The 104543-nt window shown below is 60.0% G+C and carries 88 protein-coding genes and 2 tRNA genes; 58 read left to right on the top strand and 32 right to left on the bottom strand.

The window, feature by feature from the left end:
- Window positions 1-557: 557 nt before the first annotated feature.
- Window positions 558-3518: a type I DNA topoisomerase gene (gene topA / locus QP978_RS07320; protein WP_284857015.1), complete on the top strand. Its 2961-nt coding sequence runs from the start codon at window positions 558-560 to the stop codon at window positions 3516-3518.
- 12 nt (window positions 3519-3530) lie between these two features.
- On the opposite strand, the gene QP978_RS07315 is transcribed toward topA, so the two are convergent.
- Window positions 3531-4862, bottom strand: a complete 1332-nt coding sequence (locus tag QP978_RS07315; RefSeq protein ID WP_502870677.1) for a DUF418 domain-containing protein — start codon at window positions 4860-4862, stop codon at window positions 3531-3533.
- 65 nt (window positions 4863-4927) lie between these two features.
- The gene (locus QP978_RS07310) at window positions 4928-6454 is read right to left on the bottom strand and encodes an adenylate/guanylate cyclase domain-containing protein (protein ID WP_180950665.1); all 1527 of its coding nucleotides are present in this window, start codon (window positions 6452-6454) and stop codon (window positions 4928-4930) included.
- A gap of 82 nt (window positions 6455-6536) precedes the next feature.
- Between QP978_RS07310 and QP978_RS07305 the strand changes: the two genes are divergently transcribed.
- Both QP978_RS07305 and QP978_RS07300 read left to right on the top strand, forming a co-directional pair.
- The gene (locus QP978_RS07305) at window positions 6537-7892 is read left to right on the top strand and encodes a DNA polymerase III subunit delta' (protein ID WP_070652851.1); all 1356 of its coding nucleotides are present in this window, start codon (window positions 6537-6539) and stop codon (window positions 7890-7892) included.
- Between the two features lie 134 nt (window positions 7893-8026).
- Window positions 8027-8099 (top strand) — tRNA-Thr (locus QP978_RS07300).
- Window positions 8100-8137: 38 nt separating this feature from the next.
- On the opposite strand, the gene QP978_RS07295 is transcribed toward QP978_RS07300, so the two are convergent.
- Entirely contained in the window at window positions 8138-9106 is a 969-nt protein-coding gene (locus QP978_RS07295; RefSeq protein WP_049180733.1) for a hypothetical protein, read from the bottom strand.
- A 75-nt stretch (window positions 9107-9181) separates the two neighbouring features.
- Between QP978_RS07295 and QP978_RS07290 the strand changes: the two genes are divergently transcribed.
- The gene (locus QP978_RS07290) at window positions 9182-9781 is read left to right on the top strand and encodes a TetR/AcrR family transcriptional regulator (protein WP_180802992.1); all 600 of its coding nucleotides are present in this window, start codon (window positions 9182-9184) and stop codon (window positions 9779-9781) included.
- A gap of 161 nt (window positions 9782-9942) precedes the next feature.
- Complete coding sequence (locus tag QP978_RS07285; protein WP_083300222.1) at window positions 9943-10914, top strand: N-acetylmuramoyl-L-alanine amidase; 972 nt, start codon at window positions 9943-9945, stop codon at window positions 10912-10914.
- Window positions 10915-10995: 81 nt separating this feature from the next.
- Here QP978_RS07285 and QP978_RS07280 read toward each other — a convergent pair whose 3' ends face one another.
- Together QP978_RS07280 and QP978_RS07275 are read right to left on the bottom strand one after the other, a co-directional pair.
- A complete protein-coding gene (locus QP978_RS07280) occupies window positions 10996-13047 on the bottom strand; it encodes an acyl-CoA dehydrogenase family protein (protein WP_284857014.1) in 2052 nt (683 codons plus the stop codon).
- A gap of 213 nt (window positions 13048-13260) precedes the next feature.
- Window positions 13261-14604, bottom strand: a complete 1344-nt coding sequence (locus QP978_RS07275) for an MFS transporter (RefSeq protein ID WP_048732297.1) — start codon at window positions 14602-14604, stop codon at window positions 13261-13263.
- 834 nt (window positions 14605-15438) lie between these two features.
- Here QP978_RS07275 and QP978_RS07270 point away from each other — a divergent pair.
- Both QP978_RS07270 and QP978_RS07265 read left to right on the top strand, forming a co-directional pair.
- Window positions 15439-16728, top strand: a complete 1290-nt coding sequence (locus QP978_RS07270) for an MFS transporter (protein WP_048732299.1) — start codon at window positions 15439-15441, stop codon at window positions 16726-16728.
- Window positions 16729-16857: 129 nt separating this feature from the next.
- Window positions 16858-17823 (top strand): GDP-mannose 4,6-dehydratase, encoded by a 966-nt coding sequence (locus QP978_RS07265; protein WP_070595114.1) that lies wholly within the window; start codon window positions 16858-16860, stop codon window positions 17821-17823.
- A 62-nt stretch (window positions 17824-17885) separates the two neighbouring features.
- Here the strand turns inward: QP978_RS07265 and QP978_RS07260 are convergent, their stop codons facing one another.
- From QP978_RS07260 to QP978_RS07230, 7 genes are all read right to left on the bottom strand, one after another.
- A complete protein-coding gene (locus tag QP978_RS07260; protein WP_070767435.1) occupies window positions 17886-18881 on the bottom strand; it encodes a DsbA family protein in 996 nt (331 codons plus the stop codon).
- 49 nt (window positions 18882-18930) lie between these two features.
- A complete protein-coding gene (locus QP978_RS07255) occupies window positions 18931-19353 on the bottom strand; it encodes a DUF2304 domain-containing protein (protein WP_048732304.1) in 423 nt (140 codons plus the stop codon).
- The gene (gene ppgS, locus QP978_RS07250) at window positions 19350-20042 is read right to left on the bottom strand and encodes a polyprenyl-phospho-N-acetylgalactosaminyl synthase PpgS (protein WP_070767457.1); all 693 of its coding nucleotides are present in this window, start codon (window positions 20040-20042) and stop codon (window positions 19350-19352) included. The genes QP978_RS07255 and ppgS overlap by 4 nt, the downstream gene beginning before the upstream one ends.
- Before the next feature lie 23 nt (window positions 20043-20065).
- Complete coding sequence (locus QP978_RS07245) at window positions 20066-20887, bottom strand: glycosyltransferase (protein WP_049192969.1); 822 nt, start codon at window positions 20885-20887, stop codon at window positions 20066-20068.
- 82 nt (window positions 20888-20969) lie between these two features.
- Window positions 20970-22325: a lipopolysaccharide biosynthesis protein gene (locus QP978_RS07240; RefSeq protein WP_070549778.1), complete on the bottom strand. Its 1356-nt coding sequence runs from the start codon at window positions 22323-22325 to the stop codon at window positions 20970-20972.
- An 18-nt stretch (window positions 22326-22343) separates the two neighbouring features.
- A complete protein-coding gene (locus QP978_RS07235) occupies window positions 22344-23804 on the bottom strand; it encodes a M1 family metallopeptidase (protein ID WP_016421956.1) in 1461 nt (486 codons plus the stop codon).
- A gap of 10 nt (window positions 23805-23814) precedes the next feature.
- Window positions 23815-25989 (bottom strand): prolyl oligopeptidase family serine peptidase, encoded by a 2175-nt coding sequence (locus QP978_RS07230; protein ID WP_284857013.1) that lies wholly within the window; start codon window positions 25987-25989, stop codon window positions 23815-23817.
- 82 nt (window positions 25990-26071) lie between these two features.
- On the opposite strand from QP978_RS07230, the gene lpdA reads away from it, so the two are divergent.
- Complete coding sequence (lpdA, locus tag QP978_RS07225) at window positions 26072-27487, top strand: dihydrolipoyl dehydrogenase (RefSeq protein WP_284857012.1); 1416 nt, start codon at window positions 26072-26074, stop codon at window positions 27485-27487.
- A gap of 212 nt (window positions 27488-27699) precedes the next feature.
- Here the strand turns inward: lpdA and ramB are convergent, their stop codons facing one another.
- Entirely contained in the window at window positions 27700-29124 is a 1425-nt protein-coding gene (gene ramB / locus QP978_RS07220; RefSeq protein WP_038629316.1) for an acetate metabolism transcriptional regulator RamB, read from the bottom strand.
- 214 nt (window positions 29125-29338) lie between these two features.
- Window positions 29339-30631 (bottom strand): isocitrate lyase, encoded by a 1293-nt coding sequence (aceA, locus tag QP978_RS07215; protein ID WP_016421960.1) that lies wholly within the window; start codon window positions 30629-30631, stop codon window positions 29339-29341.
- Window positions 30632-31648: 1017 nt separating this feature from the next.
- Between aceA and QP978_RS07210 the strand changes: the two genes are divergently transcribed.
- The 9 genes from QP978_RS07210 (at window position 31649) to QP978_RS07170 (ending at window position 43979) form a co-directional block, all read left to right on the top strand.
- The gene (locus tag QP978_RS07210; protein ID WP_016421961.1) at window positions 31649-33859 is read left to right on the top strand and encodes a malate synthase G; all 2211 of its coding nucleotides are present in this window, start codon (window positions 31649-31651) and stop codon (window positions 33857-33859) included.
- Window positions 33860-34216: 357 nt separating this feature from the next.
- Window positions 34217-34990 (top strand): HAD family hydrolase, encoded by a 774-nt coding sequence (locus QP978_RS07205; RefSeq protein WP_187402734.1) that lies wholly within the window; start codon window positions 34217-34219, stop codon window positions 34988-34990.
- A gap of 15 nt (window positions 34991-35005) precedes the next feature.
- A complete protein-coding gene (locus QP978_RS07200; RefSeq protein ID WP_284857011.1) occupies window positions 35006-37621 on the top strand; it encodes a glycoside hydrolase family 65 protein in 2616 nt (871 codons plus the stop codon).
- Between the two features lie 415 nt (window positions 37622-38036).
- Window positions 38037-38777, top strand: coding sequence for a succinate dehydrogenase cytochrome b subunit (locus QP978_RS07195; RefSeq protein WP_284857010.1), 741 nt, complete (start codon window positions 38037-38039; stop codon window positions 38775-38777).
- 19 nt (window positions 38778-38796) lie between these two features.
- Entirely contained in the window at window positions 38797-40815 is a 2019-nt protein-coding gene (locus tag QP978_RS07190) for a fumarate reductase/succinate dehydrogenase flavoprotein subunit (RefSeq protein WP_016421965.1), read from the top strand.
- Window positions 40815-41564: a succinate dehydrogenase/fumarate reductase iron-sulfur subunit gene (locus QP978_RS07185; protein WP_016421966.1), complete on the top strand. Its 750-nt coding sequence runs from the start codon at window positions 40815-40817 to the stop codon at window positions 41562-41564. The genes QP978_RS07190 and QP978_RS07185 overlap by 1 nt, the downstream gene beginning before the upstream one ends.
- A 40-nt stretch (window positions 41565-41604) precedes the next feature.
- Window positions 41605-42003: a hypothetical protein gene (locus QP978_RS07180; protein ID WP_038627515.1), complete on the top strand. Its 399-nt coding sequence runs from the start codon at window positions 41605-41607 to the stop codon at window positions 42001-42003.
- 190 nt (window positions 42004-42193) lie between these two features.
- Complete coding sequence (locus tag QP978_RS07175; protein WP_070549781.1) at window positions 42194-43543, top strand: DUF445 domain-containing protein; 1350 nt, start codon at window positions 42194-42196, stop codon at window positions 43541-43543.
- Window positions 43544-43622: 79 nt separating this feature from the next.
- On the top strand, window positions 43623-43979 hold the full coding sequence (locus QP978_RS07170; RefSeq protein ID WP_016421969.1) for a DUF2516 family protein: 357 nt from the start codon (window positions 43623-43625) through the stop codon (window positions 43977-43979).
- A 182-nt stretch (window positions 43980-44161) separates the two neighbouring features.
- Here the strand turns inward: QP978_RS07170 and purU are convergent, their stop codons facing one another.
- The 3 genes from purU to QP978_RS07155 form a co-directional block, all read right to left on the bottom strand.
- Window positions 44162-45067 (bottom strand): formyltetrahydrofolate deformylase, encoded by a 906-nt coding sequence (purU, locus tag QP978_RS07165; RefSeq protein ID WP_016421970.1) that lies wholly within the window; start codon window positions 45065-45067, stop codon window positions 44162-44164.
- Window positions 45068-45084: 17 nt separating this feature from the next.
- A complete protein-coding gene (locus QP978_RS07160) occupies window positions 45085-45855 on the bottom strand; it encodes an LmeA family phospholipid-binding protein (protein ID WP_016421971.1) in 771 nt (256 codons plus the stop codon).
- 102 nt (window positions 45856-45957) lie between these two features.
- Complete coding sequence (locus tag QP978_RS07155) at window positions 45958-46455, bottom strand: DUF2505 domain-containing protein (protein ID WP_048732343.1); 498 nt, start codon at window positions 46453-46455, stop codon at window positions 45958-45960.
- Between the two features lie 85 nt (window positions 46456-46540).
- Between QP978_RS07155 and QP978_RS07150 the strand changes: the two genes are divergently transcribed.
- On the top strand, window positions 46541-47716 hold the full coding sequence (locus QP978_RS07150; protein ID WP_284857016.1) for a UDP-N-acetylmuramate dehydrogenase: 1176 nt from the start codon (window positions 46541-46543) through the stop codon (window positions 47714-47716).
- 303 nt (window positions 47717-48019) lie between these two features.
- Here QP978_RS07150 and QP978_RS07145 read toward each other — a convergent pair whose 3' ends face one another.
- Window positions 48020-49855 (bottom strand): long-chain-fatty-acid--CoA ligase, encoded by a 1836-nt coding sequence (locus tag QP978_RS07145; protein ID WP_224433409.1) that lies wholly within the window; start codon window positions 49853-49855, stop codon window positions 48020-48022.
- A 271-nt stretch (window positions 49856-50126) separates the two neighbouring features.
- On the opposite strand from QP978_RS07145, the gene mshA reads away from it, so the two are divergent.
- The 5 genes from mshA to QP978_RS07120 all read left to right on the top strand — a co-directional run bounded on the left by mshA (window position 50127) and on the right by QP978_RS07120 (window position 54889).
- Window positions 50127-51389, top strand: a complete 1263-nt coding sequence (mshA, locus tag QP978_RS07140) for a D-inositol-3-phosphate glycosyltransferase (protein WP_210386753.1) — start codon at window positions 50127-50129, stop codon at window positions 51387-51389.
- 59 nt (window positions 51390-51448) lie between these two features.
- A complete protein-coding gene (locus QP978_RS07135; protein WP_038627527.1) occupies window positions 51449-51934 on the top strand; it encodes a type III secretion system chaperone family protein in 486 nt (161 codons plus the stop codon).
- Window positions 51935-52004: 70 nt separating this feature from the next.
- A complete protein-coding gene (locus tag QP978_RS07130; protein ID WP_038627529.1) occupies window positions 52005-52751 on the top strand; it encodes a phosphoglyceromutase in 747 nt (248 codons plus the stop codon).
- Window positions 52752-52882: 131 nt separating this feature from the next.
- Window positions 52883-54190, top strand: coding sequence for a sensor histidine kinase (locus tag QP978_RS07125; protein WP_038627531.1), 1308 nt, complete (start codon window positions 52883-52885; stop codon window positions 54188-54190).
- 3 nt (window positions 54191-54193) lie between these two features.
- The gene (locus tag QP978_RS07120) at window positions 54194-54889 is read left to right on the top strand and encodes a response regulator transcription factor (RefSeq protein WP_284857009.1); all 696 of its coding nucleotides are present in this window, start codon (window positions 54194-54196) and stop codon (window positions 54887-54889) included.
- 53 nt (window positions 54890-54942) lie between these two features.
- Here QP978_RS07120 and QP978_RS07115 read toward each other — a convergent pair whose 3' ends face one another.
- Complete coding sequence (locus QP978_RS07115) at window positions 54943-55875, bottom strand: DUF3109 family protein (protein WP_016421980.1); 933 nt, start codon at window positions 55873-55875, stop codon at window positions 54943-54945.
- Between the two features lie 34 nt (window positions 55876-55909).
- On the opposite strand from QP978_RS07115, the gene QP978_RS07110 reads away from it, so the two are divergent.
- The 5 genes from QP978_RS07110 (at window position 55910) to QP978_RS07090 (ending at window position 59979) form a co-directional block, all read left to right on the top strand.
- The gene (locus tag QP978_RS07110) at window positions 55910-56848 is read left to right on the top strand and encodes a Ppx/GppA family phosphatase (RefSeq protein WP_161798518.1); all 939 of its coding nucleotides are present in this window, start codon (window positions 55910-55912) and stop codon (window positions 56846-56848) included.
- 1 nt (window position 56849) lies between these two features.
- A complete protein-coding gene (locus QP978_RS07105; RefSeq protein ID WP_284857008.1) occupies window positions 56850-58268 on the top strand; it encodes an Rv0497 family membrane protein in 1419 nt (472 codons plus the stop codon).
- 102 nt (window positions 58269-58370) lie between these two features.
- Window positions 58371-59180, top strand: coding sequence for a pyrroline-5-carboxylate reductase (gene proC / locus QP978_RS07100; protein WP_016421983.1), 810 nt, complete (start codon window positions 58371-58373; stop codon window positions 59178-59180).
- A 263-nt stretch (window positions 59181-59443) separates the two neighbouring features.
- Window positions 59444-59635, top strand: coding sequence for a helix-turn-helix domain-containing protein (locus QP978_RS07095; protein ID WP_005509751.1), 192 nt, complete (start codon window positions 59444-59446; stop codon window positions 59633-59635).
- A gap of 242 nt (window positions 59636-59877) precedes the next feature.
- On the top strand, window positions 59878-59979 hold the full coding sequence (locus tag QP978_RS07090; RefSeq protein ID WP_003855542.1) for a 30S ribosomal protein bS22: 102 nt from the start codon (window positions 59878-59880) through the stop codon (window positions 59977-59979).
- Between the two features lie 238 nt (window positions 59980-60217).
- Here QP978_RS07090 and QP978_RS07085 read toward each other — a convergent pair whose 3' ends face one another.
- Window positions 60218-61342 carry an HAD family hydrolase gene (locus tag QP978_RS07085; protein WP_088611899.1) on the bottom strand — a complete coding sequence of 375 codons (1125 nt, stop codon included), beginning with the start codon at window positions 61340-61342 and terminating at the stop codon, window positions 60218-60220.
- Window positions 61343-61506: 164 nt separating this feature from the next.
- Here QP978_RS07085 and QP978_RS07080 point away from each other — a divergent pair, with 164 nt between their 5' ends.
- The 17 genes from QP978_RS07080 to rfbA all read left to right on the top strand — a co-directional run bounded on the left by QP978_RS07080 (window position 61507) and on the right by rfbA (window position 80271).
- Window positions 61507-61749, top strand: a complete 243-nt coding sequence (locus QP978_RS07080; RefSeq protein WP_070560756.1) for a glutaredoxin family protein — start codon at window positions 61507-61509, stop codon at window positions 61747-61749.
- Between the two features lie 213 nt (window positions 61750-61962).
- Window positions 61963-63405 (top strand): glutamyl-tRNA reductase, encoded by a 1443-nt coding sequence (locus QP978_RS07075; protein WP_042388369.1) that lies wholly within the window; start codon window positions 61963-61965, stop codon window positions 63403-63405.
- Between the two features lie 15 nt (window positions 63406-63420).
- A complete protein-coding gene (hemC, locus tag QP978_RS07070; protein WP_049190547.1) occupies window positions 63421-64353 on the top strand; it encodes a hydroxymethylbilane synthase in 933 nt (310 codons plus the stop codon).
- Between the two features lie 204 nt (window positions 64354-64557).
- A complete protein-coding gene (locus QP978_RS07065) occupies window positions 64558-66225 on the top strand; it encodes a bifunctional uroporphyrinogen-III C-methyltransferase/uroporphyrinogen-III synthase (protein ID WP_070603565.1) in 1668 nt (555 codons plus the stop codon).
- Between the two features lie 47 nt (window positions 66226-66272).
- A complete protein-coding gene (hemB, locus tag QP978_RS07060; protein ID WP_070438168.1) occupies window positions 66273-67331 on the top strand; it encodes a porphobilinogen synthase in 1059 nt (352 codons plus the stop codon).
- A gap of 45 nt (window positions 67332-67376) precedes the next feature.
- A complete protein-coding gene (locus QP978_RS07055) occupies window positions 67377-68021 on the top strand; it encodes a hypothetical protein (protein WP_016421990.1) in 645 nt (214 codons plus the stop codon).
- Window positions 68018-68398 (top strand): hypothetical protein, encoded by a 381-nt coding sequence (locus tag QP978_RS07050; protein WP_016421991.1) that lies wholly within the window; start codon window positions 68018-68020, stop codon window positions 68396-68398. The genes QP978_RS07055 and QP978_RS07050 overlap by 4 nt, the downstream gene beginning before the upstream one ends.
- 19 nt (window positions 68399-68417) lie before the next feature.
- A complete protein-coding gene (locus QP978_RS07045) occupies window positions 68418-71009 on the top strand; it encodes a heavy metal translocating P-type ATPase (protein WP_016421992.1) in 2592 nt (863 codons plus the stop codon).
- A 35-nt stretch (window positions 71010-71044) separates the two neighbouring features.
- Window positions 71045-72391 carry a glutamate-1-semialdehyde 2,1-aminomutase gene (gene hemL / locus QP978_RS07040; RefSeq protein ID WP_049190552.1) on the top strand — a complete coding sequence of 449 codons (1347 nt, stop codon included), beginning with the start codon at window positions 71045-71047 and terminating at the stop codon, window positions 72389-72391.
- A gap of 7 nt (window positions 72392-72398) precedes the next feature.
- Window positions 72399-73097, top strand: coding sequence for a histidine phosphatase family protein (locus QP978_RS07035; protein WP_076772585.1), 699 nt, complete (start codon window positions 72399-72401; stop codon window positions 73095-73097).
- Window positions 73098-73152: 55 nt separating this feature from the next.
- Entirely contained in the window at window positions 73153-73767 is a 615-nt protein-coding gene (locus QP978_RS07030; RefSeq protein WP_016421995.1) for a TlpA disulfide reductase family protein, read from the top strand.
- A 23-nt stretch (window positions 73768-73790) separates the two neighbouring features.
- Window positions 73791-74651, top strand: a complete 861-nt coding sequence (locus tag QP978_RS07025) for a cytochrome c biogenesis CcdA family protein (RefSeq protein WP_070862499.1) — start codon at window positions 73791-73793, stop codon at window positions 74649-74651.
- A gap of 15 nt (window positions 74652-74666) precedes the next feature.
- Window positions 74667-76355, top strand: coding sequence for a cytochrome c biogenesis protein ResB (gene resB, locus QP978_RS07020; RefSeq protein WP_088611902.1), 1689 nt, complete (start codon window positions 74667-74669; stop codon window positions 76353-76355).
- A gap of 172 nt (window positions 76356-76527) precedes the next feature.
- The gene (gene ccsB / locus QP978_RS07015; RefSeq protein WP_016421998.1) at window positions 76528-77538 is read left to right on the top strand and encodes a c-type cytochrome biogenesis protein CcsB; all 1011 of its coding nucleotides are present in this window, start codon (window positions 76528-76530) and stop codon (window positions 77536-77538) included.
- A gap of 52 nt (window positions 77539-77590) precedes the next feature.
- Window positions 77591-78583 carry a dTDP-glucose 4,6-dehydratase gene (rfbB, locus tag QP978_RS07010; protein ID WP_016421999.1) on the top strand — a complete coding sequence of 331 codons (993 nt, stop codon included), beginning with the start codon at window positions 77591-77593 and terminating at the stop codon, window positions 78581-78583.
- Window positions 78584-78685: 102 nt separating this feature from the next.
- Window positions 78686-79375 (top strand): dTDP-4-dehydrorhamnose 3,5-epimerase family protein, encoded by a 690-nt coding sequence (locus QP978_RS07005; protein WP_088611904.1) that lies wholly within the window; start codon window positions 78686-78688, stop codon window positions 79373-79375.
- Between the two features lie 20 nt (window positions 79376-79395).
- The gene (rfbA, locus tag QP978_RS07000) at window positions 79396-80271 is read left to right on the top strand and encodes a glucose-1-phosphate thymidylyltransferase RfbA (protein WP_016422001.1); all 876 of its coding nucleotides are present in this window, start codon (window positions 79396-79398) and stop codon (window positions 80269-80271) included.
- Here rfbA and QP978_RS06995 read toward each other — a convergent pair.
- Window positions 80268-80534 (bottom strand): hypothetical protein, encoded by a 267-nt coding sequence (locus QP978_RS06995; protein ID WP_070429274.1) that lies wholly within the window; start codon window positions 80532-80534, stop codon window positions 80268-80270. The two genes, rfbA and QP978_RS06995, sit on opposite strands and share 4 nt — an antisense overlap.
- A gap of 176 nt (window positions 80535-80710) precedes the next feature.
- Here QP978_RS06995 and QP978_RS06990 point away from each other — a divergent pair, with 176 nt between their 5' ends.
- Both QP978_RS06990 and QP978_RS06985 read left to right on the top strand, forming a co-directional pair.
- Window positions 80711-81070: a DUF4229 domain-containing protein gene (locus QP978_RS06990; RefSeq protein WP_070429275.1), complete on the top strand. Its 360-nt coding sequence runs from the start codon at window positions 80711-80713 to the stop codon at window positions 81068-81070.
- Between the two features lie 106 nt (window positions 81071-81176).
- Window positions 81177-82418, top strand: a complete 1242-nt coding sequence (locus QP978_RS06985) for a TM2 domain-containing protein (RefSeq protein WP_070429276.1) — start codon at window positions 81177-81179, stop codon at window positions 82416-82418.
- On the opposite strand, the gene QP978_RS06980 is transcribed toward QP978_RS06985, so the two are convergent.
- From QP978_RS06980 to menE, 3 genes are read right to left on the bottom strand one after another with little or no spacing between them, the layout of a single operon-like run.
- Window positions 82415-83578, bottom strand: coding sequence for an alpha/beta fold hydrolase (locus QP978_RS06980; RefSeq protein WP_083276326.1), 1164 nt, complete (start codon window positions 83576-83578; stop codon window positions 82415-82417). The genes QP978_RS06985 and QP978_RS06980 overlap by 4 nt on opposite strands.
- 9 nt (window positions 83579-83587) lie before the next feature.
- A complete protein-coding gene (locus tag QP978_RS06975; protein WP_016422005.1) occupies window positions 83588-84484 on the bottom strand; it encodes a 1,4-dihydroxy-2-naphthoate polyprenyltransferase in 897 nt (298 codons plus the stop codon).
- Window positions 84485-84540: 56 nt separating this feature from the next.
- Window positions 84541-85701: an o-succinylbenzoate--CoA ligase gene (menE, locus tag QP978_RS06970; protein WP_224433400.1), complete on the bottom strand. Its 1161-nt coding sequence runs from the start codon at window positions 85699-85701 to the stop codon at window positions 84541-84543.
- 102 nt (window positions 85702-85803) lie between these two features.
- Between menE and msrA the strand changes: the two genes are divergently transcribed.
- Together msrA and QP978_RS06960 are read left to right on the top strand one after the other, a co-directional pair.
- On the top strand, window positions 85804-86460 hold the full coding sequence (gene msrA, locus QP978_RS06965) for a peptide-methionine (S)-S-oxide reductase MsrA (RefSeq protein ID WP_284857007.1): 657 nt from the start codon (window positions 85804-85806) through the stop codon (window positions 86458-86460).
- Between the two features lie 99 nt (window positions 86461-86559).
- Entirely contained in the window at window positions 86560-87741 is a 1182-nt protein-coding gene (locus tag QP978_RS06960; protein WP_016422008.1) for a YkvI family membrane protein, read from the top strand.
- Between the two features lie 23 nt (window positions 87742-87764).
- Here QP978_RS06960 and QP978_RS06955 read toward each other — a convergent pair whose 3' ends face one another.
- The 6 genes from QP978_RS06955 to QP978_RS06930 all read right to left on the bottom strand — a co-directional run bounded on the left by QP978_RS06955 (window position 87765) and on the right by QP978_RS06930 (window position 93557).
- Window positions 87765-89198, bottom strand: coding sequence for an ABC-2 family transporter permease (locus QP978_RS06955; RefSeq protein WP_126107859.1), 1434 nt, complete (start codon window positions 89196-89198; stop codon window positions 87765-87767).
- Window positions 89195-89938 (bottom strand): ABC transporter ATP-binding protein, encoded by a 744-nt coding sequence (locus tag QP978_RS06950; RefSeq protein WP_049172353.1) that lies wholly within the window; start codon window positions 89936-89938, stop codon window positions 89195-89197. The genes QP978_RS06955 and QP978_RS06950 overlap by 4 nt, the downstream gene beginning before the upstream one ends.
- Window positions 89939-90054: 116 nt before the next feature.
- Entirely contained in the window at window positions 90055-90762 is a 708-nt protein-coding gene (locus tag QP978_RS06945) for a response regulator (RefSeq protein ID WP_070546369.1), read from the bottom strand.
- A 52-nt stretch (window positions 90763-90814) separates the two neighbouring features.
- Entirely contained in the window at window positions 90815-92044 is a 1230-nt protein-coding gene (locus QP978_RS06940) for a sensor histidine kinase (RefSeq protein ID WP_049192988.1), read from the bottom strand.
- A 33-nt stretch (window positions 92045-92077) separates the two neighbouring features.
- Window positions 92078-92758 carry an alpha-ketoglutarate-dependent dioxygenase AlkB family protein gene (locus tag QP978_RS06935; RefSeq protein ID WP_070546371.1) on the bottom strand — a complete coding sequence of 227 codons (681 nt, stop codon included), beginning with the start codon at window positions 92756-92758 and terminating at the stop codon, window positions 92078-92080.
- Window positions 92759-92774: 16 nt separating this feature from the next.
- The gene (locus QP978_RS06930; RefSeq protein ID WP_070546372.1) at window positions 92775-93557 is read right to left on the bottom strand and encodes an SDR family oxidoreductase; all 783 of its coding nucleotides are present in this window, start codon (window positions 93555-93557) and stop codon (window positions 92775-92777) included.
- Between the two features lie 139 nt (window positions 93558-93696).
- Here QP978_RS06930 and arfB point away from each other — a divergent pair, with 139 nt between their 5' ends.
- Together arfB and pdxY are read left to right on the top strand one after the other, a co-directional pair.
- Window positions 93697-94140, top strand: a complete 444-nt coding sequence (arfB, locus tag QP978_RS06925; protein ID WP_070429282.1) for an alternative ribosome rescue aminoacyl-tRNA hydrolase ArfB — start codon at window positions 93697-93699, stop codon at window positions 94138-94140.
- A 41-nt stretch (window positions 94141-94181) separates the two neighbouring features.
- Window positions 94182-95108 (top strand): pyridoxal kinase PdxY, encoded by a 927-nt coding sequence (gene pdxY, locus QP978_RS06920; RefSeq protein WP_284857006.1) that lies wholly within the window; start codon window positions 94182-94184, stop codon window positions 95106-95108.
- Window positions 95109-95173: 65 nt separating this feature from the next.
- Here pdxY and QP978_RS06915 read toward each other — a convergent pair whose 3' ends face one another.
- Window positions 95174-96154: a 1,4-dihydroxy-2-naphthoyl-CoA synthase gene (locus tag QP978_RS06915; RefSeq protein WP_502870678.1), complete on the bottom strand. Its 981-nt coding sequence runs from the start codon at window positions 96152-96154 to the stop codon at window positions 95174-95176.
- A 13-nt stretch (window positions 96155-96167) separates the two neighbouring features.
- On the opposite strand from QP978_RS06915, the gene QP978_RS06910 reads away from it, so the two are divergent.
- The 5 genes from QP978_RS06910 to QP978_RS06890 all read left to right on the top strand — a co-directional run bounded on the left by QP978_RS06910 (window position 96168) and on the right by QP978_RS06890 (window position 101602).
- Window positions 96168-97193 carry an o-succinylbenzoate synthase gene (locus tag QP978_RS06910; protein ID WP_284857004.1) on the top strand — a complete coding sequence of 342 codons (1026 nt, stop codon included), beginning with the start codon at window positions 96168-96170 and terminating at the stop codon, window positions 97191-97193.
- A gap of 101 nt (window positions 97194-97294) precedes the next feature.
- Window positions 97295-99127 carry a 2-succinyl-5-enolpyruvyl-6-hydroxy-3-cyclohexene-1-carboxylic-acid synthase gene (gene menD / locus QP978_RS06905; protein WP_049172342.1) on the top strand — a complete coding sequence of 611 codons (1833 nt, stop codon included), beginning with the start codon at window positions 97295-97297 and terminating at the stop codon, window positions 99125-99127.
- Between the two features lie 67 nt (window positions 99128-99194).
- Window positions 99195-99686, top strand: a complete 492-nt coding sequence (locus QP978_RS06900; protein WP_049172339.1) for a DUF3592 domain-containing protein — start codon at window positions 99195-99197, stop codon at window positions 99684-99686.
- Window positions 99687-99690: 4 nt separating this feature from the next.
- Window positions 99691-100899 carry a glycosyltransferase family 4 protein gene (locus QP978_RS06895; protein ID WP_049190593.1) on the top strand — a complete coding sequence of 403 codons (1209 nt, stop codon included), beginning with the start codon at window positions 99691-99693 and terminating at the stop codon, window positions 100897-100899.
- Between the two features lie 10 nt (window positions 100900-100909).
- The gene (locus tag QP978_RS06890) at window positions 100910-101602 is read left to right on the top strand and encodes a demethylmenaquinone methyltransferase (RefSeq protein ID WP_049172335.1); all 693 of its coding nucleotides are present in this window, start codon (window positions 100910-100912) and stop codon (window positions 101600-101602) included.
- A 51-nt stretch (window positions 101603-101653) separates the two neighbouring features.
- On the opposite strand, the gene QP978_RS06885 is transcribed toward QP978_RS06890, so the two are convergent.
- Window positions 101654-103006 carry a geranylgeranyl reductase family protein gene (locus tag QP978_RS06885; RefSeq protein WP_168163113.1) on the bottom strand — a complete coding sequence of 451 codons (1353 nt, stop codon included), beginning with the start codon at window positions 103004-103006 and terminating at the stop codon, window positions 101654-101656.
- 118 nt (window positions 103007-103124) lie between these two features.
- Here QP978_RS06885 and QP978_RS06880 point away from each other — a divergent pair, with 118 nt between their 5' ends.
- The gene (locus tag QP978_RS06880; RefSeq protein WP_049172333.1) at window positions 103125-104180 is read left to right on the top strand and encodes a polyprenyl synthetase family protein; all 1056 of its coding nucleotides are present in this window, start codon (window positions 103125-103127) and stop codon (window positions 104178-104180) included.
- A 180-nt stretch (window positions 104181-104360) separates the two neighbouring features.
- A tRNA-Tyr gene (locus QP978_RS06875) sits at window positions 104361-104442 on the top strand.
- Window positions 104443-104543 lie beyond the last annotated feature (101 nt).

Genomic DNA, 104543 nt, shown 5'->3' with positions numbered 1-104543 from the left:
CTGTATTTCGTTCGGCGGGTTTGCTTCACTACTTCTCCTGGTCGAAAGTGGTGATGCATTCACCGCCTGAACCTACCGGCTTGAAAGTGTCATAAACTTGCACAGTTTCACATTTGCAGCCCGCAATCACGCGCCCGCTGCGCCTGCTGCGCCTGTTGTGACCAGCCGCTGACAGTCACTGGGATGGTCATGGCCAGCCGCAGAGCAGTCGTCGGGCCGGCCACCGGGTATCTCTCTCAGCAGCCCCCACAGCAGCCCCTTCAGTCACACCCACAATCCGCCCGATACTTGAGGATTCCACGCGACAAACTAGATTGTGTGTACGGTATTCCTTATATTCTTCATATTCTTTCCAGATAATCTTCCGGGAGAACGCGGCCGGGAACTGATTTGAACTGATCGGAACCGGTTGGAACTGATTGGAACCGATTGGAACCGATCGCGGGCTTCTCACAGCTGAAGCCCAGCCAGAGTCCGGCCAAGAACCCCAAGATTTAAACGAACACAAGAACCTAAACAGTCAAAAACATTCAACGTTGCAGGATAGAAAAACTTCTATGGCGAATTCAGACGGCCTCAAGCGCCTTGTAATTGTCGAGTCGGCGACGAAAGCTCGCAAGATTCAGCCGTATCTCGGCGATGATTACATCGTGGAGGCGTCGGTGGGCCACATTCGTGACTTGCCCCGTGGCGCAGCCGACGTTCCGGCTCGTTACAAGAAGGAGCCCTGGGCTCGTCTGGGCGTGAATGTCGACAACGGATTCGCTCCGTTGTATGTCGTCAGCGCTGATAAGAAGAAGAAAGTCGCCGACCTGAAGGCCAAGCTCAAGGAAGTCGACGAACTCTATCTCGCAACTGACCCCGACCGTGAGGGTGAGGCTATTGCCTGGCACTTGCTGGAGGTCCTGAAGCCCAAGGTGCCGGTGCGCCGCATGGTGTTCCATGAGATCACCAAGCAAGCCATCTTGGAGGCCGCCGCCAACACCCGTGAGCTGGACCAGAACCTGGTCGATGCCCAGGAAGGTCGCCGTATCCTCGACCGTCTCTACGGCTACGAGGTCTCCCCGGTGCTGTGGAAGAAGGTCATGCCGCGCCTGTCGGCAGGCCGTGTGCAGTCGGTGGCAACGCGCGTCATCGTCGAGCGTGAGCGCGAGCGCATGGCGTTTATTTCCGCTGAGTACTGGGATGTCGCCGCAACTTTGGACACCGGTTCGGCTTCTGCTGATGCCAACCAGCCGAAGGAATTCGTCGCAACCCTGACCAGCGTTGATGGTCAGCGCGTAGCGCAGGGCCGCGACTTCGATGACCGTGGCCAGCTGAAGAAGTCTGAGGGCATTCGGGTCGTCGATAAGCAGCTCGCCGAAACTCTGGCGGCGGACCTCGTGGGCTCTGAGCTCAAGGTCGCGTCGGTGGAGGAGAAGCCGTACACGCGCCGCCCGTACCCGCCGTTCATGACGTCTACGCTGCAGCAGGAGGCGGGCCGCAAGCTGCATTACACCTCTGAGCGCACGATGCGTGTGGCGCAGCGTCTGTACGAAAACGGTCACATTACCTACATGCGTACCGACTCCACGACGCTGTCCAAGGCCGGCATCGACGCCGCGCGTAAGCAGGCGTTGGAGCTTTACGGCTCGGAATACGTCGCCGATGCGCCGCGCCAGTACTCGCGCAAGGTGAAGAACTCGCAGGAGGCGCACGAGGCGATTCGTCCGGCTGGCGAGACGTTCGCAACGCCAGGTCAGCTGGCTGGCTCACTGGATGCCGAGGAGTTCAAACTCTACGAACTGATCTGGCAGCGCACCGTCGCCTCGCAGATGGCCGACGCACGCGGCACGTCCATGAAGGTCACTATCGCCGGTGCCACCGACACGCACGCCGTCGAGTTCGCCTCCACCGGACGCACGATTCGTTTCCCGGGCTTCCTCAAGGCATACGTCGAGGTCTCCGCGCTTTCCGACGGTCGCAAGGTCGCCGACAACGCCGAGAAGCGTCTGCCACAGTTGACGGAAGGCCAGGGCCTGACGGCCACGGACTTCAGTGCCGACAGCCACTCCACCAACCCGCCTGCGCGCTTCACCGAGGCCAGCTTGGTGAAGAAGATGGAGGACCTGGGAATTGGTCGTCCGTCGACCTACGCGTCGATTATCAAGACCATTCAGGATCGCGGCTACGTCTACTCCCGCGGTAACGCTCTGGTGCCCTCGTGGGTGGCCTTTGCCGTGGTGGGGCTGATGGAGGAAGCGTTCTCCGATTTGGTCAACTACGACTTCACCTCCGAGCTGGAGGATGAGCTCGACGGCATTGCTGCGGGCAATAAGGATCGCACGACCTGGCTGACCGGTTTCTACTTCGGCGATGACAAGGATCACCGCCACAAGGGAGCCGACGCTATTGCGACCCACGGTGGTCTGAAGAACATCATCGATGTGAACTTGGAATCGATTGATGCTCGGAAGGTCAATTCGCTCCACCTCTTCGACGATGCCGAGGGCAACCCGATCATCGTTCGCGTTGGCCGCTATGGGCCGTACCTGGAGCGTACGCGCCCGGGGGCCGGTGAAAACGGTGCCGACGAGGTGCAGCGTGCCAACATCCCGGAGGCCATGACTCCGGACGAGCTGGATCTGGCTGCCGCTGAGAAGCTGCTGGCCATGCCGCAGGGCGGTCGTGAACTGGGCATTAACCCGGCTAATGGTCGCATGATCGTTGCTCGCGATGGCCGCTACGGCCCCTACGTCACCGAGCTGGTCACCGATGAAGAACGCGAGAGTGTCGTAGCCAAGGCTGAGGAGATCATCGCAGCTGAGCGCGCCGAAGAGGACGCTCAGCGCGCTGCCGAGGGCAAGCGGAAGAAGAACTGGGAAACCAAGACCGCCGCCAAGCAGAAGGAAAAGCGCACCGCGGAAATCATCGAGGAAACTCTGAAGCCGAAGACGGCCTCGCTGTTTTCCTCCATGGAACCGTCGACCGTGACGCTGGAAGAGGCTCTGAAGCTGATGAGCCTGCCGCGCGAGGTCGGTGTCGATCCGGTCGATAACGAGGTTATTACTGCTCAGAATGGCCGTTACGGTCCGTACCTGAAGAAGGGCACGGACTCGCGTTCGTTGGCCAACGAAGAGCAGGTTTTCACCGTGACTTTGGACGAGGCGCGTCGTATCTACGCTGAGCCGAAGCGCCGAGGTCGTGCTGCTGCGAAGCCGCCGCTGAAGCAGCTGGGCGACAACGATGTCTCCGGTCGTCCGATGTCGGTGAAGGATGGCCGTTTCGGCCCGTACGTCACCGATGGCGTCACCAATGCTTCGTTGCGCAAGGGGGATACCCCTGAGACGCTGACTGATGCCCGCGCCTGCGAACTGCTGTCTGAGCGTCGTGCGAAGGAAGCCGCCGATGGTGGCACAAAGAAGGCTGCCAAGAAATCGACTCGCAAGACCACGAAGAAGGCTGCGAAGAAGACCACCAGGAAAGCAGTCAAGCGCACTACCAAGCGAGTGGTGAAGGCGACCCGCCGGGGCAAGTAGGGCAAGTAGGTCTTAAGCGCCCGCCGCGCCTGGCGTGCCCGCCGAACCCGCAGCACCCGGCGCATCCGGCGCATCCTGCGGAGCCGGTTTGGGGCCACCGACCCCGGCCAACTCCGCCCGCATTGTCGGCCCGTACGACAGCCGGCGATGCACTTTCTCGAACGGCCCCTGCATGCCACGACGCTCCATCGCCCACGCGGCGAACAATGTCACCAACCAGACGCCCACAGCAATGAGAGTTTGCACAAATGCACCCATATCGCGCGGGATGTTCAGAGTAAACGGGTACACCAGCGCAAAGAAGATCACCGACTGCATCAGGTAGCCCGTCATCGAACGCTTGCCGAGCGCCACAATCGGTACCAGCCAACCAGGCACAGCGGCGCCCTCGTTCAGGCGTCGCTGGAGCGGCTGCAGCGCCAACGCCAGCCCGGCTAGGATGCCAGGACCGGCGAACACTCCGGCAAAGTTATTAATTACCAAGAAGGCCATGTGCTGTCCGGCTGGAAGAACTCCAATCGCTGCCAACCCCATAGGGATTCCGACACCGAAGGCGACAATCACGGCCACCACGAGCCACCGAATAAGCAGGGGGCGGTGCGCGTCAACGTCGTCAAGCACGCCCTTGCGAGCCCATACGAAGCCGATCATCATCACCGGCAGGTAGAGGAACAGCTGCAGCGGCAGGGTAGTGATGCTCATTGTCAGGACCTGGAGGTTCGCGGCGAGCATATCCAGGTAACTCGTTTCAATTGCACCGCCGTTGACGAACTCGCTCATGTCGGAGCCGACGAACTCGGCGTCGGGCATCGCAATTACGAATCCCAAAAACAGCAGGCTCAATACCGCATTAATTGTCAACGCAATCCACGCGAGAATCGTCAGCACTTTGTTGCTAAGCCCCATAAGCAGCCCCAGGATGATGCCGCAGATGCCATAGAGAAACATGATGTCGCCAAAGAACAGAAACAGCATGTGCGCGATGCCGAACAGCCCCAGGAACGCATAACGCTTTACGACGACCACTCGCGCCCGCGACCGTGGAAAGTTTCTCCTGGCCAAACTGCGGACGATGAGTCCCACACCGAAGCCGAGCAGCGTTGCGAACATCGGCAGCCCGCGATTGTGTGCGGTCACAGCGGTAAAAAGCACGGTGGCTTTGTCGGCGATGCTGTCGTTTATGACGCCGCCGAAGAATGCTCCGGGCAGCTCGGGGCTTGCAACCAGCCAGGCAGTGGCAATGTTCGCGATAGCGATGCCGAGAAGAGCGAATCCGCGCGCAGCGTCGGGGACGAGCATGCGAGGTCTGGGGTTGGTGCTAGAGCTGGAGCGGCTGTCAGTCATTCCTCCAACGTAAAGGATTTGTGGGAGGGTACGCAGGTTGGCGAGACCGACGAGTCCGCTGCCCCCTAGGCCTCGTCGGCAAGCGTCGGGCGCACCGGGCGCGCAAGCTGCGTCATGTGCGTACGGCCGCGCAGCTCCACAGACTTCAGAGTGGTCCAGCGAGCCTGCTCGTCCTCGTTGGCCAGGCGGATAGTGGAAGCTGTAGCGAGCACGCGGCCCGGGGTGTCCTTAGCCAACTCAGTCAGACGGGCAGCCTGGTTAACCGCGTCACCAATAACCGTGTATTCAAAACGGTCACGAGCACCGATGTGGCCGGCGACGACATGACCGGCGGAGACGCCAATGCCAGCGCTGAGTTGGAGATCGAGCAGTTCCTCGCGCAGTTCACGGGCTGCGGTGAGGGCGTGACCAGCCGTGTCGTCGAGGGGCAGGGGAGCGCCAAAGACAGCCAGAGCCGCGTCACCCTGGAACTTGTTGATAATGCCCTTATTGCGGTGCACACAGTCAACAACGTGGTCGAAGAAGGCATTGAGTTCGCGGACAACGACCTCTGGCGAGTTCTTCTCCGCGAAGTTGGTTGAACCAATCACGTCCACGAATAGCACTGCGACGAGGCGATTCTCGCCGCCTAGAGTCGGCTTTTCTTCCAGGGCCTTACGAGCGACTTCAGAGCCGACGTAGCGGCCGAAGAGGTCACGCACCCGCTGACGCTCCTGCAGGCCGCGCATCATTTCATTGAAGCCTGCCTGGAGAACGCCCATCTCGGAGCCGTCGTAAATAGGCACGCGCGTATCCACCTGGCCCTGGCGGACCTTGTTAATTGCGCCCGTGAGATCCCGAATCGGGTCAACGATGGACATGCTGGCCAGCATCGTGCCGAAATAGCCGGTAATCAGAGCCAGAATTGCCAGCGCGGTGATGGTGGGCAGCAAATCTGCCGCATCATCTGTGAATAGGCCACGGCGCTGACCAATCAGCACAAGCAGGATTGCCACCACTGGAACACCACTGGTCAACACCCATGTCTGGCGCAGGCGGTGACCAATCGGTGGCTCCAGCGAGGAATCCGGAGCCCTACGCGCCAGCGCCTCCACAGCAACCGGACGCACCATGCGCTCCGCAATCAGATAGGTCAACAGCGCCACCATTGCGCCACCGAGTACCGAGGTGAGCAGCACCATCATGCCAATCTTGCTGTCATAGGCGAACGCGACTCCGCTGAAGACAATCACGCCCAAAGACCAGATGACGGTACCCAAAAGTGCCTGGTAGACGGGCACGCGCATGACCAGATATCGCACCCGCCGCGGATCGTGCATATCCGGATGACGCTGCCACTTCACCAGCGGTTTGAACAGGATCCAGGTAGTGCCGATACCCGCGATAATCGCCAGAACCAGGTACCCAGCCAGGGCATAAATGACACCATTAGCCAACCGTGGCAAGTGAGTTTCTTGGTTCAGTGGCAACAGCATGCCGAGGAACAAGCCGACAATCATGGCTCCGACAAGGTTGCAGACGAAGATAAATGAGGCATAAGCAGGCCACATTGTCCCGCTTAGCCATTTCAGATTTCGCCAGAGCCGTTGCATGACTACTACCTTAGTGGCAACCCCGGATTGCAGGGAGTAGTTACCTCACAAGAGTCTTGTGGGGCGCGCTAGAGTTGTGGCCATGACAGAGCCCATGACAGAGCGCAGCGTGTTTTCTCGTATGCCCGAAACCGGTGGGGTTCGCCAGCGACTGCAGGCTGCTGTGCGCGCTGCGCATTATCGCTTTGCCAATGGTCAACCGCTGGCAGGCGATGGGGCGGAGGTTTCGCCGGAAGGTGGGGACGCGGGGTCGTCGTTAAGCGATGTGCCACGCGACTCGGACATGACGCACGCCTGGCTGTTCACTGGCCCTGCGGGGTCGGGGCGGTCGGTGACGGCGACGGCGTTTGCGGCGGCACTGCTGTGCACGCGGCATGACAACCCCGGATGCGGCGAGTGCGAGGGCTGCCGGACGGCGCTGGCGGGAACGCATGGCGACATCAAAATCGTGCGCCCGGAGGGAACCATTATCTCGGTGGCGACGGTGAGGGACGAGCTGCGGCCCTGGGCTTACAAGATGCCCACGACGGCGGATTGCCGCGTGCTGATCATCGAAGACGCCGACCGGCTCAACGAATCCGCCTCAAATGCGCTGCTCAAGGTGGTGGAAGAGCCGCCTCTGCGCACCGTCATCATCATGTGCGCACCAACGACGAACGCGGAGGATTTCTCCGTTACGCTCCGTTCGCGCTGCCGCCATGTCTATGTGCCGACGCCGCATATCGACGACGTCACAAACCTCCTGCGCGCCGAGCGGCCAGAGCTTACCGACGAGCAAGCGATCTGGGCCGCGACAGTGTCCAATGGTCACATTGGGCGTGCGCGTGGCTTTGTCTCCGATGAGGGCTCGCGTGCTTGGCGGGGTAAGGCCCTGGATTTCGTGGAGGCTGTGTTCGATCCGGCGAAGTCGTACGTGGCGGCGCGTGAGCTGGCCAACGAAGTAGCAGGCGAGGTCAAGCGGCGGATGGAGCCACTAGAGGCTGAGGAGCTGGAGAACCTCGAGCGCTCACTGGGCGTAGGTGCGTCCGGCAAGGGTGCGCAGGCGGCACTGCGCGGCTCTAAGGGGGTTATCAAGGAGCTGGAGGAAAATCAGAAGCGGCGGCGCAGGCGCGCGGAGTCAGATCTGATCGACCTGTCGTTGACCGACATTATGGGGCTTTACCGTGACGCCCTGGTGCTGGCGTTTGGGGCGGAACGTTCTGGGCCGGCTTCTGGCGCTGATTCCGAGTTTGGGGATGGCTCCGTCTACCTCATAAATCCAGACCGTCGTCGGACAGCCACGGAGCTAGCCCGACGCCTTCCGCCAGAGGCGATATTGGCCTCCATTGATGCTGTCACCGAGGTGCGCGGCATGCTCGTGACTGCAGTGAAGTTGACGGTCTTGATGGATGAATTGATGGCTAAATTGCAGATTGCAGGGCAGGTTGGCCGCAGGTAATCCGGGAGAAGCTCCCAATTTAGCGGCCTGTAGGCTCCATTTTGGTAGCGATGGGGGCAGTGCAGTAGTATTACCGCTTGTACATTTTGTGCAGGGTTATTTCTGCTTGCTTGAAAGCTCGGCGCAATGTGCGTGCCGCCTTAGCTCAGTCGGTAGAGCGTCTCACTCGTAATGAGAAGGTCGCGAGTTCGATTCTCGCAGGCGGCTCGGTGTGAAACGGGATCCTTTTAAAGGGGTCCCGTTTTTTATTTTTTGGAACGATCAAACATGAGTAGAGCAAATCCAGCGGCAACCCAGACGATGAGAACCCACCACGCTGCCCCAGCACCGTTGCCATCGAAAAATGACAGTGACCTGACTAGGTAGCCAGTCGCCCCAATGGGCATCCACTGGCCAAGGGTGGACCAACCGGCCGGAAGCAGCCAGGGGCCGGTGGACAGTCCAGAGAGCGGGTTCGCCAAGAAAATCGTCAAAATGGCGCCGATGCCCACACCGGGAGTGCCAATAATGGCCGCGAGCCCGGCGGTAAGCATTGAGGTAGCCAGGATTCCCAGAGAAATTGCCAGCCATTCCATGCCGAAGCTGCCCGAAAGCGTGCCGTAGACAGAGTGGAGCATCCACGTTGCCACGAGAGCCCCGAAGACTGCGATGCCAGTGAGGACGCTCAGTTTCGTCCACTTCTTACCGCGGAAAAGGAAGGTGGCTATAACTGCTGAAATGATACCGCCGAAAGCCAGCGGCAAGCCGAGGAGCGCGACACCGGAAGCTTGTGGGTCATCCTGGGTGGTTGGAGCCAAATCCTCCCGCTCTACAGGGATGTTTTGAGACTCGAGGGTCGTCGCAATGCCGTCGATAAGCTGCGAGTAAGGTGCGCCGTTGCCTGAAGCGGTGTAGGCGGTAGCGCCCGTCGGGGAAATGACGATGCCGCCAACAGTTTCGCGATTGAGGATTGACTCGCGTACGGCATCAGGAGTGTCCATCACCTGGATGTCAGGAGCATTGTCGCCAGCTTTGTGCTCGATGGCTTGGGTGATTTGTTCGGACATTGGGGCGGGGGCAGTCAGCGCAATGGGGACATCCTTCGGGCCGGAGGCAAATGTCGGTGCCAGGAACGCGAAGAGCATGAGCCCGATGACGAGCGGAATACCGAAGATCACGGCTACTGCTTTGGGGGCGGGTGAGGCTTTTTTCGTCTCAGTCGTAGCTGTTGACATGGCCTATCTCCTAACTAGAGCAGAGTGTTTCACTTACAAAGTGGAGTATAGTGTTCCGTTTGTTAGTATGCAAGTGTGAGACAAGATGCAGTGATGAACAGTGATGCCATCGTGGAAGCAGCGCGAAAACTCTTGATAGAGCAAGGAGCCGGTGTATCCATGCGTGCGATTGCCAGGGAGGCCGGTGTCGGTGTAGCTACGGCAAGCAGGCACTTTCCCAGCAGGATTGAGCTTCTCGGCGCAGTCAGTGCTCGTGTTGCAGCTGATATCGACAGGATTACTGAGGCAGCCGTAGCTCAGTTTGACGACGATCCGGACGGCGCTTGGCACGAAGCAGTCCACGCGATCGCGGAATTAAGTGTTGCGGCACTTGCCCAGGCATTATTCAGCGATTTCAGTACCAGTTTGGGGAGCGAGGCGAAAAAGATTGATGGCATTATCGAAAAGCGAATGACGGAGTTGCGTCAGAGCTATACGCGACTGCTGGATAAGGCAAAAGCAGCTGGGCTATGCCCGGAGGGCGTTGCACCGATTGATTTCCACCTTGGGCTCGCTGTGGTGTCGCGTCCCCTTCCTAACTCTGCAGCGGTCGAGCAGTACTTTCCCGGTGTGCAAGAAAAGCTTGTGGACTTAATGCTTACGGGTTTGGCAGCACAGGCGAAGGGGAATCACTAAACCCCTCGGTGATAAGTGCTGAAAAATCCTGCACACGTCCCGACGTGCGGTGATTCCCCGAAACGAAGGGGGAGGAAATCTCGGAGCCGGCGACTCTCAATCGAGTGTTTGCTACTGTTATTCAACACATGGCAGGTATGCGGAAACTAGGAGAACGCACTATGCGGCAGCCCGGACACCAGGGACTAGCAGTGCAGCGATCAGCAAGACGACTAGCTGTGGCTTTGGTGGCTGCGGCAATCTTGCCAGCCGGTCTTGTAGCTTGCACCATCGACACGGAGGCTTCCAACGCAGGAAGCGCTCAGCAGGCTGCGTCTACGGAAACGCAAACGTCGTTGGCAGCTGAAGAAGAGGCCATGCAGATGCCGAATCCCACTCCGCCGAATGAGGAGTCTGCAATGTCTGATTCTGCTAACCCCGACGCGGTCGCTCCGGGCGATGCACCACAACAGCAAGCTAATCGCGCTACTTCGCGTGCCGACGGTTCCAGCGCTGTAGCTGGCAAGGTCATCTACCTCGATCCGGGACACGCCGGCACCCCACCACCTGCCGACTTGATGGTCACTGACGGCCGCGGTGGCCAGAAGCCATGTAATACCTCCGGTACCGCTTCCAACGACGGCTTCCCGGAGCACGAGTTCAATTGGCTGATGGCGCAGGAAATCAAGCAGCTGCTCGAACAGCGCGGTGCTCAGGTGCTGCTCAGCCGCGAGGATGACACCGGTCGTGCAGATTGCATCGATGCCCGTGCAGAGAAGGAAAATGCCTCCAACGCCGATGCCGTGGTGAGTCTTCACGCTGACGGCGCTGGAGAGGGCAACCGTGGATTCCATGTGTCTGCGATTTCGCAGCCGCTCGCCAATAATGACGAGCAGGGATCTACCGCGCTGGCAACCGCCCTGCGCGATGCTTTCGTCGCAGCCGGTTTTGCTCCATCCAACTATCTCGGCAGCGAAGGACTGAATCCACGCGCAGACCTCACCGGACTCAACCTATCGACGAAGCCAAAGGCACTGGTCGAATACGGCAACATGCGTGATAGCAGCGACATTGCCCTCTTGACCTCCAACGAAGGCCGTCAGCGCTTGGCAGAGGCCACTGTGGCTGGGCTGGAAGGTTTCTTGGCGCAGTAGCCAACCTGCTCATCCAGGCCGTAGCTACCTCACACCAGTCACCGCCACAGCAGCCACCACAGCGGCCAACCGGCCAACCCGCTAACTAGCCGGGTTTGCCTTAGCTTTCGGTGTCATCGCGTCGTAAGGCTCCATCATTGGGATATCCAGCATCGTGCTGGGGGTGCCAAAGGCGTCGACAAGCACCTCAGACCAGGGGCCAAGAGAATCAACAAGATCGGCCAAGCCCGCCCGCGCGCCCTTGGTGCGAGTACCGGTGAGCAGTGACTGCTCCAAGAACCAGCCGGCGTTATCGCAGACCACCGACAGGAAGAACACATCGCGAACCTGCTCGAGCACTTCTTGAGAGCGCTCATCTGTGAGTGTGGATTCAGCTTCAAAAAACGCTTCCAAAATCATGCGATCGATATGCGCCCACGCGCAGGAAATCATGTGGTCCTGGACCTTGTCCACCAGCCTCGCGGCCTTTTCAACAGGCAGTTTCCGCGCCGGGCGCAGCCTGCGAGCAAGGGACTTGAGAAGTCGGTTCTCGCGCTCGATAAGTAGCTGCATCTGGCTGGCGGGGTCAAAGAGCGAGGACTCATCAGCGTCAGTCAGCGCATCCAAGAGGTTCTGGACGACGGCATCTGCACCGGTGCGACGGCGCAATATGCCACTGAAATTGTCGAGGCCGAAGCGCACCATCTCCAGGTTGGAAAAACTCTGCACCTCCCGGGCAAAACCGCCCAAGAGTTCCTTGGTGACCAGCTGCAACATCACCACGTTGTCGCCCTCAAAAGTGGTGAATACGTCAGAGTCTTCTTTGAGAATGGTCAACAGGTTCTCTGTCATGTAGCCGGCTCCACCGGTGGCCTCACGCATCTCCTGGATGGCGTCGGTGGCATGTGCGGTGTTGGCGACCTTCAATGCGGCGGCATGCGCCTCCACTTCACGCAAATCGCGAGCCTGCTCCGGGGTGAGATTCGCACGGTCCAGCCCCTCCGCTTCGAGGTCGTGAATCCGCTTGATTAGCAGGTTGGTGGCAAATTGCAGACCGTACGAACGCGCAATGCGGGGGAGTAGTCGGATTCGGTGTTGGCGGTGCTCAATGAGCTTCTTTTCCGGCAGCGAATCGTCGGGAGCAAATTGGCGCCGCAAGTGTGCGTACTTGGTGCCGATGGTCAATGCGGTGCGGGTTGCCGCACCAGCGGCCGCACCGACTGTCACGCGGCCGCGCACGAGGGCACCGAGCATTGTGAAAAACCGTGCATTGGGGCTGTCAATATCGCTGCTGTACTCGCCAGTGGCCGAGACATCTGCAAAACGGTTAAGCAGGTTCTCCCGCGGCACGCGGTAGTGATCGAACATGAGAGTGCCGTTGTCCACGCCCAAGAGGCCGCCCTTGGTGCCGTGGTCGCCGATAGCAACTCCGTCGACAGGCGAACCATCATCATTGCGGATTCGAGCGACAATGCAGTGCACACCATGGGATTCTTCCTGCCCTGGTGTGTAGAGCTGGCAAAAGACCGCAGCCCAGCGCCCATCGCGCGCGGCATTGCCCAAAAACCACTTCTCAGAGGAAGCCGTAGGGGAATTGAGGATGAATTCTTCCGTCTCGGGGTCGTAGTGCGCCGTGGTCTCGAGTGATTGGACGTCCGAGCCGTGGCCGCGCTCGGTCATCGCAAAGCAGCCGAGAGCCCGCAGCTCAATGAGGTCACGCACCAACTCGCCGTGACGCTCAGTTCCCAAGTTGCTGACAGCGCCGCCGAAAAGGCCCCACTGCACTCCGGACTTCACCATCAACGACAAGTCGGTGTGGCCAAGCATTTCAATCCCGGTGAGAGTGCCACCGGTATCTCCTGTGCCGCCCTGGTCAGTGCGGAAAGCCCCATAGGGCATGCCGGTCTTAAGCACCTTGGACAGTGACTCGGTGGTGTGCTGCCTGGCCTCCTCCACGGTCAGCCCAGAGGTGGGCCGCAGGGAGGGGTCTTCTAGAAGGACGCGGACATCAGCGCGCGCCTCGGGGAAATAGCCGTCCAGGGCCTTTTGCAGTGCACCTGCCACTTCCGGTTCAGGACGGGAGGGGAGCGTCTTCGGACCATCGGTCGAGCGACGGCGGGGGATTCGCGTGGAGCTGGAAGAAGTCTGTGCCATAACCCAACGTTAATGGGATATCTGGGGCTTGTCAGCCGCTTTCGACTGAGAAACTCATGAGGAAATCGGGGCCACGGGTCGGAAACAAGCTACCGGGATAGAACGAAGGCGGAAACGCAAAAGCCGTCGTCAAGCAAATACTGCGTTGTGCAGTGCTTGACGACGGCTCGCGTAATCAGACCCTCGGTGGGGCAGACCCCCTAGCTGTGGGAACTAGACGCGCGACTTAACTTCGTCGAGGTTAGTTTCCGGGTGCTCGATGAGGTCTCGGTCTTCAAGACCCTTCGGCAGCAGGAACAGGGCAATCAGTGCCGGGATAGCCATGGCCATCAGGTAGATGGAGATGTAGAACGGGTTACCGGTGGCGTCCATGATCATCTGGGCAATCATCGGTGCGAATGCACCACCCAGGACAGCGCCGATGGCGTAAGCGATGGAAGCGCCGGAGTAGCGAACCTCAGCCGGGAACATCTCGGAGTACATGGCCGGCTGCGGGCCGAAGGTCAGTGCCAGCGGCAGAGTGAGGACTGCGACGGTCATGACGTAGAGGAACGGGCCCTTATCCAGGAGGCTCCACATGACGGCTTCCCAAATCATGATTAGGACGTAGCCGATGATGAAGGTCTTTGCGCGGCCGATACGGTCGGACCAAGCGCCGGCCATGAACATGAAGATGGTCCAGCAGATACCGGCGACGAGAGTGCCTGTCCAAGCGACGGTTGCGGGGTAGCCCAGTGTCTTCTGTGCGTAAGCGCCGAAGAATGCGATCACGAGGTAACCGGTGGCCTGCTGAGCAGCGAAGATCAGGGCGCCCTGGATAACCTTGCCCCAGTGGTTGCGGAAGAGCTCCGGCAGCGGAGCGGAGCGCTCAGCAGACTCAGCCTGCATAGCCTGGAAGACCGGGGACTCATCGACGGTGCGACGAATCATGTAACCAATCAGAACCAGGATGAAGGACAGCAGGAATGGCACACGCCAACCCCAGTCCATGTAGGCTTCCTCGCCGATGATAGCCATAACAATCAGCATGGTGCCGGTAGCCAGGGTCAGACCCAGCGGAACACCGGCCTGCGGGAATGCGCCGTAGATACCGCGCTTTTCCTTCGGTGCGTACTCCACAGACATCAGGGCCGCACCGCCCCATTCGCCACCCGCGGAAAGGCCCTGGAAGATACGGAGCAGAACCAGCAGGATAGGTGCAGCGATGCCGATTGACTCATAAGTCGGCAGCAGACCGATACAGAAAGTAGCTGCACCCATGCCGATGAGGGTGAAGACCAGAATCATCTTGCGGCCGTAGCGGTCACCGATATGGCCGGCGACGATAGCGCCAAGCGGGCGGAAGAGGAAGGAAATACCCAGGGTTGCCCAGGCGAGCACCTGAGCGACCTGTGGGTTCGACTTCGCAGCCGGCTCGATGAAGTGCGGAGCGAGCACGATAGCTGCGGCCTGAGCGTAAATCAGGAAGTCATAAAACTCGATGGTCGTACCCACGAGAGTTCCCGTGAGCACCTTGCGGCGCTGCTTGGGATCATTCGCGATGATCGAAGTAGTCATAAAACAACAAGACTTTCTTTACATACCCGTCCGCACGGCCGTCGAGGACCTTGGCGATCTCAGCGGTCGTGCAGAAATCGCCCCAGGTTTTTCTCAGCCAGCGTTTGGGGAATGGACAGATTGTTTGACGGTGTCGAATTCTTACACAGCCAGACCGGTAGCGACCAGCGTTTGAACTTCAGCGAGCGACGACAAAAAGTGGGCAACGGGGGTAATGGGGGTTGGTGAATGGCGGTAGATTTCCTTTGTTTGTGACCGAATTCATTTTCTAGATGTCTGAAAAAGGTGGAATCGGGGGTATGTAAAGGGTGTGGAATGGATGCTGCTTAACGACGGGCCGTTTCCGGCCTGATGTGCGCGAGCTGATGGCCGTTTGTGCGTGAGACTGTCTTAAATAGGGGAAATCTGCGTTTTATGGCTGTTCGGCTACCCCCACATTGAACTAATCTGTAATTATATAATCAGAAGTTGTGTGAATAGTGCGGCGAAAGTGGCGCAAGATACGAAAGAAGTAACGGAACAATAACGATGTAGTGTCGAAAAGGTCATTGCCCCCGGATGGGGCAGGGATGCAAGGTCGGCAACATGCCACCCCGAGACGGGGGTGTGAGCCCCAGGTTTCAGGGGCATTTGTGCCGAGACCAACCCGAGGTGACCAAACTGGGCACGCCACCGCATTAGCCACCACTCCACTAGTCGCCACAGCACTAACCGACTCAGTTGCCCCGCCCCGCCTGCTCAACTATCTCGGCACACCTCTTGTGGTTAGCTCCGGTGGCTTAAAATCTGCACCATTGTGCGTAAGGCGCTGGGGACCGTCGTAAAGTAAACGACATGTCTTCTCACGCAGGAACTAACGGCAATGAAAATGAGGTACCTCACGGCAGGGCCAAATCCAATAAAGGCACGCCGTTGTGGCTGCTCGCCGCAATTGCAGTTTTCGCCGTCGCGTGGGGTGGCAATGAATTCACACCGCTGATGGTGATGTACCGCGAAAACGCTGACCTGGCGCCGGTGTTCATTGACCTTCTATTGCTGGTCTACGCTCTCGGCATCGCGCCGGCACTGCTGATTTCTGGCCCAATCTCGGACCGTATCGGCCGTAAGCCGGTGATGCTCGCCGCGCCGGTGCTCTCGATTCTGGGCTCGACTCTCATCGCGCTGGGCGAGACCATCGCTCCGCTCATTCTCACCGGTCGCTTTATCTCGGGCCTGGCAGTCGGCATTGTCATGGCCGTGGGCGGCTCGTGGGTAAAGGAGCTTTCCGATCCACGCTTTGACCCCAAGGCCACTTCCACCTCGGGCGCGAAGCGTCAGTCCATGGCGTTGACCTTGGGCTTTGGCCTGGGTGCGGGTATTGCCGGCACGTTGGCGCAGTTCGCACCGCTGCCGGGGCAGTTGGCTTATATCATCCACATCCTGATTTCCATCCCAACGATCTTCGGTCTTGTGGCTGTGCCGGAGACCCGCCAGTCGCCGCACCTGGGCGGCAGCAATGCTCCGCACGAAAGCGTCTGGGAATCTCTACACACCCCTTCGGTAACTAACCGTCGCTTCCTGCTCGTCGCCGCGATGGGAGCGCCGTGGGTCTTCGGTGCAGCCGGTGTTGCCTATGCAATCATTCCTTCTCTGCTTCAGGACCACGTCTCCCAGCCAGTGTTCTACTCCGCGATGGTCACACTGTTTGCGCTGCTCTGTGGTTTTGGCATTCAGCAGATTGGTCCACGCTTTGTAACCGAGCACAACGCCCGCGGCTCGCTGATCGCAATGGGCATTGTGGTTATCGGCATGGGAATGGCCGCATGGATGTCCACCAACCCCACCGCAGTGACGGCGTTTATTGCAGCGCTGGTGCTGGGCACCGGCTACGGCCTGGCCATGTTTACCGGCCTCAACGAAGTACAGCGCATCGCCGGCCCGCGCGACATGGCCGGGCTGACCGGTATCTTCTACTGCCTGACTTACATCGGCTTCGCATTCCCAGCAATTCTGACCAAGCTCTCCGAGTCCATCTCCTGGATGACCTACCCGGTCATGCTCGGTGGCGGTATGGTCATCGCCATCCTGATGGGCTTGGTTATTTTCTTCAATTCCACCGTCAACCTGCCACAGCGCGCTGAGTAATCTCGCATTCCCTGGAAGACTAATCAACCCCGTCAATGTGAGGTTGGCACACGTATAAGCGGCTTTCCTTACTAAGCGCCTATAGTTCTTCCTATGGAGAAGCACAAGAACGAATCACCGGCCACCGCGATGACAGAATCGTCGGCAAGCGCGAAACCGCGTGCGCTGGTGACGGGTGGTGCGGGATTTATCGGTTCGACGCTGGTTGACCGGCTGCTGGCTGAAGGGTACGCAGTCACGGCGCTGGACGATCTCTCCCACGGAAAGCTGGAAAACCTCCAGCAGGCATCGCTTAACGACGACTTTGAGTTCATAACCGCCGATGTGCTGGAGGTGGACTGGGACGAGCTGCTCGAGCAAAACCGTCCGGAGGTTATTTTCCACCTCGCAGCGCAGATTGATGTGCGGATTTCCGTGGCCGACCCGGTGCGGGATGCGACGCTGAACATCATTGGCACAATCAAACTTGCCGATGCGGCCCGAAAGCACGGTGTCCGCAAGGTTGTGTTTACATCTTCGGGCGGTTCCATCTACGGCACGCCGGAGGAGCTTCCGGTGTCGGAGAACGTGCCGGTCAATCCGATGAGCCCCTATGCCGCTTCAAAGGCGACGGGCGAACTGTACTTGAATATGTTCCGCAATCTTTATGGGCTCGAATGCTCGCACATCGCGCCGGCGAATGTGTACGGCCCGCGGCAGGATCCGCACGGCGAGGCCGGTGTGGTGGCTATTTTCGCCCAGCGTCTGCTGGCGGGAGAGGCGACCAAGGTGTTCGGCGACGGCGGAAATACCCGCGACTATGTGTACGTCGACGATGTGGTGGATGCTTTCTACCGCGCATCCGGCGAAGTCGGTGGCGGAATGCGCTTTAACATTGGCACCGGTGTCGAAACTTCGGATCGTCAGCTGCACTCGTTGGTGGCGCAGGCTGCGGATGCCGAGGATAACCCGGAGTTTGCACCGCCGCGCACTGGTGATGTGGCGCGGTCGGCGTTGGATCCCACGCGGGCGCGTGAGGTACTCGGCTGGGAGCCGGCTATGAGTATTCAGGAGGGCGTTGCCCGTACTGTGGAGTACTTCCGGAATCAGGGCTAGCACAACTTACGCGGGCGGCTTCATGCACTCGCCCGCATAAGTTAGCAGCAAGTCAGCGCAGCTTACTTGCCAGCTTCTTCCATGCGCTTTGCGTGGATGAGAGCCAGCTCGATATTGTCCTCGAACACGTCGAGAGGTTGTGCGCCCGAGACGAACTGCGTACCAACGAGGAAGCCCGGAGTTCCGGAAATGCCCAGCATGGAGCCGAACTGGGTGGCATTCTCGACTGCCTCGGTCCACTTGCCGTCCTTAAGCTCCTTTTCAAAGCGCTTCATGTCCGGCACACCGGCCTCACGCGCGACGGCAATCAGGTCCTTCTCAGTGAACTCCGGGTGGCCCTGGCCTTTTTCCCCGGCCTTCTTAAACAGCGCACGGGAGAACTCCCAGAACTTGCCCTGAGCTGCCGCGGCACGGCCGGCCTCAGCATCCTTGATGGCCTTCTCGCCATTGATGGCCATGTCGTTCCACTCCAGGCGGACCAGTCCCTCGTTGACGTACTTTTCCACGAGGTCAGGCTCGGTTTCGTTTGCGAACTTCGCGCAGAACGGGCACTCGAAGTCCGAGTAGATCGAGATTACGACCGGCGCATCCACTGCACCGAGAGCAAAAGGATCATTTTCATTGCGGCGGTGGACATTGTCCATGTCCTCCGGGGACTTCAGCTGCGCTCCCGCCTTTGGTCCGTAGATGCTGGCGTCGAAAGAGCCATTCGGGCCAGGCACTGGCGCAATCTCGCCCTTGCCTGGTGCAACACCCGCCATGTTGACGGTGCTCACGCCGTTGAAGCTAGCCGAACGCGAACCAGCGAAGAAGCCCGCTGCGCCGACAACAATCAATGCGACGACAGCTAGCGCCCATGCGGCGTTCGGGATCGAGTACCACGACTTAGTTTTCCCACCGCTGTCGGCAGACCAGGACTCCAAGTCCTGCTCAGTGGGTACCGGCTGAGAACCTTGCTGGGGTTCCTGCGGTGTCTCCTGCCACGCTGCGTCTGCCGAGGGCTGCTGCGAATCGCTGCTGTTGTCAGCGGCGGCGTTGTCCTTATTTTCTTCGCTCATGGCTTCTATGGAACCACAGCCTCAGATTCACATGCGCTTAGCGTGCCGATTAGTCGGACGGAGCGTTGTTCTCGACCTTCGTCGCGCTGTCCTTTTGGCTGCTGTTCTGGCTGCCCGAAATCACAATTTCTTCTTCCGGACGCACAGCGGTCTTCAAGGCCACTGCACGAGCCAGTCGCGCGTAGCGTAGCTCCTGTTCGCGGAAGCGGATGTAGGACGACACCGTGGTAAACACGAACGCCAACACCAGTACGTAGAGCAGCAAATCGGTGCCCCGGGTCACACCGATCCAGTTGGCCACCACGGTCAGATCGTCGGGACGCACGATTGCCCACAGGCACGCGACGACGAAAAGGACGAATCCCAGCTTCACGCCCGCCTTGGCGCGTGCTTTACGACGGTTAGCGACGAAGTAAGCCACCAGGCCCACCATCGCCAGCAGCAAAATAATTTGAACGATGGATGCGGTCATGGCAGCCTCTTCGAAATCAGGGAGTCGGCAAGGATATTGACACCGTTGAACAAGGATTGCCCTTTGGACATGGAGTATTCCGTGTAGAGGATATCCACCGGCTGCTCAGCGGTACGCCAGCCTCTGTTGTCCATGACCTCGACAAATTCGGAGGCATGGCTCATGCCGTTCATGCGCAGGCTCAGTTGCTCTGCCACCGTGCGGTTGAAGGCGCGCAGGCCGTTGTGGGCGTCGGTAAGACCGAGTCGGCGCGTGCGTGGTGACAACATGACCACCGTCTTGAGGACAATTCGCTTAATCAGCGGCACCTGGTCATCCTCGGCGCGAGGGCGGCCGAAACGGGTTCCCACAATGATGTCGATTGGTTCGCTGCGCAGTCGCTGCACCATGGCAACGACGTCCTTGACCTGGTGCTGGCCATCGGCGTCGAAGGTGACAAAGTACTTCGAGCCAGCCTGCGCGCGAGCGTATTCCACGCCGGTCTGGATAGCCGCACCTTGACCCAAATTGACAGGGTGGTTGACCAGGTGAGCGCCGGCCCTGTGAATCTCCAGGCTGGAGTTATCCGAAGAGCCGTCGTTGACCGCGACAATGTTGGGGAAGGTCTCGCGAGCGTGCTCGAGAACCTCACGAATAACCTGGCCCTCGTTGTAGCACGGCACAATCAGCCAGGTGTCCGAGAAATCCATGTTGTCAGTCATCGTTCCGAAGCCTACCGCACAAACAATCGTCGATATGCGCGTGACATGAGCTGAGTTGGCAAAAGTCGGAAAAGTGTCCGCACCGCCAAGTTAAACACTGCCCGGGGCCTGGAAATCAGCCCCTCAGCTACCAGCGTGCGCTGGAGCTGACGTTCACCGCGGATGATGCCGCGCGAGGTTCGCCGCTCGAACATGCCGTCGGCGCGGAAGTACACCAGCGGCTCGGGCAGATTCTCAAACTTCGCGCCGGCGGCCATGAGGCGCACCCAGAGGTCATAGTCCTCCATCAGACGGATGTCGCGATACCCGCCGACCTCACGCACTTTCGCCGTTCGCAGCATCGAGGAGGGGTTATTCACGGGCGAATTGATCTTGATATAACGCGCAATCTCGGCGTGCGTCTGCGGCAGAGTCCGCACGCGCACCACGTTGTCCGGCGTGCCCTCGAACTCCGCCATCGCACTGCCCAACACATCCAACTCCGGATTAGCGGTCAGCACGTCCCACTGTTTTTCAAAGCGGTCCGCACGCGCAATATCGTCCGCATCCAGCCGCGCCACCCATGGCGTTTCCACCAACTGAAGACCCGCCTGCGAAGCCACTCCCGAGCCGCCATTTTCCGCACACCGCAGCACGGTCATCTCCGAATGCGCCTGCTCATGCTTGACGACGACCCGGTCGAGTTCCTGCCCGATCGGGCCATCGATGACCACAATGACGTGCGCGGCCGGACGCGTCTGGTTCCACAGCGACTGCAGCGCAGCATCGAGCTGGTCGGGGACGACGCGGTGGTAGACGGTCATGAGAACCGTGAGGTTAGTGATGGTGGACATGTGAGTCTCGAACCTTGGGAGTTGCAGGGGGATGTGGACGGTTTTTTTTTGGGGGGGGGGACGGCATTGGATGTGGGTGGTGTTATTCCACCGCAAAAGCCTCCGATACGGCTGACCTGGCAGCACGTGGGGAAAGTTTGCGCAGCGCAAGCAGGTGAATGACAACACCTACTGCAGAGCCTACGGCGATAGCCGCGACCGTGCGTACCGACAGGTGCCCAGGGAGGAAAAGAATGGCAACGGCGATCGTGGTCGCAGCCAACCAACCGATCAGATACATATGGTGCTTTTCCACTGCCAAGGTGACCGAGCCGGTAATCATCAACATGGCGGTCAACGTCGCACCGAGCGTCAGCGCTGCGAGCACCGGCCCGGACACGTGATAGCTATCGTCCAGGATGAGAGTCATAATCCACGGGCCGATGAGCCATGCCAGGCCCGCCCCGAAGGTGCCGAAAGCAGCCAGCGCTCCCAACGGCTTGGCCAGCGCTGCCAGCACGCCTTCGGAGCGATGCCGGACAAAGCTCACAATGATGGCGTTTTGGAACTTCTCTAAGGGCATGAGCAGTGGAGCGCGGGTCAGCGTTACGGCGTAGGCGATACCCGCAATGGTCACCGCTGCGGTGAAGTTGTTGGCATGCGGCGGGGTAAGCGACTCGGCTATCCCTGCGCCAGTGGTGACCGCTTCGCCGGCAATCTTGACGATTGTCGGAAAACCTGTGACCAGCACAGCAGATGCGCCGGATGCGCCCATGGCCGTGACCATGAGAGTGATGAAGCGGCGCACCGGGACGTCGGCACGCGCGAACATGACCGAGCGGGTTGCCGGGGAAAACAGCGCGAGAATAAGCCAACTGACAGTGCCGAACACCGTGATAATCAGCCAGGCCAGCAGGCCCCAGCCGAAGTACCAGGCGATGAGTGCCAGAGCCACGCGCACGAGAATGTCAATCATGATTAGCGCGGCGTAGGGGCCCCACAGTTGGCGGCCGCTGAGCAGACCCGAGGTGGTTGCCTGCATAGAGTACAGCGCCAGACCAAAAGCCATGAGCAGAATTGCAGTGCCGGCGCCATCCTGCACGACCAGTGGGGCCCACAGCGGACCCGTCACTGCCATGGTGACGAAAGTAACTGCGGCGACGCCCAGGGACACTGTGATGGGACGAGCACCGAGAGTTTGACCCGCTTCCGAGGCTTCCTGCTCCTGGCTCTGCCCCTGCTCTCGATCCCGCTCCCGCGATTCCGCAGCACCGATTGCGCGCGTGGTCTCCTGCATCAGCCCGCCGAGAACACCCGTGAGCGCGAAGAAAAGCCCCCAGAACGCCACGAACTGCAGGTTTACCGCATTGGGAAGTGCGCGGGCCGAGATAATCAGCACCGCGAAGCTGCCTATCGCCGCGACAATCGTGGCCAGCGACAACCATTTGAAACCGGACATTGACGTGCCTCTAGCTCTCTAGTCCTTGGCCTTCGAGTAGCCGAGCTTTTCAAACTGAGCGGCCAGTTCCTCATCCACGATTGGAGCACCATTATCGTCGATGCCCTGGTCAGCAGGGGAGCGCGTCGGATCAGTGGGGAAGTCCGGCAAGGAGCTGCGTGACAGCCAGGAGTCAAAGATGACATCCAGGTGCGAGGTGGTGATGCCACGCTCGCGGCATACACGGTTGGCCAGTGCGCGGAAGTCCACTGCATCGACCACACTGTGGCGGTTGGTGGTGGTCCACTTGTGCACCAGGTCGAAGAACACCTCGTCGCCCAGCAGCAGACGCAGAGCGTGCACAGTCAGCGCGCCGCGCTTGTACAGACGGTCGTCGAACATCAGCTTGGGCCCTGGGTTGGCGATGACGATGTCCTGATCATCTTCAAGCAGGTCCAGGTAGTGCTTGCGGGCGTGCACATCCGCGCTGGCACCGCCGCTGACCTCGGACCACACCCACTCGGAATAGCAGGCAAAACCCTCGTTGAGCCAGATATCGCGCCACTGCGAAATGCCGACACTGTTGCCGAACCACTGGTGCGACAACTCGTGGGCAATCAGTCGATTCCACGTGTCCTTGCCGTCGGCGTGGTTGGCTCCGAAGATGGACAGACCCTGTGCCTCGATGGGGATCTCCAGGTCGTCTTCACAAATGACCACCTGGTAGGCACGGAAGGGGTAAGGGCCAAAGAGCTTGGCGAATTCATCGAGCATGCGTCCCTGGTCGCGGAAGTCGTGGCGGGCATTTGCCACCAACTCAGAGGGCACCCAGGCCACTACGGTCGAGGTCTGGCACGGCAGCTCGACCTTCTTAAACTGGCCGACATTGATGGTGGCCAAGTAGGAGGCCATGGGCTCCTCGGTGACAAACCGCCAGCGGCGGCGCGATCCGCCCACGTTCACCGGAGCGTCGGCAAGCCCTGGTGCGACGACCTCGTAGGGAGCGTCGGTGACCATCGTGAACTCGTAAAATGCCTTGACCTCGGGATCGTCATCGCAGGGGTACCACGACGCCGCGCCCACCGGCTGCGATGCCACGAGTGCACCGTTTTCGAGTTCCTCCCAGCCAATTTCGCCCCACTTCGAGCGCACCGGACGTGGCGTGCCCGAGTAAGTCACAATCAGCCGCAGCGTCTCGTCGGGAGCCAACTCGCGGTCAAAGGTGACGCGCAGCTTGCGTCCCGAATGGCGCCAGCGCTTTACATCGATTGAGTGTGCCTGCGAATCGGAAATCGCATCCACCGAATCGACCCCCAGCGCATCCGCAAAGTCGAGCGTGATGTGTGAGGTCCAAGCATTGATTTCGATATGCAGAGTCGCCGTCGCCTTCAGACGATTCGGCCCGACCCGATAATCGAGGTCCAGCTCGTATTTGTTCACCCGGAAACCCAGGTTGAACGCAATACCGGTATAAGGATTAGTGAAATCAGCGCTACTCACGGCTGTTACCTTACTTGAGCTTGTTCCACAGCCACGTAGATATGAGTGCCTCGACGAACGCGACCTGCGAATTATCCGCCGCGCCCGCGTGCCCGCCCTCTGTGTTTTCGTGATAGTCCACCGGCTGTCCCGCTTCCTCCAGCAGCCACGCCAGGCTCCGCGCATGCGCTGGGTGGACGCGGTCGTCCCTGGTAGACGTCGTAATCAACGCTGGTGGGTAGGCGCGCTGCTCTCGCTTGACGACGCGCTGGACCGGCGAATACTGCGCAATCGCAGCCCGCTCGGTGGGGTCGTCCGGGTTTCCATATTCGGCCATCCAGGAGGCTCCCGCGGACAGCTTGTGATAGCGCATCATGTCCGCCAGTGGCACCTGGGACACCACTGCGCCCACCAACTCCGGGTAGGAGGTTAGGCAGACAGCGGTCAGCAGCCCGCCGTTGGAACCACCGCGCACGCCCAGCTGCTCGCGCGTGCAGTAGCCGCGTTCAACCAGGTCGCGCAGCACGGCCTGATGATCCTCATAGACCCTCATCCGCTCAGTCTTGACCACCGAGGAGTGCCAGGTCGGGCCGAATTCGCCACCGCCACGCAGGTTGGCCTCCACGAAGTACCCGCCCCGCTCGAGCCAGGTCAGGCCACGAATCGCCGAGTACTGCGGGACCAGTGAGACCTCGAAACCGCCGTAGGCGTGCACGAGGGTAGGGGCTGGGTTCGGAGCGGGTGTGGCTGTGGTTGTCTCTGCACTAGCGCCTGCGTCAGCACTTGCACCAGCCCCCGCGCCGAAGCGACCGGTGATGCGATACGGAATCCGCGTGCCATCGGCCGAAGTCGCCCAGTGCTGCCGCGTCTCCATCCCCTCACTGTCGAAGAGCGCCGGAGCACGCCGCACTTCCGTGAGCGGGCTGCCGACCTGCCCGTACCAGAGGGTTGCCGGCTGCGTTGCCGACGTCGAAACCAACCAGATCTCATCGTCGCGTTCAGAGGCTGTATCAATCACGCTCACAGTGGCTTGCGCAGGTAACTCGCCGAAAGCCTCCACCGGCTCCCACGAGCCCTCCCGCAAGACGACCAACTTCGTCGCGACATCCTCCAGCAGCGTCAACACCAGGAAATTCTTCGTCCACGCCAGTTGCTGGAACGAGGTGTGCGCATCAGGGGTGAAAATCACCTCCACCTCACGCGAGCCCGCCAGCCACTTATCGAGCTCCACAACGGCCACGCCACCAGCCGGAATGCCATTGAACTCCGTGCGCGGCATCAGCACCAACCACTGCCTATGGACACTCGTCCGGCAGTCCTGCGGTACCTCCAGGATCTGCAGGGAAAAGTCCCCATTCTGCTGCGCCGCCAACTTGCCCGGACGCTCCGCTGCCACGAACCGCTGCGAATTATAAAAATCATGCGCACGCTCGACAAACAGCCGCTCAAAACCCTCCGTCGCGTCGAACCAGCCGCCCACGGCCACATCATCACTGTGGCCCGAGAAAACCACATCCGCGCTTGACGACGGCATGCCGCGCCGCCACCTCCGCACCTGCCGCGGGTAGCCCGAATCCGTCAGTGACCCCGGACCAAAGTCACTGCCAACGAGAATTTCGTCACGACCCAACCAACAGACATCGGACTTCGCCTCCGGGAGGTAGAACGGCTCATCCTCCACAAAAGTGCAGTTGACGAGGTCAAACTCCCGCACCACAGTGGCATCGGCCCCGCCGCGAGAGAGCAGAATCAACGCGCGGTCATACTCCGGATAACGGCACACCGTGCCCTTCCAGACCCAGTTTTCTCCCTCGGCTTTCGCCAGCGCATCGAGGTCGATGAGATTTTCCCACTCGGTCGCCTGCGGATCCTCCTGGCCAGCCAGATAGCTCTGCAACGAGGTGCGCCGCCACAGGCCCCGAGGATGCTCGGCATCCCGCCAGAAGTTATAGAGGTACTCGCCGCGCCGCACCGGGTATGCGATCCGGGCATCGGTGTTGAGCGCAGCCAGGATGCGTTGTTCCAGGTTGGTGCGGTCGCTGGTGTCGTCGGCAAGCGAATCGACACCTGCGACGGTGGCCTTCGACTGCGCGCGAGCCCACGCCAGCGCCTGGGAGCCGTCGATATCGTCCAGCCAATCGGGGACAAGATCAGTGGAGAGGAAGGAGAGATTGTTGCCCAAGTCGGTGTCCGTGTCGGTGCCCATGCCCACCACCGTAGCCGACCGCAGTAGGTAAAACCGGGACTCGCGCGTGAAGTAAAGACAAGTCGTGCGTAGACTTGTGCACGTGGCTGAACATTTTGATCTTGTAGTACTCGGCGGCGGTCCTGGCGGATACGTCGCAGCAATCCGTGCATCCCAGCTGGGTCTGAAGACCGCTGTGGTGGAGAAGCAATACTGGGGCGGTGTCTGCCTCAACGTTGGCTGTATCCCATCCAAGTCTCTGTTGAAGAACGCCGAGGTGGCGCACATTTTCAACCATGAGGCTAAGACCTTCGGTATCTCCGGCGATGTCTCCTTTGACTTCGGTGCCGCACACGCGCGTTCGCGCAAGGTGTCCGCGGGCATTGTCAAGGGTGTTCATTTCCTGATGAAGAAGAACAAGATCACCGAAATCAACGGTTTCGGTGAATTCACTGGCCCGACCTCCATGGCCATCACTGATGGCGATGACGAAGGCAAGGAAATTACTTTCGATAAGGCGATTATTGCGACCGGCTCTGTCGTCCGTTCCCTGCCGGGCGTTGAGGTCGACGGCAACATCGTTTCCTACGAAGAGCAGATTCTCTCCGACGAGCTGCCGGACTCCATGGTTATCGTCGGCGCTGGCGCCATCGGTATGGAGTTCGCATACGTCTTGGCCAACTACGGCGTGGATGTCACCATCGTCGAGTTCATGGACAACGTTCTACCGAACGAGGACGCAGACGTCTCCAAGGTTATTGCCAAGGAATACAAGAAGCTGGGCGTCAAGCTCATGACTGGACACAAGACCACCTCCATCGTGGACAATGGTGACTCGGTTGAGGTCAAGGTCGAGGCCAAGGATGGCGGCGACGAGCAGACTCTGACCGTCGACCGCGTTATGGTCTCCATCGGCTTCGCACCGCGCACCGAGGGTATCGGCCTGGACAAGGCTGGTGTTGAGTTGGGCGAGCGCGGCGAGATTGTCATCGACGAGTACATGCGCACCAACGTCGATAACATCTACGCCATCGGTGACGTCACCATGAAGCTGCAGCTGGCACATGTCGCTGAGGCACAGGGCGTTATTGCAGCTGAGCACATGGCGGGTCACGAGACCGAGACAATCCCGGACTACAACATGATGCCGCGCGCAACCTTCTGTAACCCACAGGTTGGTTCCTTCGGTAAGACCGAGGCACAGGCCAAGAAGTGGGCAGAGGAGAACGGTCGCGAGATTAAGGTCTCCACCTTCCCGTTCTCTGCCAACGGTAAGGCGCAGGGTTTGGCGGAGCCGGTTGGTTTCGTGAAGCTCATTGCAGATGCCGAATACGGCGAGCTGCTGGGTGGCCACATGGTGGGCGCCAACGTTTCCGAGCTCATGCCGCAGCTGGTTCTGGCGGAGAAGTACGAGCTGACCACTGAGGAAATCGGCCGCGCCGTTCACATTCACCCGACCATGTCCGAGGCCATGAAGGAAGCAGCCGAGGGCGTTATGGGCAAGATGATTAACCTGTAAGAGGTTGTGGCTTTGGCCTAGGGCCAGTTTTCGCTGGTCCCGGCTCAGGTAGATACGAGTTAGTTCTTAAGTTTATGACAGTTTGACCGTGAAAATCGGTGCGAAAGTGTCATAAACTTAAGCACTTTCTTTTTGGGGTCTTCTTCTTTGAGGCATCCTGCGCGAACCAAGCCCCCGCAAACAGGCCGGCTCCGCGCCCGTCGTAAAGCGAACTAGTACGGCGAGACGGTGGAGCGGTGCATGTTGATGTCGATATCGCGATGGATCGGCGGGAACGCGCGCTGCGGACATGCCTCGCGGGAGCAGACCCTGCAGCCGGCACCGATTGGAGTGGCGGCGTCGAGGTCCGCGAGATCGAGACCATCGGCGTACACGGTGCGCTCAGCGTGACGGGCCTCGCAGCCCAAACCGATGGCAAAAACCTTACCTGGCTTGCCGAAACGTGCCGCGTGATGCTCCACGGTCCGCGAGATCCACATGTACGGCCGACCATCCGGCATGAGCGCGACCTGCCGCATGACTTTGCCGGGGTAGGAGAAAGTCTCGTAGACGTTCCACAGCGGGCAGGTACCGCCCGAATGCGTGAAGTGGAAGCCCGTGGCGGATTGACGTTTGGACATGTTGCCCGCGCGGTCGACGCGCACGAATGTCCACGGGATGCCGCGCAAGCTGGGGCGTTGCATCGTGGACAATCGGTGGCAGATGGTCTCGTAGCCGACACCGTAAGTGCGCGACAACAGCTCGATGTCGTAGCGCTTCGACTCAGCCATCGCATGGAACGACTCATACGGCAGAATCAGCGCCGCCGCGTAATACGTCGCGACTCCGCGCTGCGCCAGCTTCCGCGACTCCTCCGACATGAAATGCCCGGACGCGACGGCCTCGGAAATGGTCTCGCCCTGCTCCAAAAACCCCAGCTCCGTGGCCATGCGGAAGGCCCGCTGTCCCGGCGAGAGGTGCCGCGCGAGGTAGAGCGTCTTCGTCCGCCGATCAAGGCTGTGCTGCACATCGCCTAACGACGATTCCAGCGCAATCCGAATCCCATGGTCGTTGGACAGCCTGTCGGCCAGCACAGAGACCACATCGGTGGTCTCGTCGGTGATGCGCAGCTCGCGGGCCAGCTCCTCAGCGGCGGTGTCGACCGAAGCGATGTAGTTCTGGCGGGCGTAGAAGTAGTCGCGGACCTCCTCATGAGGCATGGTCAGCGCCTGTGAACCGGAGGCGGTGTCGGTGCTGTTGCCGAAGTTGCGCTCCTCGGTGGCCAGAGAGAGTTTGTCCGTGACGTTGCGGTAGCGGCGGTGAATGTCCACCATGATGCGGGCGATATCAGGGTGGTCGCGAACCATTTCCGAGATCTCCTGCAGATCCATGGGAGACTTAGCGATCTCCTTGTCCATTACCACGTCCTGGACCTCAGCGAGGAGGCGGGAGTCGTCATCTCGGGAGAAGAAAGTCGCGTCAACGCCGAATGTGTCCGTGATGCGGAGCAGCACGGGCACAGTCAGCGGGCGGACGTCGTGCTCAATCTGGTTGACGTAACTAGCCGAGAGGCCCAACGCCTGTGCGAGCGCAGCCTGGCTGAGGTCGCGCTCGCGGCGTAGCTGGCGGAGGCGGGATCCGACATAGGTTTTCGACATACTGCCCAGCATATCGCGGGCTTTGCTGAACTTGTGTAGAAAACCGTTGCAACCTTTGCTTACGTGTGTAGGTGCTGAGGTTCTCAGGCACGCTTCACGACGGCCCGGAGTCGACACGTCGATGAACACACAAAAACACCCAGCGAGGGCTGTAAGTGCAACCCTCGCTGGGTGTTGAAGTTAGGTCCTTGACCTAAGCCCTAAGTCGAGTGACTTAGAACTGACCCTCCTCGGTGGAGCCCTTCAGGGCGGTGGTGGAGGAGTTCGGGTCGACGGTGGTGGCGATGCGGTCGAAGTAGCCAGCGCCAACCTCGCGCTGGTGCTTGACAGCGGTGAAGCCGCGCTTCTCGGCAGCCTCGAACTCGCGGTTCTGCAGGTCGACGAATGCGGACATCTGCTCGCGAGCGTAGCCGTAAGCCAGGTCGAACATGCCGTAGTTCAGGGCGTGGAAGCCAGCCAGGGTGATGAACTGGAACTTGAAGCCCATCTTGCCCAGCTCGTTCTGGAACTTGGCGATCTCGTCCTTCTCGAGGTGAGCGGACCAGTTGAAGGACGGGGAGCAGTTGTAAGCCAGGAGCTGGTCCGGGTACTCAGCCTTGACGCCCTCAGCGAACTTCTTAGCCAGCTCGAGGTCCGGAGTACCGGTCTCCATCCAGATCATGTCAGCGTACGGAGCGTAGGACTTTGCACGCTCGATGCACGGCTCCAGGCCGTTCTGGACGTGGTAGAAGCCCTCGGAGGTGCGGTCACCGGTGATGAACTTCTGGTCGCGCTCATCAACATCGGAGGTGATGAGGGTAGCGGCCTCAGCGTCGGTGCGGGCGATGATGACGGTCGGGGTGTTGGAGACGTCAGCAGCCAGGCGAGCAGAGGTCAGGGTGCGGATGTGCTGCTGGGTCGGGATCAGGACCTTGCCGCCCAGGTGGCCACACTTCTTCTCAGAAGCGAGCTGGTCCTCCCAGTGGGTACCAGCGGCACCAGCGTTGATCATAGCCTTCTGCAGCTCGTAGACGTTCAGAGCGCCACCGAAGCCAGCCTCACCGTCAGCGACGATTGGCAGCAGCCAGTTGTCGACGGAGTCGTCGCCCTCGATACGAGCGATCTCGTCTGCGCGGAGCAGAGCGTTGTTGATGCGGCGAACGACGTTCGGCACGGAGTTGGCCGGGTACAGGGACTGGTCCGGGTAGGTGTGGCCGGAGAGGTTAGCGTCACCAGCAACCTGCCAACCGGAGAGGTAGACAGCCTTCAGGCCAGCGCGAGCCTGCTGAACGGCCATGTTACCGGTCAGTGCGCCCAGAGCGTTGATGTAGGAGTCGTCCTTAACGTTGACGCCTTCCCACAGGATCTCAGCGCCGCGGCGAGCGAGGGTGTTCTCCTCGACGACGGAGCCCTGGAGCTCAGCAACCTGCTCAGCGGTGTAGTCGCGGGTGATACCTTCCCAGCGCGGGTTCTCGTCCCAATCCTTCTGGATTTCGGCGGCGGTACGTGCCTTACCAACGTTAGACATAAACGGAGTCACTTCCTTTTGCTTGCTTTTTGAACTCCGGGTGCTGACTTAAGAACAATTCCGACAGAACCGATCTACAGGCTGACCCGATAGTGACCGCGGTGTCACGTGAATGCAGGGGGCGCTAGCAGAGTGCTGTACCCCTGCACGCAAACACGCGAACAAAAACAATGTCCGCTTCCGCGTGCCATGTCTCACATTTTGGGGCATAGCGCTACGTTCGTCAAGCAGCTTCCGATGTGAATTCAAGTATGTAATACGGATAACACTTGTGAAGATTGCAAACATTGTGATGTGTAGCTTGGCTTTAACAATTTTCGCCTGTGACCGGCCGGTACATTTGTACTGTTATTTCCCTATGGCGGGCTCGCGAATAATGTTCCCCCCGCTTTGGGGTGATTTATATTTTGGTATTTATCAAAGCTGGCCGTTAACAGTGTTTGGGGTTTAGGGGGTGTTTCGCTACCCCCGAAATTACGGCCGTAAAGGTGGAAACGGGCTTCTAAATACACTGCCGTTACACCGTCAGTACCCCGCCGGAGCATCCCTGGGTAGTGGCCAGGGTCTCGGTTGTCATCTCGCTTTTATGGTCTGGTTTGAAGGCGGAGGCTGTAGCGACGTGATTGGTCGCTGGCCGTTCATACGCAGGTCGCAATAGTAAATGTCTGTGAGGCGCGACACTTTCCCATTGCATGTGGTGTTCCGTGGCTGGAGGAAAGAGTGCCGGGGATACTGCGGTCAATGTGGGTGGGGGAGGGCTGGTTGTGGCGTCAGGATTAAATGCCCGAATGGTCATCGGGGAGGGGGTGGGGTCTGTTCGCGGGGTGCTCGTCGTAAAGCGAATGAAATGGCAAATGTGAGCGGCGTTATACCGGGCTGGCGGTTGGCGGTTATGGAAAAAGACGGTTCATAAGTGCGCCGAATCACATACAGTAGGGGAACAACGCATCCAGTGTGAGCCGCTGACGTGGCCGTGACTGGATGGGCAAATTGCAATCAATAGTTTTGAGGAGAGCAATGGCACAGCGTATTTCGGCAGGTGGAATGCAGGTCGCGAAGGTTCTTTACGACTTCGTTAATGACACCGCACTCCCCGCCGCTGGCATTGAGGACAAGGACGCGTTCTGGAACGGCTTCGGTGACATTGTCGCTAAGTACACTCCGCGCAACCGCGAGCTGCTGGCCAAGCGCGATGAGCTGCAGGAAAAGCTCGACGCTTGGTACAAGGAACACCCGGGCGAGCAGAATCAGGATGAGTACGTCGCATTCCTGAAGGAAATTGGCTACCTCGTTGACAACCCGGGTGACTTCCAGGTCACTACCGCTAACGTCGACACCGAGATCACTTCCACCGCTGGCCCGCAGCTGGTTGTGCCGGTTCTCAACGCCCGTTTCGCCATCAACGCTGCGAACGCACGCTGGGGCTCGCTTTACGACGCGCTGTACGGCACCAACGCTATTCCTGAAGATGGCGGTGCGGAGAAGGACACCCCGGGCTACAACAAGGTCCGCGGTGACCGCGTTATCGCATGGGGTCGTAACTTCCTGGACAAGGCTCTGCCGCTGGTCGACGGTTCCCACGCGGACGTCACCTCTTACGACATCGTCGACGGTCACCTGCAGGCAACCCTGGAAGGTGGCGCTACCTCCGGTCTGCGCGAGCCGGAGACCCTGGTCGGCTACACCGGTGATAAGGACGCGCCGGAGTCCATTTACTTCAAGCACAACGGTCTGCACATCCAGCTGCTGATTGACCCGGAGTCCCCGGTTGGCAAGACCGACAAGGCTGGCGTCAAGGACATCATCCTGGAAGCCGCTGTCACCAACATCATGGACCTCGAGGACTCTGTCGCCGCAGTTGATGCTGCTGACAAGACCCTGGGTTACACCAACTGGCTGGGCCTGAACGTCGGTGACCTCGCAGTCGAGTTCACCCGTGGCGGCAAGAAGCTGTCCCGTACCATCAACGACGACCGCACCTACACCGCTCTTGACGGTTCCGAGGTCACCCTGCACGGTCGTTCCCTGAACCTGGTCCGTAACGTCGGCCACCTGATGCAGAACCCGGCCATCCTCGACCGCGACGGCGAGGAGATTTTCGAGGGCATCATGGATGCCGTCGTCACCGCTGTGTGTGCAATCCCGGGCCTGGACCAGGACAACGCACGTAAGAACTCCCGTACCGGCTCCATCTACATCGTGAAGCCGAAGCAGCACGGCCCGGATGAGGCTGCATTCACCAACGAGCTGTTCGCAGACGTTGAGAAGCTGCTGGGTCTTCCGCACAACACCCTGAAGGTCGGCCTGATGGACGAGGAGCGTCGTACCTCCGTCAACCTGGACGCCGCCATCAAGGCTGTTTCCGAGCGTGTCGTCTTCATTAACACCGGCTTCATGGACCGCACTGGTGATGAGATCCACACCTCCATCCAGGCTGGTCCGATGTTCCGCAAGGCTGTTCAGAAGACCGCTCCGTGGATGCTGGCTTACGAGGACAACAACGTCGACTCCGGTCTGGCACACGGCCTGCAGGGCAAGGCTCAGATTGGCAAGGGCATGTGGGCCATGACCGAGCAGATGGCTGAGCTGCTGGAGCAGAAGATCGGTCAGCCGAAGCAGGGTGCTTCCACCGCATGGGTTCCGTCCCCGACCGGTGGTGTGCTGCACGCTACCCACTACCACGAGGTTGACGTCTTCGGCGTTCAGGACAAGCTGCTTACCGACGGTCGCCGCGACTCCATGGGTGACCTGCTCACCATCCCGGTAGCGGCAGCTAAGGCTGGCGAGCCGGGCGCTGACTGGTCCGATGAGGACAAGGCTAACGAGCTGGACAACAACTGCCAGTCCATCCTGGGCTACGTTATCCGCTGGGTTGAGCAGGGTGTTGGCTGCTCCAAGGTGCCGGACATCAACGATGTTGACCTGATGGAGGACCGCGCTACCCTGCGTATTTCCTCCCAGACTCTGGCTAACTGGCTGCTGCACGGTGTTGTCACCGAGGAGCAGATCATCGATTCGCTGGAGCGCATGGCCGAGGTCGTTGACCGCCAGAACGAGGGCGATGAGGCATACCTGCCGATGGCCCCGGACTTCGACAAGTCCATTGGTTTCCAGGCTGCCAAGGAGCTCATCCTCGATGGTGTGAACCAGCCGTCCGGTTACACCGAGCCGATCCTGCACCGCCGTCGCCTGGAGTTCAAGAAGCGCGAGGGCATCGACCAGGATTAATTCTGGGTCAGGCTAGGGTTAGCAGGCGACTGCCGAGCCGAACTAACTAAATAACCACCAAACTGCCGGTGTGTATGTGTTGTTGGCTGATTTCTAAAGCCAATTCCGTATATACCCGGCAGTTTGTTTTGCTGTGGTGGCTGCGCGTGCTTAGAGGGCGTGCGTTGGAACTACCCGAGTTGGAAGCACCCGCGGTGTGTGCACTGAGAGCCCCAACCGTTGCCAGTGTGTGGCACCTGCGCGCTCAGAATTTGAGATACCCGGGTTCACAAGCGGGCTAGGGGCAACGTTGCTAGCGTTGATTGAGAAGTTAATTGCGAATATGCAGTCTGCAACGTCCAAGGAGCTGCGACCCCCATGACTAATTCCACGACCGACAGTGCTATCAACCTTGCCAAGGCCAAAGAATTCCTCCATAGCGCGGGCGCAATCCTCTTTGACCTCGACGGAGTGATTACCCCTACCGCCGATGTGCACGAGCAGGCGTGGGCGGACATGTTTAGCGACTACTTTGAGCACAAGGGCGTCTCGGCCTACACAGAGGAGGACTATTTCACCTACCTCGATGGTCGCCGCCGCGATGAGGGCATCGCAGCAATCCTGGAATCTCGCGGCATCTCGCTGCCACACGGTAGCGATGAGGACACAGCGAAAGACGAGACGATTGTGGGGCTCGGGAAGCGCAAGAACGATGACTTCCTGGCGCGAGTCGAGAAAGGAATCGAGGCCTACCCGGGGTCGGTAGCGCTGCTCGACGAGTTACAGGGCGCGGGGGACTCGTCGGCAAGCGAAAAACCGCAGTTGGCGGTGGTCAGCTCGTCGAAGAACGCGGTGCCGGTGCTGACGGCCGCTGGGCTGCGTGAGCGGTTCGTGGAGATTGTTGACGGCGTGGTGGCGCACGAGAACAACCTGCCGGGTAAGCCAGCCGCCGATACTTTCGTGTACGCGGCGGAGAATCTGGGGGTGGCACCGCGCGATGCTGTGGTGGTTGAGGATGCCATCAGCGGTGTGCAAGCGGGTGCAGCCGGCGCATTTGGTCTGGTCATTGGTGTTGACCGCGGTGCTGGCGCAGAAGCGCTGCGCCGAGCGGGTGCCGACATTGTGGTCAGTGACTTGGCGGAACTCGTCTAGGCTGGCTCGTGACAAATGGCTGAGAGAAAACCGGAAGGCATCATGGCCAACGATTCGACCACAGCAGCAGTCGACGAGACCGAGCGTGTGATTCCGCAGGGGCAGGGGCACGACGCGGAGACCGCCGAGGCTGAAAAACAGGAGGAGACGGTGTCCCCAGTTCGTCGTAAGCAGCGTCGCAACTTCCCGGCGGGTCGTGCGGATAAGCACCACCACCTGGTGAATGCCGAGGGACTCATGGACCGAGACATCACTCCGGTCGATGAGTGGCGTCTGATTGAGACGAAGCCGAACGGCCTCCCGCTCGGTTTGGGCGAGACGCTGTTTGCGCTGTCGAACGGGTACATCGGCATGCGTGGCAATCCGCCGGAGGGCCGTGACTCCAGTGAACACGGCACTTATATCAACGGTCTGCATGAGACCTGGCCGATTAGGCACGCCGAGGACGCCTACGGCCTAGCCCGCCAGGGGCAGACGATTGTCAATGCTCCGGACGCTAAGGCAATGCGTCTCTACATTGACGATGAGCCCCTGCGTCTCGGCAATGCTGAGGTCAGCGACTACGAACGTAGCCTGGATTTCCGCGAGGGCGTGCTGCGTCGTCGGTTCATTTGGCGCACCCCGGGTGGCAAGCGCGTTCGCGTCACCTCTGAGCGCATGGTGTCTTTCCAGGAAAAGCATGTCGCCGCGATGAGTCTGGAAGTCGAGCTGCTGGATGCGGATGCTGCGGTGATGATTAACTCGCAGATCCTCAACCGCCAGGACGGCGAGGACGAATACCACGATGCCGCTAAGGCGCAGGGCACCGAACTGGATCCCCGTCGCGCCGAGGCGCTGGAAGACCGCGTTCTCATTCCGGCATTTCAGTCGGAATCGGCGCACGGGCAGCGCTCGACGCTGGGCTACCGCTGCGCGAACTCCGGTATGACCGTGGCTACCTCCATGGACCACACCTTTACTGTCCGCACTCCCGACGGCACGGAGCCGTTCGTAGAGATTTCGCAGTCGACCGAGCCGGATGTGGCCAGCTCCCTGTTCAACCTGGATGCGCCGGTCGGCACTGTCATACGCCTGGAGAAGCTGGTCGCGTACCACTCCTCCCGTAAGGTGCGTGCCGAAGAGCTGGCATTCCGCTGTGAGCGCACCCTGAACCGCGTCGGCCGCATCGGCATGCTGGGGCTGATGGAGAACCAGGAGGAGTGGCTCGAACGCTTCTGGGAGCGCTCTGACGTGGTCATTTACAATCAGCCGGAGATTCAGCAGGCAGTGCGCTGGAACATTTGGCAGATTATCCAGGCCGCCGCCCGCGCCGAATTCCAAGGCGTCCCGGCCAAGGGAATGACCGGCACCGGCTACGGCGGCCACTACTTCTGGGACACGGAAATCTACGTGACCCCATTCCTTACCTATACGTCGCCGCAATTCTCGCGCAATGCCATGCGTTTCCGCTGGGACATGCTCGAAGCCGCGTGGGCGCGTGCCGACGAACTGGCGCACGACGGTGCCCTCTTCCCGTGGCGCACTATCAATGGTCAGGAGTCCTCGGCCTACTTTGAGGCCGGCACGGCGCAGTACCACATCGATGCGGACATCGTGTACGCGATGATGAAGTACGTCTATGCCTCCGGCGATGAGGAGTTCCTGCTCAAGGAGGGCACGGATCTGTTGCTCGGCACGGCCAGGTTTTGGATGTCGTTGGGATTCTTTGATGCCGAGCAGCGAGAGTTCCAAATTCACAGCGTCACCGGTCCAGATGAGTACAACACGGTGGTGAACAACAACCTGTACACCAACGTGATGGCGCAGTATAACCTGCGGGTTGCTGCGGACGTCGTCAAGCAGATGAAGCGTGATCGCCCTGCTGCCTATCGCGAACTGACCAACCGCTTCGACCTCACTGAGCGCGAGGTTGAAGAGTGGGAGCAGGCCGCTGAGGCGATGTACATCCCGTTCGATGAGAAGCTCGGCATTCACCCTCAGGATGACCAGTTCCTGCTGCGTAAGCGCTGGAATCTCGACGATCCCGAAGTTGGCCCGCTGCGCCCGCTGCTGCTGCATTACCACCCGCTGACGATTTACCGTCACCAGGTCATTAAGCAGGCGGACGTCGTCCTCGCACTGTTCCTCATGGGCAATCGCTTTACGACGGAACAAAAGCGCGCAGACTACATGTATTACGATCCGCTCACCACCGGTGATTCCTCGCTGTCCGCCGTTGTGCAGTCCATTGTTGCGGCCGAGTTGGGCTTGCAGGAGCAGGCAATGGACTTCTTCCTACGCGGACTCTATGTGGACCTGGCGAACTTGCATGGCAACGCTGCCGATGGTGTCCACGTCGCATCTGCCGGTGGTGTGTGGCAGTCCCTGGTCTATGGTTTCGGTGGTTTCCGCGATCATGACGGCCGCTACAGTATTGACCCGCGTCTGCCGGAGGACTGGAGTGGTCTGACGTACCGAGTCACTATTCGTGGTTGTCGTATCCGAGTGACGGTGCGCGGCCGCACGGTGGAAGTCGTCCTGGAGGAGGGAGACCACCAGGTTGGGCCGATTATGGTCGCAGGACATGAGGTGATCATTGGTCCGGAGCCGTTGACCGTGGTGATGGCGAACTCGGATCAGAGCGAGGATTAGTCGGACGGCTTCGGCCGTACACGGTGCCAATAGGGGGGGGATTGCCTGTTGGGGGTGGCTGTTTGGGCCTTTGGGGAATTCGGCAGGGGTAAAAATAAAGAATTTCGCAACATAATTATTGAGTATTAAATCCGTCCACCTGAGAAAAGTGGGCGGTTTTTTATTTTCGTGCTATTTATGTTGCGTTATTAGCTAGTTTGGGCGGGGGAAAAATCGGCAAAAGTCGGGGTAGGGGCGTTTTTATGGTGGGGGAGAGGGTTTATGCAGCGACGACGTCAGAAGTGGCTAAAATGCGATAACCTGAGAAAAGGCGGAGAAAAGACCTAGGTAACCTGTGAAAATCCCCACCCAAAAGGGGGAAAAATGTTTACCAGGCGCTGTGTGACTTTAGAGTGAATATGACACTGGAGGTGCCATGACTGTTAAAAGTTCAAACCGTGACGCAATCGCGCACGGCAAAATTAATGTAGAACCGCTGCGCGAGCAGCCTAAATACCCTTCATGGGCTCTGAAGCTGACCATGGCCGTCACTGGCGTGCTGTTTGGCCTCTTCGTTATTGTCCACATGCTGGGTAACCTGAAGATTTTCGCTGGCGAGGAAGACTTCAACGCATACGCGACCTTCCTACGCACTGTCGGTGCTCCGGCAGTTCCGAACGAGGGCATTCTGTGGATTTTCCGCATTGTCCTGCTGGTAGCTATTGTCCTGCACATTTTCGGTGGCCTCACCCTGGCTGCACGTGCAAAGCAGTCCCGCGGCAAGTTCCGCCGTCAGGGCATGGTGTCCAGCTGGAACACCTTTACTGCACGTTCGATGGTGGTCACCGGCATCGTGCTGCTGGCCTTCATCATCTTCCACCTGCTGGACCTGACCATCGGTGCTGGCGTTTCTCCGTCTTCTTTCGAGCACGGTGAGGCATACCAGAACGTGGTTGCGTCCTTCTCGCGTCCGGGTGTTGTTGTTTGGTACATCATTGCTCAGCTCGCTCTGCTGCTGCACCTGTCCCACGGTCTGTGGACCGCTACTTCCGACCTCGGTATCACCGGTAAGCGCTGGCGCAAGGTTCTGCTGTTCCTGTCCGGCCTGCTGCCGCTGCTGGTTGTTGTCGGCAACATCTTCATCCCAGTCGCCGTCCTGACCGGTCTGGTCTCGTAGGTCGAGGAGGAAATTTACTATGACTAACACTGAAGCAACCGTCGCTGCGGACTTCCGCGCGCCGGAAAGCGCTGTCGACGGGGTCAAGATCGGCAAGGTTCTGTCCGATAACTCCCCGGGTGACAAGGTCTCCATGAAGGACCACTGGCAGTACCAGAAGGATCACGCCAACCTGGTTTCGCCGCTGAACCGTCGTAAGTTCCGCGTCATGGTCGTCGGTACCGGCCTGGCTGGCGGCGCTGCCGCTGCTGCCCTCGGTGAGCTCGGCTACGACGTGCAGGTTTTCACCTACCACGACGCTCCGCGCCGTGCGCACTCCATTGCTGCACAGGGTGGTGTGAACTCCGCTCGCGGTAAGAAGGTCGACAACGACGGCGCTTACCGCCACGTCAAGGACACCGTTAAGGGCGGCGACTACCGCTGCCGCGAGAACGACTGCTGGCGTCTGGCTGTCGAGTCCGTCCGCGTCATCGACCACCTGAATGCAATCGGTGCTCCGTTCGCTCGCGAGTACGGCGGTACCCTGGCAACCCGTTCCTTCGGTGGTGTGCAGGTCTCCCGTACGTACTACACCCGTGGTCAGACGGGTCAGCAGCTGCAGCTGTCGACTACCTCGGCTCTGCAGCGTCAGATTGGTCTCGGCAACGTCGAGATCTTCACCCACAACGAGCTGGTTGACATCATCGTCGCCGACGGCCGTTGCCAGGGTGCCATCATGCGTAACCTCATCAATGGTGAGCTGACCGTTCACACTGCTCACGCAGTTATTCTGGCTACCGGCGGTTACGGCAACGTCTACCACATGTCCACGCTGGCCAAGAACTCCAACGCTTCGGCCATCATGCGTGCATACGACCAGGGTGCTTACTTCGCATCCCCGTCCTTCATCCAGTTCCACCCGACCGGTCTTCCGGTTAACGCGCACTGGCAGTCGAAGACCATTCTGATGTCCGAGTCCCTGCGTAACGACGCACGTATTTGGACCCCGAAGAAGAAGGGCGACGAGCGCCCGGCCAACGACATCCCGGAGGACGAGCGCGACTACTTCCTGGAGCGTCGCTACCCGGCATTCGGTAACCTCGTCCCGCGTGACGTCGCTTCCCGTGCCAACTCTCAGCAGATTAACGCCGGCTACGGTGTTGGTCCGCTGAAGAACTCCGTCTACCTGGATCTGCGTGACGCAATTGAGCGCCTGGGCCAGCCGGTCATCAAGGAACGCTACTCGAACCTGATTCAGATGTACGAAGAGGCAATCGGTGAGGACCCGTACAAGGTTCCGATGCGTATTGCTCCGACCTGCCACTTCACCATGGGTGGTCTGTGGTCTGACTTCAACCAGATGACCTCCATCCCGGGTCTGTTCACCGGTGGCGAGGCATCCTGGACCTACCACGGTGCAAACCGTCTTGGTGCAAACTCCCTGCTGTCCGGTTCGGTCGACGGTTGGTTCACCCTGCCGTTCACCATTCCGAACTACCTTGGCCCGCTGCTCGGTACCGACCGCCTGGCTGAGGATGCCCCGGAGGCCAAGGAAGCACTGGACCGCGCTCAGGCTCGCCTGGACAAGCTGATGAGCATCCAGGGTAAGCACGGCGCTGAGTACTTCCACCGCCAGCTCGGTGAGATTCTCTACCGCGACTGTGGTGTGGCCCGTAACAAGGAAGACCTGGCTCGTGGTATCGAGGAGATCCGCGAACTGCGTAAGGCATTCTGGTCTGACCTGTTCATCCCGGGTGAGCCGAATGAGATGAACCAGCAGCTCGAGTACGCTAACCGTGTTGCTGACTACATCGACCTCGGTGAGCTCATGTGTGTCGACGCCCTCGACCGCGATGAGTCCTGCGGTGCTCACTACCGCGATGACCACATCTCCGAAGATGGCGAGGCAGAGCGCGATGACGCTAACTGGTGCTTCGTTTCCGCATGGGAGCGAGGCAACAATGGTCCTGCATGGGATCAGTCCGGTCACGAATTCATTCGCCACGCCGAGCCGCTCACCTTCGAAGCCGTCCCGCTCATGACAAGGAACTACAAGTAATGAAACTGCACCTTGAAATCTGGCGCCAAGCAGGTCCGAACGTCGAGGGACACTTTGAATCCGTTGACGTTGACGACGCCGTCGCAGAGATGTCGATCCTGGAGCTGCTTGACCACGTCAACTCCAAGTACGTCGAGTCCGGCAAGGAGCCGTTCGCGTTCGCATCTGACTGCCGTGAGGGTATCTGTGGTACCTGTGGTCTGAACGTCAACGGTCGTCCGCACGGCCCGGGCCAGAACACCCCGACCTGTCAGCAGCGCCTGCACCAGTTCAGCGATGGTGACACCCTGAAGATCGAGCCGATGCGCTCCGCCGCATACCCGGTCATCAAGGACATGGTCGTTGACCGCTCCGCTCTGGACCGTGTCCTCGAGCAGGGTGGCTACGTCTCCATCAACGCTGGTACCGCTCCGGATGCAGATACTCTGCACCTGAACCACGAGACCGCTGAGTTCGCACTTGACCACGCAGCCTGCATCGGCTGTGGTGCTTGTGTCGCAGCTTGCCCGAACGGTGCTGCACACCTGTTCACCGGCGCAAAGCTGGTTCACCTTTCCCTGGTCCCGCTGGGTAAGGAAGAGCGTGGCAAGCGTGCCCGCAAGATGGTTGACGAGGTCGAAGGCACCTTCGGTCCGTGCTCCCTCTATGGTGAATGTGCTGACGTCTGCCCGGCAGGTATCCCGCTGACTGCGGTTGCCGCCGTCACCAAGGAACGAGCTCGTTCGTTCTTCCGCGGTAAGGACGACTAGACTCTTTCTCGATTAGAGTTTTCCAGAAGGGACATAGATTATGGCGAATGCAGTCAAGCGTTACCAGGGCGAAGAGCACTTCGTCGACGGTTACGTGCCTCAGAGCATGAATGCCGAATACTCCTCGCTTCACAAGAGCATTACCTGGATTGGCATGGGTCTCATTCTCGCCTCTCTGGCGGCTTGGGGTACCTTCATTTTCGGTCTCGCAACGACCGTTTTTGCCGACCAGACTGCTGCCTCTCACAGCAACGGTTTCCTGGCTAAGGATGCCGCCAACTACACCGACTACACCGGTGGTTGGAACTTCGACGGCAGCGTGTTCATGTGGGCTGGCCTGGTAGTCGCACTGGTTATGGTTATTGCGGGTGTGGCCTGCATCTCCATCGGTCGTCGTGACTACAAGGCTTACCGAAAGGAATTCGGCACTCACCACTAAAGGCTTGCCCCAGTTTAAAGGGGCCCGCCTCTAGGCGGATGCAACGCTAGCCTTTTGAACTAGCACCTCCACAGTTGATGCCACTGTGCACAGTGCGCTGGGGTAGGGAAGTATTGAGAAGTACCTCTCTCACCAACAGCGGACTGCGGCGCGGTGGCATTTTCGCGTTTTCGGCGCCTAATCTATACACATGGATAACAACCCCGCTAAGCTCCCGGCAGCTGTAGATACGGTCTCGGACCGTCTCGAAGTTCCCGGGCCATCACCAGAGGTTGAGGCGGAAAAACGTGCGCAACTGCGTAAGGCCAAGGCCTTCGCTACGATGCTGCTGGTCATCGCAACCGCTGTGTATTTCACATGCCGCGGTATTGAGTCTTCACACTTATCCGCAGGCGAAGTTGTGCCCGCGTGGGTGGGCTACGTTCGCGCTGCTTCTGAGGCTGGCATGGTCGGTGCCCTCGCCGACTGGTTCGCAGTCGTAGCTCTGTTCCGCCACCCGCTCGGCATTCCTATCCCACACACCGCTATCGTCCGCCGCAAGAAGGACCAGGTCGGTGAGTCCCTGGCGCAGTTCGTCGGTGATAACTTCCTGAACCCCGCTTTGATTGTGGACAAGGTGCGTAAGGCCGAGATTCCTGAGCGTATCGGCGAATGGCTGGTAGCGCCGGGAAACGCCGACAAAGTGTCCGCAGAGGTCGGTAAGTTCACCGGAAATGTGCTGGAGGCGATTAATCCTGACGATGCCGCCGCAGTGCTGAAGTCAGCAGTCATCGACGAAGTTGCAGCCCCGGAGTGGGGGCCACCAGCGGGTAAGGTTCTCGAGCAGCTGATCGAAGAAGGGCGCACCGAGCCTATTGTCCAGCAGATGGCTGAGTGGCTGCACCGGAAGTCGCTGGGCTCGCAGAATCTTATCGACCGACTCGTCGGAGAGCGCGCCCCCTCCTGGGCACCGAGCTTTGTCAACGATCTCATCGGCGACAAGGTCTATCGCGAGCTGGTTGATTGGACCTGGCAGGTGCAGCATGACCCTAAGCACGACGCGCGCCTGGCGCTCCACCGCTTCCTCACGCAGCTCGCCGTTGATTTGCAGAACGACGAGAAGACCATCGCCAAGGTCGAAGAAATTAAGACTGACATTCTTTCGTCCGCCGCCGTCACACAGGCACCGGCGAAGATTTGGGCATCGACATCCGCAAAGCTTGTCGACGCTGCCCGCGACCCGGACTCCCTGCTCCGTCGGAAGGTCTCGGAAACGGCCGCCCGCTACGGCGAGCGGATCCAGTCCGATCCTGAGTTGCGCAAACGAATGGACCGCCGTCTGGAAGCGGCTGTCGTCTTCATCGCTGAGAACTACGCGGGCGAGATTACCTCGATCATTTCCGAGACCGTCGAGCGTTGGGACGCCGATGAGGCTTCCGACAAGATTGAACTGATGGTCGGTCGCGATCTGCAGTTCATTCGCGTTAACGGCACTGTTGTCGGATCACTGGCCGGTTTGGCTATTTACACCCTGTCGACCTTGGTGTTTGGGGCTATTTAGCAGCACAACCCAGCACATCAGACCGTGTGCGTTAGCATGTAAAAAGCAATGCATCCCTGTTAAAGGAGTTGTTCCCCCGGTGCGCCTGTTACCATCTTTGCCCAGTCTTGCGGATTCGCCGCTGATGGCAATTTCCGTCTATGTGGACGTCCTGTTTCAGTTCGCCATTCCGTTTGTCATCGGCATCTTGGCGCTAATCGGTGCGGTGCTTGTCATCACCACCCGCGCGGATGCCTTTGACGCTGCAGACCGCAAGAGCCGCAACGTCTGGGCCGGCATGCTGGTCGGTTCGGCTATCTTCCTACTCTTGCCGTGGCTGGGCTGGGCAATGCTGGGCATCCCGCTGATTGCCGGACTAGTCATCACGGGGATTTACTGGTTGGATGTTCGCCCACAGATCAAGGACATTTTGTCGAACGCACAGGGCGGGTATTAGTCCCGGGCGGGTGCTAGCCCAGGGCGGGTGTTAGCCCGCACAACTGAGAAAGTGTCTGGGTTTATGACAGTTTCTGGGTGAAAAACCCGGTGATTTTGTCATAAACCCAGACACTTTCTTTCTGGGGGAGGGGATAGGGATAGGTCTGGCTCCCCGAAAACCTACTGGAACGCCCCGAAAACCTACTGGAACACCACGGTGCGGTTGCCGTAGACCTGCACACGATCCTCCAGGTGCCAGCGCAAACCGCGGGCGAGGACCTGCTTCTCCGCATCGCGACCCTCACGCTGCATGTCCGCAGCGGTGTACTTGTGGGAGACACGCATGACGTCCTGCTCAATAATCGGGCCGTCGTCGAGGTCCTCAGTGGCGTAGTGGCAGGTGGCACCGATGAGCTTCACACCACGTCGATAAGCCTGCAGGTACGGGCGCGCGCCCATGAACGACGGCAGGAAGCTGTGGTGGATATTGATCGCGCGGCCTTCCCACTTTTCGCACAGATCCGGCGGCAGAATCTGCATGAAACGTGCGAGCACGATGGCATCCGGGTTTTCGGCGTCGACGATCTCGGCGACCTCATCGAATGCCTTACGCTTGCCGACGGCATCCTTGGGGAAGGGCACGTGGTGGAAGGGAATGTCATACGCTGCGACCAGTGGCTCCAGATCGCGGTGGTTACCAATTACTGCAGCGATTTCCATCGGATAGTCGGACTGTGCGACGCGGCCGAGCAGATCCTGCAGGCAGTGGCCTTCCTTGGTCACCAGGATGACAGCGCGCTTCGGGACAGCGTTGTCGGTGACCTTCCAGCGGACCTCAGGGCCCCAATCACCGACGAGCTCAGCGAACTTCTCGCGCAGCTCTTCTACCGTCAGGTCGAGAGCGTCGGCGCGGACCGCCTGGCGAGTGAAAAACCATCCGGTCTCCGGGTCGGAGAAGAAGTCCGCCTCGGTAATCCACGCACCAATGTCGGACAGGAAGGTCGACAGGGTGGAAACGATACCGGTACGGTCTGGACAGCCGAGCGAGAAGATGTACTGGCGCTCGGTGGGAGTACCGCTATTTGCGGTGATGAGAGAGCGAGTCATTCTCGGTATCTTACCTGCTAGCTAAAGGTAAGTTCGCTCACGGTCGACAAAGGCAGATTTGCGCCCGTCAGCGTCAACGCCAGGCCCTCCCCTGTGACGTGTGCTTCCTCCACCTGCATACCGTGGCCGATGTCGTAGCTCAACAGCGTACCGCTCGCTTCTCCCAGCCAGCCGGCCAGGCCATCGAGGTTTAAGCCGAGGATTGAGCCGCCCTCCAAGTTGATTTCGATATGACCGCCGTTGGCAATCGGGCGGAACTTGGAGGTCGCAAATCCGGAGGCGAATTCAATGTTGAACAGGCCTTCGTCCGGCAACGGCGTGATTGTGGAAGCGCGTACACCGCTTTCCCGGTTAATTAGCGCCTGCAGCAGTTGAGGTGGGATTGTGACGTCTACTCGCAGCGACTCTGCCGTCGGATCCGCACGATTGCTCAGATCCACGTTTTCCAGGTGCACTTCCGCTGCCGGGTCACCGTTGATCTCCGGTGCGCCACCCAGCGCCTCCGGGTTCTTGACCTCCAGTGTGTTCGGAGTGGACAGATCCATCGAGGGCACTGACTTGGTGGCCAAGGCGAGCAGCATCGGGCGGGTGCCGAAAGAAACCTTGGGGTCTTCAGTGACCGTCGCACCACGCTCTTCGGCGGAGGTGCGGTAGCCGTCGGAAATCTCCTTGCTCACGAACATCCGGACGCCGATTTCGCCGGCGATCGCAATGAGCGCCACCACGATGATGACACCGAGGACGGTGGGCAGGACTTTGACGCTCGACGAGCGTTTAGCAGAACTCATGGTTCCCAGTCTTGCTTAACGACGGCTCCGTCGCTACCACTTATCTTCGCCCGGTATCCGTCCCCTCGGTGTCGCCCCGGAGTGCCCCCCCCAGTGCGCAACCTACTTAGCGACGTAGTCCGCCAGCACAGCGGTCTCAGCGTTGAGGACGCGTTCCAGGTACGGAGCTGCCTTCTCCTCGAGCTTGCCACCGAGCAGCGGCACGTTGATGGCGAACTCGGAGTTGGTGGTCAGCACGGAACCTTCACCCTGGGCGGTGAGCTTCTGGGACGCACTGAAGGACGCCGGTACGCCCGAAGCTTCTGTGGTCACAGTAGAGGTCGCGCCGTCGTCGTTAAGCGGGCTGATGACGAACGTGCGCGTCATGCCGACCCCGGACTTAACGAACTTCTGCGCCTGCGCCGGAATCTTGTCAGCAGAGACGGTCTGGCGAATCACGACGGTGGTGCCAGCGTCGGTGGTCTCGAACTTTTCCACCTTGCCGTCAGCTGCCGAGAAACGGTTTGCGACCTTCTCCCAGAAACCGGCGTCGGTGAGGGCCTCGTAAACCTTCTCAATCGGCTGGTCGAAGTTGACGGTGTGCGTGTTAGTCGTAGTCATGCGCTTGATGATACGTAATTTGCACTACGCTAGGGGCGTGGAAAATCTCGACCAATCGCCGAACCCAATTCACCTGACCTCCGACATGGAAGAAGCCATCGATGGGCTTGCGGGGCTAGAGGGGGTGGAGCTCAGCACGCATACCGCTTTCGCGGATTTGACGACGCTCCGCCTCGGCGGGGTGCCGCGTGCCGTCGTCCGGTGTAGCACGACGGACGCTGTGGTCGATGTTGTACGCACGCTTGACGACGCTAACGTGCCCCTCCTCATCGTGGGAGGCGGATCCAACCTGGTGGTGGCCGATGAACTCGAGCCGCTGGTGGCTGTGGTGATCGAGGCCGACAACGTGACCATGAGCACTCGCGGACACGGGCTGGAGTCCGTGTCGGCAATCGTGGAGGCCGAGGCCGGTGCGGTCTGGGACGAGGTCGTGGCGATGAGTGTCGACGCAGGTTTTGGCGGCCTGGAATGCCTGTCGGGTATTCCGGGATCGGCCGGAGCCACTCCGGTGCAAAACGTGGGCGCCTACGGTGCTGAGGTGTCGCAGGTCCTGGACGCGGTGCAGCTTTACGACCGCGCAACCGGCTCGGTCGAGTGGGTGGAACCGGAGTCTCTCGACCTTTCCTACCGCTACTCGAACCTGAAGTTCACCGCACGGGCAGTGGTGCTGGCCGTGCGGTTCGAGCTCAGTGTGGATGGCATGTCCGTGCCACTTCGCTATGGCGAACTGGCGCGGCGCCTGGGCGTCGACGAGGCCGAGGCTGCGGCTGGCGAGATTCGCAGGCCGGCTGAGTTGGTGCGTGAAAAGGTGCTTGAGCTGCGCCGGAGCAAGGGCATGGTGCTCGAAGATGCTGACCGCGATACCTGGTCCGCGGGTTCTTTCTTTACCAACCCGATCATTCCGGAGAACTCGGTGGAGGCCGTGCGTGCAAAGGTTGCCGCGCTGCGTGGGGCCGATGAGGCCGCGAATATGCCCGCATTCCCCGCTGGCCCCGGCCACGAGGGAGCCGTGAAGCTCTCGGCGGCGTGGCTTATCGAGCGCGCCGGGTTCCCCAAGGGCTACCCCGGTGACGGTGCGCCCGCGCGACTGTCGACTAAGCACACTCTTGCCCTGACCAACCGCGGGGAGTCCGGCGACGGTACGCCTACGACCGCCGCCGACTTGGTGGCTTTAGCGCGCGATGTGCGCGCTGGTGTGGAAAAGGCCTTCGGCGTGACCCTGGTGCCCGAGCCGGTGTGGGTCGGCGTGAGCATCGACTAGGCCCGCGGCGGGTGGCTGATGGCCAGTGGGGGGGGCGGACTGGAGAGGCTGGCGGGACTGCTGGGGCTGACCGGGGCGCTGGGGCTGATAGAACCGCCGGGTAGTCCTCAGTTTGCGCTCCCGGGCCTTCTCCCAATGGCGGGGATAGAGAAAGTGACTAGGTTTATGACATGTGAATAGTATTCACCCTCAGTTTTTTGTCATAAACCTAGTCACTAAGTCTGGGGGGAGCCGGGGTCCGCCTTAAAGGGATAGGAGCCCGCTCTACTCAGGCCCCTATCCCAACTACAAAACCACCGTGAACTAATGGTGCTTGCGGTGGGAAAGCGAATCGACGCTCTGGCCCTTCTGCTCCAGCTGCGTGAGCAGCACGTCGCGGACATCGCGGCGGCGGACCTTGCCCATCTGGTCGCGAGGAAGTTCCTCCAGGTGGAAGAATGCGCGCGGCACCTTGTACCGGGTCAGGTTGTCGTAGCAGTGGTCGCGGTAGGCGTCGGAATCCAGTCGGGCGTAGTCAGCAAGGGTGATGGCGGCCACGACCATCTCGGAGCCGTCACTCTTCGGGAGGCCGACGACCGTGGCATCGGTGATGTCTGGGTGGGAGAGCAGTACTTCCTCGACCTCGGCCGGGTAGACATTGAAGCCACCGGTGATGATGACCTCCTTGATGCGGGCAACCAGCTTGATGAAGCCGTCCGACTCCATGACTCCGACATCGCCGGTGCGGTACCAACGATCGCCAGCGGGAAGCTCAGCAGGCCCATCGGTGAAGGACTTCTCCGTTGCCTCCGGGAGGTTGAGATAACCGGCGAAAACCTGTGGGCCTCGGACGATGACCTCGCCCTCCTCGCCGTCAGCGCGGAGCTTGGTGGGATCTTCGGGGTCAACGATGGCAACCTCGGTGTCGGGGAATGGCAGGCCAACGTAGCCCGGGCGGCGGTTGCCGTCCATCGGGTTGCCGACGATAATCGGTGACGTTTCGGTGAGGCCGTAGCCTTCGACAAGGCGCCCGCCAGTGAGTTTCTCCCACTTCTGTACAAGGGAAACCGGCAGGGTAGCGGCGCCACAGAAGGCAAACTTTACCCCGGAGAGGTCGACATTATCGCGCTCGGCGGCTTCGACAATCTTCTCGTAGAGAGTCGGCACACCAGGCACCCATGTCGGGCGATTGTTCTTCATCACCTTCATAATCAGCGGAATCTCCGGTGCCGGCACCAGCACCAGTTCAGCGCCAATCAGCATGGACAAGTTGGTGACAATGGTCAGGCCGTAGGCATGGAACATTGGCAGGATGCCGAGGGAGATTTCCCGCTCCTTGCCAAGGCCCGGCACCCAGGCCTTGCCCTGCAGAATGTTGGCGACCAGCCCGCGGTGGCTCAGCTGCGCGCCCTTTGGCGAGCCCGTGGTGCCAGAGGTGTACATCATCACTGCAGTGTCATCGGCAATGATGGATTCATCGGCCTGGAGGTCGTGGCCGTCTCCGCCGACGGCGTCGTGAAGCAAAGCGTCAAAACCCATGACCTGCGGTGCGGAGGAGTGCAGCTTAGCGCGGGCGGCGCGGAGTTTCGGCAGCGGGATCGACAGGGCGGTGCGCATGACAAACGGCAGGTCCTGCAGCATATTGACCGCGATGATGGTCTCGAGCGGGGTGTTGTTGCGGAGGTCTTCAAGTACGGGGACGATCTTGTCCCAGCAGATGGCAAAGCGGGCGCCGTGGTCGTTGAATGGGTGGCGCAGTTCGTGGGCGGTGTAGAGGGGGTTGTGCTCTACGGCAACAGCGCCGAGGTGCAGAACTGCCCAGTAGGCGATGACGTGCTGCGGGCAGTTCGGCATGAGCAGTGCCACGCGATCGCCTTTGCGTACGCCAAGTGCGCGCAGGCCGGCGGCAACGCTGCGAACCTTGGCATCCAGCTCGGCGTAGGAGGTGGAGCGACCGAAGAAGGTCAATGCCTTGCGGCGCGGGTGGTTGCTCAGAGTGTGGCGGTAGACGTCTAGGAGGGTGTCGAAGTTGTAGTCGATGTGGGGTGGGGTCCACTCCGGATACAGGTTCAGCCAGGCCTTGGAGGCCGCAGCGTTGGGTGTGGAACCGTGAGCTGGGGCAGAGTCATTTGCAGCGTGTGAGCTGGATGTATCGGCCATGGGGTCCTCCTAAAGTTTTGTTTATCGCCTGACTATGTCGTGAGGTGATAATAACCTACGACGTAGTAGGTATCGACCTCTATTGTGCCCTACGTCGCACTGCGATGCCGGAATTCCTATACACGTATTTGAGGTACTCATTTGCGGGGTTGCCCCTGGCATAGGCACTCTGGGCAGTATGAGCGAAATATTTCCGGCGGCAACGGAGGGCGCAGACGCAGCCACCCCAAGCACCACCTCTAATACCCCGGCGTGGCCGAACCGCATCGCGATGATCTCCATGCATACCTCTCCGCTGGAGCAACCGGGCATCGGTGACGCTGGCGGCATGAATGTCTACGTGCTGCGCACCTGCGAGGAGTCGGCGCGACGCGGTGTGAAGGTGGATGTTTTCACTCGCGCCACGCGTTCCAGCGATGGACCGGTGATTCAGGTCAGTGAGAATTTCCGTGTCATCAACATAGTGGCTGGCCCATATGAGGGGCTGGAGAAGTCAGACCTGGCTACGCAGATGCCGGCTTTTGCTGGCGGGGTTATTGAGTTCGCCCGCAAACAGGGGATTGAATACGACCTGATTCATTCGCACTACTGGCTCTCTGGCCAGGTGGGGTGGTTGCTGTCGGATTTGCTTGATATTCCGTTTGTGCACACGGCGCACACGCTGGCGGCGGTGAAGAACCTCCATCTAGCAGAGGGGGATACGCCAGAGCCTGAATCGCGTCGTATTTGTGAGCAGCAGATTGTGGACAATGCATGCCGGCTCATCGTCAATACAGATGCCGAAGCTAAGCAGCTCGCGGATCTCCACGATGCCGACCCGTGGCGCATCAATGTCGTGCCGCCCGGGGTGGACGTGGAGCTCTTTTCGCCGGGCAGCGATCGTGCCACCGAGCGGTCCCGTCGTGAGCTGGGCATCCCGTTGCACACTAAGGTCATTTTGTTCGTTGGTAGGCTGCAGCGGCTGAAGGGGCCGCAGGTATTGCTGCGCGGTGTTGGCGAGCTCATGCGTCGCTATCCCGCCACTAATGTCCGAGTGATTATCTGCGGTGGCCTGTCCGGTTCTGGGGTGCACGCGCCCGACGAGTTCACCAATCTCGCCGCGGAAGAGGGGATCGATCACCTAGTCCGTTTCATGCCCCCACGCCCGCCGCAGGACCTGGCGAAGCTCTACCAGGCCGCAGACATCGTCGCCGTGCCCAGCTACAACGAAACTTTCGGGTTGGTGGCGATGGAGGCTCAGGCCACCGGCACTCCCGTTGTCGCGGCGAATGTTGGCGGGCTCTCCATCGCTGTCGACGATGGGGTCAGCGGTTTGCTTGTCGACGGTCACGAGCCCGCAGCCTGGGCCGATGCCCTCGGTCGCCTGGTGGAGGACGACGAGTTGCGCATTAAGTTGGCCACCCAGGCGCGCGAGCACTCCTTGGAGTTTTCCTGGCAAAAGACCGTGGATCGGTTGGCCGATGTCTATCATCGAACCGAACTCCAAAAGGAGAATTGTCCCGGCTCTATCCGGGATGCGGGTGGCTCTCGGTAGGTTTCGTTAGCTTCAGAATCGCCAGGGCCGTAGCCACATAAACAGGGAGATGATTCACGATGAGCACGGACATCCAAGGACTGCTGAAATTCCTCGGTGAGCAGCTAGAACGTCTCGGTGTTGAGCATGGCATTGCCGACAATGCCGCCGTGGTGGTTCTGCCTGGTAAGAAGAAGCTAAAGACCGTCGTTGGTCTCATCCCGGCGCCTGACTCCCTGCGTGTCGAAGCCTTCGTTTGTCGCGCTGTCGAAGAAAACCACGAGGCCGTCTACAAGTGGTTGCTGCAGCGCAATCGTCGTCTGTTCGGCATCGGTTACACCATTGACGCCGCAGGCGACATCTACCTGGTTGGTCAACTGCCGGCTCAGCTTTCCGACGATGACCTCGATCGCCTCCTTGGTCAGCTGCTGGAGACGGCCGATGGGGACTTCAACCAGATCCTCGAACGCGGCTTTGCATCGGCCATTAAGCGCGAGTGGGAGTGGCGGGTTGACCGCGGGGAAAACCTGGCCAATCTGGAGCAGTTCCGCCACATGGTTGAGTAGCCGGGGGTAGTAACCCACATAGCGGGGCAACGAACGGCGGGCTGTCCAGTTTTGGGGCACAATTGGGGGTATGAGCAATGGAAAACTGATTCTTGTCCGTCATGGCCAGAGTGAGTGGAACGCATCCAACCAGTTCACGGGCTGGGTCGACGTTGCACTGACCGACAAGGGCCGCGCTGAGGCAGTACGTGCCGGTGAGCTGCTCGTAGAGGCAGACCTGAAGCCGCAGGTGCTCTACACGTCGCTGCTGCGTCGCGCAATTAACACCGCACACATTGCCCTGGATACCGCTGACCTGGTGTGGATTCCGGTTATCCGTGACTGGCGTCTGAACGAGCGCCACTACGGTGCTCTGCAGGGTCTGAACAAGGCAGAGACCAAGGAGAAGTACGGCGAGGACCAGTTCATGTCCTGGCGTCGCTCTTACGACACTCCGCCGCCGGAGCTGTCGGATGACAGCGAGTTCTCGCAGGCTAATGACCCGCGTTATGCCAACCTGGATGAGGTTCCGCGCACGGAGTGCCTCCTGGACGTCGTCAAGCGTTTCATTCCTTACTTTGAAGAGGAAATCCTGCCGCGTCTGAAGGCCGGTGAGACTGTCATGGTGGCAGCTCACGGTAACTCGCTGCGTGCACTGGTCAAGCACCTGGACAACATCTCGGACGAGGACATTGCCGCTCTGAACATCCCGACCGGTATCCCGCTGGTTTACGATTTTGATGCTGAGGGCAAGGTTTTGAACCCGGGTGGCACCTACCTGGATCCGGAAGCTGCAGCTGCAGGTGCTGCTGCTGTTGCCGCTCAGGGCAACAAGTAAATATGTAGGTGATTGATAGGCCGATAAGGGGCGCAGCCAAGTGAGGCTGTGCTCCTTGGTTTATTTAGGGCTAGCGAGCGCAATAGTTTTTCAGCGCGCGCGGATTGTGAAAAGAGCTTAGGGTAAGACCCGTGTCAAAAATCATTATCGCTGCTCTACTAGGTGCTGCGGTTATGGCAGCTGTGCTGATTCTTGGTGGAGTTGTCTCAGGTGCCTATAACGCCGCTCGGCGCCAGAGGAGCGACGAGGAAAGTACAATAACCACCATGGCGCAGGTCATGCACCTGGCCATTCAGAAGTCTCCGACGGGGGTGGTGGTCGTTGACATCTCCCGTGATTTGATTTTGTCCAACTCCATGGCGCACAAGTTGGGGCTGGTTTATGAGCGCCGCCTGAATGATGTGGGCTGGGAAGCTGCAGAAAAGGTTTTTGACTCGCAGGAGGACCAGGAGCTGACACTGGTGTTGCCGTCGCGCCGGGCAGGGGCGCCGGACACGATCGTCCGTTGCCAGCTGACTCCGCTGTCACTGGTGGATGACCGTTTTGTGGTGATTTACGCGGCGGATGTCTCCGAACAGGCTCGCATGGAAGCCGCACGACGTGACTTTGTGGCCAACGTTTCCCATGAGCTTAAGACTCCCGTGGGGGCTATCAGTCTGTTGGTTGAGGCGTTGAATGAAGCTACCGACGACCCGGTGGCAGTGCGTCACTTTAGTGAGAGTCTGACGCAGGAGTCCAAGCGGATGTCGACGATGATTACGGAGCTCATCTCGCTGTCGAAGCTGCAGGGGGCGGAGCCGCTGCCGGACATGTCGCCCGTGAAGGTTGAAGAGATCGTCCAGGCAGCGGTGCGTCGTAACCAGATGCTCGCGGAGCAAGCGGGTATTGAAATCACCGTTGACTGTGAGCCGGAGTTGGTCGTTGAAGGTGATCGCAGCCTGCTGATCACTGCGGTGTCCAACCTGATTTCAAACGCCATCAACTACTCGCCAGAGGCCACGCCTGTGTCCGTGACTGCAGTCACGGAGGATAACGACACCGTCGCTATCCGTGTAACTGACCGCGGTATTGGCATTTCTCAGGCGAACCAGAAGCGCATCTTCGAGCGCTTCTTCCGTGCGGATAAGGCACGCTCGCGGGCGACAGGTGGTACAGGTCTGGGCTTGGCAATTGTTAAGCACGTCGCAGCGAACCACAAGGGAACCGTCAAGCTGTGGAGTCGACTGGGCACTGGATCGACCTTCACCATTGAGCTACCGCTGATGGACAAGACCGGTTCCGCGTCGAATGACGGCGATGTATCTGCACGTTTGCCAATCGGGCACACTCCGCCTGCGGGTAAACTTGTGGCTAAGAAAAGCGCGCAGCGTGGTACGGGCAAAACCCGCGGCAAGGATAAGGATTCCCAGAACAAGGATTCCAAGGAAGGAATGAAGTAATCCGTGACTGAGGTACTTATTGTCGAAGACGAGACGGCTTTGGCGGAGCCGCTAGCGTTTCTGCTGCAGCGCGAGGGATTCGAGGTGCGGATGGCCGCTGACGGCCAGGAAGCACTTGCAGGATTTTCCAAAGCAGAACCGGACATTGTGCTGTTGGATCTCATGCTGCCAGGTATGAGTGGCACCGAGGTCTGCAAAAACATCCGCTTAAAGTCCTCTGTCCCAGTGATTATGGTCACCGCCCGTGACACTGAGATTGACAAGGTCGTCGGCCTCGAAATTGGTGCGGATGACTATGTGACCAAGCCTTATTCCTCTCGGGAGCTTATTGCCCGTATCCGGGCTGTGCTGCGACGCGGTCGTCACGACGACTCCGACGATGTCGAGGAGATCTACGAGGAGGTCTTGCGCGGCGGCCCGGTCGTGCTGGATGTCGAGCGCCACGTTGTCACCGTTGACGGCGATGATGTCGCAATGCCGCTCAAGGAGTTCGACCTGCTGGAGTACTTGCTGCGCAACCGTGGTCGTGTGCTGACCCGCGGCCAGCTCATCGATCGCGTCTGGGGCTCCGACTACGTCGGCGACACCAAGACGCTGGACGTACACATCAAGCGCCTGCGCTCCAAGATTGAGCGCAATCCTTCCTCGCCTGAGTTCCTGGTCACCGTTCGCGGCTTGGGTTACAAGTTCGAGGACTAACGCAGCTAACTGCTGCCGATGCTCTCCGCCGGCGATCTGATGAATCCTCGACGTTAAACCTCGTCCGGTGCCAGCCCCTCGGCCGCTGCGCGTGTGGCCGGGTGAATCGCCAGCAGTGGGTAGCCACTCGGCCCGAAAGCCTTGGCCGCGCCCGCTATTTCTCGGGCACGGCAGTGCTCCGCCAGAATTTCGTAGCACTCTTCGCCGATGAGCTCTATTAGCTCGGACTTGTGCGTGCGCCACACCGGCTCGCCACCGGTATGTGTGGCCGGCGCGCCCGTGCAGAACCATTCAAAGTCCTCGCCGCCATCGCCCCAGGCACGACGATCGTATTCGGTAATGGTCGTGCGCAGAATCTCCTGGCCGTCCGGGCGTTCCTCCCAGTCCTCCAGTCGGCGCAGCGGCACCTGCCAACACACATCCGGCTTGACCTTTACGGGGTCAATGTCGTTGGCCATCGCCCATTGGTGGATGGCACAGCCCGCACCATTGCGCCATCCGTCACGGTTGGCAAAAATGCAGGCATTCTTCACGACCTTCGTTTTCAGAGCAGGCTCAGGCTCTCCGTTTTCGTCGTCAAGCTCGTCCCATACTAACCACGGTTCCAACGGTTCGGAGGGGTCGGTTTCGTAGGTTTCAAGCCACTTCAGAGTTTGTTCGGGGCGGTTCTGCCACCACTGGGGCTCTGCGGAGTCGCCTTCCATTCGCTTTACGACGTCAATAACCCTCTCGCGGTCTTCTTCGTCGGTGATAAAGGCGCCATGGCCGCAGCATCCGACATCCGCGTTCGCGGAGTCGATGCCCTGGCAAGCGGAGGTGCCGAAAGCGCATTGATAGGAGCTCATCAACCAGGTTAGGTCGCAGGTGATGATGTGTTCTGGGTCCTCCGGGTGGGCGAACTCGAACCACTCGCGGGGAAAGTCATAGGCGACTTCAGCGGGAGACGGTTGCGGTCCGCGACCGGGGCGGGGGTGGGGTTGATTCACACCAATACACCGTAGACCGTCTAACCTACTAAGAGTGAGATTAGGTGTATTAGATGTAGGTAGTAATACCGTCCACTTGGTGATGGTGGACGCCCGCCGGGGCGGACATCCGACTCCGATGAGCGATTCCAAGTCGACGATGAAGCTGGTCGAGTACCTGGATAAGGACAACAACCTGTCCAAGAAGGGCATTGACAAGCTGACGGGCTACGTCGCTGAATCCAAGGAATTGGTTGAGCAGATGAAGTGCGAAGAGATGATTAGCTTCGCCACTTCAGCTGTTCGCGATGCCACGAATGCGGACGAGGTTCTCGCCCACGTTGAGAAAGAAACTGGCATTAAGCTGCAGATTCTCTCCGGTGAGGATGAGGCTCGTCTGACCTTTTTGGCAGTACGGCGCTGGTACGGCTGGTCTGCTGGTCGTCTAATCAACCTGGATATCGGTGGCGGTTCTCTTGAGCTGACGTCGGGTACTGATGAAGATCCGGAGGCGGCGTACTCGCTGCTGCTCGGTGCGGGGCGTTTGACCCACGAGTGGTTCGAGACCGATCCGCCGGAGCGCAAGAAGATTGACCTGCTGCGCGATTACATTGATGCTGAGCTCGCTGAGCCAGCGCGTCATCTGCGTACGCTTGGTGAGCCGGACTTGGCTGTCGCCACCTCGAAGACTTTCCGCACTCTCGCCCGCCTGACCGGTGCGGCGCCTTCCGCCGCTGGTCCCAGGGTTAAGCGCACTCTGACTGCCGCTGGTTTGCGCCAGTTGATTGCGTTTATTTCCCGCATGACGGCGGCTGACCGTGCTGAACTTGAGGGTGTTAGTGCGAATCGTTCTCACCAAATTGTCGCAGGTGCTCTCGTTGCAGAGGCTAGTATGCGAGCATTGGGATTAGAGAAGGTCGAGATTTGTCCTTGGGCGCTGCGCGAGGGCATCATCTTCCGACGACTGGACAGTGACCTATACGGAAAGGGTTGAGATGAGCGAGGAAAAGCTCACCGTTGCCGAACTGCTGGCGCGGCGGCAGAAGGAGGGAGCCCCCTCTGAACCACCGCGGCGCCGCCGTCGACGCAGCCTTGAAGAAGGCGGTGTGTCCGTTCAGGAACTCACCGGCTCAATCCCTCGTGTAAAGGCCGACGAACCGCGACGTGGTGCTCACGCTCTTTCCAACGCAGACGACGACCAGACGACTACGAGCGATCTGCTTGCCGAAGAAGCTGCGGCCAACGCCGCCGAAGAAGCGCAGGCAGCCGAACCGGAGGTAGAAGCTCCGGAGCACTCGGAGGCTGTCGCTGATTCAGTGGTAGTTGCTGAAGGGGCGGATTCTTCGGAGCATGAGGTTCAAGCTGAGGCCGAGGCTGAAGCTGCTGCTCAGGAAGAAGAGGAGTCGGAAGTAGCTGAGGCTGATGCCGAGGTCGCTGAGGCCGAGGTCGCGGAGGCCGAGGTCGCGGAGGCCGAAGCTGACGAAGTTACCGAAGTTGCTGAAGAACCGGCTGCTCCGGTAGCACCGGCAGCTTCGCAGCAGGAGCAAGCCGCGCAGAGCACACCAACTGCGCAGCCAGCAGCCCCGGCGGTGCCATTGGCAATTCCGATGGAACCCCGTCCGGTCATGGTCAACTCCGAGCGTTCGGAGATTACCTACACCTTCACCGAACTGCGTGACATGGCAGACGAGTCGCAGCAGATTGGGGAGCCGGGGCCAGTCGCTCGTGCAGTACTCACCGGTTCCAACGCTTACGACGACCGTCCGACCGCCTCCATTCCGGTTGTCCAGGACAATGTCAACGAAGAGTCCGAGGTATCCGCTGAATCGGATGACGTCGACGGTGAACAGCTTGCTGAGGCTGAAGCCGCTCAGGAAACCGCTAGCTTCGAGGCTGCCGACGCTGACGCCGATACCGGTGCCGCTTCCAAGGCGGCAGTGGCAGCCGCTGTTGCTCCTGAAGTTGCACAGGCGGAAGACGCACAGGCCGATATTGAGCAGGCCGAGGACGCCCCCGCTGAGGCTGCACAGGTCGAGACCACACCGACCCAGGCCGCAGCTGACGAGAAGCAGGCGGAGCCCCGGGACGTCGTTAAGCGTGAAGAATCCAAGAGCTCCAAGGGCAAGGCCGTCGCGCGCGATGGCTACGCTGAGGACAATTCCCTCTCGGTGCCGTTGCTGCTAATCCAGGTTTTCGTGGGTCTGATTGCTGGTGCATTGGTGTTCCTGGGCTTCACCATGGCCTGGTCGTCGCTGCCAAAGATCGTGGTTGTCATCATGGCTCTCGTGGTCGCTGGTGGCTTCGCGGGAATGGCGAACTACCTGCGCCGTGAGAAGGACAAACTGACACCGATTCTCGCGGGACTTGTCGGTTTGGCGCTGACATTTGGCCCCTGGATTCTCTTCCAGTTGTAGTGGGGTCAACAGAATAATCATCACCTGATGCAGGGGTCGGAAGCGTAGTTTTCCGGTCCCTGCATTCGCATGTGTGGGCCAGTTTTGGCACACTTAGCGTCCATGACAAGAATTGCTGTAATTGGTGGCGGAAAGATTGGTAGCGCACTCGTCGGTGGTCTCATCGACGGTGGTGTCTCGCCTTCCTCGATTTATGTGGTGGGGCGCACCAAGGAGAGCCTGGCCGGTCTGAAGGAGACCTACGGCATTGTCGATGCCGACGACCCAGTAGGGGCCGTCGACGGTGCCGACGTGGTGTTCTTGTGCGTAAAACCGTACTTGATTATCGACATGCTCGAGCAGATTGCCGACGTGCTCGATGACTCTGAGGTCGACACCATTGTGGTGTCGATGGCGGCTGGCATCACGCTGGACAAGATGGAAAGCGTCTGTGCTGTCGGTACTCCGGTGATCCGCGTCATGCCGAATACCCCGATGCTGGTGGGCAAGGGGGTCTGTGCAGTCGCGCCGGGCCGCTTTGTCACGGAGAGCCAGACCGACGAGGTTGTCGAACTGTTGAAGAAGGTCGGCAGCGTTGAGGTTGTCGATGAGTCGCTGATGTCTGCAGTCACTGCAGTCTCGGGCTCCGGTCCGGCTTACTTCTTCCAGTTCGTCGAGGCGATGACCGACGCGGGTGTGAACCTGGGGCTCAAGCGTGATCAGGCTAAGCGTCTGGCGTCGGCTACGGCTGCTGGTGCGGCTGAGATGATGATGCAGGAAGGTGCGGACCCGACTGCGCTGCGTGCCGATGTCACTTCGCCGGGCGGTACAACAGCTGCGGCCACCCGAGTTTTCGAGGAAGAGGGCATTCGTCGCGCGGTGCATCGTGCGCTGCAGGCTTGCTATGACAAGGCCAACGAGATGGGTAAATAAGCATTTCGCCGAGTAGAGGCGGGTGTACAAGTAACCCCAATATTTGGGGCATTGGAAATGGTCAGGGGCAGTAGCTAATCCGATACGCAGGGACGATGGGTTAGTCACAACTGTCACACCATTCGCCAATGCCCCTATTTTTTATCAAAAATCGCACCGGCACCTTGCCTACCGGTAGGATATGAAAAGCACGTGCGTGTCACGATTTTCTGCAGGAGGGGAAGCCTGCAGCGCGTCGCGTGCGCTGAAGGGAATATTTACTAATGCAGAATGCAGATAAAGGCACCTTTCTGACCGTTGCAGAAGTTGCTGACATCATGCGCGTATCCAAGATGACCGTCTACCGCCTGGTTCACGCTGGCGAGCTGCCGGCAGTGCGCGTTGGCCGTTCTTTCCGCGTCCATGAGTCCGCAGTCAAGGAATACCTGGACTCCTCCTTCTACAACGCGGGTTAATTTTTTCTGCCTTTAAGCGGGGCTGTTTGACCTGAACGCATATGTCCCCGCTATGATTAATCCGATTAGTACATGGTGCTGTGCTGCGCCCCTGTTTCCTATCGTCTTCAAGTCATGAAGTATCTAGCTGTGAAGGCGGAAGGAAAAAGGGCGTGACATCTCGGCGGTTGTAAGGCCGCATTGAGTACGCCGCCATTGTGCAAGAAAAGAAATTTCCGTCAACGAATAGCGAGGTCGAGCCGATGGGTTCCGTCATTAAGAAGCGTCGCAAGCGCATGTCGAAGAAGAAGCACCGCAAGATGCTTCGCCGTACCCGCGTGCAGCGTCGTAAGCTCGGCAAGTAAGCCAGCATTCCTGCCGTTATCGCAGGAGCGCGCGTGCTGCGTCGCGTACACGTTTTAAAAGCAGAACCCGCCCGGTCTCGTTGAGATAGGGCGGGTTTTGTCGTTGGGGGCTAATCACGGGCTGCCGATTACGGGCTGCAAATGTGAAACTGTAGGAGTTTATGACACTTTCATGCCATTTTTCGAGCCATTTTTGTCATAAACGCAGTCACTAACTCTCGAGTGCGCCTAGCAGCGTTTAACTTTCCTTGTTCGCGTCCCACAGTCGCTTGCCGACGAGTCCCGCGCCCCCGACAGCTCCTGCCAGCAGTGCTCCGATCGAGAGCCACCGCATCGTGGCGAAGGTTGCGGAGCGGAAGTGACGGTAGTCGTAGACAGTCCACCCCATCTTTTGGGCGTAATTCCGCAATTTGCGGTCCGGGTTGATGGCCACGGCGGTGCCTACCATGGACAGCATGGGAATGTCGTTGGCGGAATCTGAGTATGCCGTGCAGCGAGACATGTCCAACCCGGAGGAGGCCGCCAGAGCTGCCACCGCGTGCTTCTTGCCCGGGCCGTGGAGAATATCGCCTACCAGGCGGCCAGTGAACTTGCCATCTTTGACCTCGGCGACCGTGCCAAGGGCGCCGGTCAGTCCGATGTGCTTAGCGATAACCTGGGCCAGCTGCACCGGGGTGGCGGTGACCAGCCAGACCTCTTGGCCAGCCTGGATATGTAGTTCCGCAAGATCGCGGGTGCCCTGGTAAACGCGGTCGCTGATCTTTTCTTCAAAGATTTCTTCGCCGAGTTTGACCATTTCATTCACATCGTGGCCGGCGAAAAACTCCAATGCCTGTTCACGGGCCTTAGCTACGTCGGCGGCGTTTTCCGCGCCTGAGATTCGGAATTTCAGCTGCTTCCAAATCATGCCGGCCAAATCGCGCTTCTTGATGAAGCCGCGCTCGACCAAACCCATGGCAAAGAGGAAGATTGATGCGCCCTGGACAAGCGTGTTGTCCACATCGAAGAAAGCGGCTGCGCCCTGATCGCGTTCGACACCTGGAATGGGCTGCGAGAGCACACGTGCACCGCCAGCGGCATCTTCGGCACCCGCTACACTGCGAAATCCCGTAGCCAGTTCTTCGCCGCCGACGTCGTAGACCTCGCCGAGAGCTTCCAGTGCATTGGCAGCCGCTGCAGCACCAGCTTCCTCCTGTGCTTCATCATTGAGCGGAGCGAGAACTACCTGCTCGAGGAAGTTGCGGACGTTACCCTGCGAGGACGCAAGGTCACCCAGCATGTCGATGGGGAAGGGGGAGCGGTTGTCGGCACTGAACTCACTCACGGCACGAAAATCTCTTTCCACGGTGTATGCAACCGACATCCGTTATCGGAAGCTCTTGTTGAATAGTATCCGCTCTTTAGGCAAAGCTGCGCGCTGAGATTCAAGGAGCGGATGGGGCAAGGATAAGAAGAGTCACTTTTGCAGGGGAAGTGTGGGGAGGGGGACGTCGTAAAGCGAAACAGTCGACCTTTAGACTGGCCGTTATGGTGACTGTGACGGTGATGAGTAGGAAGACGTGCGGTTCGTGCGCCCGAGTGATTGCGCAGATTGAGCCGCTAGTTCGGGGCCAAAATGCGCAGTTCCAGGTGGAAGACGTCGATACCGATCCGAACTTGGCCATGGAATTTGGCGATCGCGTGCCGGTGATTTTGGTCAATGATGAGGAAATCGCTTGCTGGGAAATCGATGATGATGAACTCCTGGAAGCGATAGCGGAGGCCGAATAAGTTCGGGAGACAACTCTGCCGAACTGCTAGGAGCTGCGGAGACATGGCAGAATGTGGAGTAGTGGCAAAGAAGCAGGGGAGTGCTGCGAACATAGAGGTAGAGGCTAAGTAAAGTATGCCTTTGTTGTGACGAGATGGCAGAGTTGTCTAGCGTTAACAGTCATAGCTGTGTGAAAAAGCCCGTAGCGGGGCCTGTGAAGGAGCAATAGAGCGGTGAGTGTGCTTCTCGTCGGAATGTCGTACCGGTCTGCACCGGTGACCCTTCTTGAAAAGGTCTCCGTCGGTGAAACTGAGCGAGAGGCCATTTTGGCTCGGCTGGTCGCGGATGAAGCGATCAGCGAAGCGATGCTGTTGTCGACCTGTAACCGCGTTGAGTACTACGTGGTGGCCAACGGCTTCCACTCTGGGCTATCGGCCGTGGTCCGTGAAATTGTCGGTCGTACTGGGCTCGAACTCGATGAACTGACACCGCACCTCTATGTGCGGTACGCACAGGCCGCAGCGGAGCATGCCTTCTCGGTGTGTGCTGGTCTTGACTCGATGGTGCTGGGGGAACAGCAGATTATCGGTCAGCTTCGCAATGCTTACCAGGAAGCGGACGAAGCCGGCACCGTCGGTCGCATGCTGCATGACTTGGCGCAGAAGGCGCTGCACACAGGCAAGCGAGTCCACAGCGAAACACTGATCGATAATGCGGGCGCATCGATGGTCTCCGTGGCCATCGACGAGGCGATTGCTGCGCTGCATCCTGGGTTCAACTCTGGTGTTGACGTCGCTGAGGGTACCGATATTCTGGCCGGACGTTCGGCCCTTATCCTCGGCGCCGGTGCGATGAGTTCGCTGGCCGCCAGTTACCTGGGGCGCTGCGGCATTGATCGTCTGATTATTGCCAACCGCACCGTTGACCGGGCGCAGAACCTGGCTAACCACTCGATCGAAGCGGGCATCCCCGCTACTGCTATTGCGTTGCATGATTTCGCTGATGTCCTCGATGATGTGGACATTCTCGTCAGTGCCACCGGAGCCATGACGCCAGTGGTCTCAGCTGCAGATGTTGTCGACCACGGCCCGCTCGCCATCGTCGATTTGTCTATGCCTCGCGACGTCGCGGAGGATGTCTCCGGGCTTGAGGGGATCGCACTCTTCAACATCGAATTGCTGCAGATGACTCGCACGGAGGTTCCGGGTCGTGATGATGAGGCTGCAGCGCGCGACATTGTGGCCGAAGAGTTGGAGTCCTACCTCACGGCGCAGCGCGCAAGCGAGGTAGCACCGACTGTTCGTGCTCTGCGTGAGCGTGCGGCAGATGTGGCGGCGGCTGAGCTCGCTCGCTTGGAGGCGAAGACACCGGGTCTTACTCAAAAGGAACGTCGCGAGGTCGAATCCACGGTTCGCCGCGTCGTCGATAAGCTCTTGCACGCGCCAACGGTGCAGGTCAAGAAGCTTTCTAGCCAGCAGGGTGGTGGCAACTACGCGCTTGCCCTGCAGAAGCTCTTCGACCTGCCCCTATCCACCCCCTCTGGCCTGTATGCTGACACCGATATCCCCGCAGATCTCATGGTAGAGGGCCGAATTGGGCGGATGCAGGGATTTGAGCAGTATGGTCTTGACAGTAGTGCCATCATTGAAGGCGTTGCTGAAACCACCAAAAATTAACACCCGGAGGGAAACATGCCTGACCCAGCGACTATTCGTATCGGTACCAGGGGCTCGGAACTGGCCACGACACAGGCCGGTCACGTCCGTGATGCACTGATTGAGCTGGGACAGCCTGCAGAGCTGGTGATTGTAAAGACCGCCGGTGACCATAACCGCCACGACCCGGTGGAAAAGATTGGCATCGGTGTCTTCACCCAGGCGCTGCGTCATGCACTCCGCGAGGGGGTGTGCGACATTATCGTGCACTCGTTTAAGGACCTGCCGACCCTGCCGGAAGACGACATGATGGTCGCAGCCGTGCCGGAGCGCGTCGATCCGCGAGAAGCGCTGATTTCCCGCGATGCCACGCCGCTGATGGACCTGCCTGAGGGGGCTCGTGTGGGTACCTCCGCGCCGCGTCGTGTCTCTCAGTTGCGTGCGCTGCGCTCCGACCTGGAACTTGTACCACTGCGTGGAAACATCGAAACCCGCATGGGGCGCGTCTCTGAGGACTTGGACGCTGTCATTCTGGCTCGCGCCGGACTGGAGCGCACGGGTCGCCTCGGAGAGATTGCGGAATCCCTGGACGTGGACGTCCTCATGCCGGCCCCGGCTCAGGGCGCCCTGGCGCTGGAGTGCCGCACTGCTGACCGCGAAATTGTGGATATTCTGCGCAAGATTGACCACCCGGTGTCCCATGCCCGCGCTGTCGCTGAGCGCGCGGTACTCAATGAGCTGGAAGCGGGCTGCACCGCTCCGGTCGCGGCCTACTCAACCGTGAGCGACAGTGGTGAACTCACCCTGCAGGCGGGGGTGTTCGCACTCGACGGTTCGCGTCAGTTGCTCGAGACCGCTACCGCAAACGTGGATAAGGCCGATGAGCTTGGCCGGAAGGTTGCGGCGGCCCTGCTCGAACGGGGTGCTCATGAGGTAATGGGCGATACCCTGCGGGAATCTCAAAAGTAGCCGGTTAGTTAATTTGGCTCAAACCCTTTATGCTAATAGGCCTGTATGCATGCCGTTGGGATAAGGGTTTCCTTCGTGTGCTCGCATGTGAGATTCAGGTGTCCACCTGCCACTCACATGCGTTGGCGCATGTCCGCTTTCTTCCTTCAAGACTCATCGGCACGAAAAGTGAACAACCAATAGAAAAGAAATCACTCCGCAACGATGAACACCTCCCTCCCCTCAGCAACGGGACGCATCCTGTTCGTCGGCGCTGGTCCTGGAAATCCCGACCTGCTGACGCTTCGCGCCCGTGAGATTCTCGCAGACACCGCTATCGCCTACGTCGACGCCGATGTCATGCCGGGGGTTCGAGAGCTCGTCGCAACCGATGTGCCTGTTCCTCCCGAGCTGCTGAAGGAAGCCGAGGAAGAGTACGAGCGCATGTGCGCCGCAGCCAAGGCCAAGGGATCTCGTCGTAAGCCGCCGCGTCCGGCACCACCGACCGCCGCAGATCTGCGCACGCCTATCGACGATCCCAAGAAGATGGCCAACCTGCTGGTCGAAGAAGCCGCTAAAGGCAATGACGTGGTGCGTTTGGTGGCAGGCAATCCGCTGACCAACGATTCGCTGCTGGCCGAAATCAACGAGGTCTCGCACGCCGATGTTGAGTTCCAGATTGTCCCTGGCATGTCCGTGCCCTCCACCGTCCCGGCATTTGCCGGTATCGCGTTGGGCTCGACGTACACGGAGACCGATCTCGGTCGCGCCGATGTGGACTGGGACGAGCTGGCCCAGGCACCACAGCCGCTGGTACTGCAGGCCGTGCAGGACGACCTGTCCGCCATTGCAACTGAGCTCGGCGAACGCGGCCTGCCGTCGTCGTTGCCGGTGTCGGTGACTGTCAACGGTACGACTCGTCTGCAGCGCACCTACGACGTCACGCTGGGCACCTTGGCGCAGCTCTCGGGTGACCTGGCCGGTCCGCTGGTGGTCACGCTTGGCAAGGGTGTGGACAATCGTTCGAAGTACTCATGGTGGGAAAACCGCGCTCTCTACGGATGGAAGGTGCTGGTCCCACGTGCCAAGGCGCAGGCAGGGCCGATGAGTGCCCGTCTCGTTGCGCACGGCGCCATCCCGATTGAGGTCCCGACCATCTCAATCGAGCCACCGCGCAGCCCGGCGCAGATGGAACGCGCCATCAAGGGGCTTGTCGACGGCCGTTACCAGTGGGTTGTCTTCACTTCCGTCAACGCCGTCACCGCAGTGTGGGAGAAGTTCCAGGAATTCGGTTTGGACGCGCGCTCCTTCGCCGGGGTCCGCATCGCAGCAGTCGGCCATCGCACCGCCGCTGCCATCCGCGATCTCGGCATCACTCCGGAGCTGCTTCCGGATGACACTCGTCAAAATGCCGCGGGCATTGTCGACGTGTTCCCGGAGTACATCGAGGATCTCGATCCGGTCAACCGCGTGCTGCTGCCGCGCGCCGATATCGGCACTGACGTGCTTGTCGACGGTCTGATTGATCTGGGCTGGGAAGTTGATGATGTGGTCGCTTACCGTACCGTGCGGGCAGCGCCACCGAGTGCGGATATCCGCGACATGATTAAGTCCGGTGGCTTCGACGCAGTGTGCTTTACCTCGGGGTCGACGGTGAAGAACCTGGTCGGCATCGCGGGTAAGCCGCATGCTCGCACCATCATTGCCTGCATCGGGCCGATGGCCGCAGCCACGGCTCGCGAGTACGGCCTGCGGGTAGATGTCGTGCCGGAGCGCGCAAGCATCCCGGAGCTGGTGGATGCGCTGGCAGAGCATGTTGCGCAACTGCGGGCGGCAGGGCAGCTGCCACCACCGCGCAAGAAGCGTCGTCGTTCGCGTAAAACCAAGGACTGAGCAGGGGCGTACCGGAGCGAGTTCGCGTTTTGATTAAGGTTGTCTTTATGACTACATCTGGAGCTTCTGAATCATCCCGCGAAATCGATCTCGAACAGTTTGGATTTCCTCTCCCGATTCGTCGCCCACGCAGGCTGCGCACCAACCCGGTGATGCGTGCGATGACGGCGGAGACGACACTGACTCCGAAGAATCTCATCCTGCCCATGTTTGTTGCAGATGGGATTGATGAGCCGAAGCCAATCAGCTCCCTGCCCGGGGTAGTGCAGCATACCGAGGACTCCCTGGTAGAAGCTGTGCGCGAGGCTGTTGAGGCAGGTATCTCGGCAGTTGACCTCTTCGGTGTCCCGCTGGATGCGGACAAGGACGGCGAGGGCTCTGAGTCCTGGAATCCGGAGGGCGTTCTCAACCGCGCTCTGCGTCGTCTCCGCGACGAGTTCGGGAATGACATTTTGATCATGGCCGACACTTGCCTGGATGAGTTCACTGACCACGGCCACTGTGGCGTGCTGGGCACGGATCGCTTCGGCAACACGGTCGTTGAGAATGACCGCACGCTGATTAACTACGTCAAGATGGCCGTTGCGCAGGCCGACGCCGGTGCACATATCGTGTCCCCTTCGGGCATGATGGACGGCCAGATTGCCGCCATTCGCGAGGGCTTGGATGCCGCTGGCCATGAGGATGTCTCCATCATGGCGTACTCGGCAAAGTACGCCTCCGCCTTCTACGGTCCATTCCGTGAAGCTGTGGGCAGCTCGCTGCAGGGTGATCGCCGTACCTACCAGCAGGATCCTGCAAACCGTCGTGAGTCCCTGCTTGAAGTGCAGCTCGATGTTGACGAAGGTGCGGACATGGTGATGGTCAAGCCGGCCATGAGCTACCTGGACATTCTGCGCGAGGTCGCGGATATGTCGCCGGTGCCGGTTGCCGCTTACCAGGTCTCTGGTGAGTACGCGATGATTCACGCCGCTGCCGCCAACGGGTGGATTGACCTGGATGCTGCGATGATGGAGGCAGTTCTGAGCATTCGCCGTGCCGGTGCGGAGCAGATTTTGACCTACGCAGCGGTGGACTTGGCGAAGAAGCTGCGCGCCCAGTTCTAATTCGCTCGGGTGAACGTGCAGTAGTAAATATCGAGAAGTGGACGGATGACTAAAGAAGAGAAGAAGCCCGCAATTCCCGAGCAGGTCGAGGGAGCTAGGCAGGCGTGGCGGGTTACGGCCGTGTTGCAGCTGCTCGTCGCTGCGGTAGCTACGGTGACCTACTGGCTGCATCCGGAAATGCTGATGAGCCCCTCAACCGCTAAGGAGAATTTCCCGGGTTTCAGCGAGGGCCAGATTGATGCTGCCATGAAGGCGACTATCGTTATCGCGTTCTTTTTCGCAGTGGGGCTTTGCATCGCGTTCTTCGCCATTATCGAGCGAATGCGCAAGGGGAGCGAAGGTGCTCGCACCGTGCTGGTTATCGGCTCGCTTTACCTGGCACTGTCGGCGCTGATGTCCTTCTTCTCTTCTACGGCTTCAGAATCGGGAGTGCCGGCATCCCTCGTTCTTATCAGCGGAATTGTGCGAATCGCCTCGGCCACTGCCGCGGTAGCGGGTCTAGTGCTCGCCGCTTCGAAGGAATCCAAGGACTACTTCGATCATCAGCGCCCGTCGAAACCGTGGACCCCGTCCGCTCCGGAATCGCATCTGCCGAGAGCGTCGAAGCATGGCGCTGATCCAAAGCGGCAACAGCAGCTGGGCCAGTCACAGCCCAAGCAATCCAAGCAGCCTGAGGAGTCCAAGCGATGATGTCCCTGCCGAGTCGGCCCTGGCAGTGGGTGCTCTTCGTCGCGCTCATCGCCCAGATTGTCCTGAGCTTGATACTGGTCACCGGCGACTATTCGCAGGCTCCCGCCGCCGTTGGCCGCGATATCTACATCGTCGCCGGTGTGACGCTGGTCTGCTCGCTTATTGGTAGCGGCTGCTTGCCGACGGCCACTGAGTTCAAACTCTCCCGGAACTGCCTGCTCATCATGGTGATTATCACGGCTCTCGCCATGTTCTTTGCCATTATGGCTGGAGCGCTGACTGTATGGGTTATCGCGCCCAGCCTGGCGATGGCGTGTGGACTACTGTTGCTCTATCGTGAATTAGCGCTCACGCGCGCCAACCAGCCACAGGATTAGACGGAAAGTTTCAAAGGCCATGAGTGACACCGGTGAGTTTGATTTCTCTCTGGACAATCGCGTTGAACAAGCGATTGTGGATGCCAAGGTCGCTGCTCGTAAGGCATTGCCACGAAGCCGTCAGGACATCGACGAAGAAAGTGCCCATCAGCGGCTTGCACACCGCAGAGGCCAGTCCAACACAGCTTTCGCACTCATCCTGGAAAACTTGGAAAACGCCGAGAGCGCTGAGCGTGCTGAGCATGTTTTGGAATCCTTTCCAGATGTGACCGCCTCTGTGGTCTACAAGCCCGGACGCGCGTGGATTACCGCGCCCGATACCATCGATCCGAATCAGTTCATCGAAGCTCTCCGCGAAATTGGGGTCGAGTCGTACCTCACGCGCAGCACGCTTCGGCGTCGTGCAACTCGGCTGGATGTGTCACAACATCGCCGTCCCGCTGTTCCGGCTGCCGCTCAACAGAATGAGGAGGAGCGCATTCGCCGTCGTGAAGCGGCCTTGCGCCGAAGCGGCGGTGGCGCGGAAGTACTGTTCACGGCGCGTGAACTGGTGACCAAGCAACGCTTTTGGGGAAGCCTGTTCCTATCGATTCCGGTGCTGGTGACGTCGTTGAACGTCAACTGGCAGTTCCCGGGTTGGCAGTGGATGTGTCTTGTGCTGACCACGATTGTGGTGTGGTGGGGTGGTTGGCCGTTCCACCGGGCAATGGCGGCGTCCCTGCGTCGGCGGATGTCGGCGCTGGATGGGGCGAGCTCCATTGCCATCCTGCTGGCGTGGCTGTGGTCGCTAGCGCAGCTTATCTTTGGTCCCGCGGGACAGATTGGATATACCACTGCGCCCACTTGGTTTGCTTTCAACTACCGGGAAAGCGCCTCGGCAGAGGTGTTTTTCGACGTTGCGTGCGGCCTGACTGTGCTGTTGCTAACAGGTCGCATGTTTACGCGCTACAACAAGGTGCGTACTGGACAAATCTTGCGCAACCTGCGCATTCCAGCTGAGCGAAACGTGACAGTCGTGCGCAAGAGCGCTAAATCCGCGGAGCCGAAACGGGTGGAGGTGACGGTCGCGGAGCTCAATATCGGTGATGACATCGTGGTTCCACCGCACTCGGTGATTCCGGTTGATGGCTCAGTCATCGGTGGTGCGTCCACGATGGATGCGCAGCTACTCGGTATCGGCGTTGAACCGCAGAAGGTCAAGGTCAATTCCAAGGTTTGGGCCGGTGCAATCAACCTGGATTCGGAGCTCAAGGTGCGCGTGGAACGCACCGGTTTCAAGACCCGGGCGTCATCGATAGCGCGCTGGCTTCGTCAAGCGGTTCGAGAAGAAACGGTGATGCACCAGACCGCAGTGCACTCGGCATCAGAGCTGGTGCCATGGACGCTGTCGTTGGCGGGCGTGGCTTTTTGCGGCTGGTGGCTGGCGACTGGCACGATGAGCGGTGCCCTCGCGGTGGCGCTGGCTATGCTCTCGGGCATCGCGCCGGTGGCATTGGCAATGTCTACGTCGACCGTGCAGCGCATCGGGATTCTGGCCGGTGCTAGTAACGGAATCTTGATTCGTGGCAATGAGACTTTCCGAAAGCTGGCCGCTGCCGATGTGGTGATTTTTAACCGAGTTGGAACGCTGACCGAGGGTGACACCCACGTGCTCGGTGTCGCCGCTGAGCGCAATGAAAATCCGGATCTGGTTCTGCGTGTGGCGGGCGCTCTCATGATGGAGAGCAACCACCCGGCATCAGCGGCAATCGTGCGCGCGTGCCGTGTATCCCGCGACGCCGGTTCCGGCGGTGGCGAGGTGCCGCACTGGATTGAGACTGTACACGTCGCAATTGCGGAAGACGGTGCGTTCGTTGGCCAGGTAGAGATCCCGGTGAAGGACTCGGACGACAAGTTGGAGATGCGCTTTGTTGAGGGGCGCGTTTGGCGTCCGCGTGATCTCACTGCACTCAGCGAGAAAATGGCCGTGGCTGCGCTCAGTGGCGGTACTCCGATGGTGGTGTCGTGGCGTGGCAAGGTCCGTGGTGTCATCACCATTGGTGAGGACATTAAGCCCGATGCGGTCGAGAGCATTGACCAGCTTGAGGATATGGGCGTGGACACCATGATGATCACGCGAGATCCGTATCCAGTAGCCCGTCGTTTTGCTGACCGGCTGAATATCTCACGAGTATTCGCGGGCATCATTGCCTCCCGCAAGGCCATTGCGGTGCGTTCGGTCCACAGTGACGGCGAGACTGTCGTGATGGTTGGCGACAAGGACATCCGGGACTCTCTGCGTGCCGCTGACGTGGGTGTTTTGATGGACAACACCGAAGGCAATCAGAATCTTGATGTTGATTACGCCGATGTCGTGGCACTGCGTAACAACGTGTTGTCGATTCCGGAGGCCATTGAAATCGCACGTGCTGTGGTGCGGATGATGGACTCCAACATCTACTTTGCGTGGTTCTACAACGTTGCGGTCATCCTGCTGGGTATGACCGGTATGATTCACCCGCTGCTGGCATCGCTTTTGATGATTTTCTCCAGCTTGTGGATCGACTGGCGATCCCGTCGAGTGTCCTCTCGCCGCAAGCATCTATTCAGGGTGAAGCTGGGACGTTGGTAGGGCAGGGTAGCCCTTCATCCGAGTGGCCGTCTACGATGGTCACCGTGACTCAAGACATTAATGCTCCTCATGTCCCAGAAAACGTTGAGCTCACCGATCGTTCGGCAGAGTTCTTTACGCAGGCTCAGGCAGTGACGCCGGGTGGCGTGAACTCGCCGGTCCGCGCCTTCGGTTCCGTCGGTGGCACCCCACGTTTCATTGACCACGCCGCGGGCTCTCGTCTCGTGGATGTTGATGGTAACGAATATGTGGACTTGGTCTGCTCGTGGGGTCCAATGATTCTGGGCCACGCGCACCCGGCAGTGGTGGAGGCCGTTCAGAGCGCCGCCACTCGCGGTTTGTCTTTCGGCGCTCCGACGACGGCTGAGACCGACCTGGCTCGTCACATCGTTGAGCGCACGTCGGTAGATGAGGTGCGTCTGGTCAACTCCGGCACTGAGGCCACTATGTCCGCAGTACGCCTGGCTCGCGGTTTCACTGGCCGTTCCAAGATCATCAAGTTCGCCGGCTGCTACCACGGTCACGTGGACGCGCTGCTGGCATCGGCCGGTTCCGGTGTCGCTACTTTTGGTCTGCCGGATTCGCCGGGTGTCACCGGTGCATCGGCTGCCGACACCATTGTTGTTCCTTATAACGACATTGAGGCCGTCAAGGCCGCATTCGCTGAGAACCCGGGCGAGATTGCCTGTGTCATCACTGAGGCGGCAGCGGGCAACATGGGTACCGTCGCACCGCAGGACAACTTCAACGCGAAGTTGAAGGAAGTCTGCCACGCAGACGGCGCACTGCTGATTCTCGATGAGGTCATGACTGGCTTCCGCGCTTCCTACAACGGCTGGTACGGCATTGATGGTGTGGCCGGTGACCTGACCACCTTCGGCAAGGTCGTCTCCGGTGGTCTGCCGGCAGCTGCCTTCGGTGGTCGCCGCGACGTCATGGAGTACTTGGCTCCGAACGGTCCGGTGTACCAGGCAGGCACACTCTCCGGTAACCCGGTCGCTATGGCAGCTGGCCTGGCCAACCTGGAGAATGCCACGAAGGATGTCTATGACACCGTCGCAGCCAATGCAGATCGCCTGGCCACGATTCTGTCCGACGCCCTGACCAAGCAGGGCGTGGCCCACCACATTCAGCGTGCGGGCACGATGCTCTCGCCACGCTTCGCCGAGGGCGAGGGCCATAACTTTGAGCAGATGCAGGCAGCGGATACTTTCCGCTACCCGGCTTTCTTCCACGCCCTACTGGCCAATGGTGTCTACCCGCCGGCTTCTTGCTACGAGACCTGGTTCGTCTCCGCTGCGCTGACCGACGCCGACTTCGAGATTATCGAGCGTGCAGCAGCCCGCGCGGCCGAGGCGGCGGCAACCGCCAAGCCGGAGTAGGTGACACGTGCCGAACAAGACCAATTCGCAGGCAGCACAGCAGGAATCGCAGCCGACACAGCCGGAAAACCAGGCGTCTAAGCGTGCAACAAAGCACGCCAAGACCACGGTCGTACATCTCGTCCGCCACGGCGAGGTTTATAACCCGGATAAGATTCTCTACGGTCGCCTGCCCGGCTGGCACTTGTCTGAGCGCGGTCAGCGTCAGGCAGCGGCCACGGCCTCGTCCTTCGAAGGCCACGACATCCGCTACTTCGCCTGTTCCCCGCTACAGCGCACGCAGGAAACCTCACGGCCCTTCACCGAGATAATCGGCATGAAGCCGACCCTGGATGAAGATTTGCTGGAGGCTGGCAACTCCTTTGAGGGTTTACACATCAAGGGCATTGACTCCGCACTGTGGAATCCGAAGTACTGGCCACGGCTGCGTCGTCCGAGCGTGCCCAGTTGGGGCGAGCCCTACGAGGAGATCGCGGACCGTATGTTCCACGCCATCGAGCGAGCCCGCGAGGCCGCCGAAGGAGCGGAAGCGGTGCTGGTGACGCACCAGCTGTGCATCATTGCAGCTCAGCGTCGTGCGCGGTACTTGAAGCTCGCCCACAACCCGGCAACTAGGCAGTGCGATCTGGCCAGCGTGACCTCCTTGGTCTTCGTCGGCGACACCATTGTCGACGTGCGCTACAGTGAACCGGCCGGTCACCTGTAAGGTGAATAAATAGTTTTGTTGAAGTTTCACTGACCCCCGGAAGGTGGCACCCCAAGTGGCCAAGGTCTCATCGTCCCGAATTGCAGCAACGCTAGCGGCAGCAACTCTGTCTCTGTCGCTCGCAGCATGTAACCCCGGAGATTCAGTGGGACACGATGCCGTTGCCGTCGGCGGTCAGTTCGAGTTTGTTTCTCCAGGGGGTCAGCAGATCATTGACTACGCACCCGAGGAGCGCAAACCGGTCGGCAAGGTGTTCGGTCCTTCTCTAGAGGACGACGACAAGAAAATCTCCCTCGATGACTTCAAGGACCAGATTGTGGTCCTAAACGCCTGGGGGCAGTGGTGCGCACCGTGCCGATCCGAATCGGATGACCTGCAGTATGTCCAGGAACAGATGGAAGAGCAAGGTATCGGCACCGTTCTCGGCATCAACGTCCGCGACAATGTCCGCCAGGCTCCCATCGACTTTGTGAAGGACAACGGCATCACCTACCCGTCCATCTATGACCCGGCCTTCGTCAACGCCAGCGCACTCGGCGGCATCCCGGCTTCGGTGATTCCGACAACCATCATTCTGGACAAGCAGCACCGCCCGGCCAAGGTCTTCCTCCGCGAGGTCGACCACACCATGCTGATGAAGGCTGTTAATGAAGTGAAGGCGGAGGGCTAGGCCCCGGCATGTCAACTCTTGCCATGGACACGATCTTTTCTGCCGATGGCATCGGCCAACAGTTCGCCGACGCCGCCACCGGCGGTCCCATCCTATTAGGCCTGCTCGCTGCTGCGCTGGCTGGTCTCGTCTCGTTTGCCAGCCCGTGCGTCATTCCGCTCGTGCCCGGTTACGTCTCGTATCTCACCGGTATTTCCGGAGCATCGGGGGCGCAGGGCCAGGGCTTGACGACGGGCACTGCGGACGCAACCTCCGTCGATAAGCATGACGGCGATGGAGGGCGTGGCAAGCGTTCCGCAACTGCCCGCGTCGGCCTGGCTGCGTTGCTGTTCGTGCTGGGCTTCACTGTCATTTTCGTGCTGGGGTCGGCCTCAATTTTCGGGCTCGTGTCCACGCTGCGTCTGCAGGCGCGCACGCTGACGATTGTCGGTGGCGTGGTGACCATCGTGATGGGACTCGCCTTCATGGGCATGGTGCCGGCGCTGCAGAAGGACACCCGCATGGCGCCGAAGCGCTGGACCACGTGGCTGGGAGCGCCACTGCTTGGCGCGGTGTTCGCGCTGGGGTGGACGCCGTGTCTGGGCCCGACGCTGACTGCAATTATTTCGGTGTCCGCGGGCACGCAGGGTATGACCGCGGCCAGGGGAGTGGCGCTGATTATCGCTTACTGCCTGGGGCTGGGGCTGCCGTTCATTTTGGTGGCGCTGGGGTCGGCACGCGCGATGCGTGGAGTGGACTTCCTGCGTAAGCACTCGCGAACTATTCAGCTCATCGGTGGTGTGGCGCTGGTGCTGGTCGGAATTGCCCTGGTCACGGGACTGTGGGATGTTTTTGTTGCCTGGGTTCAGGCCGCTTTTATTACTGATACGGTAACGCCAATTTAGTGAAAGATTTTTTCAATGTCGGTGAATTGGAATAAGGTACGACAGCCCTTCCAGCAGGTCTGGAATTGGTTGACCAGCATGCGCACGGCGCTGATTCTGCTGTTCATCCTCGCTTTCGCAGCGGTTCCGGGTGCCCTGTTGCCGCAGCGCTCGCTGAATAAGGACAAGGTCGACCAGTATCTTGCCGCCAACGGCAAGACCGCCGAGATCATGGATAAGCTGCAGCTTTTCGATGTCTTCTCGTCCGTCTGGTTCGTCGCCATCGTGGCGTTACTGCTGATTTCCCTGGTCGGCTGCATTATTCCGCGCACCATCGACCACTACAAGGCCATGAAGACACCGCCGGCCAGGGCACCGAAACGGTTGGCGCGTCTTCCGCTTCACGACGAAGCCGTGGTCGATGCTTCCGCGGACGAAGTTTCTGAGCGGGTGCGTGAGCGCCTGAACAAGTGGGCATTGACGGAAACTCCAGCAGATGAAGATCGCGCCGGGGCACGCTCCTTTTCCGCGGAGAAGGGCTACCTGCGTGAGCTCGGCAACTTGGTATTCCACCTGGGCATTGCGCTGCTGATTATCATCGTCGGCTTGGGGCGCATGATCTATTACGAGGGCCAGGTCATTCTGCTGACCAACACCGGCACCGAAATTTCTGATGACAACGTCAACAGCGCGGTGGGCGTTCCGTTCTGTAACACCGCTGCGGCGAACTATGACTCGCTGCGCTCGGGAAACACCTTCGACGGTACGACTTTGAACCCGTTCTGTATTCAGGTAGAGGACTTCGCGGCCGATTACCTGCCGAACGGCCAGGCCAAGATGTTTACCTCGCACATCCGATTCGCAGAAGAAGAGGATATGCGTAAGCCTGTCGATGAGTGGGAGAAGACCACGCTGCAGGTCAACCACCCTCTGCGCATCGCCGGTGACCGCGTCTACCTGCAGGGGCACGGCTTTGCGCCTGCGTTCAAGGTGACCTGGCCGAATGGCGAGTCGCGTACGTCGATTGTCCAGTTCCGTCCGGATGATCCGACCTTCTTCCTGTCCTCTGGTGCGCTGCGCTTCGACCCACCAGCAGGCATGTACCCGGACTTGTTCGAGCGCCGCCAGAACCAGATTGCAATCGAGGGACTGTTCGCTCCGACCGCGGAGTTTACTGGTGAAAAGGGTGCTCTGCTGCAGTCCTCTTACCCGGCGATGCAAGACCCGGCCGTGGCTGTCGACATCTACCGCGGCGACGCGGGCTTGGACACCGGTCGTTCGCAGGGGCTGTTTTCCCTCGACCGCGATCTGATGCACTCGGGTCAGCTGGCTAAGGAAGCCCGCGTCAACCTCAAGCAGGGCGAATCCACCGAGCTTGCCGACGGCACCAAGATTGAATTCCTCGGTGCGAAGGAATTCGTCAACTTGCAGGTTTCGCACGATCCCACGCAGTTCTGGGTGCTGGTGGCAACTGTGGCCGCACTGGCGGGCATGGTTCTTTCGTTGGGCATTAAGCGCCGACGTGTTTGGGTGCGCATGTTCCCGCTGGAAGATGGCCGCACTCGCGTTGAGTTCGGTGGCCTTGCCCGCACCGACAAGGCAGGTTGGGGCGAGGAGTTCCAGTACATCGTAGATGACATCCTGGAACGTGACAGTGATGACGAGGATGCTGCTGACAACAATGCTGCGACCGACGAGAGCGCGGACGACAAGGACAAAAGCTAACTGACCACTAAGTCTGGTCCATCATTACTGCAGGGTGAATGCGCGGGGGCGAGAATTGCGCCTCCGCGCATTTTTGCGTCCCCCGTGTCCCCGGTCCCCTTTTGCTTAGTCCTGCTTTAGTACTAGGGTTTGAAGAAGTATTCCGCTAATTCCACACTTTGGAGCCAAGTACATGCTCGTCAATAAGACACTGGCGCAGTTTTCGGACTGGTCGTACTTCACGGCCTTCGCCTTTTATCTTGTGGCCTTTGTTATTTCCATTGCCTACTACAGTCGTCGTATCGCGGCCGCTGAAGCGAAAAGCCAGGTTGCGGAACGCGAGCTGGTAGCCGCCGGTGCGGGTGAGGGAGCTACCACCGCTAGTGTTGCTGACTCGGGGGAGTCGGCGACGAAGTCGTCGGCAAGCGAGCCTAAGAACCAGGTGCTGACGAACCGACTCGGCGTTGTGACGGAAATGCTGATTTACGTCGGGGTGGCCGTGCACTTTGCATCGGTGCTGCTGCGTGGCCTGGCCGTGCAGCGTTTCCCGTGGGGCAACCTCTACGAGTACGTATCAGTTTCAATCCTCTTTGCTATGGCAATTGCAGCTGGCGTACTGCATCGTGAAACCATGCGTGTGTTCTGGCCGTGGCTGTTGGCTCCGATTCTGGCGCTGATGTTTTACGGTGGTAAGAACCTATATGTTGAGGCTGCTCCGGTGGTGCCGGCACTGCAGTCGATTTGGATTCCGGTTCACGTCTCGATTATTTCTATCGGGTGCAGTATCGCACTGATTTCCGGTGTTGCCTCGATTCTCTACATGCTGCGGATGTACAACCGCGAGGGCAAGGAAAAGGGCTTCCTGGGCAAACTGGTCGCGCCGCTGCCGGATGCTCAAAAGCTGGATGCGATTGCTTACCGCACCGCTATTTGGTCCTTCCCACTGTTCGGTCTGGGCATTGTGCTGGGCGCTATCTGGGCCGAGTCCGCATGGGGTCGTTACTGGGGCTGGGACCCGAAGGAGACCACGGCGCTGATTACCTGGATTATCTACGCCCTGTACCTGCACGCTCGCGCGACTTCGGGTTGGCGTAATACCAAGGCCGCGTGGATCAACATCTTCGGTTTTGCCACCATGGTGTTCAACCTCTTCTTCATCAACCAGGTGGTTTCGGGCCTGCACTCCTACGCTGGTCTGAACTAAGTCTTCACACTTGTACAAAGCCGGCATCGCCGGGTGAACTAGAATCGCTTCCATGCGCGTTCTCGTCACCGGTGGTGCCGGCTTTATTGGTTCCAACTTCGTTCTCCGCACTCTTGCTACACGGCCCGATGTGAATGTCACGGTGCTGGACGCTTTCACCTATGCCGCGAACCCTGCGAGCTTGGATGGCGCGGACTGTGAAATCATCCGCGGCGATGTTCGTGACGCGGAGCTGATCGATCGCCTCGTGCCCCGCTTCGACGTGGTCGTCCACTTCGCCGCAGAGAGCCATAACGACAATTCGCTGGTGGATGCCGATCCCTTCGTCACCACTAATGTCATGGGCACCGTGAATCTGGCCAAGGCTTGCGCCACCCACGACGTCCGCCTTCACCACATCTCCACCGACGAGGTCTTCGGCGATCTCGCTCTCGACGATCCAGCACGCTTTACGACGGCCACCGCGTACAAACCCTCCAGCCCCTACTCGGCCTCCAAGGCTTCAGCGGATCACTTTGTCCGGGCGTGGGTGCGCAGCTTCGGGTTGGTTGCGACGATTAGTAACTGCTCGAACAACTACGGGCCGAGGCAGCATCCGGAGAAGCTGATTCCCCGCCAGATCTGTGGTCTGTTGCGCGGTCGTAGCCCTCGCGTGTACGGCACTGGCGAGAATGTTCGGGACTGGATTCACGTCGATGACCACAACGACGCGGTCTGGGCAATCTTGGATTCTGGCGAGGTGGGGGAGACCTACCTGATTGGTGCCGATGGCGAGCGTTCCAACCTCGACGTGGTCGGAGACATCCTGGAGGGCTTCGGTCGTGAGCGGTCCGACTTTGTCCATGTCACTGACCGCCCGGGGCATGACCGTCGTTATGCGATTGACCCCGCATCCATCCGCAGCCTTGGCTGGCAGCCGCGCTACCAAGACTTTTCCGCGGGGCTCGCCGAGACCATCGACTGGTATCGCGCCAACGAGTCCTGGTGGGCGGCGGCCTACGATGCCGCTGAGGCTGGCTACGCGGAGCGCGAGCAGGAGTTGTAGTTCGCTGCTGGGGCATGCCTAGCGAACCCTCAACGCACACTCAGTGCACACTCAACGCGTGCCACAGCCTCAGCCCGGGCGCCCCGTCTACACTTGTTACCCATGAGCCCTAAGAGCACATTCCAGCCCACTTCTATCGACGGCGTTTTCACCTTCGAACCGGTCATCCACGGCGACAGCCGCGGTAGTTTCCACGAGTGGTATCGCCTCGACGCATTCGCCGAGGCCACGGACTACCCGTTCTTCCCGGAGCAGGCCAACATGAGTGTCTCCGCCGCAGGCGTTGTCCGTGGCCTGCACTTCGCTGACGTCAGCACCGCGCCAGATGGCCACCCCGGCCAGGCGAAGCTGGTTACTTGTCCCGCGGGCCACATCCTCGACATTGCGGTTGACCTGCGTCGCGGCTCCGATACCTTCGGCAAGGTCGAGGTTTTCGAGCTCGACAGCAAGACCCGCCGAGTGGTCTATCTGCCCAACGGCATCGGACATGGCTTCGTCTCGCTTGCCGACGACTCTGTGCTCACTTACCTCACTTCCACCGGTTACAACCCGGAGGCAGAGCGTGCTGTTAGCATCCAGGACCCGACTCTCGGAATTGACCTGGCTGCGCTGCTGGCCAAGGGTGGTCTCACCGACGCGGACATGATTCTCTCCGAGCGCGATCAGAAGGCTCCGACTATCGAGCAGTTCGAGGCCGAGGGCAATAAGCTCCCCAGTGAGTTTGACTGCAAGGATCTTGAGAACATGGCTCGCGACGAGTGGGCAATCGCCAACGAAGCGGCCGGGCAGTAAGGCAGAAAGGCGCGAGCACTATGAAGGGCATCATCCTCGCAGGTGGTACGGGCTCTCGGCTGTTTCCCATCACACTTGGCGTAAGCAAGCAGCTGGTTCCCGTCTATGACAAGCCGATGATCTACTACCCGCTGAGCACGCTGATGCTAGCGGGAATCAGGGACATCCTCGTCATCACCACGCCACATGATGCCCCGCAGTTTGAACGCTTGCTTGGCGACGGCTCGCAGTGGGGCCTCACCCTCACCTTTGCCACCCAAGACGAGCCCCGTGGTCTCGCTGAAGCGTTCATCATCGGTGCGGACCACATCGGCGATGACTCCGTTGCCCTCATCCTCGGCGACAACATCTTTTACGGTGCTGGCTTGGGCACGCAGCTGCGCCGCTTCCATAACGTCGATGGCGGAGCGATCTTCGCCTACTGGGTCGCAGATCCCACAGCCTATGGAGTCGTGGACTTCGACCAAAGCGGCAAAGCCGTGGCGATCCAGGAGAAACCGAAGAAACCACGCAGCCATTTCGCGGTGCCTGGTTTGTACTTCTATGATGCCGAGGTTGTTGAGATAGCTCGCTCGCTGCAACCGTCGTCACGCGGCGAATTGGAAATCACGGATGTTAACCGCGCCTACTTGGAGCGCGGGAAACTGCAGGTAGAGGTGCTGCCGCGCGGCACGGCATGGCTGGACACGGGCACGGTGGACAATCTGATGGCCGCGGGTGATTTCGTGCGCACGATTGAGCAGCGGCAGGGGCTAAAGATTGGCTCGCCGGAAGAGGTGGCGTGGCGCATGGGATTCATTGACGATGCTGCGCTTAGCGCGCGTGCCGACGCCCTCAGCGCCAGTGGCTACGGGGAATATCTACAGCAGTTGTTGCTGCGTGGCAAGGACGTTTAGTCAGTTTCGCCGGGATTATCGAGGTTGTCGTCCTGCTCCCGTTCGCGCCGCTCCTGTAGCTCCTGCTCACGTTTACGGCGATCGAATTCGGCCTTCTTGAGCTTCCAGAGGAACTCCGGATCATCGTCGGGAGCGAGCGGACGGGGTTCCGGTTGCGGAGCGGAAATACGTCGCATGCCGTTGCCGCGACTGCCGGGACCAAATGCCTTCCACAGCATGACTACGACAAGGATGATGAACAGCAGCAGAATGAGCCGACCCATGTAATAGCTAACCTCCTGGATTTACCGACTAGAATACGCAACGAGTCCCGTAGTGCCCACGAGGGGTATCGCACTGCATGCGGTACGGCGTACAGAGTTCGTTAGGGTACAAAGGAACGTTGGACACGAACAACGTCGGGCACAGCACAGGCGTAACACGTAGAGGTGAGGGTTTAATGACCAATCCAGCAGAGCAGGACAAGTTGGCTTCTGAGGCTCAGATGCCAGCAGCTCCGGTGACCAAGAATGCTGGTCGCGGCAATGCCATGAAGGGGCTGTTCTGGTACGGCCTTGCTCGTCTGCTGCTATTCCTAGTGCTGTTCTTCGTTCTGCTCGTGATTATTTACTTCGTTAATGTGCAGATTCCGGCTGCAATTACGGCTGTGTTCGCACTGATTATTGCGATGCCGCTGTCGGTTTTTGTGTTCCCGAAGCTGCGCGTCCAGGCCAATGAGTCTGTTGCAGTGTGGTCGGAGAACCGCCGCGCGCACAAGGAATACATTGCGCAGCAGATTAAGGACCGCGAGGAAAACTAGCGCTAATTTTATTAGTTCCTAGTCCATTTTATTTATGTACCTCGGACACATGTCCGGGGCGCTTGAAGATGTTGCTAATATCCACTCTTGATTTTGTTTAAAAATTATGAAGGGTGTCGGCAAAATGCATCATGCGACATATGATGTTTCTCCGCGAAAATTGTGGTTCAACATCGAAGCAGTAGGTTGTGACGAATATCTTCGGTCTGCTCAGCGCGCAAGTGCAAGCCGTACCGCAGACGAAAATGGGAGTTACGAATTCCCTGTAGAGCTGGTGTTGGAGCCAGATAATCCATTTCACCGCTCTCGACAGGCAATTTCGATTCGCTTTGAAGATGAGGTTTTGGGCTACCTTCCGGAGGATGAGTCCGAAAAGTACTGGGATGAGCTGGCGCGTATCGCTGCAACTGGGCTACGACCGACGACAATGGCTCGGCTCATTCCAGACGGGGATTTGTACTCGATTTTTGCTGAGTTCACCCTCATCATTGCACTAGGAGTGCCAGGAACACTTGTCCCCGTTAATGACCCGCCTGTACTGCCCATGGCGTTGTTGCCGTGGGGGGAGCCAATTCCTGTGCTAATTGATAATAATCAAATAAATGTGTTGCAGCCATTGATTTCGGAATCCGGTGAAAACCAGGTTTTGGTAACTTTGCATAGCAAAAATTCTGCAGCTGAAGGGCAGGCAGCAATCTCGGTCCACGTTGGGTTTGATGAGGTAGGCGAATTGCCGCAATCACAAGTCTTCCGGCTGTTACCTCTTATTGAACAGGTTGAGAAGCTCAATTTGCAGCCCACGGCTCGTGCGATGCTCCGTGGTTCCGCAGTGGCTGCAGCGATGACTGTATGTGCAGCACGTGCGGATGAGGTCGCTCCATCTTTCCTTTATGCGCCCGAGTCGGTAGATATCCCCAAACTTGTCAATGGTAATCAGCTATTGGCAATTCCGGATGCGTGGACAGGTGAGAACAACTCCGACCCATTTGAAGTAGATAACTTCGACGATGAAGATGCCTCCGAGGAGCCGTCCTACGAAGCGACGGCGAACAACCCATATTCTGCCGCGATGATGTCTGCTCAGAAAATGCTCGAAACAAGGCCAACGCTGTCTAGTGCGTTAAAGCCTTCCCCTAAAGCCTCGAAGGACATTGGCGTAGCGTATTTCTTGTGGCTCTTCCTGGGGATTTTCGGCGCACATCGGATTTATCTCGGCGATAACGTCGGGGGTCTTCTTCAATTGATTACTATGGGCGGCGCTGGTATCTGGTGGCTGCTAGATATTTTCCTTATTCCTGGAATGGTCAACCGATGTAATGCCAATGCTCATCCCCAGAGATTCTCTTAGCTATGCACCTGATCCAGTAGTCGCTCGATTGCCCGGTTCACCGCTTCAGGCGCCTCCAGCGGCAACATGTGGCCGGCCCCGTCGACTTCAACCAGTTCGGCGTCCGGCCACTTTTCCATAATTAGGTCTGCTTGCTTGCGCGGAGTGACATCGTCCTTCGTGCCCACCAGTACCGCTCCTGGCAAGCCCTCCAAGTAAGGCCCGGCTGCGAACTCGTCGTGATCCTGCAGGTCGTCGAGATATCCCACGAAAGTTTCCAGCGGTGTTTCATTAATCATGGCCGCGTGGAACTCGATGATCTCGTAGTCCGTGCGCCGGGCGAACACCGCCACCGCCAACGACGGCGCCATCAGTGACGCGATTGCCTCGCGGAACTTGCGAATCTCCTTCGGCGAGGACTCAATTGCATTGCGCGCCGCATCCGCCACCGGGGACGCCAGAATCTGCGGCACACCCTGGGCGGCCAGCTTGTCGATAGACGTGGAAATCAACACTACGCCTGCTATCCGACGGCGAATGCTTTCCTCGGCAGCCCGCACCATGTGCAGTGCAATCAAACCGCCTAGCGAATGCCCAACCACGATGAGTTTTCCGGTCGCGGCACGCTCGGCGATCACGGCCAGCGCATCGGCCGCAGCCCCTTCGACCGTGCAGAGTGAAGCCGGAACCGCTCCGGTCTGGCCGTGGCCGCGCAGATCCATAGTCAACAGGCGTGCTTCCGGGTGCGACTTGCGCAGCGCGTTGAACTGCCGGTACCAGGACTCACCAGCCAGGGTGAAGCCGTGGACGAAGACGATGGTCACGGGTTCTTTGGCGGGTTCGCTAGGTTCAACCTCGTACCAGTGCACCGGAATATCGGTGGTGACAGCATCCGGCTTGTCGCTGGCCTTCCGCTCGTCGTCCTTGGCCGCAATCTCGGCCGTGACCGGTGCGGTCTTGATATGCACCACGCCGGTTGACGTGAGATCGGTGAGTCCCGGTTCACGGGTCTGCGAATGCAGCGCACCGTGCTCCAGCGCCAGTCGGCGGCGTCCCGATTTGGTCAAACGCAGAGCAGCGCTGCGGGCGAAAGCTGGAGCCTTGGCTGCTGTGTCGCCAACTCGGGTTGCGGCCTCCTGGACGTCGTCAAGCGCCTTGTGCGTCAGTGTGCGGAAGTCCATCGGTACCCCCTAGCTGAGCGCGAGTGCGAGTGCCGTAATGACGGACCAGGCAAGCATCATCTTGCCGGTAAGCCCCAGTACCGGGATGAGCTCCTTGCCCTTCTTATGCATGCGAATTGGCTCGGAGGCCTTCACCCACAGCGGCACGATGAGCAGACCCACCAGCGCCCATGGGCGCCAGAAAGCGATAAAGCTGCTGGCCAGCGCGGGCATGAGGGAGAGAATCTGCCAGACGATGCGGGTGCGGAAGTCGCCCAGGCGAACTGCCAAGGTGATCTTGCCGGTAGCGGCGTCGGTGGGGATGTCGCGCAAGTTGTTCGCCAGGTTCACGGCAGAAGACACCGAACCAATACCAATTGCGCAGGCCAGGCCGACCCAAGACAGCGAGCCCGTCTGGGTGAATTCCGTGCCGAGCACCGCGACGAGACCGAAAAAGACGAAGACCGAGACCTCGCCAAGTCCGCGATAACCGTAGGGATTTTTACCGCCGGTGTAGAACCACGCAGCCGCGATGCACAGTGCACCGACCAGAATGAGCCACCACGCGCTCATCAGGGACAGCGCCACACCGGCAAGACCGGCGACACCAAAGGAACCGAACGCCGCGTACTTCACAACCTTCGGCTCGACCAGACCAGAACCCGTCAGGCGCAGCGGGCCCGAGCGGTCATCGTCAGTGCCGCGGATGCCATCGGAGTAGTCGTTGGCGAAGTTCACGCCCACAATCAACGCCCACGCGACAACCAGCGCGAGCACCGCACGTCCCCAGATAATCGGCGCGTGCGTCGATGCCGCTCCGACACCGACGATGACCGGCGCAAACGCATTCGCCCAGGTATGGGGGCGCGCGCCTTCCAGCCAATCGCTTAACGACGCCGTTGCAGGACTCTTTGGTGCTTCAGACATGAATTAATAATAGGACGTGACACCAAATGCCTTGAACTAATGCGTGTCTGAATGAGCTAAAAGAGCGCCGCGACTTTCTTCCGGTCGACCTTGCCCGGACCAATCAGTGGCAGGACCTCCACGCGACGCAGGTCCTTCGGAATCATCCAGTGATTGATTCGCCCGGCGTCTTCAGCATCGCCGAGCCCGTCCATGACATCGCCGAGCTCAGCGATGCCTTCATACGCTGCGACGATAGCGTGGCCGAGCCTTGGGTGTGGCACACCGACCACGCAGGCTCCCGTAACTCCATCGATGGCGAGCAGTTCACGTTCGAGGACTTCGGGGTGCAGCTTCAACCCGCCGGAGTCGATGATGGTGTCCAGGCGTCCCGTAATGACTAGTCGGCCATCGTGGATCTCGCCCGCATCGGAGGTGGCGAACCAACCTGGTTTATGGAAAGCCTCGTGACTGGGCGCGTTGCGGTAACCGTGTGCAATCATCGGTCCGCCCAGCCAAACGCGACCATTTTCGATGGCGACCTGTGCACCTTCGATGGGCTGTCCGTCATAGACGCAGCCGCCGGCTGTCTCGGAGGAACCATAGGTGGTCACGATATTGATGCCGAGTTCCTCCGCGCGCGCTGCCACCTGCGGGTTCAAGGCCGCGCCGCCGACAAGGACGGCGTCAAAGAGGCGCAGGGCAGCAGCACCAAAGGGTTCTTCCATGGCCTTCGCCAGCTGCATCGGAGCCAGCGAGGTGTAGGCACGGTCGCCGGCGCCAGCGCCTGTGAGAGCCTCGGCGCCGTCGGCGAATGCGGCCACATCAAAACCGTCGGTCACATCCACACACACCGGATCCGTGCCCGCGAGCAGCGAACGAATGAGAACCTGCAGGCCAGCGATATGGTAGGCCGGCATCGCCAGCAGCCACTGCCCTTCACCGCCGAGCCACTGATGTGTAGCGGTAGCAGAGGAGACCAAGTTATCCACCGTCAGCTGTGCACCCTTCGGTGTGCCGGTGGAACCGGAAGTGCCGACAACAAGCGCGATGGACTCATCAATCGGCTCACCTGCGCGTTGCGAGTTCCGCAAGATTGAGGCGCGCGTGCCGTCGTGAAGCGGAACGGGAAGAAGAGAGACCTCACCGTCCAGCGCGGCGCGGAGGTCGGGCAGGATGGCGGTCGGGTTGTGGGGATTGACGGAAAGCAGGCTGAGCGTACGCACAACCCAAACCATAGCCCGTGTTGTGCCGTAGTTTCTGGTGGCGAGGTCGGAACAATCGTGGCCTCGGGCGCGTTGCGCAGACCAAAGACAGTCATAGATAGAAAGGCGTCGAAGATGGGTTGGATTTTTGGTAGGTCAGCGGAGCTGGTGCCGGAAGATGAGGCGCTCAAGGGCGGCTCGCACCCGGTATTGGAAGATCCTAAGCCGCATGCGGTGCTCGGCACGCCGATCACCGGTCCATGGGAGGATGGCCAGGAGGTCGTCTACATCGGTATCGGCTGTTACTGGGGTGCTGAGAAGCTGTTTTGGAAAACACCGGGCGTGCTCAGCACATCGGTCGGGTTCGCCGGTGGCGTGACGCCGAATCCCACCTACCGCGAGTCCTGCACTGGGCGGACCAACCACACCGAGATTGTGGAGGTCGTCTACGACCCGGAGCAGATTAGCTTCGACCAGCTGATTGCTAAGGCCTTCGAGGCCCACGATCCCACGCAGGGCTACCGCCAGGGCAATGACGTCGGCACGCAATACCGTTCCGCGATTTACACGAAGACGCCCGAGCAGGCGCGCCGGGCGCAGGAGATCGCCGATGCGTACGCGCCGAAGCTTGCCGACGCTGGCCTGGGTCCCATCACCACGGAGATTAAGCCACTCGCGGAGACCCCGGCAGGGGAGTACTACCGGGCTGAGGATGAGCATCAGCAGTACTTGTTTAAGAATCCGAACGGCTACTGCCCAGTGCATTCGACCGGCGTGGCCTGCGGAATTTAAAGGCGAAACTTCGTAGAACGCTTAATTGCGATTAGTAAAACTCACTGAGAAAAGTAAGGTGGTTATATTAATCCGATAGTCGAATAGGAGTGAACCCTTGTGGTGAAGCAAGTACTGCGCGTTGCATTTGCCTTCGTCGGCGTGGTCGTCGGCGCGGGCTTTGCGACGGGTCAGGAAATCATGCAATACTTCGTCGCCTTTGGCATCAATGGTGTCTGGGGTGCCGTTCTCTCAGCGGTAATCATGAGCCTGATGGCGATGATCATTTTGCAGCTGGGAAGCTATTTTCAGGCCAGCGAGCACGGCGAAGTTTTCCGACGCGTATCGCACCCCATCTTCTCGCGAGTACTGGACATTGGCGTGATTATCACGCTCTTCGCCACCGGGTTCGTCATGTTCGCCGGTGCCGGTGCCAACATGGAGCAGCAGTGGGGCATCCCTGTGTGGATCGGTGCCGTAATCATGGTGTTGGTGACCATTGCAGCCGGTTTCCTCGATGTTGACCGAGTGACCACAGTGATCGGTTCCATCACGCCGTTTATCGTCGGCTTTATCCTGCTGGCCAGTGTTTATACGCTGGCGTTCACCGATGCCACCCCGGCCGCGGAGCAGGCAGCTGCCGTTGCGGAAGTCCCGACTACCCTGCCGAACTGGGTTGTCGCCGCAGTGAACTATGTTGGTTTTAACCTGATGGTTGCGGTTTCCATGGCGATTGTTATTGGCGGTAGCCTGTTCAATCCCCGCGCCGCTGGAGCCGGTGGGTTTACCGGTGGTTTGATTTACTCCGCGATGCTGCTGATTACCACCATCACGCTGTTCCACACTGTTGGTACTGTCGCCACCGATGCCGTGCCAATGCTCACCGTCATTAATCGACTGCACCCGTGGCTGGGCCAGGCCATGGCCGTGGTAATCCTTGGCATGATCTTCAACACGGCACTTGGCATGTTCTACGCACTGGGGCGTCGCGTCACCGCAAATCACCCGGAAAAATTCAAGATTGTCTACGTCGCGCTGGTCTTGCTCGGTTTCGCCTTGAGCTTCATGGGCTTCCAGAACCTAATCGGTTGGGTCTACCCAATCCTGGGCTACATCGGTCTGCTGCTCATTACTGTCATGCTTGTTGCCTGGTTGCGCGGCCGCGAGCGCATCAGTGAAGAGACTTCCCGCCGCAAGCGCATCTTCCGCCTGGTCCGCCGTGGCCGGAACAAGGAGGCCCGCGAGGAGATTGAAGACTCCAACCTCAGTGTCGAAGAGGTCCGCGAGGCGATCGAGGAGTAGGTGGGCTGCTCGTAGCGCCGCCGTCAGTCTTGGGATCGGATCGCTTTCAATGATGTCGCCCGAGCCCAAGCCACGAACGCCGCCATCACAATGGCGGACACGAGAACCATCACTGGCCACCGATCGGGGTAATCACGGACTACCCAAGTCCATCCCCATTCCGAGGTCCACCACAACGGTGAGGCGCTGAGGACATCACCGCCAACCATCACCGCCCAACCGCCGAGCGCGACCGAGACAAAGATTGCGGCCGCCACACTTCGACGCGCAATTAAGCCGGTCACGGCCACAATCATCGCGGCCACAAGAGACGCGATTACCGCCTGGTACGGCCAGGGGTTAATGCCCGTCTGGCTATTGGTCTCGCCGCCTGCACCACTGATCACCACCGCAACCACCAGCACCGGCAGGAGAAACGCCATATCCAAGGCAAACAGTCGGAGCGTGATGCTGTGTCGCGCACGCCGATACATCAGTGCTGGCCAGGCATCGGCTTGCGAAGTCCATGTCATGATGGCCACCACGGTTGCGGCCGTCGGCACGCAGACGAAACTCAGCAGCCCCAGCGCATACTCCGGGTTCCACACCACACGCACGACCGCAAGTCCGGCAAGCATCAGCGCTGCGAGACTCCACCAGGTGCGCCAGGGAAGGGTCGCGCTCATGCCATGGCTTAACGACGAAGTGCTGCGTTCCCGGCCCGTCGGCAAGCTGAGAGATTTTCCGTGCGCAAGCAATGCGATGGCAAATAGACCTAGCCCGAGGAGTAAATGCAGCAACGCGGGCGGCAGGATGGCGATGTTCCAGATCTCGCTGTCGGCGGGAGCCGAGATGGAATTAGCCTGCACTCCGTGGATAGGTAACGTTGGGCGGATTGCCCAGGTCCACGGGAGAACTTTCCAGTTTGGGCTCATGGCGTCCAGTGTTCCTGCGATGGCCCAAGCGATGGAAGCGAGCGGAGCGAGGAAGAGAGCTGCGCGTGGCACAAGGCGCCATAGGGCAAGGCCGAATGTCCAGAAGACGAAGAATGACAACGTGCTAAAGAGCGTGAATTGCAATGCGGTGCTCACGCTCCGGGCAAGGAGTGCAGCCATCAATGCGTGACCGAGGGCCGCGGAGGCAATGACAGTGGCTGCGCGGGCAAGGAGCACTCGAGTGCCCGAGATATTGCGCCAGATTAGGCCGCCTTGGCGGAGTTTTTCTTCACGGTTTTGGCCGATGACGGACGTAATAGCAGCCAGGGGAGGAAGCAGGATAAGCGAGTAGATGTGGGCGCTCGCCATGGCGGTGGCGTCAACGCCTCTAGAAAAGACCATGCTGACCAGAGCGATTGCCACCATGATGATGGGAAGAAACATGGTGAGTGACCACTTTGCCCGCAGTAGCTCGGCGCGGAAGTAGCGGCGGGCAGGAACGGTGCGCGTGTTAAGAGTGCGCGTGTGCGGTTGAGTGCTCATCGGGCAACACCTACTGCGGTGAAGAAAGCTTGCTCGAGGGATTGACCAGCAGCCGCAAAGTCAGCCAGCGGGCCTTCGTAGACCAGTCGGCCACCAGCAAGGACGCCAAGGTGGTCAACGCTCTTCTCGACCTCTCCGAGTTGATGGGAGGACACCACGACGGCCTTGCCACTAGCGGCAAGATTTCGCAACAAGGTGCGCAGGCCCACGATAGCTTCGGGGTCGAGGCCGTTGGTGGGCTCGTCGAGAAGCACAATGTCGGGGTCGGTGAGCAGCGCCATCGCCAGGGAAAGACGAACCTTCATGCCCGTTGAGAAAGCGCGGCCACGCTTGTTACCAGCATGAAGCCCGACCAAGTCGAGGACTTCGGCGATACGGCTCTTGTCCGTGCCGGTCAGATGTGCGTGCACTTTGAGATTGTCGGTGGCTGAGAGCTGTGGGTAGAACGCCGGGCCATTGATGGAGGCGCCGATGCGGTCCAGGTCGACAACGGACCACGGGTGTCCCGCGATGCTGATTTCACCGGAGTAGGGAATTAGCCCAAGCACCGTGCTCATCAACGTGGATTTACCTGCGCCGTTGAGTCCCAATAGCCCGTAGACCTCGCCGGCGCGGACGTTCATATCGAGGCCGTTCAGGACAGGTTCGTTCTTGCCGTAGGAGACAGTGATGCCGCGCAGCTGGAGGAGGGGAGCGGCGGCGTCTGCGGAAGGGCCTGAGGTGGGGGTTGGTGCGTTCATGCCTTAAGTAATAGGAGTGTTTGGCACGGTTCGCGCCCTCCCTGAGGATGAGGTGGCGGAAATATCCTCCCTAGGGAGGAGGCGATAGCGAGGATGACGGTACCAGCGAGGAGAAGCTACAGCAGCCCGTTTTTCGCAGCCCAAATGACAAGATCCACGCGACTGCGTGAGCCTGTCTTGGTCAACAGGGATTTCACATGGGTTTTCACTGTCGTCGTGGCGACAACCAACCTGCGAGCAATTTCGTCATTGGAAAGCCCTTGGCAGACGAGGTTCAAAATCTCCTGTTCGCGGGGTGTGAATTGGGTTCCTGTGTGAGTGGGGTCTGAGTCAGCGCCATGTGTCGAGAACGCTCTCGCTGGCTGTCCTGAGTGCGGTGCGCGCGGTGAAACATGCCGCAACACCATCGGCGTCACCTTCGGATCGATGACTCCTTCACCACGGTGGATACGCATGATGGCCGAAAGCAGCTCACGGGGATTGGAGTCTTTGAGCAAAAAGCCTGCGGCCCCAGCTTCTAAAGCGCCGAGCACCAGGTCTTCTTCGCGGAAAGTGGTCAGTACCAAGACTTTTGGAGTGGAAGCGCGAGCCGCACCTCCGGACGGCACGCCTTGCACAATCTGTCGTGTGGCCTCGATACCGTCCATCACGGGCATTCGAATGTCCATGACGACCACATCGGCTCCGGAGGCACGACGCACAGCCTCGGCGCCGTCGCCCACGGCACCAATGACTTTCATCTGCGGGTGGGCATCAATAAGCTGCGCGAAAGACTGCCGAATCAAAGCCTGATCTTCAGCCACTAATACTCGAATTACATCCATTGCTCGTCTTTCTCAACAGGATTGACAGTCAGCCCTGCTTCGGTCGAACCGCTTACAGCCGAATACTGACGCGGAACATGCCGTCGCTTTCACCATAAGTCATCTCGCCACCGAGCTGAGCCACGCGTTCTTCCAGACCAATCAGGCCAGCGCCAGCTCGCTTCCTGGGTTCCAAAGTTTCGCTCTCAGCCCGGTTTGCAGTCACCAAATGAACCCGCGCCGGGCTGTCATCAGCATCGGCAGGTGGATCGATTACCAGTGCCAGCTGACCAGCGCCCGATGAGTGCTTGGCCATATTCGCGGCCAACTCCGTCACTGCCCGCACCAAAGTCAAACGCTTCGCGAGTGGCCAATCCGCCAGGTCTCCATAAGACTCCGGCAGAGTCACCGAAACATCGCGACCCGGCGGACAAACTGCCGCAACCAGACGCGGAATCTCATTCGGGTCAGCGCTAATCTCGCCGCCATCACGTAGCGCATCGACAAGCGCATGCACATCCCGCAACGATTGGTCTGCGGTCTGGGCAATACCTTCCAGCGTGGTCTTTTCAGCAGCGGATTCCGCTCGTGAGCCATCCATCTCCGCCAGGTACAGAGCGGTTTGGGCCTGAACCTTAATAGAGGTGAGTCCGTGCCCCACGACGTCGTGAAGCTCCCTGGACAACTCCAGCTTGTTGAGCGCCACGACGTTCTCCAACTCCGCGGCATGTTCCTCGGCGTTGATGCGCAGCCATAGTGGCACTGCGTACGCGCTCGCCGTGATAAGCACCGCCGGTAGTCCGAAGACCAATAGTCGTTCCGGGGTAAAGCCGAAGGCAGGAACTGCCGGGTTGAGGAAGCTGCCAATCAACCCTAAAAACAGCCCAACGATGCCCCAGGTGCGATTCGGTTCCCACCTGGTCACAGCCCATAGAGATAGTGGGGCAGCAACAATAATGGGGTCTAGCCCAAGGTTCACTGGGGATAGCCACACCAGCAAGGCGAGACCCGCTAGGGCACTGTACGTAACCACAAACGATGCACGCACTGCTTTACGACGAAACGCTGCGGCCCCGGCAATCATCGCGGACAGAATCACATTGGTGACATAAGTAAAGCTCGGGCCATAAGTAAGTAGCGGCGTCATGCTCAACCAGCAGCACAGCAGGAAAGCAGTCGCAATAGCGAGATCGGCAGTTGGGAACGAGCCGACAAAGAAACGTACCCGGCTGCGCCAGTCGAGTGGGGCAGGGGTCTGCGCGGTGGCAGGCTGTGCGTGCATGGAGGAAGCGGTGCGCTGCATGTGTCTAGGCTAGCGGTCGGTGGCTTGCGCGGTTTAGTGTGAGTTTTCCACTTGCCGGAATGTGATGTTGATGCGGCCCTCTTTAAGCCCGCACCCTTCCGGCAGCGTGCCCGGACGAGTCTTGGGCACACCATGAAACGCAAGCCGCTTCGGACCACCAAACACAATCACATCCCCGCTGGCGAGAGTCACGTCATCCCAGGGTTTGTTGCGGTTTTCAGTCCCGCCAATGCGGAACAGAGCCTCATCGCCGATAGAGAGTGACACAATCGGGGCAGGGTAGTTTTCGTTTCGATCCTGGTGCATCCCCATGGTGGCCCCGGGCGGGTAGTAGTTGACCAACGCCATGTCGGGCCGAAAAGTGGTGGGCCACTGGCTGAGGGATTCGTCGTAAAGCGCGGCAGCGCCGAGTGCTTCGGTAGCGAGCTGTAGCAGGTTGTCAGGCACGGGCGGGACGCGAACGCCGCCTGCGTGCGTGACGTAGCGGTAGGGATTGGTGGCCCACATGCGGCCGAGATGCAGCATAAAGACCTGCATCTGACCACTTTTGAGCTGCGGGCGAGTCATGGCCAGGGGAGTGCCGGCAACGTCGCGGGCGATGTCGCGGAGTTGCGTGATGATGCCCGCCTGCCGGTCCAGGGGAAGCCATCCCGGCAAATGAACAACTCCCGGCGTGATGCGGGCATCGTCGCGCGGGAGTTGATCGAAGAGCATAGGTCTAGTTTGCCTCTTAACCCGCGATGATTGCGTTAACCGGGCGGGAAAGGAACTGCGGACCAATCTTGCCCAGGTAGCGCAGGATAAAGTCTGCCGCCGACACCGAGTAGAAGTGACGCTGGCGCTCAATGAAGTTCTGCGGGTGCGTTGCCTTCCACACAGCATCAGCGACTTGGTTCGGCGTAATGCGCACGCCAAGACGACGGGTGGAACCGGCGGAAACGTCCGCCAGCTTGGTCTTCGCCCACAGCGGCATGATTGCGACGACGCGGATCTTGTCCTTGCGCCACTCCAGATCCAGAGCCTGCGTCAGACCAGAGACGTAGAACTTCGACGCGGAGTACGGCGCGATGTGCGGCTGGCCGTAAATGCCCGAAGCCGAACCCATGTTGACCAGGTGAGACCCCTTAGTGCGCTTCAGGTACGGGTGCGCCGCCTTCGCGCCCAGTGTCAGGCCGGTGCAGTTGATGTCCACCTGCGCGCGGATAATCTCCGGTGACTGGTCAGTGATATCGCCATCGCCGATGATGCCCGCGTTATTGTCCAGCACCGTCAGCTTGCCGCCGGTGTGGGAGGTGAAGTCCGCAAGCGCGTCCTCCCACTGCTTAAAGTCCGTCACGTCCAGCTTGCCGACGATTACCTCCGGGCGCTCAGCCTTGAGCTTCGCCAGGGCATCCTCATTGATGTCGTAGACGCCGACGGTCCAGCCTGCAGCCAGGAACTTCTCGGCCACCGCGCGGCCAATGCCCTGCGCGCCGCCGGAGATGAAAATGGACGGGGAATCAGAAGTGGCCATGGTGTCTCAATCCTGCCTTTTCTTGCTGTTTTTATAAGTGGATAAATGTTATTTGCCAGCTTAGGTGAGTATTTGTTGTTTAACCGCGGATTAGAGGAAACGCGCCCTGATTACAAACGCGCCCTCTACACTGGCCACCATGAAACCCCTGAACATCCCACCAGGTCCCGGCATCCCAAAGGGCCTCGTCATCCCCGCGGCGGAGCTCACCGAACGCTTCGCGCGCTCCGGAGGGCCGGGCGGTCAGGGCGTTAACACCACCGACTCCAAGGTGCAGCTATCGGTGGATATCGCCGAGCTCAGCGTGCTTTCCGACGTCCACCGCCGCCGCGCTCTCCAGAACCTCAGCCACCGCCTCGACGGCACCACACTGACCGTGTCCGTTACCACGCAGCGCTCCCAGGTACGCAACCGCGCGGAAGCCAGGCGGCGCTTAGCGGAACTCATCCGAGAAGCTGTGCAGCCACCGCCTCCGAGGCGCCGGCGGACTCGACCGAGTCGGGCCTCGATTGCCCGTCGTAAAGCACAGAAGCAGCGCCGCTCCGAGCTCAAAGCCAGCCGACGTCGCCCCAGCGCCTACTAGGGAATATGGGATTTTCGCGCATCCGTTGCAATATAGATGGTATGAGCGAAAACCAGGCCCCTACTGAAAAGGCAGCTGAAACTGTCGCGGAGTTCAACCGCGTGCCCTCGATTCTGTCCATCCAGTCGCATGTGAGCTATGGCCACGTGGGCAACTCCGCTGCGGTCTTCCCGCTGCAGCGCGCAGGTTTTGAAGTGTGGCCGGTCCACACCGTCGATTTCTCCAACCACACCGGCTACGGCCAGTGGCGCGGCCCGATGATTCCGGCCATGGATGTGCGCGAGGTCATCAAGGGTATCGATGAGCTGGGCAAGCTTGACGACGTCGACGCGATTATCTCCGGTTACCAGGGCGGTAGCGATATTGCGGATGTCATCATCGAGGCCGTGGCGATGGCCAAGCAGCGCAACCCGAAGGCCATTTACTCGTGTGACCCGGTGATGGGAAATGCCAAGAGCGGCTGCCACGTCTCGGATGACATTCCGCCGCTGCTGCGCGACAAGGTTGTGCCGGTGGCAGACGTGATTACGCCGAACCAGTTTGAGCTGGGATACCTGACGGGCCGCGAGGTCAACGACCTGGAGTCCACCATTGCGGCAGCCCATGCTGCCCGTGAGATGGGCCCGGAGGCCGTGTTGGTCACCAGCGTGCTGCGTCCGGAGCGCAAGGAGGGCGAGATTGAGATGCTCGCCGTCAACGGCTCGGGCGCATGGCTGGTGGCGACACCGTACCTGCCGCTGAAGCGCAACGGTTCCGGCGATGTCGCGGCTGCGCTGTTTGCAGGCAACCTGCTGCGTGGTCGCGGTATTTACGGTGACCTTTCGGTCGCGCTGGGCAACACCGCGGCCAGTATCTTTGAGCTACTGAAGGTCACGCACGAGTCCGGCTCTGGCGAACTGGAGCTCATTCGCGCGCAGGAGGCCTATGTCCACCCGGAGCAGCGCTTTGAGGTTACGAAGGTTCAGTAGGGCTGGGGTGCAGTAGGGCTGGGGGCTCACGCCGCTAAGCCAGCCCTAGCAGTGTCCCAACAGGCCTAGTAATAGAACGGGAACTCGTCCCAGTTCGGGTCGCGCTTTTCCAGGAACGCTTCCTTGCCCTCGACGGCCTCGTCGGTCATGTACGCCAGGCGAGTAGCCTCACCCGCGAAGACCTGCTGACCCATCAGGCCGTCATCGGTCAGGTTGAAGGCGAACTTCAGCATGCGCTGCGCCGTCGGGGACTTACCGTTAATCATGCGACCCCACTCGACCGCGACATCTTCCAACTCAGCGTGGTCGGCGACCTCGTTGACGGCGCCCATGCGGTGCATGGTCTCAGCGTCGTAGGAGCGGCCGAGGAAGAAAATCTCGCGGGCAAACTTCTGACCAACCTGCTTCGCCAGGTAAGCCGAGCCGTAGCCGGCATCGAAAGATCCCACGTCAGCGTCGGTCTGCTTAAAGCGGGCCTCCTGGCGCGATGCCAGCGTCAGGTCACACACCACGTGCAGGGAGTGTCCGCCACCTGCGGCCCAGCCATTGACCACGGCAATGACAACCTTCGGCATAGTGCGAATTAGGCGCTGCACCTCCAGGATGTGCAGGCGACCTCCCTCGACCTTGGCGCGCGCGGTATCGATGGTGGATGCGTCCGCGGTAGCGTCGTCATGCTCGTGGGACGTTGCGTACTGGTAGCCGGAACGACCGCGAATGCGCTGGTCACCACCCGAACAGAATGCCCAGCAACCGTCCTTGGTGCTCGGGCCGTTACCGGTCAGCAGCACTACGCCGACATCCGGGGTGCGGCGCGCGTGGTCGAGCGCGCGGTAGAGCTCGTCGACAGTGTGCGGACGGAACGCGTTACGAACCTCCGGGCGATCAAACGCAATACGCACAATGCCGTTCTCGCGGCCCTCGCCGACGTGGCGGTGGTAGGTGATGTCGGTCAAATCCTCAAAACCATCAACCGTCTTCCACTGCTCGGGGCGGAAGGGGTTATCGGTCGAGTACTTCGCGGTATCAGTCATGGCTTCCAGCATAAAGGTCTCTAGCATGAGGGGTATGTCTGTGTCCGCTGCGCCCAACATCCAGCTTCCGCCAATCGACGACATCCTCGACCGCGCCCACGTCGTCGCGCTGCCCATGGCAGTGAAATTCCGTGGCGTCACCACCCGCGAGGCACTCCTCATCGACGGCCCCGTCACCTGGGGCGAGTTCGCTCCCTTCCTGGAATACGAGGCGTCCGAGGCCGCCGCGTGGCTGCGCTCGGCCATCGAATGCGCATACGTCGGCCTGCCCATCCCGAAGCGCGAGTTTGTCGAGGTCAACGCCACCATCCCCGCCGTCACACCCGACCAGGTGCCGGAGGTCGTGGCGCGCTACCCCGGGTGCCGCACGTTTAAGGTCAAGGTCGCAGAGAGCGGCCAATCGCTTAACGACGACATCGAGCGCGTAGCCGCCGTCCGCACCGCGGTGGCGGAAGCCTATGGCTATGAACCTGTGGTGCGGGTGGATGCGAATCGTGGCTGGTCGGTGGAGCAGGCCATCCGCGCCGCTCATGAGTTGGGGCCGCTGGAGTACATGGAGCAGCCCGTTGCGACTGTCGCCGAGCTGCGCGAGGTCCGCGACGCAGTGGGGGAGTTTTGCCCGGTTGCTGCCGATGAGTCGATTCGCAAGGCCGAGGATCCGTATTTGGTTGCGCGCGAGCAGGCTGCTGACGTGGGCGTAATGAAGGTTGCGCCGCTTGGTGGGCCACGCCGTTTGCTTCGGTTGGCCGAGGAGCTGACGATGAAGGTGACCGTCGCCAGCGCCTTGGATACCGGCGTTGGTATGGCCGCCGGTTTGTTCACGGTGGCGGCCCTGCCTGCTACCGAGCTGCAGCCGGAGCCGAATGCGGCGGGGTTGGCCACGTCCTCGCTGTTTATCGAGGACGTCATCGAGCCCCGGCCACTTATCGATGGCCGACTGCCCGTCACCAACCCCGCGCCCGACCCTTCCCGCCTGGCCGAGCTCGCCGCGCCGGGCCCCCGCCGCGATTGGTGGTTCGACCGCCTCCGCGCGGCGTATGCCCATCTATAACGCCAAGAAAGTGACTAGGTTTATGACACTTTGAGCCCGAAAAACGGCTTCCAAACTGACATAAACCTAGTCAGTAACTCCCGGCAAGTAGCCTATTGAGTGTGAACAATAACCAGGACACCTCTCAAGACCCGGACACCGGCGCGGTCGAAACCACTCACGCCGCCCAGTCCACACAAGCCCCATCCGCAGTGGTAGCGGGCCTCATCGTCGATGAGCTGCTGCGTCTCGGCATGGTCGATGCCGTGGTGTGCCCGGGTTCCCGGTCCGCCCCGCTCGCCCGCGCTCTGGTCCAGGCCGCCGACGCGGCGAAGGTTCGCCTCCACGTACGTATCGATGAACGCTCCGCCGCCTTCCTCGCCCTCGGCCTGGCCTCGCGCACCCGCAAGGTGACCCCGGTAATTACAACGTCCGGCACAGCAGTGGCGAACCTCGTGCCCGCCATGGTGGAAGCCACCGCGTCGGGCATTCCGCTGCTGGCACTGACCGCCGACCGCCCCGCGCATTATCGAGGCACTGGCGCGAACCAGACCATCGTCCAGGATCGCCTGTTCGCTGATGCCTCCGTTGTCGAGTTCGATCTGGACGGCACCGCCCCGGTCACGAAGGCCACCGCCGCGCAGATCCGCGCCCGCATCGATCGCGTTGTCGCCGCCATGGCATCCGGCGCCGGCCACCTTAACGTCCGTTTTGTCGAACCGCTCGTGCCTGACGACGACTCCGTCGCCGACATCCCCGAGGGCCGCGCCGACGGCGGCCCCTGGACCACGATTGCGCCTACCAACAGCAACAACGTCGGCGCGGCCGCCATCGCAGCCAACTCGGCCACCGCAACCGGCCCGGCCAACTCGGCTAGCACAGCCACAATTGACATCAGCCGCCGCACACTCGTGATTGCGGGTTCGAATGCCTCGCACCTGCCAGAACTGGAGGATCTGCCAACCATCGCTGAGCCGAATGCATATGCGCCGGCGCACCCGGTTCACCCGCTCGCGGCGGGTACTTTTGCGCAGATTCTGCCGGAGCAGATTGTGTTAGTCGGCAGGCCGACGCTGCACCGAGGTATCTCTAAGCTGCTGGCCAATCCGGATATCGAGCTGACCGTTGTCTCCGAAGCGGAAAACCACGGTTTTGGGGTGGAGTTCCCGGATGTGACGGCGAACGCAAGGGCCGTCGTTAGGCATGTGCAGACTGTGGGGGAGCAGGACCCGCAGTGGACGAAAATCTGTGAGGCTGCCAGCGAATTGGCGGTGAAGTCCGTGCGAGAGACGCTTACCGAGTCGATTGAAGCGGAGGAACCGCTGACCGGATTTCATGTGGCGGCGGCGCTGACGGATAGCCTGCGCACGGGTGACAACGTGGTGCTGGGCGCGTCGAACCCGGTGCGCGATGCGTCGTACACGGGCCTGCCTTTCCCGGGTGTGAACACGTATGCGGGACGAGGTGCCGCGGGCATCGACGGCACGGTGGCGACGGCAATCGGTATTGCGCTGGCGTCCGACCGTGAGCATGCCGACGAGATTCGCCCGCCGCGGACGATTGCACTTATGGGTGACCTGACGTTCCAGCACGACTCCGCAGCGTTGGCAATTGGGCCGCTGGAGCCGAGGCCGGAAAACCTCACCATCGTGGTGGCCAATGATGCCGGTGGCGGTATTTTCGAGACGCTGGAGGCGGGCAGCCCGGCTCTGCGGGGAAGCTTTGAGCGCATCTTCGGCACGCCGCAGGACGTGGACTTTGAGGGCATCTGCCAGGCTTACGGAGTCGAGCACGTGCGTGTCGACCGCCTCCCAGATCTGCTCGCGCAGCTGCACCCGGATACCGATGTCGACGGCATCCGCGTCATCGAGGTGGCGACCACACGTGCGACGCGTCGGCAGTTGCACCACAAGCTGGCATACAATGCGGAGATTGGGGTGCTGGACAAGCACTAGCCGGCCGGCAGCATCCAATCAGAGCTGGAAACAATCAGGGACAGAAAAATAGGAGGTCGCGACCGCCATGCAGTGGAAAACTGCCCTGGCCAATTGGCCGCGCTTCCTTCGTCAGGTACTGCTCTTTGTGATGATTTGCCTGTTGCTGTCGTGTCTGGCCATGGTGGTTGGCTGCTTCATTAATGACCGCAATATCGAGTCGAACATGGGGCAGTCCGTAGCCAATGTGCGCTCGGTCGAGCTCCTTCGCACCACGGTTGATTTCGTCGACGAGAATGGCGATTTTCAGTCGCCACCAACCGGTTTGCTCTATCCCGTTGGTCTGGAAGAGGGGCAGCGCGTCCGCGTCGAATACGACCGCACTGATCCCAATGTCGTCCGCGTCGCCGGGCGCACATGGACGCTGTCACTTCTCCCGGCGACCAGTATCGCTGTGGTTACATTTCTCGTCGTCGCGCCGTTGTGGTGGTCGTCGTTGCGCGCAACCCGTCGTTTACAAAGAGATCCCCAAAAGGTAAACAGAGGGTCACTTTCGCTTTCCGACGAGATGGAAAACTAGCACCATGCGCGTTGCCATCATTGCTGAAAGCTTCTTGCCCAACATCAATGGAGTGACAAACTCCGTGCTGCGGGTGTTGGAACACTTACGCCGTGAAGGACACGAGGCGCTGGTGATTGCGCCGGGTGCTCGGGACTGGCAGGAAGAGGCAGAGTTCTACTGCGACTACCGCATTGAGCGTGTGCCCACTGTGATGGTGCCGTTGATTGATTCGCTACCGATTGGTGTGCCGAACCGTCGGGTAGCGTCGGCGCTGACGCAGTTTAAGCCGGATGTTGTCCACTTGGCTTCGCCATTTGTGCTCGGTGGTGCGGGCGCGCTGACTGCCAAGGCACTGGGCATCCCGGCTGTGGCCATCTATCAGACGGACGTTGCGGGTTTTGCCAAGAACTACAAGTTGGCGGGGCTCTCCACGGCCGCGTGGTTGTGGACGCGCGTGATTCACAACTCCTGCGCCCGAACGCTGGCGCCGTCCTCGCCGACTATTGAGGACCTGCAGGATCACAAGATTCGTGATGTCTACCGCTGGGGCCGCGGTGTTGATGCGGTTCGCTTTACTCCGACAAAGCGTAGTGAAGAGCTCAGGAAGCAGTGGAGCCCGGAGGGCAAGCCGATTGTTGGTTATGTCGGCAGGCTCGCGGCGGAGAAGTCTGTGGAGCGGCTGGCAGCGCTGAACGGCCGCGATGATATCCAGGTGGTCATTGTCGGCAATGGCCCGGAGCTGCAGAAGCTGCAGAAGCAGATGCCGAATGCCGTCTTTACCGGACAGCTCACCGGCGATAAGTTGGCAGCGGCATTCGCCAGTCTGGACGTGTTCGTCCACACTGGTGACTTTGAAACCTTCTGCCAGGCGGTACAGGAAGCCCACGCCTCCGGTGTGCCGGCCATCGCTCCGAACGCAGGCGGCCCGCGCGACCTGATTACCAACGACGTCAACGGCTACCTGCTGGAACCCAAGACTTTCACCCGCGATCTGTCTGAGGCGGTCGACAAGCTACTGCTCGTCGACGATGAGCTGGCACGCAAGCAGCTGCGCAACCGCTGCCGCGACACCGTGACCGAACGCACCTGGGAAGCACTGTGTGCAGACCTGGTTCGCCACTACGAGGAGGTTTCTGGGGTTTCCGCGGCCGAGACGTCAAGCAAGGTCGCAGCAGATGCGATTGATGCCTCCCGTGCAGGTGCTGCTACGCGTCAGAAGTCGGTCGCGTAATCTGGACATCGTGTCTAGGGCTGATTTAACGAAAAATCCCAGCGAAGTCGCCTCGATGTTCGACGGCGTGGGGAAGAATTACGACATCACTAATACCGTGCTCACCGGTGGCATTGACCACTACTGGCGCGTGCGCACGGCAAAGCGCCTGAACCTGCAGCCCGGCCAGAAGGTCCTCGACCTGGCCGCCGGTACGGCTGTTTCCTCGGTGGAGTTGGCAAAGTCTGGCGCATACGTCGTTGCCTGTGATTTCTCCCGAGGCATGCTCAAGGCCGGTGCACACCGCGATGTTCCCAAGGTTTGCGGTGACGGCATGAAGCTGCCATTCCCGGACAACACCTTCGACGCGGTGACCATCAGCTTCGGTCTGCGCAACATCGTGGACTACAAGGCGGGCCTCGCCGAACTAGCCCGCGTGGCCAAGCCCGGAGGCCAGCTAACAGTCTGTGAGTTCTCCACCCCTGTGGTGCCGGTGTTCAGCACCTTCTACAAGGAATACCTGATGCGGGCACTGCCGCAGATTGCCAAGGTTGTCTCCTCGAACCCGGAGGCCTATGTGTACTTGGCGGAGTCGATTCGCGCCTGGCCAAACCAGCCGCAGCTTGCCCGCGACATCAATGCCTCTGGCTGGGAGGATGCCGGTTGGCAGAATCTCACCTTCGGTATCGCAGCGCTGCACTCGGCAACCAAGCCCGTGCAGTAGCTCGCTAGCTCTCAGTCGGGCTGGGTCGCAGGGGCCGTCGTAAAGCGATTCCTACTGCCAGGGCTGGCGCCCGAACCACTTATCGGAGGCCAGCGCTGTCCTCCCCGAAGCGCGCCAGAGTCGCGCCACTACGTCGCGGTCGTGTTCCGTGACCAGGTTTCCCATCAGGCGTGCGGCAACACCCATGAGCTGGCTTCCCCACGGGGCGCCGATGGTCAGCGGGCCGACCGTGGGAAGGAAGCTCGGGTACGTCAGCGTCAGCGCCAACTTGCGAGCCAGCGAGAAGCCGGTGCCGTAGTGGTCGCGAAGTAGGGCGGGCCAGGAGTGCGTCAGCCCATCGCGGCCCGCACCAATCGAACTAATCAGCTCCACCGCTAGCCGCGCCGACTCCATGCCGTAGTCAATGCCCTCACCGTTGAGCGGGTTGACCAAGCACGCAGCATCACCGAGCAACGCCCAGTTCGGCCCCGCCACATTCGACACGGCACCGCCCATCGGCAGCAGCGCCGACGTCACGTGCTCCGGCTCGCTCATCTGCCACTGATCGCGCACCTGTCCGTGGTACTCACGCAGCAACTTCTTCACGTTCGTGCGCGCCGGGCGTGCCGATGTCGCCAGCGCCCCACACCCCACATTCGCCCGGCCTTCTCCCAGCGGGAAAATCCAGCCATAGCCTGGGTGCGTATGCCCTTCGGAGTCGCGCAGTTCCAGGTGCGAGTGAATCCAGTCATCCGCTACGTCTGCGCTGTCGAAGCTGACATACGACCGTGCGGCCACGCCAAAGACGCTGTCTCGATGCCACGCACGCCCCAGCTGCTTGCCGACGGTACTGCGGACCCCATCGGCCACGAGCAACCAGCGGGCCGAGATGGTGTGTGGCTTGCCCTCGCGGTCGGAAAGCTCCACCTCGCGCACGCCATGACCCCGCGTGCCGCCAGTGTTCAGCGCTCCGAGAACCACCTTCCGCGCTGCGACTCCATCAAAGACCTGCGCACCGGCATCAGCGGCGGCATTGAGCAAGAAAGTGTCGAGCTCAACTCGCGGCATCGCGGATCCGACAGCGGGGAAAGTGCCCGAGGCATCATCTGGCCAAGGTGCGGTGATGGAGCCGCCGAAACCGTGTAGCTTGAGTCCGCGGTTGCGGTTGCGGCGCAGGAGCTCGTCGTCAAGCCCTAGACGACGTAGCTCAGCGATGGCACGAGGAGTGAGCCCGTCGCCACAAGTTTTGTCGCGCGGGAAGCGCTGGGAGTCGACCACAGTGACCGAAAAACCGGCGCGGGCGGCGTGAATTGCGGCTGCAGAGCCGGTGGGGCCAGCGCCAACAATGAGCACGTCAGTGCTGCTGGGTAGCGCGACGGTGCCGTCGAACGTGGGGGAAACTCGCGAAATCGGGCTTGAGGTCATTGCCCCAGCGTATAACGACGTTGAAACAAATATGGGAACTGGTCTGCTAGCCACTATGCTCGTAAGGTAGTTTATTTAGCAGTTTCTTATCTTTTATCGTCAGTTAGGCAGGTCTCGAATGCGTACTGGAGACTACTCCGGGCTTAGTTCCGGAAGTGCTCAGGGCACTGGTGAGCACACCGCCACTAGTTCTCACTTCGTTGATGAGGCGCTGGAAGCAACAATCACCGAGGGAATGCGCAAGAGCGAGGACCTCCTGATTACCGAGCTGGGGCGCGGCGAGGACTTCCTAGTCGAACGGGTTTCCCACCTAGCTCACGCTGGTGGTAAGCGCTTCCGCCCGATGTTTACCATGCTGGCCGCGCAGTTCGGGGAGAACCCGGAGAGCGATAAGGTCATCACCGCCGCGACGGTGCTGGAGCTGACGCACCTGGCGACGCTCTACCACGACGACGTCATGGATGAAGCGGATAAGCGCCGCGGCGTGCCCTCCGCAAACTCGCGCTGGGACAACACCGTCGCCATTCTGGCCGGTGACTACCTCTTCGCTGCTGCGTCCCGCCTGCTGGCAGAGCTCGGCTCCGAGAGCGTGGCTCACTTCGCTGAGACCTTCGGTGTTCTTGTCACAGGTCAGATGCGAGAGTGCCTCAACGACTTGGACCTGCCGATTGAAGAGCGCATCGAGCGCTACCTGAAGGTCATTGCCGAAAAGACCGGTGTGCTCATCGCATCGGCCGGTTATCTCGGCGCCTATCACGCCGGTGCGTCCGCCGAGATTTCCAACGCGCTGCGCCGCTATGGCGAACTAATCGGTATCGTTTTCCAGATTGTCGACGACATTATCGACATCTCCTCCAATACCGATCAGTCCGGCAAGACTCCGGGCACTGACTTGCGCGAGGGCGTCTTCACGCTGCCGGTTCTCTACGCGCTGCAGGAGGACACCCCAGCCGCTGACCGCCTCCGCGAGATTCTCGTCGGCCCAGTCTCCGACGACGCGCTTGTCGACGAGGCCCTCGAGCTCCTGGCTCAGACCAACGGTGTGGCTCGCGCGATGGAGAAGGTCAATGAACTGCTGGATGAGTCCGACCGCGTCATCGCTGACCTTCCTGACTGTGCGGCCAAGGAGGCCCTGCGTCACGTTGCTCGCTACACCGTGGAGCGCGTGGGGTAGTGGATTGAGCTCCATCAGCGAGATGGGCCTAGGGGCGAGCACTGCTCTGAGGTGAGCTCTGCTCTGGGTTGAGTTCTGCTGAGGGGTGAATCCAGGTAGGGAAATATCCTCTCGACCTGCCGATTTGTGTAAATGACAGAGTAGTGGGTAGCATTCCATTCGCACCGTTTAAGAGTGCACGCCAGATTGCCCGAGCGGCCAAAGGGAGCGGATTGTAAATCCGTCGGCATTGCCTTCGTTGGTTCGAATCCATCATCTGGCACAGTGAAATCACCGCGAGAACTTTCGGGTTAAGTAAAGAAAAGTGTGTCTTTTCCGGGCGTGTTGCGGTTATTTGATCCAGCCTTTTTGGATGCCGAGGTT

The organism is Corynebacterium sp. MSK035 (assembly GCF_030232615.1).
In the GTDB taxonomy this organism is placed as follows: Bacteria; Actinomycetota; Actinomycetes; order Mycobacteriales; family Mycobacteriaceae; genus Corynebacterium; species Corynebacterium jeikeium_D.
Note: the sequence above shows the minus strand (reverse complement) of the source record. Positions and strands in the feature narration are given on the sequence as shown.

Coding starts and splice junctions, on each gene's coding strand:
- QP978_RS07150 (WP_284857016.1), top strand. CDS start 46,541: ATGGAAGAAGCCATCGATGGGCTTGCGGGGCTAGAGGGGGTGGAGCTC.
- msrA (WP_284857007.1), top strand. CDS start 85,804: ATGGGTTGGATTTTTGGTAGGTCAGCGGAGCTGGTGCCGGAAGATGAG.
- QP978_RS07145 (WP_224433409.1), bottom strand. CDS start 49,855: ATGGCCGATACATCCAGCTCACACGCTGCAAATGACTCTGCCCCAGCT.
- QP978_RS07195 (WP_284857010.1), top strand. CDS start 38,037: ATGACTGTTAAAAGTTCAAACCGTGACGCAATCGCGCACGGCAAAATT.
- QP978_RS07160 (WP_016421971.1), bottom strand. CDS start 45,855: ATGAGTTCTGCTAAACGCTCGTCGAGCGTCAAAGTCCTGCCCACCGTC.
- QP978_RS07245 (WP_049192969.1), bottom strand. CDS start 20,887: ATGTCCACCATCACTAACCTCACGGTTCTCATGACCGTCTACCACCGC.
- QP978_RS07085 (WP_088611899.1), bottom strand. CDS start 61,342: ATGTCGGTTGCATACACCGTGGAAAGAGATTTTCGTGCCGTGAGTGAG.
- QP978_RS07185 (WP_016421966.1), top strand. CDS start 40,815: ATGAAACTGCACCTTGAAATCTGGCGCCAAGCAGGTCCGAACGTCGAG.
- QP978_RS07090 (WP_003855542.1), top strand. CDS start 59,878: ATGGGTTCCGTCATTAAGAAGCGTCGCAAGCGCATGTCGAAGAAGAAG.
- mshA (WP_210386753.1), top strand. CDS start 50,127: ATGATCTCCATGCATACCTCTCCGCTGGAGCAACCGGGCATCGGTGAC.
- hemC (WP_049190547.1), top strand. CDS start 63,421: ATGCCTGACCCAGCGACTATTCGTATCGGTACCAGGGGCTCGGAACTG.
- QP978_RS07260 (WP_070767435.1), bottom strand. CDS start 18,881: ATGAGCGAAGAAAATAAGGACAACGCCGCCGCTGACAACAGCAGCGAT.
- QP978_RS07175 (WP_070549781.1), top strand. CDS start 42,194: ATGGATAACAACCCCGCTAAGCTCCCGGCAGCTGTAGATACGGTCTCG.
- QP978_RS07155 (WP_048732343.1), bottom strand. CDS start 46,455: ATGACTACGACTAACACGCACACCGTCAACTTCGACCAGCCGATTGAG.
- purU (WP_016421970.1), bottom strand. CDS start 45,067: ATGACTCGCTCTCTCATCACCGCAAATAGCGGTACTCCCACCGAGCGC.
- pdxY (WP_284857006.1), top strand. CDS start 94,182: ATGAGCGAAAACCAGGCCCCTACTGAAAAGGCAGCTGAAACTGTCGCG.
- QP978_RS06885 (WP_168163113.1), bottom strand. CDS start 103,006: ATGACCTCAAGCCCGATTTCGCGAGTTTCCCCCACGTTCGACGGCACC.
- ramB (WP_038629316.1), bottom strand. CDS start 29,124: ATGTCGAAAACCTATGTCGGATCCCGCCTCCGCCAGCTACGCCGCGAG.
- resB (WP_088611902.1), top strand. CDS start 74,667: ATGTCGGTGAATTGGAATAAGGTACGACAGCCCTTCCAGCAGGTCTGG.
- QP978_RS07045 (WP_016421992.1), top strand. CDS start 68,418: ATGAGTGACACCGGTGAGTTTGATTTCTCTCTGGACAATCGCGTTGAA.
- QP978_RS07270 (WP_048732299.1), top strand. CDS start 15,439: ATGTCTTCTCACGCAGGAACTAACGGCAATGAAAATGAGGTACCTCAC.
- QP978_RS07080 (WP_070560756.1), top strand. CDS start 61,507: ATGGTGACTGTGACGGTGATGAGTAGGAAGACGTGCGGTTCGTGCGCC.
- QP978_RS07025 (WP_070862499.1), top strand. CDS start 73,791: ATGGACACGATCTTTTCTGCCGATGGCATCGGCCAACAGTTCGCCGAC.
- QP978_RS06975 (WP_016422005.1), bottom strand. CDS start 84,484: ATGTCTGAAGCACCAAAGAGTCCTGCAACGGCGTCGTTAAGCGATTGG.
- QP978_RS06900 (WP_049172339.1), top strand. CDS start 99,195: ATGCAGTGGAAAACTGCCCTGGCCAATTGGCCGCGCTTCCTTCGTCAG.
- QP978_RS06945 (WP_070546369.1), bottom strand. CDS start 90,762: ATGGATGTAATTCGAGTATTAGTGGCTGAAGATCAGGCTTTGATTCGG.
- QP978_RS07065 (WP_070603565.1), top strand. CDS start 64,558: ATGAACACCTCCCTCCCCTCAGCAACGGGACGCATCCTGTTCGTCGGC.
- QP978_RS07305 (WP_070652851.1), top strand. CDS start 6,537: ATGACAGAGCCCATGACAGAGCGCAGCGTGTTTTCTCGTATGCCCGAA.
- QP978_RS07255 (WP_048732304.1), bottom strand. CDS start 19,353: ATGACCGCATCCATCGTTCAAATTATTTTGCTGCTGGCGATGGTGGGC.
- hemL (WP_049190552.1), top strand. CDS start 71,045: ATGGTCACCGTGACTCAAGACATTAATGCTCCTCATGTCCCAGAAAAC.
- QP978_RS07280 (WP_284857014.1), bottom strand. CDS start 13,047: ATGGCACAGACTTCTTCCAGCTCCACGCGAATCCCCCGCCGTCGCTCG.
- QP978_RS07205 (WP_187402734.1), top strand. CDS start 34,217: ATGACTAATTCCACGACCGACAGTGCTATCAACCTTGCCAAGGCCAAA.
- QP978_RS06910 (WP_284857004.1), top strand. CDS start 96,168: ATGAGGGGTATGTCTGTGTCCGCTGCGCCCAACATCCAGCTTCCGCCA.
- menE (WP_224433400.1), bottom strand. CDS start 85,701: ATGGTTTGGGTTGTGCGTACGCTCAGCCTGCTTTCCGTCAATCCCCAC.
- QP978_RS07285 (WP_083300222.1), top strand. CDS start 9,943: ATGCGGCAGCCCGGACACCAGGGACTAGCAGTGCAGCGATCAGCAAGA.
- proC (WP_016421983.1), top strand. CDS start 58,371: ATGACAAGAATTGCTGTAATTGGTGGCGGAAAGATTGGTAGCGCACTC.
- QP978_RS06950 (WP_049172353.1), bottom strand. CDS start 89,938: ATGAACGCACCAACCCCCACCTCAGGCCCTTCCGCAGACGCCGCCGCT.
- QP978_RS07210 (WP_016421961.1), top strand. CDS start 31,649: ATGGCACAGCGTATTTCGGCAGGTGGAATGCAGGTCGCGAAGGTTCTT.
- QP978_RS07315 (WP_502870677.1), bottom strand. CDS start 4,862: ATGACTGACAGCCGCTCCAGCTCTAGCACCAACCCCAGACCTCGCATG.
- QP978_RS07135 (WP_038627527.1), top strand. CDS start 51,449: ATGAGCACGGACATCCAAGGACTGCTGAAATTCCTCGGTGAGCAGCTA.
- QP978_RS07275 (WP_048732297.1), bottom strand. CDS start 14,604: ATGACTACTTCGATCATCGCGAATGATCCCAAGCAGCGCCGCAAGGTG.
- QP978_RS07240 (WP_070549778.1), bottom strand. CDS start 22,325: ATGTCCGGTTTCAAATGGTTGTCGCTGGCCACGATTGTCGCGGCGATA.
- QP978_RS07005 (WP_088611904.1), top strand. CDS start 78,686: ATGAGCCCTAAGAGCACATTCCAGCCCACTTCTATCGACGGCGTTTTC.
- QP978_RS06895 (WP_049190593.1), top strand. CDS start 99,691: ATGCGCGTTGCCATCATTGCTGAAAGCTTCTTGCCCAACATCAATGGA.
- rfbB (WP_016421999.1), top strand. CDS start 77,591: ATGCGCGTTCTCGTCACCGGTGGTGCCGGCTTTATTGGTTCCAACTTC.
- aceA (WP_016421960.1), bottom strand. CDS start 30,631: ATGTCTAACGTTGGTAAGGCACGTACCGCCGCCGAAATCCAGAAGGAT.
- QP978_RS06935 (WP_070546371.1), bottom strand. CDS start 92,758: ATGCTCTTCGATCAACTCCCGCGCGACGATGCCCGCATCACGCCGGGA.
- QP978_RS06955 (WP_126107859.1), bottom strand. CDS start 89,198: ATGAGCACTCAACCGCACACGCGCACTCTTAACACGCGCACCGTTCCT.
- ccsB (WP_016421998.1), top strand. CDS start 76,528: ATGCTCGTCAATAAGACACTGGCGCAGTTTTCGGACTGGTCGTACTTC.
- QP978_RS06985 (WP_070429276.1), top strand. CDS start 81,177: ATGAAGGGTGTCGGCAAAATGCATCATGCGACATATGATGTTTCTCCG.
- hemB (WP_070438168.1), top strand. CDS start 66,273: ATGACTACATCTGGAGCTTCTGAATCATCCCGCGAAATCGATCTCGAA.
- ppgS (WP_070767457.1), bottom strand. CDS start 20,042: ATGGATTTCTCGGACACCTGGCTGATTGTGCCGTGCTACAACGAGGGC.
- QP978_RS07105 (WP_284857008.1), top strand. CDS start 56,850: ATGAGCGAGGAAAAGCTCACCGTTGCCGAACTGCTGGCGCGGCGGCAG.
- QP978_RS07310 (WP_180950665.1), bottom strand. CDS start 6,454: ATGCAACGGCTCTGGCGAAATCTGAAATGGCTAAGCGGGACAATGTGG.
- QP978_RS07095 (WP_005509751.1), top strand. CDS start 59,444: ATGCAGAATGCAGATAAAGGCACCTTTCTGACCGTTGCAGAAGTTGCT.
- QP978_RS07050 (WP_016421991.1), top strand. CDS start 68,018: ATGATGTCCCTGCCGAGTCGGCCCTGGCAGTGGGTGCTCTTCGTCGCG.
- QP978_RS07200 (WP_284857011.1), top strand. CDS start 35,006: ATGGCTGAGAGAAAACCGGAAGGCATCATGGCCAACGATTCGACCACA.
- QP978_RS06930 (WP_070546372.1), bottom strand. CDS start 93,557: ATGGCCACTTCTGATTCCCCGTCCATTTTCATCTCCGGCGGCGCGCAG.
- QP978_RS06880 (WP_049172333.1), top strand. CDS start 103,125: ATGCGTACTGGAGACTACTCCGGGCTTAGTTCCGGAAGTGCTCAGGGC.
- QP978_RS07295 (WP_049180733.1), bottom strand. CDS start 9,106: ATGTCAACAGCTACGACTGAGACGAAAAAAGCCTCACCCGCCCCCAAA.
- QP978_RS07055 (WP_016421990.1), top strand. CDS start 67,377: ATGACTAAAGAAGAGAAGAAGCCCGCAATTCCCGAGCAGGTCGAGGGA.
- QP978_RS07180 (WP_038627515.1), top strand. CDS start 41,605: ATGGCGAATGCAGTCAAGCGTTACCAGGGCGAAGAGCACTTCGTCGAC.
- topA (WP_284857015.1), top strand. CDS start 558: ATGGCGAATTCAGACGGCCTCAAGCGCCTTGTAATTGTCGAGTCGGCG.
- rfbA (WP_016422001.1), top strand. CDS start 79,396: ATGAAGGGCATCATCCTCGCAGGTGGTACGGGCTCTCGGCTGTTTCCC.
- QP978_RS06980 (WP_083276326.1), bottom strand. CDS start 83,578: ATGGACTTCCGCACACTGACGCACAAGGCGCTTGACGACGTCCAGGAG.
- QP978_RS06940 (WP_049192988.1), bottom strand. CDS start 92,044: ATGCAGCGCACCGCTTCCTCCATGCACGCACAGCCTGCCACCGCGCAG.
- QP978_RS06995 (WP_070429274.1), bottom strand. CDS start 80,534: ATGGGTCGGCTCATTCTGCTGCTGTTCATCATCCTTGTCGTAGTCATG.
- QP978_RS07190 (WP_016421965.1), top strand. CDS start 38,797: ATGACTAACACTGAAGCAACCGTCGCTGCGGACTTCCGCGCGCCGGAA.
- QP978_RS07265 (WP_070595114.1), top strand. CDS start 16,858: ATGACAGAATCGTCGGCAAGCGCGAAACCGCGTGCGCTGGTGACGGGT.
- arfB (WP_070429282.1), top strand. CDS start 93,697: ATGAAACCCCTGAACATCCCACCAGGTCCCGGCATCCCAAAGGGCCTC.
- QP978_RS07230 (WP_284857013.1), bottom strand. CDS start 25,989: ATGGGCACCGACACGGACACCGACTTGGGCAACAATCTCTCCTTCCTC.
- QP978_RS06915 (WP_502870678.1), bottom strand. CDS start 96,154: ATGCTGGAAGCCATGACTGATACCGCGAAGTACTCGACCGATAACCCC.
- QP978_RS07130 (WP_038627529.1), top strand. CDS start 52,005: ATGAGCAATGGAAAACTGATTCTTGTCCGTCATGGCCAGAGTGAGTGG.
- QP978_RS06990 (WP_070429275.1), top strand. CDS start 80,711: ATGACCAATCCAGCAGAGCAGGACAAGTTGGCTTCTGAGGCTCAGATG.